The sequence below is a fragment of the Anabaena sp. FACHB-1391 genome, assembly GCF_014696755.1.
In the GTDB taxonomy this organism is placed as follows: Bacteria; Cyanobacteriota; Cyanobacteriia; order Cyanobacteriales; family Nostocaceae; genus Dolichospermum; species Dolichospermum planctonicum.
In genome coordinates, this window is record NZ_JACJQS010000010.1 from 1 (window position 1) to 115343 (window position 115343).

102 protein-coding genes, 1 tRNA gene and 4 pseudogenes (1 of these 107 running past the window's edge) are annotated in these 115343 nt (G+C 36.7%); 36 read left to right on the forward strand and 71 right to left on the reverse strand.

Annotation, left to right across the window (positions count from 1 at the left end; all coding sequences use genetic code 11):
- Positions 1-1084: 1084 nt before the first annotated feature.
- The 6 genes from H6F62_RS06640 to H6F62_RS06665 form a co-directional block, all read right to left on the reverse strand.
- Positions 1085-4168 (reverse strand): hypothetical protein, encoded by a 3084-nt coding sequence (locus H6F62_RS06640; RefSeq protein WP_190371632.1) that lies wholly within the window; start codon positions 4166-4168, stop codon positions 1085-1087.
- A gap of 138 nt (positions 4169-4306) precedes the next feature.
- Positions 4307-4525, reverse strand: a complete 219-nt coding sequence (locus H6F62_RS06645; RefSeq protein WP_190371633.1) for a hypothetical protein — start codon at positions 4523-4525, stop codon at positions 4307-4309.
- An 87-nt stretch (positions 4526-4612) separates the two neighbouring features.
- Positions 4613-4834, reverse strand: coding sequence for a hypothetical protein (locus H6F62_RS06650; protein WP_190371634.1), 222 nt, complete (start codon positions 4832-4834; stop codon positions 4613-4615).
- Positions 4835-5169: 335 nt separating this feature from the next.
- Positions 5170-5946 carry a PP2C family serine/threonine-protein phosphatase gene (locus H6F62_RS06655; RefSeq protein ID WP_137907375.1) on the reverse strand — a complete coding sequence of 259 codons (777 nt, stop codon included), beginning with the start codon at positions 5944-5946 and terminating at the stop codon, positions 5170-5172.
- Positions 5947-6062: 116 nt separating this feature from the next.
- Positions 6063-6719, reverse strand: coding sequence for a VWA domain-containing protein (locus tag H6F62_RS06660; RefSeq protein WP_137907376.1), 657 nt, complete (start codon positions 6717-6719; stop codon positions 6063-6065).
- 572 nt (positions 6720-7291) lie between these two features.
- Positions 7292-7363 (reverse strand) — tRNA-Thr (locus tag H6F62_RS06665).
- Positions 7364-7601: 238 nt separating this feature from the next.
- Between H6F62_RS06665 and argF the strand changes: the two genes are divergently transcribed.
- From argF to H6F62_RS06690, 5 genes are all read left to right on the forward strand, one after another.
- A complete protein-coding gene (gene argF / locus H6F62_RS06670) occupies positions 7602-8522 on the forward strand; it encodes an ornithine carbamoyltransferase (RefSeq protein WP_137907377.1) in 921 nt (306 codons plus the stop codon).
- 257 nt (positions 8523-8779) lie between these two features.
- Positions 8780-9385 (forward strand): transcriptional repressor LexA, encoded by a 606-nt coding sequence (gene lexA, locus H6F62_RS06675; RefSeq protein WP_137907378.1) that lies wholly within the window; start codon positions 8780-8782, stop codon positions 9383-9385.
- A gap of 113 nt (positions 9386-9498) precedes the next feature.
- Complete coding sequence (locus H6F62_RS06680) at positions 9499-10980, forward strand: DNA phosphorothioation system restriction enzyme (protein ID WP_190371635.1); 1482 nt, start codon at positions 9499-9501, stop codon at positions 10978-10980.
- Between the two features lie 89 nt (positions 10981-11069).
- The gene (locus H6F62_RS06685) at positions 11070-11303 is read left to right on the forward strand and encodes a hypothetical protein (protein ID WP_137907380.1); all 234 of its coding nucleotides are present in this window, start codon (positions 11070-11072) and stop codon (positions 11301-11303) included.
- Positions 11293-11742 carry a PIN domain-containing protein gene (locus H6F62_RS06690; RefSeq protein WP_137907381.1) on the forward strand — a complete coding sequence of 150 codons (450 nt, stop codon included), beginning with the start codon at positions 11293-11295 and terminating at the stop codon, positions 11740-11742. The genes H6F62_RS06685 and H6F62_RS06690 overlap by 11 nt, the downstream gene beginning before the upstream one ends.
- A 270-nt stretch (positions 11743-12012) precedes the next feature.
- On the opposite strand, the gene H6F62_RS06695 is transcribed toward H6F62_RS06690, so the two are convergent.
- The 4 genes from H6F62_RS06695 to sufB all read right to left on the reverse strand — a co-directional run bounded on the left by H6F62_RS06695 (position 12013) and on the right by sufB (position 17051).
- Positions 12013-13278 carry a cysteine desulfurase gene (locus H6F62_RS06695; protein ID WP_190371636.1) on the reverse strand — a complete coding sequence of 422 codons (1266 nt, stop codon included), beginning with the start codon at positions 13276-13278 and terminating at the stop codon, positions 12013-12015.
- A gap of 149 nt (positions 13279-13427) precedes the next feature.
- Positions 13428-14774: a Fe-S cluster assembly protein SufD gene (sufD, locus tag H6F62_RS06700; protein ID WP_190371637.1), complete on the reverse strand. Its 1347-nt coding sequence runs from the start codon at positions 14772-14774 to the stop codon at positions 13428-13430.
- Positions 14774-15559 (reverse strand): Fe-S cluster assembly ATPase SufC, encoded by a 786-nt coding sequence (gene sufC, locus H6F62_RS06705; protein WP_190371638.1) that lies wholly within the window; start codon positions 15557-15559, stop codon positions 14774-14776. Before sufC ends, sufD begins: the two co-directional genes overlap by 1 nt.
- A gap of 52 nt (positions 15560-15611) precedes the next feature.
- Entirely contained in the window at positions 15612-17051 is a 1440-nt protein-coding gene (gene sufB / locus H6F62_RS06710) for a Fe-S cluster assembly protein SufB (protein WP_190371639.1), read from the reverse strand.
- A gap of 232 nt (positions 17052-17283) precedes the next feature.
- On the opposite strand from sufB, the gene sufR reads away from it, so the two are divergent.
- The 3 genes from sufR to H6F62_RS06730 all read left to right on the forward strand — a co-directional run bounded on the left by sufR (position 17284) and on the right by H6F62_RS06730 (position 19300).
- Positions 17284-17961, forward strand: coding sequence for an iron-sulfur cluster biosynthesis transcriptional regulator SufR (sufR, locus tag H6F62_RS06715; protein ID WP_190371640.1), 678 nt, complete (start codon positions 17284-17286; stop codon positions 17959-17961).
- Between the two features lie 66 nt (positions 17962-18027).
- Positions 18028-18219, forward strand: coding sequence for a type II toxin-antitoxin system HicB family antitoxin (locus H6F62_RS06720; protein ID WP_190371641.1), 192 nt, complete (start codon positions 18028-18030; stop codon positions 18217-18219).
- An 820-nt stretch (positions 18220-19039) separates the two neighbouring features.
- Positions 19040-19300 carry a hypothetical protein gene (locus H6F62_RS06730; RefSeq protein WP_190371642.1) on the forward strand — a complete coding sequence of 87 codons (261 nt, stop codon included), beginning with the start codon at positions 19040-19042 and terminating at the stop codon, positions 19298-19300.
- A gap of 71 nt (positions 19301-19371) precedes the next feature.
- Here the strand turns inward: H6F62_RS06730 and H6F62_RS06735 are convergent, their stop codons facing one another.
- Positions 19372-19698 carry a YbjQ family protein gene (locus H6F62_RS06735; protein ID WP_137907392.1) on the reverse strand — a complete coding sequence of 109 codons (327 nt, stop codon included), beginning with the start codon at positions 19696-19698 and terminating at the stop codon, positions 19372-19374.
- Positions 19699-19906: 208 nt separating this feature from the next.
- Between H6F62_RS06735 and H6F62_RS06740 the strand changes: the two genes are divergently transcribed.
- Positions 19907-20581, forward strand: a complete 675-nt coding sequence (locus tag H6F62_RS06740) for a tetratricopeptide repeat protein (RefSeq protein ID WP_137907393.1) — start codon at positions 19907-19909, stop codon at positions 20579-20581.
- Positions 20582-21030: 449 nt separating this feature from the next.
- On the opposite strand, the gene H6F62_RS06745 is transcribed toward H6F62_RS06740, so the two are convergent.
- Entirely contained in the window at positions 21031-21180 is a 150-nt protein-coding gene (locus H6F62_RS06745) for a nicotinate phosphoribosyltransferase (RefSeq protein WP_137907394.1), read from the reverse strand.
- 375 nt (positions 21181-21555) lie between these two features.
- Here H6F62_RS06745 and H6F62_RS06750 point away from each other — a divergent pair, with 375 nt between their 5' ends.
- The 3 genes from H6F62_RS06750 to H6F62_RS06760 all read left to right on the forward strand — a co-directional run bounded on the left by H6F62_RS06750 (position 21556) and on the right by H6F62_RS06760 (position 24666).
- A complete protein-coding gene (locus H6F62_RS06750; protein ID WP_190371643.1) occupies positions 21556-22155 on the forward strand; it encodes a nicotinate-nucleotide adenylyltransferase in 600 nt (199 codons plus the stop codon).
- Complete coding sequence (locus H6F62_RS06755) at positions 22116-22862, forward strand: NUDIX domain-containing protein (protein ID WP_137907396.1); 747 nt, start codon at positions 22116-22118, stop codon at positions 22860-22862. The genes H6F62_RS06750 and H6F62_RS06755 overlap by 40 nt, the downstream gene beginning before the upstream one ends.
- 121 nt (positions 22863-22983) lie before the next feature.
- Entirely contained in the window at positions 22984-24666 is a 1683-nt protein-coding gene (locus H6F62_RS06760) for an NAD+ synthase (RefSeq protein ID WP_190371644.1), read from the forward strand.
- 404 nt (positions 24667-25070) lie between these two features.
- Here the strand turns inward: H6F62_RS06760 and H6F62_RS20875 are convergent, their stop codons facing one another.
- The 5 genes from H6F62_RS20875 to H6F62_RS06785 all read right to left on the reverse strand — a co-directional run bounded on the left by H6F62_RS20875 (position 25071) and on the right by H6F62_RS06785 (position 34717).
- A complete protein-coding gene (locus H6F62_RS20875; protein ID WP_190371645.1) occupies positions 25071-29363 on the reverse strand; it encodes a hypothetical protein in 4293 nt (1430 codons plus the stop codon).
- 98 nt (positions 29364-29461) lie between these two features.
- The gene (locus tag H6F62_RS06770) at positions 29462-30751 is read right to left on the reverse strand and encodes a P-loop NTPase fold protein (protein ID WP_137907399.1); all 1290 of its coding nucleotides are present in this window, start codon (positions 30749-30751) and stop codon (positions 29462-29464) included.
- A gap of 255 nt (positions 30752-31006) precedes the next feature.
- Complete coding sequence (locus tag H6F62_RS06775; RefSeq protein ID WP_190371646.1) at positions 31007-32257, reverse strand: ATP-binding cassette domain-containing protein; 1251 nt, start codon at positions 32255-32257, stop codon at positions 31007-31009.
- A gap of 124 nt (positions 32258-32381) precedes the next feature.
- Positions 32382-33518 (reverse strand): glycosyltransferase family 4 protein, encoded by a 1137-nt coding sequence (locus H6F62_RS06780; protein ID WP_190371647.1) that lies wholly within the window; start codon positions 33516-33518, stop codon positions 32382-32384.
- 29 nt (positions 33519-33547) lie between these two features.
- Positions 33548-34717 carry a glycosyltransferase family 4 protein gene (locus H6F62_RS06785; RefSeq protein ID WP_137907402.1) on the reverse strand — a complete coding sequence of 390 codons (1170 nt, stop codon included), beginning with the start codon at positions 34715-34717 and terminating at the stop codon, positions 33548-33550.
- A gap of 347 nt (positions 34718-35064) precedes the next feature.
- On the opposite strand from H6F62_RS06785, the gene H6F62_RS06790 reads away from it, so the two are divergent.
- The 3 genes from H6F62_RS06790 to H6F62_RS06800 all read left to right on the forward strand — a co-directional run bounded on the left by H6F62_RS06790 (position 35065) and on the right by H6F62_RS06800 (position 39754).
- On the forward strand, positions 35065-37311 hold the full coding sequence (locus tag H6F62_RS06790; RefSeq protein ID WP_137907403.1) for a hypothetical protein: 2247 nt from the start codon (positions 35065-35067) through the stop codon (positions 37309-37311).
- A gap of 454 nt (positions 37312-37765) precedes the next feature.
- Positions 37766-38548 (forward strand): PIG-L deacetylase family protein, encoded by a 783-nt coding sequence (locus tag H6F62_RS06795; RefSeq protein ID WP_190371648.1) that lies wholly within the window; start codon positions 37766-37768, stop codon positions 38546-38548.
- Positions 38549-38644: 96 nt separating this feature from the next.
- Entirely contained in the window at positions 38645-39754 is a 1110-nt protein-coding gene (locus tag H6F62_RS06800; protein ID WP_190371649.1) for a glycosyltransferase family 4 protein, read from the forward strand.
- 208 nt (positions 39755-39962) lie between these two features.
- Here the strand turns inward: H6F62_RS06800 and H6F62_RS06805 are convergent, their stop codons facing one another.
- From H6F62_RS06805 to H6F62_RS06930, 26 genes and pseudogenes are all read right to left on the reverse strand, one after another.
- Positions 39963-41111, reverse strand: coding sequence for a glycosyltransferase family 4 protein (locus tag H6F62_RS06805; RefSeq protein ID WP_190371650.1), 1149 nt, complete (start codon positions 41109-41111; stop codon positions 39963-39965).
- 122 nt (positions 41112-41233) lie between these two features.
- A complete protein-coding gene (locus tag H6F62_RS06810) occupies positions 41234-42682 on the reverse strand; it encodes an O-antigen ligase domain-containing protein (protein ID WP_190371651.1) in 1449 nt (482 codons plus the stop codon).
- A 50-nt stretch (positions 42683-42732) separates the two neighbouring features.
- Positions 42733-43692 carry a glycosyltransferase family 2 protein gene (locus tag H6F62_RS06815; RefSeq protein ID WP_190371652.1) on the reverse strand — a complete coding sequence of 320 codons (960 nt, stop codon included), beginning with the start codon at positions 43690-43692 and terminating at the stop codon, positions 42733-42735.
- Complete coding sequence (locus H6F62_RS06820; RefSeq protein WP_190371653.1) at positions 43610-44812, reverse strand: glycosyltransferase; 1203 nt, start codon at positions 44810-44812, stop codon at positions 43610-43612. The genes H6F62_RS06815 and H6F62_RS06820 overlap by 83 nt, the downstream gene beginning before the upstream one ends.
- Positions 44813-44824: 12 nt before the next feature.
- Positions 44825-45811 (reverse strand): glycosyltransferase family 2 protein, encoded by a 987-nt coding sequence (locus H6F62_RS06825; protein WP_137907410.1) that lies wholly within the window; start codon positions 45809-45811, stop codon positions 44825-44827.
- A gap of 49 nt (positions 45812-45860) precedes the next feature.
- Complete coding sequence (locus H6F62_RS06830) at positions 45861-46988, reverse strand: glycosyltransferase family 4 protein (RefSeq protein ID WP_137907411.1); 1128 nt, start codon at positions 46986-46988, stop codon at positions 45861-45863.
- 68 nt (positions 46989-47056) lie between these two features.
- Positions 47057-47920 carry a hypothetical protein gene (locus tag H6F62_RS06835; RefSeq protein WP_137907412.1) on the reverse strand — a complete coding sequence of 288 codons (864 nt, stop codon included), beginning with the start codon at positions 47918-47920 and terminating at the stop codon, positions 47057-47059.
- 118 nt (positions 47921-48038) lie between these two features.
- A complete protein-coding gene (locus tag H6F62_RS06840) occupies positions 48039-49508 on the reverse strand; it encodes a glycosyltransferase (protein ID WP_190371654.1) in 1470 nt (489 codons plus the stop codon).
- A 72-nt stretch (positions 49509-49580) separates the two neighbouring features.
- On the reverse strand, positions 49581-51425 hold the full coding sequence (gene hepA, locus H6F62_RS06845; RefSeq protein WP_137907414.1) for a heterocyst formation ABC transporter subunit HepA: 1845 nt from the start codon (positions 51423-51425) through the stop codon (positions 49581-49583).
- A gap of 112 nt (positions 51426-51537) precedes the next feature.
- A complete protein-coding gene (gene hepC, locus H6F62_RS06850; protein ID WP_190371655.1) occupies positions 51538-52266 on the reverse strand; it encodes a heterocyst development glycosyltransferase HepC in 729 nt (242 codons plus the stop codon).
- Between the two features lie 624 nt (positions 52267-52890).
- The gene (locus H6F62_RS06855; protein WP_137907416.1) at positions 52891-55119 is read right to left on the reverse strand and encodes a polysaccharide biosynthesis tyrosine autokinase; all 2229 of its coding nucleotides are present in this window, start codon (positions 55117-55119) and stop codon (positions 52891-52893) included.
- 54 nt (positions 55120-55173) lie between these two features.
- Positions 55174-56265 carry a glycosyltransferase gene (locus H6F62_RS06860; protein ID WP_137907417.1) on the reverse strand — a complete coding sequence of 364 codons (1092 nt, stop codon included), beginning with the start codon at positions 56263-56265 and terminating at the stop codon, positions 55174-55176.
- Positions 56266-56327: 62 nt separating this feature from the next.
- Positions 56328-57260, reverse strand: coding sequence for an NAD(P)-dependent oxidoreductase (locus H6F62_RS06865; protein ID WP_137907418.1), 933 nt, complete (start codon positions 57258-57260; stop codon positions 56328-56330).
- Positions 57257-58591, reverse strand: coding sequence for a DUF4910 domain-containing protein (locus H6F62_RS06870; RefSeq protein WP_228036453.1), 1335 nt, complete (start codon positions 58589-58591; stop codon positions 57257-57259). Before H6F62_RS06870 ends, H6F62_RS06865 begins: the two co-directional genes overlap by 4 nt.
- A gap of 228 nt (positions 58592-58819) precedes the next feature.
- Positions 58820-60139 (reverse strand): Gfo/Idh/MocA family oxidoreductase, encoded by a 1320-nt coding sequence (locus tag H6F62_RS06875; RefSeq protein WP_190371656.1) that lies wholly within the window; start codon positions 60137-60139, stop codon positions 58820-58822.
- Between the two features lie 2 nt (positions 60140-60141).
- Positions 60142-60687: a dTDP-4-dehydrorhamnose 3,5-epimerase gene (gene rfbC, locus H6F62_RS06880; protein ID WP_137907420.1), complete on the reverse strand. Its 546-nt coding sequence runs from the start codon at positions 60685-60687 to the stop codon at positions 60142-60144.
- Between the two features lie 52 nt (positions 60688-60739).
- Positions 60740-61576 carry a phytanoyl-CoA dioxygenase gene (locus H6F62_RS06885; RefSeq protein ID WP_190371657.1) on the reverse strand — a complete coding sequence of 279 codons (837 nt, stop codon included), beginning with the start codon at positions 61574-61576 and terminating at the stop codon, positions 60740-60742.
- A gap of 27 nt (positions 61577-61603) precedes the next feature.
- Positions 61604-62617: a glycosyltransferase family 2 protein gene (locus tag H6F62_RS06890; RefSeq protein ID WP_190371658.1), complete on the reverse strand. Its 1014-nt coding sequence runs from the start codon at positions 62615-62617 to the stop codon at positions 61604-61606.
- A gap of 167 nt (positions 62618-62784) precedes the next feature.
- On the reverse strand, positions 62785-64056 hold the full coding sequence (locus H6F62_RS06895) for a class I SAM-dependent methyltransferase (RefSeq protein WP_190371659.1): 1272 nt from the start codon (positions 64054-64056) through the stop codon (positions 62785-62787).
- Positions 64057-64178: 122 nt separating this feature from the next.
- Positions 64179-64319: pseudogene (locus H6F62_RS06900) on the reverse strand (glycosyltransferase); the annotation flags it as partial.
- Positions 64320-64459: 140 nt separating this feature from the next.
- Complete coding sequence (locus H6F62_RS06905) at positions 64460-65497, reverse strand: SDR family oxidoreductase (RefSeq protein WP_190371660.1); 1038 nt, start codon at positions 65495-65497, stop codon at positions 64460-64462.
- Positions 65498-65618: 121 nt separating this feature from the next.
- Positions 65619-66830, reverse strand: coding sequence for an L-2-hydroxyglutarate oxidase (lhgO, locus tag H6F62_RS06910; protein ID WP_137907425.1), 1212 nt, complete (start codon positions 66828-66830; stop codon positions 65619-65621).
- Positions 66831-66874: 44 nt separating this feature from the next.
- Positions 66875-67648, reverse strand: a complete 774-nt coding sequence (gene rfbF / locus H6F62_RS06915; RefSeq protein ID WP_137907426.1) for a glucose-1-phosphate cytidylyltransferase — start codon at positions 67646-67648, stop codon at positions 66875-66877.
- Positions 67649-68206: 558 nt separating this feature from the next.
- Positions 68207-70393, reverse strand: coding sequence for a tetratricopeptide repeat protein (locus H6F62_RS06920; protein ID WP_137907427.1), 2187 nt, complete (start codon positions 70391-70393; stop codon positions 68207-68209).
- Between the two features lie 27 nt (positions 70394-70420).
- Positions 70421-71224 carry a PP2C family serine/threonine-protein phosphatase gene (locus H6F62_RS06925; RefSeq protein ID WP_137907428.1) on the reverse strand — a complete coding sequence of 268 codons (804 nt, stop codon included), beginning with the start codon at positions 71222-71224 and terminating at the stop codon, positions 70421-70423.
- A gap of 52 nt (positions 71225-71276) precedes the next feature.
- Positions 71277-71951, reverse strand: a complete 675-nt coding sequence (locus H6F62_RS06930; protein ID WP_137907429.1) for a VWA domain-containing protein — start codon at positions 71949-71951, stop codon at positions 71277-71279.
- Positions 71952-72746: 795 nt separating this feature from the next.
- Here H6F62_RS06930 and H6F62_RS06935 point away from each other — a divergent pair.
- Positions 72747-74096: a response regulator gene (locus H6F62_RS06935; protein ID WP_190371661.1), complete on the forward strand. Its 1350-nt coding sequence runs from the start codon at positions 72747-72749 to the stop codon at positions 74094-74096.
- Between the two features lie 495 nt (positions 74097-74591).
- On the opposite strand, the gene H6F62_RS06940 is transcribed toward H6F62_RS06935, so the two are convergent.
- Positions 74592-74843 (reverse strand): hypothetical protein, encoded by a 252-nt coding sequence (locus tag H6F62_RS06940; RefSeq protein WP_190371662.1) that lies wholly within the window; start codon positions 74841-74843, stop codon positions 74592-74594.
- 244 nt (positions 74844-75087) lie between these two features.
- Complete coding sequence (locus H6F62_RS06945; protein ID WP_190371663.1) at positions 75088-76440, reverse strand: mechanosensitive ion channel family protein; 1353 nt, start codon at positions 76438-76440, stop codon at positions 75088-75090.
- Between the two features lie 355 nt (positions 76441-76795).
- On the opposite strand from H6F62_RS06945, the gene ahcY reads away from it, so the two are divergent.
- The 11 genes and pseudogenes from ahcY to H6F62_RS07000 all read left to right on the forward strand — a co-directional run.
- Positions 76796-78070, forward strand: coding sequence for an adenosylhomocysteinase (gene ahcY, locus H6F62_RS06950; protein WP_137907433.1), 1275 nt, complete (start codon positions 76796-76798; stop codon positions 78068-78070).
- Positions 78071-78421: 351 nt separating this feature from the next.
- Positions 78422-80623, forward strand: coding sequence for a hypothetical protein (locus H6F62_RS06955; RefSeq protein ID WP_190371664.1), 2202 nt, complete (start codon positions 78422-78424; stop codon positions 80621-80623).
- A 160-nt stretch (positions 80624-80783) separates the two neighbouring features.
- Positions 80784-80936 (forward strand): type II toxin-antitoxin system HicA family toxin, encoded by a 153-nt coding sequence (locus H6F62_RS20880; RefSeq protein ID WP_242025920.1) that lies wholly within the window; start codon positions 80784-80786, stop codon positions 80934-80936.
- A 101-nt stretch (positions 80937-81037) separates the two neighbouring features.
- Positions 81038-81232: a type II toxin-antitoxin system HicB family antitoxin gene (locus H6F62_RS06965; RefSeq protein ID WP_236097086.1), complete on the forward strand. Its 195-nt coding sequence runs from the start codon at positions 81038-81040 to the stop codon at positions 81230-81232.
- A gap of 40 nt (positions 81233-81272) precedes the next feature.
- Positions 81273-81605, forward strand: a complete 333-nt coding sequence (locus tag H6F62_RS06970) for a XisI protein (RefSeq protein WP_137907435.1) — start codon at positions 81273-81275, stop codon at positions 81603-81605.
- Between the two features lie 20 nt (positions 81606-81625).
- On the forward strand, positions 81626-82042 hold the full coding sequence (locus H6F62_RS06975; RefSeq protein WP_104388590.1) for a XisH family protein: 417 nt from the start codon (positions 81626-81628) through the stop codon (positions 82040-82042).
- Positions 82030-82359, forward strand: coding sequence for a XisI protein (locus H6F62_RS06980; protein ID WP_137907436.1), 330 nt, complete (start codon positions 82030-82032; stop codon positions 82357-82359). The genes H6F62_RS06975 and H6F62_RS06980 overlap by 13 nt, the downstream gene beginning before the upstream one ends.
- Positions 82360-82608: 249 nt before the next feature.
- Positions 82609-83021: pseudogene (locus H6F62_RS06985) on the forward strand (element excision factor XisH family protein).
- Positions 83009-83344: a XisI protein gene (locus tag H6F62_RS06990; protein WP_190369794.1), complete on the forward strand. Its 336-nt coding sequence runs from the start codon at positions 83009-83011 to the stop codon at positions 83342-83344. The pseudogene H6F62_RS06985 and the gene H6F62_RS06990 overlap by 13 nt, the downstream one beginning before the upstream one ends.
- A gap of 124 nt (positions 83345-83468) precedes the next feature.
- Positions 83469-83750 (forward strand): hypothetical protein, encoded by a 282-nt coding sequence (locus H6F62_RS06995; protein WP_236097087.1) that lies wholly within the window; start codon positions 83469-83471, stop codon positions 83748-83750.
- A gap of 62 nt (positions 83751-83812) precedes the next feature.
- Positions 83813-83893 (forward strand): annotated as a pseudogene (locus H6F62_RS07000) (element excision factor XisH family protein); the annotation flags it as partial.
- Positions 83894-84120: 227 nt separating this feature from the next.
- Here the strand turns inward: H6F62_RS07000 and H6F62_RS07005 are convergent.
- The 5 genes from H6F62_RS07005 to H6F62_RS07025 all read right to left on the reverse strand — a co-directional run bounded on the left by H6F62_RS07005 (position 84121) and on the right by H6F62_RS07025 (position 85716).
- Positions 84121-84483, reverse strand: a complete 363-nt coding sequence (locus tag H6F62_RS07005; protein ID WP_190371665.1) for an aspartyl protease — start codon at positions 84481-84483, stop codon at positions 84121-84123.
- Complete coding sequence (locus tag H6F62_RS07010; protein WP_137907439.1) at positions 84480-84797, reverse strand: hypothetical protein; 318 nt, start codon at positions 84795-84797, stop codon at positions 84480-84482. The genes H6F62_RS07005 and H6F62_RS07010 overlap by 4 nt, the downstream gene beginning before the upstream one ends.
- 80 nt (positions 84798-84877) lie before the next feature.
- Positions 84878-85033, reverse strand: a complete 156-nt coding sequence (locus H6F62_RS07015) for a hypothetical protein (RefSeq protein ID WP_190371666.1) — start codon at positions 85031-85033, stop codon at positions 84878-84880.
- Positions 85034-85127: 94 nt separating this feature from the next.
- Positions 85128-85451 carry a type II toxin-antitoxin system HicB family antitoxin gene (locus H6F62_RS07020; protein WP_190371667.1) on the reverse strand — a complete coding sequence of 108 codons (324 nt, stop codon included), beginning with the start codon at positions 85449-85451 and terminating at the stop codon, positions 85128-85130.
- On the reverse strand, positions 85444-85716 hold the full coding sequence (locus H6F62_RS07025; protein WP_190371668.1) for a toxin HicA: 273 nt from the start codon (positions 85714-85716) through the stop codon (positions 85444-85446). The genes H6F62_RS07020 and H6F62_RS07025 overlap by 8 nt, the downstream gene beginning before the upstream one ends.
- Before the next feature lie 419 nt (positions 85717-86135).
- Here H6F62_RS07025 and H6F62_RS07030 point away from each other — a divergent pair, with 419 nt between their 5' ends.
- Positions 86136-86555 (forward strand): XisH family protein, encoded by a 420-nt coding sequence (locus H6F62_RS07030; protein ID WP_137907442.1) that lies wholly within the window; start codon positions 86136-86138, stop codon positions 86553-86555.
- Complete coding sequence (locus H6F62_RS07035; RefSeq protein ID WP_137907443.1) at positions 86543-86875, forward strand: XisI protein; 333 nt, start codon at positions 86543-86545, stop codon at positions 86873-86875. Before H6F62_RS07030 ends, H6F62_RS07035 begins: the two co-directional genes overlap by 13 nt.
- A gap of 64 nt (positions 86876-86939) precedes the next feature.
- On the opposite strand, the pseudogene H6F62_RS07040 reads toward H6F62_RS07035, so the two are convergent.
- The 3 genes and pseudogenes from H6F62_RS07040 to H6F62_RS07050 form a co-directional block, all read right to left on the reverse strand.
- Positions 86940-87315 (reverse strand): annotated as a pseudogene (locus H6F62_RS07040) (aspartyl protease).
- Positions 87312-87629 carry a hypothetical protein gene (locus H6F62_RS07045; RefSeq protein ID WP_137907444.1) on the reverse strand — a complete coding sequence of 106 codons (318 nt, stop codon included), beginning with the start codon at positions 87627-87629 and terminating at the stop codon, positions 87312-87314. The pseudogene H6F62_RS07040 and the gene H6F62_RS07045 overlap by 4 nt, the downstream one beginning before the upstream one ends.
- Positions 87630-89082: 1453 nt before the next feature.
- Positions 89083-92727, reverse strand: a complete 3645-nt coding sequence (locus H6F62_RS07050; protein ID WP_190371669.1) for a DUF4347 domain-containing protein — start codon at positions 92725-92727, stop codon at positions 89083-89085.
- Positions 92728-93713: 986 nt separating this feature from the next.
- On the opposite strand from H6F62_RS07050, the gene H6F62_RS07055 reads away from it, so the two are divergent.
- Entirely contained in the window at positions 93714-94283 is a 570-nt protein-coding gene (locus tag H6F62_RS07055; RefSeq protein ID WP_190371670.1) for a Uma2 family endonuclease, read from the forward strand.
- 95 nt (positions 94284-94378) lie between these two features.
- Here H6F62_RS07055 and bioF read toward each other — a convergent pair whose 3' ends face one another.
- The 10 genes from bioF to H6F62_RS07105 form a co-directional block, all read right to left on the reverse strand.
- Entirely contained in the window at positions 94379-95563 is a 1185-nt protein-coding gene (gene bioF, locus H6F62_RS07060; RefSeq protein WP_190371671.1) for an 8-amino-7-oxononanoate synthase, read from the reverse strand.
- A gap of 132 nt (positions 95564-95695) precedes the next feature.
- The gene (locus tag H6F62_RS07065) at positions 95696-96100 is read right to left on the reverse strand and encodes a GNAT family N-acetyltransferase (protein WP_190371672.1); all 405 of its coding nucleotides are present in this window, start codon (positions 96098-96100) and stop codon (positions 95696-95698) included.
- Between the two features lie 154 nt (positions 96101-96254).
- A complete protein-coding gene (locus H6F62_RS07070; RefSeq protein WP_190371673.1) occupies positions 96255-96662 on the reverse strand; it encodes a hypothetical protein in 408 nt (135 codons plus the stop codon).
- Between the two features lie 76 nt (positions 96663-96738).
- The gene (secF, locus tag H6F62_RS07075) at positions 96739-97707 is read right to left on the reverse strand and encodes a protein translocase subunit SecF (RefSeq protein ID WP_137908750.1); all 969 of its coding nucleotides are present in this window, start codon (positions 97705-97707) and stop codon (positions 96739-96741) included.
- Complete coding sequence (secD, locus tag H6F62_RS07080; protein WP_190371681.1) at positions 97704-99116, reverse strand: protein translocase subunit SecD; 1413 nt, start codon at positions 99114-99116, stop codon at positions 97704-97706. Before secD ends, secF begins: the two co-directional genes overlap by 4 nt.
- 172 nt (positions 99117-99288) lie before the next feature.
- Positions 99289-100272, reverse strand: coding sequence for an alpha-ketoacid dehydrogenase subunit beta (locus tag H6F62_RS07085; RefSeq protein ID WP_137908751.1), 984 nt, complete (start codon positions 100270-100272; stop codon positions 99289-99291).
- A gap of 297 nt (positions 100273-100569) precedes the next feature.
- Positions 100570-101547, reverse strand: a complete 978-nt coding sequence (gene hemB, locus H6F62_RS07090; protein ID WP_028084839.1) for a porphobilinogen synthase — start codon at positions 101545-101547, stop codon at positions 100570-100572.
- Between the two features lie 289 nt (positions 101548-101836).
- Positions 101837-102196, reverse strand: a complete 360-nt coding sequence (locus H6F62_RS07095) for a DUF4870 domain-containing protein (RefSeq protein ID WP_028090616.1) — start codon at positions 102194-102196, stop codon at positions 101837-101839.
- Positions 102197-102352: 156 nt separating this feature from the next.
- The gene (gene ruvA / locus H6F62_RS07100) at positions 102353-102994 is read right to left on the reverse strand and encodes a Holliday junction branch migration protein RuvA (RefSeq protein WP_137908752.1); all 642 of its coding nucleotides are present in this window, start codon (positions 102992-102994) and stop codon (positions 102353-102355) included.
- Entirely contained in the window at positions 102991-103737 is a 747-nt protein-coding gene (locus tag H6F62_RS07105) for a sucrose-phosphate phosphatase (protein ID WP_190371674.1), read from the reverse strand. Before H6F62_RS07105 ends, ruvA begins: the two co-directional genes overlap by 4 nt.
- Positions 103738-103862: 125 nt before the next feature.
- Here H6F62_RS07105 and H6F62_RS07110 point away from each other — a divergent pair, with 125 nt between their 5' ends.
- Positions 103863-104816 carry a hypothetical protein gene (locus H6F62_RS07110; RefSeq protein WP_137908754.1) on the forward strand — a complete coding sequence of 318 codons (954 nt, stop codon included), beginning with the start codon at positions 103863-103865 and terminating at the stop codon, positions 104814-104816.
- A gap of 48 nt (positions 104817-104864) precedes the next feature.
- Here the strand turns inward: H6F62_RS07110 and H6F62_RS07115 are convergent, their stop codons facing one another.
- From H6F62_RS07115 to H6F62_RS07140, 6 genes are all read right to left on the reverse strand, one after another.
- Positions 104865-105746: a DUF4351 domain-containing protein gene (locus H6F62_RS07115; protein WP_190371675.1), complete on the reverse strand. Its 882-nt coding sequence runs from the start codon at positions 105744-105746 to the stop codon at positions 104865-104867.
- A 154-nt stretch (positions 105747-105900) separates the two neighbouring features.
- On the reverse strand, positions 105901-106224 hold the full coding sequence (locus H6F62_RS07120) for a tetratricopeptide repeat protein (RefSeq protein WP_137908756.1): 324 nt from the start codon (positions 106222-106224) through the stop codon (positions 105901-105903).
- Between the two features lie 12 nt (positions 106225-106236).
- Positions 106237-106539 (reverse strand): tetratricopeptide repeat protein, encoded by a 303-nt coding sequence (locus tag H6F62_RS07125; RefSeq protein WP_190371676.1) that lies wholly within the window; start codon positions 106537-106539, stop codon positions 106237-106239.
- Positions 106487-106714 carry a hypothetical protein gene (locus H6F62_RS07130; RefSeq protein ID WP_236097156.1) on the reverse strand — a complete coding sequence of 76 codons (228 nt, stop codon included), beginning with the start codon at positions 106712-106714 and terminating at the stop codon, positions 106487-106489. The genes H6F62_RS07125 and H6F62_RS07130 overlap by 53 nt, the downstream gene beginning before the upstream one ends.
- 88 nt (positions 106715-106802) lie before the next feature.
- Entirely contained in the window at positions 106803-107171 is a 369-nt protein-coding gene (locus tag H6F62_RS07135) for a pentapeptide repeat-containing protein (protein WP_137908758.1), read from the reverse strand.
- A 424-nt stretch (positions 107172-107595) separates the two neighbouring features.
- Complete coding sequence (locus H6F62_RS07140; protein WP_137908759.1) at positions 107596-108258, reverse strand: phosphoribosyltransferase; 663 nt, start codon at positions 108256-108258, stop codon at positions 107596-107598.
- 270 nt (positions 108259-108528) lie between these two features.
- Here H6F62_RS07140 and H6F62_RS07145 point away from each other — a divergent pair, with 270 nt between their 5' ends.
- The 3 genes from H6F62_RS07145 to H6F62_RS07155 all read left to right on the forward strand — a co-directional run bounded on the left by H6F62_RS07145 (position 108529) and on the right by H6F62_RS07155 (position 110215).
- On the forward strand, positions 108529-108867 hold the full coding sequence (locus H6F62_RS07145; RefSeq protein WP_137908760.1) for a hypothetical protein: 339 nt from the start codon (positions 108529-108531) through the stop codon (positions 108865-108867).
- A 69-nt stretch (positions 108868-108936) separates the two neighbouring features.
- On the forward strand, positions 108937-109482 hold the full coding sequence (locus tag H6F62_RS07150; protein WP_190371677.1) for a hypothetical protein: 546 nt from the start codon (positions 108937-108939) through the stop codon (positions 109480-109482).
- A gap of 52 nt (positions 109483-109534) precedes the next feature.
- Entirely contained in the window at positions 109535-110215 is a 681-nt protein-coding gene (locus H6F62_RS07155) for an SDR family oxidoreductase (protein WP_137908761.1), read from the forward strand.
- A 145-nt stretch (positions 110216-110360) separates the two neighbouring features.
- Here H6F62_RS07155 and H6F62_RS07160 read toward each other — a convergent pair whose 3' ends face one another.
- Positions 110361-112208, reverse strand: coding sequence for a bifunctional serine/threonine-protein kinase/formylglycine-generating enzyme family protein (locus H6F62_RS07160; protein WP_137908762.1), 1848 nt, complete (start codon positions 112206-112208; stop codon positions 110361-110363).
- Between the two features lie 614 nt (positions 112209-112822).
- Between H6F62_RS07160 and H6F62_RS07165 the strand changes: the two genes are divergently transcribed.
- Positions 112823-114133 carry an AAA family ATPase gene (locus H6F62_RS07165; protein WP_137908763.1) on the forward strand — a complete coding sequence of 437 codons (1311 nt, stop codon included), beginning with the start codon at positions 112823-112825 and terminating at the stop codon, positions 114131-114133.
- Positions 114127-114852, forward strand: a complete 726-nt coding sequence (locus tag H6F62_RS07170; protein ID WP_242025921.1) for a DUF4276 family protein — start codon at positions 114127-114129, stop codon at positions 114850-114852. The genes H6F62_RS07165 and H6F62_RS07170 overlap by 7 nt, the downstream gene beginning before the upstream one ends.
- 26 nt (positions 114853-114878) lie before the next feature.
- Here H6F62_RS07170 and H6F62_RS07175 read toward each other — a convergent pair whose 3' ends face one another.
- On the reverse strand, positions 114879-115343 hold the 3' portion of the coding sequence (locus H6F62_RS07175; protein WP_137908765.1) for an acetolactate synthase large subunit. 1179 nt of this gene lie beyond the right edge of the window; 465 of the gene's 1644 nt are visible here — the last part of the coding sequence; its start codon lies beyond the right edge, outside the window; it ends in the stop codon at positions 114879-114881.

The following is a 115343-nucleotide window of genomic DNA, read 5'->3' on the forward strand; positions in this document are numbered from 1 at the left end:
AACAGGATGTTTTTTAGGAAATATAGGTTTTTGTGAATGATAGAAAATATATTTTCCTGATAAAATTGTCAGAATCAGGATGTCCAGGATTAGAGGATTAACAGGATGTTTTTTAGGAAATATAGGTTTTTGTGAATGATAGAAAATATATTTTCCTGATAAAATTGTCAGAATCAGGATGTCCAGGATTAGAGGATTAACAGGATGTTTTTGAGGAAATATAGGTTTTTGTGAATGATAGAAAATATATTTTGCTCATAAAATTGTCAGAATCAGGATATCCAGGATTAGAGGATTAACAGGATGTTTTTGAGAAAATACAAGTTTTTGTGAATGATAGAAAATATATTTTGCTCATAAAATTGTCAGAATCAGGATGTCGAGGATTAGAGGATTAACAGGATGTTTTTGAGAAAATACAAGTTTTTGTGAATGATAGAAAATATATTTTCCTGATAAAATTGTCAGAATCAGGATATCCAGGATTAGAGGATTAACAGGATGTTTTTGAGGAAATATAGGTTTTTGTGAATGATAGAAAATATATTTTTCTCATAAAATTGTCAGAATCAGGATATCCAGGATTAGAGGATTAACAGGATGTTTTTGAGGAAATATAGGTTTTTGTGAATGATAGAAAATATATTTTCCTGATAAAATTGTCAGAATCAGGATGTCCAGGATTAGAGGATTAACAGGATGTTTTTGAGGAAATATAGGTTTTTGTGAATGATAGAAAATATATTTTTCTCATAAAATTGTCAGAATCAGGATATCCAAGATTAGAGGATTAACAGGATGTTTTTGAGGAAATATAGGTTTTTGTGAATGATAGAAAATATATTTTTCTCATAAAATTGTCAGAATCAAGAATATATTTTCCTCCAAATCATAAATTATCATCATTAACTATTCACAGAAAATCTACAAATAACAATCCTGTACATCCTTAAATCCTGGTTATTATCTCGACTTCGCTCGATAACCACCTGATTCTGACAACCACCACAAACAATTTCCAAATAATTAATCGGTTTAAACGGACTATTGACATAGACCATTGCTAATAAAACCTTATCAATGACTACTTTAACCGCCAAATCTTGATAGTGTCGTCACTACTCCCACTAGCCAAGGTTTGACCATCGGGGCTGTATGCTACTGACTGAACAAACCAAAAATGATCTTCAAGGGTTTGCAGTAGCTTTCCCGTTTTTACATTCCACAGTTTAATAGTCTTGTCATAACTCCCACTAGCGACTGTTTGACCATCAGGGCTGTATGCTACTGAAGTAACCGCGTTAGAATGACCTTCAAGGGTTTGCAGTAGCTCTCCCGTGTTTACATTCCACAGTTTGATAGTGCTGTCACTACTCCCACTAGCCAGGGTTTGACCATCGGGGCTGTATGCTACTGAATTAGCCGAGTAGTAAGAATGACCTTCAAGGGTTTGCAGCAGGTTTCCCGTTTTTATATCCCACAGTTTGATAGTCTTGTCATCAGCACTGGCCAGAGTTTGACCATCGGGGCTGTATGCTACTGAGCTAACCTGGTTAAAATGACCTTTGAGGGTTTGCAGTAGCTTTCCCGTTTTTACATTCCACAGTTTGATATCATCACCTTCACTAGCCAGGGTTTGACCATCGGGGCTGTAGTAACTTCCACTAGCCAGGGTTTGACCATCGGGGCTGTATGCTACTGAAGTAACCCACTTAGAATGACCTTTGAGGGTTTGCAGTAGCTTTCCCGTTTTTACATTCCACAGTTTAATAGTCTTGTCATAACTCCCACTAGCCAGGGTTTGACCATCGGGGCTGTATGCTACTGAAGTAACCCCCTCAGAATGACCTTTGAGGGTTTGCAGTAGCTTTCCCGTTTTTACATTCCACAGTTTGATAGTCTTATCCTCACCTCCACCACTGGCCAGGGTTTGACCATTGGGACTGTATGCTACTGACCTAACCGAGTCAGGATGACCTTCAAGGGTTTTTTCTAAAGAGATACTACTAGGTAAATTTGCAATTGATGTGGGACTTGGTGGATATGAATCATAATAGATTTTAGATAATATCACTAATGCTGGTGTAATTATTAAAAATAATATAGCCATTAAAATTACATATTGACTCTGAAGTGTAGAAACTGGTGGTTGTGAAACCTGAGATGGATTTTGCTGGACTGGTGCTTTATTAATAGATGCTACAACCTGCCAAATCTTGATAGTGTTGTCATAACTCTCACTAGCTAAAGTTTGACCATCGGGGCTGTATGCTACTGAATAAACTGAGTCAGAATTAGCAGTGAGGGTTTGCAGTAGGTTTCCCGTTTTTACATTCCACAGTTTGATAGTCTTGTCACTACTCCCACTAGCCAGAGTTCGACCATCAGGGCTGTATGCTACTGAATAAACTGAGTCAGAATGACCTTTGAGGGTTTGCAGTAGGTTTCCCGTGTTTACATTCCACAGTTTAATAGTCTTGTCACTACTCCCACTAGCGACCGTTTGACCATCGGGGCTGTATGCTACTGAATTAACCCAGTGAGAATGACCTTCAAAGGTTTGCAGTAGGTTTCCCGTTTTTACATTCCACAGTTTGATAGTGCTGTCACTACTCCCACTAGCCAGGGTTTGACCATCGGGGCTGTATGCTACTGAATAAACCCACTCAGAATGACCTTTGAGGGTTTGCAGTAGGTTTCCCGTGTTTACATTCCACAGTTTGATAGTCTTGTCATCACTCCCACTAGCCAGGGTTTGACCATCGGGGCTGTATGCTACTGAATAAACCCAGTTAGAATGACCTTTGAGGGTTTGCAGTAGGTTTCCCGTTTTTACATTCCACAGTTTGATAGTCTTGTCACCACTCCCACTAGCCAAGGTTTGACCATCGGGGCTGTATGCTACTGAATTAACCAAACTTGAATGACCAGTGAGGGTTTGCAGTAACTTTCCTGTGTTTACATTCCACAGTTTGATAGTTTTGTCCCAACTCGCACTGGCCAGGGTTTGACCATCGGGGCTGTATGCTACTGAATAAACCAAACTTGAATGACCAGTGAGGGTTTGGAGGAGGTTTCCTATGAATTGATTACTATTAACTTGTGTTTGTGATGTTGATTCCACCACAGCAGATGAATTTGCTTTGACAACATGAGGAAAAATATCAACACCAAGATTTGTAGAGCGATCGCACCAATAACAATTACCAAAGGTTCTACTATAATAATGACTGTCTACTCTGCCACAAATAGTTAAATTATCATTCCCTGTTCTTAAAGCCTCCAGCCACTCCCTAGCTGTGGGGCGTAAATTGGGGTAATTATGACCATCATTAAAGCATTTTAGAAAACATTGCTGAATCTCTGGATGGACAATCTCTAGGGGAATTGTTCTTGCTGCTGCTACAATTAAATTATTTGACCCATTCACCCATAAACCCCGACGGATAAGTTCATTAGGTTCTGGAGTTTCTCCTGCACCTGTCCATTTTCCTTGAAAGGGACTATTACCACCAAATAATAATTGATAGATAATTACCCCTAACCGGAATCTATCATGTATTTCCGTTTGCTCAATAATATCAAAATCTTTTCCCATTAGTTCTGGTGGTGTATATCCTTCTGAACCAACTAAACAACGATAAACCTTACTATTGTTGGGATTTTTAACTTGAAAAGAATCTGTATCAATAATTGAAGGTAAAGCCCGATTATTGACTAAAATATTTTGTGGTTTAATATCTCCCAACACATAACCAGCAGCGTGCAGGGCTTCAATAATGGAAACAATATTTAGCGCCGTTGTGTGCAGAAACCGCCAATCAATCTCTAGTTTCAAAGTTTGACGACGACGGGGATTATAAACATCAATAAGTTCTTTTCCATTCTTAATTTCTGGCATTAAAAAGCCTATAATATCACCCTGAGCATTTTTCAAAACTGACTTAGGCCAAGCAAAGGAAACATGATGAAGATGGGAATTTGGTTCTGTGGGTGGGTGGTCTATCATTACTGCTAATTTTTGCACCCGTTCAGGTGTGGGAAAATGGTATATTTTCGCTAAATAACCATTTTCATTAGTTCGCCAAATTTTGGCTTCACCACTATGAGCAATCTCTTTTAAGAGAGTAATTGATTTTCCTGTACTGGCACAAGTAAGAACTGTCATAGAATTTTAATTAGATTTTAATTAGATGGGTTGAGATAAACATCAAATGGTATTGTTGACTAGGACGGGCTAGAAGCCCATCCCACAATAAATATATAACTCTGGTGAGGTGGGCATCCTGCCCGCTCATCTTGTTGACTAGGACGGGCTAGAAGCCCATTCCACAATAAATATATAACTCTGGTGAGGTGGGCATCCTGCTCGCTCATCTTGTTGACTAGGACGGGCTAGAAGCCCATCCCACAATAAATATATAACTCTTGTGGGGTGGGCATCCTGCCGTTGACTAGGACGGGCTAGAAGCCCATCCCACAATAAATATATAACTCTTATGAGGTGGGCCTCCTGCTCGCTCATCTTGTTGACTAGGACGGGCTAGAAGCCCATCCCACAATAAATATATAACTCTTGTGGGGTGGGCATCCTGCTCGCTCATCTTGTTGACTAGGACGGGCTAGAAGCCCATCCCACAATAAATATATAACTCTTGTGAGGTGGGCCTCCTGCCCGCTCATCTTGTTGACTAGGACGGGCTAGAAGCCCATCCCACAATAAATATATAACTCTTGTGGGGTGGGCATCCTGCCGTTGACTAGGACGGGCTAGAAGCCCATCCCACAATAAATATATAACTCTTGTGAGGTGGGCATCCTGCCCGCCCATCATTTAATTGTCTCTGCGGGTTAGAAGCCCATTCCACAATAAATATATAACTCTTGTGGGGTGGGCATCCTGCCCGCCCATCATTTAATTGTCTCTGCGGGTTAGAAGCCCATTCCACAATAAATATATAACTCTTGTGAGGTGGGCCTCCTGCCCGCCCATCATTTAATTGTCTCTGCGGGTTAGAAGCCCATTCCACAATAAATATATAACTCTTGTGAGGTGGGCCTCCTGCCCGCTCATCTTGTTGACTAGGACGGGCTAGAAGCCCATCCCACAATAAATATATAACTCTGGTGAGGTGGGCCTCCTGCCCGCCCATCATTTAATTATGACTACTAAATCTGATTTTCAAAACAACACAAAAGCAAAGTTTTATCATCATCAGTGCGAGAATTTAACCGCTCAGAATTGAGGAAATCAATTACATATTTTTCATCTTCTTCTGGTTTATCTGTTTCTCGCAAATATTCCTCCAAAGGTTTAAAAAATGGCGCGTGAGGTTGCCAGTCACTCAAGCGAATTGCTACTTTTTCTAATCCATCAGTAGAAGCACAAATAAACTGTTGTTTACCTGAAATTACCTGTACCTGCATTTCCTCCAGGGCATTGGCTGAAGTGACAAAAGTTGTTTCGTTGAAAAATTCCCCCTTATCTGGTTCAAATAATAATTGATATTCTGCATCTTGGCAACGGACTACCATAAAACCATCGCCAATTTGCATGGCTGCAACCCATTCGGGAGTTGCGATAAAAACTAACAGGGTACAAGCTAAATCACTGACGGAATAACCTTTATGATCTGCTTTTTCATTGAATGCCCTAATAACTTCTTTGACAAACTTAGTAAAGACTTCCTGAGATTCTTCTTGATTCAGTGGTTGAGTAAAACCTTGTTGATCAGGAAGTTTGTTAATATCAGCAAAGCATTTAATTACAGTTTTTACTGCCAATTCAGAACCAAAGTGAGAATATTTAGCACTCCCAGCCCCGTCAGCAACTGCGCCGACAATGACATCATCAAAAATGCGATAATGTCCGCAGTCTTGACAAGGTATTTTTTGCCCCTGATGACTTGTTCCCACCGCAGAACGCGCTATAGCTTTCCAACCCACAATTAATAAATCCTTTATATTTTATTAGACTTTATAACCCCTCTGATAAACCTCTCCAGTATTAAATGTTATTCCTTTTCCCTCTCCTCCTAGGAGAGGGTTAGGGAGAGGTTATTTTAACTTGTAATTTGCCCCCACCCTACCGGTGGTAATGCTACAGCTTCCCCTACTTTGCCACTAGAAACCCGTTTCATGGAGGTGGAAAGCCAAACAAATAAAGCCCGAAAATCTAAGCCATTTAGGGTCACTGGTGGACGTTCGGGAGGGGCAATTTGTCGGAGTTTGTGCATATCAGCACCCTGAACAGCAACGGTAAAAAATAACATTCGGCGCTGTGCTTCTTCTTCTCTTACTCTTTGTGCTGCACCTCCCCAATCATCTGTGGGCGCACCATCGGTAATTAAAAATACCCAAGGACGATAATAATGGACACCGTTATCTTTATAAGATTGTTTGCGTTTTTCCAATAGGTCTAAGGCATATTCTATGGCTGCACCCATTGGGGTGACACCATCGGCTTCTAGTTTGGGCGGTGTAAAATGGTCTATGGTGACGAAATCTTGTGTGAGTCGCACCGGTCCAAAGGTGACAATAGCCACTTCTACACTTAAAGAGGCTTGAGCATCTTTCATCACATCTTCTTTAAAGGCTGCTAAACCCCGATTTAACTCCTGGATAGGTTGTCCTGACATTGAGCCAGAGGTGTCAAGCAAAAGAATTACCGGACAACGATTTTCCGGGTTTTCCACAAATTCGGGCATTCCTACTGGCATTTTCGATACTCCTGGTTAATCAAAGTAAGATGCAGAATGTCTAAATTAGATTTTAAAGTTAGATTTTATTAATCATTACATAGCTTAACATGAGTGTTTCTACAGAGTCAATACCCATCATATTATAATCTTAATAAGTAGGTTGGCGTTAAAATGTGAATTGTGCGATCGCCCACCAGAAGGCGGTATTGTTGAAAGAGTAAGGGAATAAATCGCGGAAAAGACTGGTTGTTATCAAATTCTCACTATTGATTCTGATTTCTTGTTTTATAGAATTGATAATCATATAAGCTTTGAGATAATTAAATGATGATGATACAGCAAGTAGCTTTGAGTGAGGTACACTCTGTGCAGGCAAGATGCCCGCACCACAAGAGTTTTATTATTAATATCTGTACTTCATAATACCAGGAACTGCTGTAAATAAATTATGCTGAGAGTTAATCTTAAACTATTCAACGACATTAATTAGCTGCGAAAACTTAGAATCATTAAATTGACTCTGAAAAACAACCACCGCAAAATTAATTTACGAACTGCGACATATAATGTGCGAATTTAAAAAGGAACAAGGCCAGCAGCTGGATTTGAACCTGCGACCTTCCGATTACAAGTCGGATGCACTACCACTGTGCTATGCTGGCGGTTGGTGTTGGCGGGAAGATTTTTTATTCCCTCACCGATTACACATTATAGCCTCATGTAAATGATTTGTCTAGAGGGTAAACAAAATATTTTTCTGTTTGTCAAAAATAGTCAAAACTAGCGGTCATGTTGTAGATTCATGCAAGAATATTTGGTAAAGTTCAATTTTGTATTCCTCACAACACAGCTAAGTGAAGGCGCGTAAAACCATTTGTTCTTTATGATAGATAATCAGGCATGACAGCATTAATAGGCAGAGATTTATTAAGTTTAGCGGATCTGAGTTCGGGGGAACTACAAGAACTGCTAGAATTGGCTGCTCAACTTAAGTCAGAAAAACTCAAGCTGCATTGTCAAAAGGTCTTGGGGTTGTTATTCTCCAAGGCTTCAACACGCACTAGAGTTAGTTTTACAGTAGCTATGTACCAATTAGGGGGGCAGGTAATTGATCTTCACCCCAATGTAACTCAGGTGAGTCGAGGAGAACCTATCCAGGATACTGCTAGGGTATTAGATCGTTATTTGGATGTTTTAGCAGTTCGCACTTTTGCCCAACAGGAGTTGGAAACTTTTGCTAAATATGCGAAAATTCCGGTGATCAATGCTTTGACAGATTTGGAACATCCTTGTCAAATTCTGGCTGATTTGTTGACTATTCAGGAAAAATTTGGGAGTTTAGCTGGTTTAACCTTAACTTATGTTGGTGATGGTAATAATGTCGCTAATTCCCTGATGTTGGGTTGTGCTTTGGTGGGAATGAATGTGAGAATAGCTTTTCCGTCGGGATATTCTCCAGATGCGGAAATTGTGGAAAAATCCAGAGCGATCGCTAATAATAAAACTGAGGTTTTGTTGACTCATGATCCTGAAGCAGCGGCTAAAGGTGCATCTGTGCTGTATACTGATGTTTGGGCAAGTATGGGACAAGAAACACAGGCCAATAACCGTTTTCCTGTTTTTCAACCCTATCAAATTTCTAAACAGTTATTAAGTCTTGCTGATCCAGAAGCAATTGTTTTACACTGTTTACCGGCACATCGTGGTGAAGAAATTACTGAAGAGGTAATTGAAGGTTCACAGTCACGAGTTTGGGATCAAGCAGAAAATCGTCTACACGCTCAAAAAGCTTTACTAGCCAGTATTCTTGGGGCAAAATAACAGTATTGGTAATGGGTAATGGGTAATGGGTAATGGGTAATGGGTAATGGGTAATGGGTGAAATTATTATTTACTTACTCTTGCCTCTTGCCTCTTGCCTCTTGCCTCTTGCCTCTTGCCTCTTGCCTCTTGCCTCTTGCCTCTTGCCTCTTGCCTATTATTTACCATGAATTTTTAATAAAAGCTTGTGAAGGGAAGAATTTTGTAGTACCAATGTTCTATGGGCATTTATTTATTATTTACTTCCTGAAAAAACTATGGAACGTCTCACAGAACCGCAAAAAGAACTATACGAATGGTTGGTAGAATATATCAAGTTGAATCAACATTCTCCCTCCATTCGCCAAATGATGCAAGGGATGAATTTGAAATCTCCTGCACCGGTGCAAAGTCGTTTGGAACATTTACGCAATAAGGGCTATATTGGCTGGGACGAAGGTAGAGCTAGAACTCTGCGTATACTTAATCCTGTGAAACAAGGTGTACCAATTTTAGGAACTATTGCCGCAGGTGGTTTGATAGAACCGTTCACAGAGGCGGTGGAAATTATGGATTTAGCTAATTTATCATTACCTCCTAAAAGCTATGCTTTACGGGTTGCTGGGGATAGTATGATTGAAGATTTGATTGCAGATGGTGATGTAGTATTTTTGCGCCCTGTGGCTGAACCGAATCAATTAAAAAATGGGACTATTGTGGCTGCCAGGGTGGAAGGACACGGAACAACTTTAAAACGTTTTTATCGTCATGATGATCTTGTCACTCTCAAACCGGCAAATCCTGATTACAAACCCATAGAAGTTCCCGCAGTGCAAGTGGAGGTACAAGGTTCTTTGGTGGGTATTTGGCGCAATTATAACTAAAGGATGTTAGTGGTCAGTAGTCAGTGGCAAATAAGCAAATAAAAATAAGTGACTACTGATGATCACCAATTACCCATTACCAATTACCCATTACCCATTAATTATTCCAGTTTATGTACTTAACGCCAAATCCAGCCCCGAAACTGCTTACTTTTAAACTCAAGTTACCTTATGCGGGGGAGAAAAAAGGCAGTTATCAAGTTAAGCAACCATTACCGGGCTTTCCGAAAATGCCTTTATCTCTGCAATTGCGGGAGTATCAACGTCAAGCTGTGACTAGCTGGTTTACTAATCATGGCAGGGGAACATTAAAAATGGCTACTGGTAGTGGTAAGACTATTACTGCATTAGCGATCGCTTATGAATTATATCAGCAAATTGATTTACAAGTCCTGTTAGTGGTGTGTCCCTATCGTCATCTTGTTACCCAGTGGGGCAGAGAATGTGAGAAATTTAACTTACAGCCGATTTTAGCATTTGATAATTTACGCAGTTGGCAAAGTCAACTTTCCACGGCAATCTATAATTTGTCCTCTGGTTCTCAAAATTTTCTCACAGTAATTACCACTAATTCTACTTTAATTAGTGATGGTTTTCAGACACAACTTAAATATTTTCCGCCAAAAACCTTGATTATTGGTGATGAAGCCCATAATTTAGGATCACGGAAATTAGAGGAAAGTTTACCACGCAATGTGGGTTTACGTCTAGCTTTATCAGCGACACCAGAAAGATATTTTGATGATGACGGAACACAATCTTTATTAGATTATTTTGGTCCAGTTTTGCAACCTGAATTTAATTTACAAGATGCCATTGCTCAAGGTGCATTAGTTCATTATATCTATAATCCGGTGTTAGTAGAATTAACGGACTTTGAAAGTATAGCTTATTTAAAATTAACCAAAAAAATCGGGCGTTCTCTACTGTATAAAGATCGAGATACGGGGGAGACAGGAGATTTTGAAGAAAACGAAGATATTAAATCATTATTAATACAAAGAGCGCGGTTAGTTGGCACAGCAGAAAATAAATTAACAGCTTTACAAGAGTTAATGAAAAATCGCCGAGGAACTACCCATACACTGTTTTATTGTAGTGATGGTTCTCAAGAAATTGGAGAGCGTTATTCTTTGCGTCAACTCAAAGCAGTTGCTCAAATTTTGGGGGGAGAATTAGGTTATAAAGTCAGTACCTATACAGCAAACACTTCATTAGAAGAAAGGGAAATTTTACGTCGTCAATTTGAAAGTGGAGAATTACAGGGTTTAGTCGCAATTCGGTGTTTAGATGAAGGTGTGGATATTCCCGCTATTAAAACCGCAGTAATTTTATCAAGTTCAGGAAATCCCCGTCAATTTATCCAACGTCGGGGACGGGTTTTACGTCCTCACCCTGGCAAGGAACGGGCAACGATTTTTGATATGATTGTTTTACCACCAGATTTGGATAGGGAAACTATTGAGGTGGAACGGAATTTATTAAAGAAGGAATTAAAGAGGTTTGTGGAATTTGCTGATTTAGCGGATAATGCTGGGGAAGCGAGGATGAAGTTATTGGCTTTGCAAAAACGATATGGGTTATTGGATATTTAATTTTGGGGAAATTTATCAATAGTTATTGACTTTATGTACCAGAAAAAGGTAAGATACTGTTTAGTAGATACTGTTGAGGAGAAAAGGTAATGAAAACAATAGAAACAGTTGTGAATGTTACCCCAGAGCGACAAATTACACTCCAATTACCCCCAGATATCCCCGCAGGTGAATATCAAGTAGTTATAGTTCTTAATGAAAGTGGTAAATCAGAGCAATTAGCAGCGAAAAATCAAGCAAAAAGGTTTAAATGTTCAGCTTATCCTGTGGGTTTAGTTGCTGATAATTTCACCTTTCGTAGAGAAGATTTATATGATAGATAAAGCGGTTTTTATAGATACAAATATTCTGATTTATAGCAATTTAGCTTTATCACCATTTCACACACAAGCAATACAAAGATTACAATATTTTGCTGATCAAGATATAGAAATGTGGATTAGTCGGCAAACTTTGCGAGAATATTTATCAGGTATGACAAGACGTAGTGATTTAACTGGAACAATTCCTATTACTTCTTTAGTAGCTGATGTAGAATATTTTAGTAGTTATTTTCATGTTGCTGAAAATACTGCTTTAGTAACTGAAAGATTATTGAAATTAATGACAGAAATCAATATTGGCGGTAAGCAAGTACATGATGCTAATATAGTTGCCACAATGTTAGTTTATGGCATTCCTCGGTTGCTGACCCACAATATAGGCGATTTTGCTAGATTTTCTGAATTAATTACTATCTTACCTTTAGAGAATGAAGATTAAGTTGATAGACTTTATTGACATTTTTTAACTATGCGTATTAACATATAAAATGAATACATAAAAATTGTTAAAGCAAAAGCTTTTCTAACTTTATCTAAAGTAAATTCACTGTATGACATTTGATTTATTCTTTGATTTATTTCTGGAAGTTACCCATGGTAAATTTATTTTTCCATTTTTTCAGCAATTAATTTTTTCTGAAAATCATACTCACAAAATAATTTTAAATTAAATTAATTTAAATAAGGTGGGAAAATACCCACCCTAAATTTATTCATTGAAGACACCAGCAAAAAAGTCCAAAGTCTCTTTTAATGCTTTGATGAAAATATCAATTTCTTCACGAGTATTGTAAAAAGATAAACTAGCCCGCGCAGTTCCCGCTACACCTAAATAACGGTGTAATGGTTGTGTACAATGGTGGCCAGAACGTATGGCTACACCTTCTTGATCTAATAATGTAGATAGATCATTAGCGTGGACACCCTCTACTGTAAAAGCTGCTAGAGCGGCTCTACCTTCGCCTTGAGCATTGGGTTTTGGTCCGTAGATTCTAATTTGGGGTATTTGTGCTAATTGGGTGAATAAATAGGCGGTTAATTCCGATTCATAGCTATGGATTGTATCCATACCAATATTAGTAAGATAATCTATGGCCGCACCAAGTGCGATCGCTTCCCCAATTGCAGGAGTACCGGCTTCAAATTTATGGGGTAATTCTGCGTAGGTAGAATGGTCTAGATACACCTCGGAAATCATCTCACCACCACCGAAAAATGGCGGCATTGCTTCCAGTAATTCTAGCTTACCATATAAAAAGCCGATACCAGTGGGGGCGCACATTTTATGTCCAGAAGCTACTAACCAATCACAATCAAGTTCTTGGACATTAATGGGAGTATGGGGAACACTTTGACAAGCATCAAGTAAGAACTTTGCACCGAATTTGTGAGCAATTTCAGCGATTTCTTTAACTGGATTTATACAACCCAATGTATTAGAAATATGGACGATAGATACCAGTTTTGTTTTTTGAGAAATCAGGTTTTTAAACTGTTCTAAATCAAAAGTTTCTGCTGGTGTTAATTCCACAAACTTTAATATTGCACCGGTTTTTTCAGCGACAAATTGCCAAGGAACAATATTACTATGGTGTTCCATGACTGAGAGAATAATTTCATCTCCTGGCTGTAAATTGTGCATTCCCCAACTGTAAGCGACTAGGTTAATGGCTTCCGTTGCGTTGCGGGTGTAAACAATTTCTTGGCGTGATTTAGCATTAATGAATTTAGCAATTTTATCACGGGACTCTTCATAAGCATCAGTAGCCTTGCCGCTGAGAAAATGTGCGCCACGATGAACGTTTGAGTTATATTGTTCGTAATAATCACGCCAAGCATTTAAGACTGATACAGGTTTTTGAGAAGTAGCTGCATTATCGAGATAAACCAGGGGTTTACCATGAACTTCCTGATGTAAAATAGGGAAGTCGGAGCGGACTTTATCAGGGAGGGATTTGGTAGAGGTGAAGGTCATATTTAAGGAGTTCAAAATAGTAACTAGAATTTAGGAGTATGGCAGAATTTAAGAAGAACGAACCACGAAGGAGCGAAGGACACGAAGGTAAGAAGTTTTAGAGGGTTTTTTAGTGGGTTTTCCCCACTTTTTGCAGGTGGGGTTTTTGGTTATTTATTTGTGAGGGTGACGACTGTTTTTAACAGTTTTTCTCGCAAGGAAGTAATGGGTATTAAGTTAATAATTTCCGTTGCGAAAGCATTAACTAATAATTTGCGTGCATCATTTTCATCAATACCACGACTTTGCAGGTAGAATATTTGATCGTCTTCCAATTGACTGACAGTAGCACCGTGAGCGCATTTAACATTATCAGCAGTGATTTCTAACTGAGGTTTGGTGTCAATTCTCGACTTAGATGATAACAGCAAATTGCGATTTAATTGCGATGCGTCCGTTAATTGGGCCAGTTTAGGAACAAATATTTTACCATTAAAGACACCATGAGCGCGATCGCCTATAATGCACTTATGTAATTGTTTACTAACACCATGGGGATAATTTAAAAATAATGCACTATGAGTATCAGCCAACTGATTATCAGCAATAACAGTTAAACCATTCAGGGTTGTTTCTGTTTGTTCACCAGTTTGTAAGATCTCCAAATTATGACGGGAGATTTTACCACCAACCGTCACTGCATTACAATTATAACGACTAGATCTGGCTTGAGTAACAGCAGTTTTACCAATGTGAAAAGCCGCAGCACCTTCCCGCACGACCCTATTGTGAGTAACCTGAGCATTTTCCTGTACCCAGATTTCCGTCACACCATTAGTAAAATAAATCTCCTCCGCTTGTGGAACAGGCATCTTGCCTGTAACATACTCTTCAATTAAACTTACCTGAGAATTACTTTCAGCTACTACTAAAACCCGGGGTTGAGAAATAGTCGCAGACTCACCCGACACAGAAATAAATAATAGATGAATTGGTGTTTCCACCACCACATTTTTAGCAACCCATACCACAGCGACATCATTTAAAGCCGCAGTATTCAAAGCTGTAAAAACCTCTTTAGCACCTTCAGCTTGCGCTAAATATTCCTGAACAACTTCACCAGGTAAAACATCCAAATTACCAACAATTAAGCCAGCAGGTAAATTTTCAGTATTAGATAAATTTGGTGAATAAACACCATTAACAAATACTAACCGCCCAGAAACTTCAGGTAAAACAAAATCATCTTGTAGAGATAGTTCATGAATTGTCCCTACATGAAAACTTACCTGTTTGAGAGGTGACAAATCAGTAAAGCGCCATTCTTCTTCGCGGGTATTGGGAACAACAGAATGACGTACCCAATTAGCAGCGGCTTCGCGTAAATCTTGTAACCAACTATCTGTTTTTGTAGTAGTTACCCGACTTAATAAACCACTTAAAAAAGCGTCTCTATCTAATAAATTTTTTGGTAGAGAGGTTTCATTAAAAGCCTCCAGATTCATTGGTATAGACATTATACACCCACTCCCACAACTTCCTCCAGCACCCAATCATAACCGCGAGATTCTAACTCTAACGCTAACTCCTTACCACCACTTTTAATAATTCGTCCTTGTGCCATCACATGAACAAAATCAGGGACAATATAATCAAGAAGACGCTGATAGTGAGTAATCATAATTGTGGCATTTTCGGGACTTGTTAAGCGATTAACACCATTAGCGACAATTTTGAGAGCGTCAATATCCAAACCAGAATCAGTCTCATCTAAAATTGCTAATTTAGGTTCTAAAATAGCCATTTGTAGGATTTCATTGCGCTTCTTTTCCCCACCGGAAAAACCCTCATTCACACTGCGACCAAGGAAAGAGGAATTCATTTTGACAATATCCAATTTTTCTTGAACTAAATCATCAAAATCGAAAGCGTCAACCTCTTCCAAACCTCTAGATTTCTGACGAGAATTATAAGCAACTCGTAAAAAATCTAAATTACTGACACCGGGAATTTCCAGAGGATATTGAAAAGCTAAAAACACACCACCCCTAGCTCGTTCCTCTGGTGACATTTCCAAAAGATTTTGGTTTTGAAAAACCACCTCACCACCAGTAACAGTATAAGCTGGATGTCCCGCCAAAACCTTAGAAAAAGTGCTTTTTCCCGAACCATTTGGACCCATAATCGCGTGAACTTCCCCAGCGCGAACCTGCAAATTCAACCCCTTTAAAATCGGAGTTCCATCAACATCAGCGGTCAAATCCTGAACCGACAAAATCAAATCACTATTCTCAACAATCATCTTCTCTTCCTCTCTTTCTCTGGGTACTCTGTGCCTGGAGTGGTTCGTTTTCTTAACCCACACTACCTTCTAGTTTCAGACTTAACAACTTATCAGCCTCAACAGCGAACTCCATAGGCAACTGATTAAAAACATCTTTACAGAAACCGCTAATCATCATCGAGATAGCATCTTCCGCAGAAATACCCCGTTGAGCGAAAAAGAATAATTGGTCTTCACCGATTTTAGAAGTAGAAGCTTCATGTTCAACCTTTCCTGAATTATTCTGAACTTGAATATAAGGAAAAGTATTAGCTTGAGCATTATCACCAATTAACATCGAATCACATTGGGAATAATTTCTCGCACCTTTAGCAGTAGGATTAATCTTTACCAAACCCCGGTAACTATTACTAGATTTACCAGCAGAAATACCTTTAGAAATAATTGTGCTACGGGTATTTTTGCCAATGTGAATCATTTTCGTACCTGTATCAGCTTGCTGCATATTATTTGTTAATGCAACGGAGTAAAATTCACCGACGGAATTATCACCAACTAAGACGCAACTAGGGTACTTCCAAGTAATAGCTGAACCTGTTTCTACTTGAGTCCAAGATATCTTAGAATTGACACCTTGACACAAACCACGTTTAGTCACAAAGTTGTAAATGCCGCCTTTACCATTTGCATCACCTGCGTACCAGTTTTGCACGGTAGAATATTTGATTTCTGCATTATCTAAAGCGACCAATTCCACAACGGCGGCGTGTAATTGATTGCTGTCGTACATTGGTGCTGTACAACCTTCTAAATAGGAAACATAACTATCTGCTTCGGCGACAATTAATGTCCGTTCAAATTGTCCTGTATCACCGGAGTTAATGCGGAAATAGGTTGACAATTCCATAGGACATTTTACGCCCTTGGGGATATAAACGAAAGAACCATCACTAAATACCGCTGCATTTAAAGCAGCAAAGTAATTATCAGCAATAGGAACAACGCTACCCAAATATTTTTTAATTAGTTCTGGGTGTTCTTGTAAAGCTTCGGAAATAGAGCAAAATATGACACCATCTTCCGCGAGTTTTTCTTTAAATGTAGTCGCCACTGAAACACTATCAAAAATCGCATCAACAGCAACATTAGCTAATCGTTTTTGTTCGGAAAGAGAAATACCCAATTTTTCAAAAGTTTCCAATAAAGTGGGGTCAACTTCATCCAAACTATTGAGTTTTGCTTTCTTTTGTTTCGGTGCGGAATAATAAATAATATCCTGATAATTAATAGGCGGATATTTGACATGAGGCCAAGTTGGTTCTGTCATTTTCAGCCATTGGTGATAGGCGCGGAGGCGATATTCCAGCATAAATTCCGGTTCGTTCTTTTTAGCGGAAATTAGGCGGACAACATCTTCGCTTAACCCACGGGGGATAGTATCAGCTTCAATATCGGTAACAAAGCCGTACTTGTAAGGTTGGTTGACTAAGGTGGTGACAGATGCGCTCATCGGTTCTCTTGTGTTCTCTTTAAAGGATGGGCGACGGGCTGCATGATGCTAATTCCCGTTTTTTATTACCGATTGCTAACAAGACTGCTAGAATAGGCTTAACGACTAAAACAATTCGGCGGTTGTTTAATCTACATTTCATTGTACGATAGATTAACAACAAGAATGTTGTTTTAGTCAAATTTTCTAAAAATTTTATTTTGGGACGTTTGCGAAGCGTCTAGTAGAGAACATGGCGACTACCCAGCAGACCTCAACTAAGCAAGATATCCTAGAGTATCTATTGAAACACTCACAAGCAACGGCTCTTGAATTGGCTGACTGTTTAGATGTCAGTCCCCAAGCTATTCGCCGTCATTTAAAGGATTTAGAGACGGAGAAACTAGTTTTGTATTCGGTATCAGGACAGCCGAGTATGGGGAGACCGCAGCACCTTTATCAACTGAGTCAGCAGGGAAGATCCCGCTTGCAAAAAAACGCTAACCGCTTAAATGATGGTTATGGCGAGTTTGCAATTTCTCTTCTGGACACCTTAGCCGAAACTGTGGGACGTGACCAAGTAAAGTCTATTTTACGGAAACAGTGGGAACGCAAAGCCCAAGAATACCGGGAACGGGTGGGTAATGGTTCTTTGCGGGAACGGGTCGCAACTTTGATAGAGTTGCGAAAGCAAGAAGGTTTTATGGCGGAATTTCACCCTGTGGAGTCAGATGCTAGTGGTGGGGGTGGAGAAAGATTCATTTTTGTGGAACATACCTGCGCTATTTCTGATGTTGCGGAATCTTTTCCCAGTGTTTGTGGTCATGAGTTGGAAATGTTTGCGGCTATTCTCCCAGATTGTACTGTAGAACGGACTCACTGGTTGATTCATGGTGAACATCGTTGTGGTTATTTGGTGCAGAAAAGGTAGGTGGTTGGGTGGAAGTAATTGAACGCGGATAAACGCGGATAGACGCAGATAAGGATCAGGAAAACTATGAAAAATAAAGAATTTTATGTGGTAATTGAAAGAGATGAAGATGGTATGTATATTGGTGAAGTTACTCAACTTAAAGCCTGTTATAGTCAGGGTGAAACTATTGATGAACTCATGAATAATATTAAAGAAGTTATTGAAATGTGTTTGGAAGAATTAGAAGACTATAGGTATATCTATCAATTTAGATAAATCTTCCACTTGTCTAATATTATCCCAATCAATTACCGCCACCCAAATATTCTCTTCTGGAGAATGTTTAACTATTCCTTCAAGTTCTAAATCTTCGCTATAAAAAGTTAGGGTTTGACCATCTTATAATTCAATTTTTTGACGTGCTAAATCTTCAATTGTACCAGTACAATTTAAACGCAGACGACCATTTTCATCAGCATTATTAAAGTCTGCAAAAATTCTCAATTTTTTATTCAAACTTTGTTGGTTATTATTGTCCTGAGAAAGGCTAGTAAGTCTAAGTTTTCCTAAGTCTTCCAATCATCATAATACTACAAATTTTGTACTTACATAGTATCTAAAATATATCTTAACTCATTGTAATATAATATAACCGTTTTCAATAATACTTAAAACAAAAGTAAAACAGTAGTTGTATGAGTCATGGAAATTGCGATCGCACTCAATCAATAATTTCACATAAACGAACAAATGATTTACCTACCGTTAAATTTACAGCAAGTAGGTTTGAGTGAGGTACAGTGCGGGCAAGACTTGTACTGAGATTGGTCGAAGTATGCCCGCACCACAAGAGTTTTATTATTAATATCTGTACTTCATAATATCGGGAACTGCTGTATATCCCCAACTTCTTTGATAAATTAACATGATTTACCAAAGATTAAAGTAAGAAGTCGGGGATCTTTACTTGCGATTAAACCAACTTTCCCCACCAGGTAACTGTATTAAAACTTCCGCTTTTATTGCTCAGGGATTACAATAATATGATTTAATGGTAGAAAGCCAATTTCTCGATTAAACAAAATTTTGAATTTTTATGGATATCGGACCTAATCAATCATCAACTCAATTTTTATCTGCTGAAGAATCTGCTCAAGTTGACGCGGCTTTGTTGTCTTCTCCTGAGAAGTTTTTAACGAGATTGACTATTTCTTCTTTGCGGATTTTACAACATATTGCTCAAGAATATGATGTTTCTATTGAGGAACTGACGACAAAGCAAATTATTACCTGGTTTGAAACTGATTCTAAAGTTAGAAGAGAAAAAGGAATTGAGGAAGCATTTTTGAAGTGGTAGATTCAGTAATATTTTATTACTTAAAGATGAATAAATGTTTGCTACAAAATTAGCAAAATATTAACGAAATATTAACGAATTTTTACGGCTGTTCCTGTGGCCGTAATTACTAATAAAACACCAGATTGATCAACATTAATTGTGCCTGTATCAACTGCAATACCAACAATCGCATCCGCGCCTAAACGTTGCGCCCTTTGTTCTAATTCTTCCATTGCTTTGCGTTGTCCTTCTTCAAAGAGACGCTCATAGCTACCAGTGCGGCCACCGACAATATCCCGAATACTCGCTAAAAAATCCCGCAGGAAATTGCTACCATATACAACTTCTGCTGTCACAATACCTAAGTATGACTGAATTACAGCACCTTGAATAACGTCAGTAGTAGTTAAAATCATAGATTTATTTAAACATTATTTATGAGTACGGATGGGTTAAAGTCTTAATCTATTGCTATAATGCCGAAAATGTCAAGTGATTTTAAGAAAAGACTATTATATAATAATATATATTATGTAAATATGAATAAATAGAGATTACAAAAATAAATATTTTTGTTTTAATGTATGAATAAGAACAATTGAAGAAAATCTAAGGAAATTGACTGTGTACAAAAAAACATCATTTGTCTTAACTGTCTTATTATTGGGATGTTTCTTCACTAGCACACCTGTAGTGGCCAAAGTTGATCTATTATTAGCACAAGCTGACAATGCAGAGTTGAAAAGCTTGATAGAAGACGGAAAAAGACTTGTAGATAATAAAGATTATAGTGGAGCGATCGCTGTTTATCAACAAGCGGCAAAATTAGATCCCCGAAATGCGAGAATTCATGCTGGTATTGGCTACTTATATACTCAAATAGGAAATTTTCCCTCAGCTTTAAATGCTTATCGTCAGGCTATTGCTATTAATCCCAATAACAGCGATTTTTATTATGCTGTGGGTTACATTAAAAGTGCTACAAAGGATATTACTGGAGCTAAAGAAGCTTATCGTCGTTCCATTCAACTTAATCGTAATAATATTAACGCCTATTTAGGTTTGGGCGTTACTCAGGCAATATTAGGCGATTTTGAATCTGCTATGTGGGCATATCAAAAAGCACTAGAACTCAATCAAAATAACCCCCGCACTTATGAGTTAATGGCAGGAATGTTTAAAAAGAAGGGTCAAAATAGCCAAGCAACTAGCGCTTTACGAAAAGCTTTAAGTTTATATCGTCTTAGCAATGATCTAGATAGTGTTAATAGAGTGGAAGGAATGTTAGGAGAAATGTAATTTCTAGGTTTTGAATCCCCAATTTATAATTAATTTAATTTATAATTAATGATTAATTTGGGGATTTATTGATGTTAATTGACGTTAATTGACTAATTAGCCAGGAAATATTTTAAGTAAATCATTTCATGGTTCTAGTAATCCTAATCCAATTAATAGAACTTGAATTTATCTAGATAATTCTACATCATTAGCTGATCTGATGTATTTTGAGATTGCCAATTGTCTGGCTCTATTTGAGCTTAACCAAGTTTCAATATATACACAGAAATCCACAGATTACTAGAATCTTTGTTTTTTTTAAGGAATTACGGTAAAATACTTAAAAACAGGTGACAGGGATCTCCTCTTCCTTAAATAAGGTAAAACCAAGGTAAGATAGATTGTACCTGACCTTGGTTAATATCAATGATGATCGTTGTAGATTGTAACTTTTATCAAATCAAAAGCTACCAAGCCGCTCTACCTCTCTTATACATACTACCGGTAAAAGGCTGTACCCCAATCACAGGATAAGCGTCATTGGCAGGGGTAAAAATCCGCATAAAGGCTTCAGAAATAAACTGAGCCATATTAGTAAGCATTCTGGAAATAGCCATAATCTTATAGCCTCTTTTTTTCAGTTTTTTAATCTGCGATGCTTACATTATAATACCGCCATTATTTATTTGCTCCTATTCTCCATATATCTATACTTAACACAATATTTTTTCAGATAACTTTGCAATACTTTATAATCATGATTTTGATTTACTCCTAATTGTAACCGAAAATTTATAATTAGGCATTTTGGGGTGAAAATAATAGTTTTTACTATTAAGAAATGTGAATTATTCGTAAAATTATAGATAATTCCCCTTGTAAATATAGGATTTTAGGGAATTTGTCACCATTCATTAACTAGGGCTTGACATTATTTATAGTAAATATTACCATAAACTAAAGAGACATTCTAGCAACATCCTGAAAGTATCATGAAAATTGCTTTATTTGGTACAAGTGCTGATCCACCGACTGCGGGACATTTAGTAATTCTTAAATGGTTATCTGAACATTATGATTGGGTAGCTGTTTGGGCTGCGGATAATCCTCTAAAATCGCAACAAACGCTTTTATCTCATCGTGCGGTCATGTTAGAATTGTTAATTAAAGATATTAATGTTTATAGAAAAAATATTGCTTTAGAACAAGATTTGAGCAGTTGGAGAACCTTAGAAACTGTAGAAAAAGCCAAATTAAAGTGGGGTGAACATATTGAATATACTTTAGTAATTGGTGCTGATTTAGTAAATCAATTATCACGCTGGTATCATATTCAAGATTTATTACAGCAAGTGCAGCTACTAATAATTCCCAGACCAGGATATATCATAGATAATTCAAGTTTAGAAAATGTTAAACAAATGGGAGGAAAAATTGCCATTGCTAATTTAATTGGTTTAGATGTTTCCTCTACCGCTTTTCGTGAACAAGGAGATATTAATACTCTCACACCTCCCGTAGTTGCCTATATTCATCAACAGCATTTATACAAATGCCAATACATCACCAAAAAAAGATTTTCCACCCCATAAATCAACAACCTTTAGCTGAATTTAAAGTTGGTGTTGATAATGTGATTTTTTCTGTAAATACTGCCCAAAATCAGTTATTAGTTCTTTTGGTTATAGGAAAACAAGAATCATGTTTAAATTATTGGACTCTTCCCGGTACTTTAGTTAGGCAAGGAGAATCTTTAGAAGATGCTGCCTATCGTATCATGGCTGAGAAAATAAAAGTAAATAATCTTTATTTAGAACAGCTTTATACTTTTAGCAGTCCTAGACCTGAACCTAGAGAAGAAATTGCTAGTTATGGAGTTCGTTATTTATCAGTTAGTTACTTTGCCTTAGTACGATTTGAAGAAGCAGAATTAATTGCTGATAAAGTCGCTGGTATTGCTTGGTATCCTCTGCAAAAATTGCCACAGTTAGCATTTGATCATAATGAAATTATTACCTATGGACATAGAAGATTAAAAAATAAATTAGAATATAGTCCTGTAGCTTTTGAAGTCTTACCAGAAACCTTCACTCTCAACGATTTATATCAACTATATACCACAGTTTTAGGAGAAAACTTTGCCGATTATTCTAATTTCCGAGCGCGGTTACTCAAACTAGGTTTTTTATCAGATACTGGCATTAAAGTATCACGAGGTGCGGGAAGACCTGCGAGTTTATATAAATTTAACCAAGCAGCATTTGCACCGTTTAAAGATAAACCTTTAGTATTTATTTAATGAAGAAAGGAGGTAGAAATGATTAAACGCTGATTAACGCTGATAAATACAGATGATTGTGATTTTGTGCAGTCTAAAATGAGATTTATTTTATTTATTCCCTATTCCCTTTTTGATGATCATGAAAATCGCTATTGCTCAAATTAATCCTCTTATTGGTGATTTATCTGGAAATGCTGAAAAAATTCTGGAAATGTGCCAACAAGCATCATTAACAGGTGTCCGTTTATTATTAACACCTGAATTATCAATTTGTGGTTATCCTCCCAGAGATTTATTACTAAATCCTAGTTTTGTAGTGGCAATGGATCAGACATTACAAAAATTGGCTGAAGATTTACCTGCAAATTTAGCTGTATTAGTGGGAACGGTTGTGAAAAATTCCCAAGGGGGTATAACTGGAGGGAAAAATTTGTTTAATAGTATGGCTTTATTAGAAAATGGCAAAATTCAGCAATTTTTTCATAAAAGACTATTACCAACTTACGATGTTTTTGATGAACATCGTTATTTTGAACATGGACTAGAAGCCAATTATCTGATATTAGATCATCTGAAAATTGGTGTGACAATTTGTGAGGATTTATGGAATGATGAGGAATTTTGGGGTAAGCGCAGTTACCCAATTAATCCCATGGCAGATTTAGTAAATTCCAATATAGATTTAATTGTTAATTTATCCGCTTCTCCCTATACTGTTGGTAAGCAAAATCTGCGGGAAGCAATGTTAAAACATAGTGCTATTAATTTCCAAAAACCGATTATTTATACAAATCAGGTTGGCGGAAATGATGATTTGATTTTTGATGGCCGCAGTTTTGCTGTCAATAAACAAGGGGAAATTATCGCTCGTGGTGAGGGTTTTGTATCTGATTTTATCACTGTTGAATTTGATGCAAATCAAGAAGATTTAGTATTAGGTAATATTTGCCCTGTTTATGAATCTGAAGAAGGGGAAATTTGGAAGGCTTTGGTTTTAGGAGTTAAAGATTATGTTCGTAAATGTCGTTTTTCTAAGGTCTTATTAGGTTTAAGTGGGGGAGTTGATTCTGCTTTAGTTGCTGCTATTGCGACTGCGGCATTAGGTAAAGAAAATGTAATTGGTATTTTAATGCCTTCTCCCTATAGTTCAGAACATTCTATTAGTGACGCTTTAGCATTAGCAGACAATTTAGATATTCAAACCGAGATTTTACCTATTGGGGAACTAATGCAAGCTTTTGATCAATCTTTAAATGATTTATTTGCCGGTACAGAATTTGGGATAGCAGAAGAAAATCTCCAATCTCGCATTCGTGGTAATTTATTAATGGCAATTTCTAATAAGTTCGGTTATTTGCTTTTATCTACTGGCAATAAATCAGAAATTGCCGTTGGTTATTGTACCCTTTATGGTGACATGAACGGGGGTTTATCTGTGATTGCAGATGTTCCCAAAACTCGCGTTTATTCTCTTTGCAAATGGTTAAATTCTCATCATCAAAAAGAGGTTATTCCCGTAAATATTCTTACAAAAGCACCCAGTGCGGAACTTAAACCGGGTCAAGTTGACCAAGATTCTCTACCAGCCTATGATATTTTAGATGATATTCTCGACCGTTTGCTGCATCAACATCAATCAGCGGCAGAAATTGTTACCGCAGGTCATGACCCGGTAGTTGTAGATAAGGTATTACAGTTATTATCTCGTGCGGAATTTAAACGCAGACAAGCTGCACCAGGTTTAAAAATCACTGACCGCGCTTTTGGGACTGGTTGGAGAATGCCTATTGCTAGTAGTTGGTCTGTGTTACGGAATATATAAGTGGGTTGGCGTTAAAAATTGTCGTTATGACAAGGGAACAGGGAACTCTTAACTGGGAACAGGGAAGAGGTTTTGGGCAACTTTACTTTTCGTTACTTACAGCACTTCCCAGTGTTATGAAGTACATATCTAGCGGGCAAGATGCCCGCACCACAAGAGTTTCATGATTCAACTTTGTACCTCATCAGAGCGGAAAACGCTGTATGTCGGTTTTTTTCCGTTCACTTACTTAAAGGAACGTAAAATGTAAAATCGCTGAAAAACTATTAGACATCTCCAGAAAAGAATGTAGAGCCGAGAATCCCTACCCATGGAACGTCTCTACAAGGGTTGTAAGTCACGCATATTTAATTTTCACCAGATGTCTATTGCCTCTTGCTTTGCTATATTACCATGGCACGCCATCAGATATCATCACATAACCAACGATCTTGATCACTCAACTCAATCCCGGGATTGTGTAAATAATCCTTTACCCAAGCACAACCATCTTTAAGTACTCGGTCTAAATTCCGTACAGTCCACAACCGCGCTGTTTTGTCCCTAGAAGCAGTAGCAATGGTTTTACCGTCGGGACTGAAACTTACACCCCAGACAGAACCCTGATGTCCTTTAAATTCCCGTAGCAATTTCCCCTGTAAATCCCACAACCGCGCTGTATTGTCTAATGAAGCAGTAGCAATGGTTTTACCGTCGGGACTGAAACTTACACTTCTGACAGCGCTCTGATGTCCTTTAAATTCCTGTAGCAATTTCCCCTGTAAATCCCACAACCGCGCTGTATTGTCTAATGAAGCAGTAGCAATGGTTTTACCGTCGGGACTGAAACTTACACTTGTGACAACACTTTGATGTCCTTTAAATTCCCGTAGCAATTTCCCCTGTAAATCCCACAACCGCGCTGTTTTGTCATTAGAAGCAGTAGCAATGGTTTTACCGTCGGGACTGAAACTTACACTTCTGACAGCGCTCTGATGTCCTTTAAATTCCTGTAGCAAATTCCCCTGTAAATCCCACAACCGGGCTGTATCGTCTAATGAAGCAGTAGCAATGGTTTTACCGTCGGGACTGAAACTTACACTATAGACAAAATCCTGATGTCCTTTAAATTCCTGTAGCAAATTCCCCTGTAAATCCCACAACCGCGCTGTATTGTCATTAGAAGCAGTAGCAATGGTTTTACCGTCGGGACTGAAACTTACACCCCAGACAGAACCCTGATGTCCCTGAAATTCCTGTAGCAATTTACCCTGTAAATCCCACAACCGCGCTGTTTTGTCAGATGAAGCAGTAGCAATGGTTTTACCGTCGGGACTGAAACTTACACTATAGACAAAATCCTGATGTCCTTTAAATTCCTGTAGCAATTTACCCTGTAAATCCCACAACCGCGCTGTTTTGTCAGATGAAGCAGTAGCAATGGTTTTACCGTCGTGACTGAAACTTACACCCAAGACAGAATCCTGATGTCCCTTAAATTCCTGTAGCAATTTACCCTGTAAATCCCACAACCGCGCTGTTTTGTCCGCAGAAGCAGTAGCAATGGTTTTACCGTCGGGACTGAAACTTACACCCCAGACAAAACCCTGATGTCCTTTAAATTCCCGTAGCAAATTCCCCTGTAAATCCCACAACCGCGCTGTATTGTCTAATGAAGCAGTAGCAATGGTTTTACCGTCGGGACTGAAACTTACACTATTGACAGCACTCTGATGTCCCTGAAACTGGTTACGTTCTTTGATATTATCGAGGATATTATTTAGGGCATAAATAGGACTAGTGGTGGGATATTTGTCTAGGGGACTGTTTTTAACTAATGTTTTTAAAGTTTTACCATTCTGGATAGCAGCGACTAAAGATGGTAATTCTTGGAGTTGAAATTGTCTTAAAACATTGACTCCACCTTGTTCTAGTTTTGTCGCTTGTTTAGCAATATCAGCTTCTCTAAATTGATTGAAGGAATAAACAGAGGCCATAGCTGCAATTACTATAAAACCCGCAGCTAAACCAGAACTTAATTTTAATCTTTTTTGTGCTTCTTTAATTTGTGCTTCAGCTTTAATTCTGGCTGTTTCTATTATTTGTCTAGCTTCCTTTTCCTGCTGTAATTCTGCTTGAGCTTGAGCTAATTTTGCTAATAATTCATTTCCCTGCTGTTGACGAATAAACTCAACTAAATAATCATGGACTAACTGATATCTGTCTGCTGGAGATTCTGGTAATAGTAAGACCAAACCGGACGCAACGAAGATATTTAAAATCAAAACTAAATCCAGATTTTCACTTTCTGGTAATTGTACTACTAATTCATCTTTGGTTTTTAAAGGTCTGGTATTATTTTCATCTGTGAGTAAATATAATACTAGTCGCGCTACTTGTTCATGTTCTGAACCACAGTCTTTAATCACATCTTTTAAAAACTTTTCTACTAACTTTTCCTTATTGCCAAATTCTCGATATTTTGCTAAGGTTGTAATTTGTTCAGTTTGTAATTGTGTTCCCACAATTTGTAATTCTATGGGTCTCACTTCCCCCATATCTCCCGCTAATTGTTTGACCAATTCCGTAATTAATTCTGCTTGTAAATAAAACCGAGTTTTTTCCGTGAGACTTTGAATCACTGTTTGAGCGTCTGCGGGAGAAAAGTTACCTAAATAATAGCGAATATCTTTATCAAGAATATTATTATTAGTGACTGTCAAATCAACTAAACGGTCTAATTCTAATAAATAATGTAAATAATCTTCCCGTAAGGAAAGAACAATTTTTACAAAAGGAATATCTAAACAGATGCGGAAAAAGTCATAAAATGGTTTTCTCTGGATTTTATCAGTATAAACGAAGAAAAATTCCTCAAATTGGTCAAATATCAAAACCGTTAATAAATATTTATCAGCATTTTTTCGCAATTGTTGAATAATTGTCTCCGTGGAATGTAGGGATAATTGATCATTGGTTGATTTTCTTGATTTTAAATGCTCTCCTAAAAGTTCTATCCAATTTGTATAAACTCGTAAATATATAGGTACGGCGTTCCGTTCTCCAATGGGTTCTTGTTGAAGAGCGGGAATTAAACCACCTTGTAAAATCGAACTTTTACCAACTCCAGACTGACCATGAATTACAGTTAATTTATGTTGAGTTCCTGCGATTCTTTCCCGCAACCGTTTAACATCTTGTTCTCTTCCTGAAGCAGAAATTTCTCTAGCAATTGTACCGATATTTTCCAAGTTTTCGACTCCCTTCTGTTCTCCGGGTAAGGGAGTATTGATAATTTGACGTTGGGGGTTTAGATAACAAGCACCAACAAAAGCCCGAAAACCATATTGTTGTTCAATTTGTAATTTTTCTTGTTTGAGATTAAAGGCTTTTAAATATTGTTTTTCTTGGAAATAGAGAAAACTTAATTTTTCTAAAATCGCAATATAAAGTTTAGGATTATATTGATGATAACTTTGATTTTTAGCAGTTTCTAAGGTTTGAATAGCTGGGGATATTTCTCCTAAACCCACTTGAGAATGGGACATAAATAAACGATATTGGCTATATGCTTGGGAGGGTACATTGGGAATTTTAGTTAAAATATCTATTGCTTGTTGTGCGTATTGATTTGCTTTTGGATAGTCTTGATTTTCTAAAGCTACTTCTGCGAGAAAACCGTAATTTTGACCTAACCACATTTGTGAATGTTGTAGAGATGTTCCAGGAAATGTCTCTAGATTTTCAGATAGTTTCAGAGATTTTTGAGCTAGATTTTCTAAATCATTCCACGCTTTTAAATGTCGGAATATTTCCCCTAAATCGTTGATATATTGAATTACTAGATCTAATCTTTGGGCTTTTTCAAAAATCTCTACAGCTTGCTGTAAATAATTTCTAGAATTTTGCCAATTCTCTAGATCTTCACTATTGTTAATTTCCGCTTTGCGAGTATAAACCAAAGATATTTTTACCAATATTATCCCATAACGTTCTAAATTATTATTTAGATTATTATTTAGATTATTTTGCCAAAATTCTTGACTTTTTTGAAAATAACTTAAAGCATGATCTAAATGATCTTGTTGATATTCCCGTAAACCAAAGGCCAAATTTAAACCAGCTTGTATTTCTGGGTTTATTACTGCTTTTCTATTTTGTAAGTCCTGAGTTGCAAATTCTATTTCTTGGTAAACTTGAGGACTGGGAATATGATCATTAATAAATATTTCTTCTGTTGTTTGTTGAAGGAGATTAATTAAATCCTCTGCATCATTTTCAAAATCCAGAATACTCCCCCAATTTTCTAAATCTGGTGCGACGCGGATAATTTTTTTAAGAATTTGATCATCTATCCAAATCAAAATTGGAAAGGGGAAGTTTTTTCTAAATTCCTCTCGAATTTGATTAGACAGATTCAAAATTACATCAATGTTTTTTACAGAGTCTAAACCAGAAATCATTAAGGCTGGTGGTTGTTCATTTCCCAATTCTTGAGATATTTGATTGTACAAACTTTTTGTAGATGCTGTTAAAGTTATTTCTTTAATAGGAATAGAGGAAACTTGATGAATTTGTGCTGATATTTGCTGACGTAATTTTGCATAATTACAACGGAGAAAAATCAACGATAATTGACTTTGAGAAAAATTAATTGCTCTCAATACCGTTCGCAAGGAATTTTGATTATTATCGGGGGAGATTTCTGGATTATTCATGATATGGTTTCCTCATTTCAGTTAAGATATTTAGGTTTTTAGAGGCTTGCAAAAAATCAAAATGGTGCGTTACGCTGTCGCTAACACACCCTACATTTCTAGGTTTCTATTAAAATTGGGTTAATATCAAACCAAGATCCATTTTCGTCTCGATATTCAAATACAAACATACTGCGAAGTAGGATATCATATTTTTCATCTCCTCTATAGTTTTTTGTCTTTCGTACTTCCTGTAATAAATCCCATTCGTCAGGTGTAATTGCTAAATTTAACTCATTACAACGTTTTTTGATCACTGTTTCCAGACATTTTCGAGAAATTGGTGTGTCTTCCATTTGTAAACAACGAAATAATAACATTAACAAGTTACGCAAATGACCACCGCTAACTTGACAAAGTCGTTCTAAGGTTTCCGAACTATCAAATATTTTTGTAATTAAATTTTGACTTTCTTCTGCGCTAACTCCGGGAAAGGCTCTTTTCATAATCATTTCTTGTAATAGCGTGATTCCTGCGGGATAATCTGCACCATTTCTCTGTTTGACTGCTACCATTGGTAAAACTTTAGGATCTACTCCAAAGCGATTTGTTAACCTACCTAAAGCGTTAGAAAATATGAGAACTAGGGGAATTGTATAAACAACATGACACTTTAATTTATTTAATTGTTCACCCCTGTCTACAAATAGGTATTCTGGTTGATATTGACCATTTGGTTTAACAGCATTATCTATCCTATCTAGATTATCAATGATCACAACTAAACCTGTTTTACCGCGTTTTTTGAGTTTTTCTGTTGCGGGGATAAGCAATTCTTGATTAATTGATTCTAAGATTCCATTGGTACGAGGTTCTAAATATTGTCGCAGTTGACTCCGCAATTTAGGACTATCCTTTGTTTTAGCGGTAATTTTGCCAATACCTACGGATAATTCCGCTTCAAAACCAATATCTAGGGGGGTTTGTAAAAGTTCCGCTATTTCTGTAAATAGATTTTGAAAGTATCCTGGTTTGAGTTTAATTTCTGCTGCTTCTAAACTTTGACTAACTTCACGAGCGATCGCTAGTAAAATATCTGTAATATCAATATCGGCTAAATCTAAACTTTGGCTAGACTCAAAATAAACTACATGAAATTCTGAGTTTTCCAATTCTGCTTTTAACCGCAGTAATTCAGTAGATTTACCACAACCAATATGTCCTGTAAATAATTGACAAGTGGGAATTTCTGGAGAAAGTAAAGTAATAGTTCTTTTAAATTCCCTAATAATTTCTGCACCCCGTACCTCGGAAAAATCAATGTAATATTGTCTATCTTCAGCTTTACTTTGATCAAGAGTTTTGTTAGGGTTACAAGCTTGATAAAATCTTGTTAAATCAAATTTCATGGTAAATGCCCGATAATCCTGATAATCACCCGTTTATGATAAATATATCAGTATTATACATAAAATGATCAAATCAAACAAGAAACAATATTTATAATGAACAATAATGGATATTCCGCACTTAATAGTGTAATCTTATACCATCTACAATAGATTGCAAATTCCTGAGTTACAAAAATACTCCACCCCTGAGCAAAGATTGGGGAGGGGTGTACTTGATAAACCTAAAATTAAAATAGGCTGTATTATCGCTCTCTATTTGGGAAATATTGCTAACTGTGTTTCTGTATCAAAAAAATGTAGCTTATCAGGTACAAACGATAGCCAAAGTTGTTCATCTACATTGATAACTCTATCTGGTGGAACTCTTACCTGTAAAGACTGTCCATCTGGATGGTGTACATCAGGGTCAGAAATTTTTACAGATAAAAAAGTATCATTTCCCAGATTTTCTACTAAATCCACTTTTACTGGTAAATTTTTCGTAGCAGGTACACTCAAAGTTAAATGTTCTGGACGAATACCCAATATTAAAGTTTTACCATCATAGGGTTGTAAAGCACTTCCCCAAGTATCTGGGAGAGTAAAACGGAAGTTAGGATGGCTAATTACTAAAGGTGCGTGAAACTCCACTGGGATAAAATTCATGGGTGGAGAACCAATAAATTCAGCCACAAAACGATTCGCAGGACGGTTATAAAGTTCTAAGGGAGGTGCGACTTGTTGGATCTTACCTTCTGACATAATCGCAATGCGATCGCCCATTGTCATCGCTTCAGTTTGATCATGGGTGACATAAATTGTCGTTGTTCCCAGTTGATGTTGTAACTTGACAATTTGACTACGAGTTTCAGCCCTAAGTTTAGCATCCAAATTAGATAATGGTTCATCCATTAAGAATACTTGAGGATTGCGAGCGATCGCTCTACCTAATGCTACCCGTTGTCTTTGTCCTCCAGACAATTGTTTAGGTAAACGATTTAACAGAGATTCAATTTGTAATAAAACTGCAACTTTTTCCACTTGTTCCGCGACAATTCTTTCCTTTGGGGAAATATAGCGTAATTTTTTCGGTAACTTTTTCGTCAAACCTACCAATAGATTTTCACTCCATTGAGTAAATTTTGTTTTCCCTGCTTCCTGATCACCAAACTGACGACGTAAACCAAAAGCGATGTTATCATATACAGTCATGTGAGGGTAGAGAGCGTAACTTTGAAACACCATAGCGATGTCTCTAGCTTTCGGGGGTAAATCATTAATTAAGCGATCGCCTACGGAAATGTTACCACCAGTCATCACTTCTAAACCAGCGATTAACCTCAACAAAGTGCTTTTACCGCAACCAGACGGACCCACCAACACCATAAATTCACCATCAGCAATGGTTAAATTAATGCGTCGTAAAACACTGACATCATCAGAACCGTCTGTGTGTCCCTTTGCAGATTTCCCACTGCGGGAGGGAAAGCTTTTATAAACGTTTTCTAATACAACTTTAGCCACGACAATTTACTTGACCACTTATTAATTTATAGAAGCGGAAAAATTCCACCCATACCCATAGTATACATTTTTTCTCAAAATCCAGATTCCCGACTTCTCCAAGCAGTCCGGGATCTGAGTTCTGCTAAATTGATTTTAATAATTTTTGAATTTGCTGATTAATAATATTAACATCAAAAAGTTGACTAGCAGTAATTTTAGCATGATTAGCAATCATCGCCGTTTTTGCAGAATCTTGAAGACAATTATTAATTACTCGCGCTAATTCCTCAGGTTTTCCAGGTGTGACTAAAAAACCATTAATACCATTTTCTACTAATTCTATTACACCTCCAGCTTCAGCAGCAACGACAGGTTTACCGCACAGCATAGCTTCAATAATAACCCTTCCAAAAGGTTCAGGTGCGGTAGAACTATGAGTAATTAAATCACACATAGTCATTAATTGGGGAATATCCGAGCGAAATCCCAAAAATTTAACTCGATTTTCTAACCCCAATGCAGTTACTTGGTGGTGGAGATTCTGCACATATTCCTGTTCACCAAATAAAGCATCACCAACTAAAATTACTATCACATTTTCTGGACATAGGGAAAGAGCATCAATTAAAATATGTTGTCCCTTCCAAGGAGAAAGACGGCTAAAATGTCCAATCACAACCTTATCTTCTAATTGGAGATTTTTCCTGAGATTGATAACTTCTAACTCATCAACATCATAATTTTTTATCTCAAAACCATTATAAACAACGTGAACTAAATTTGATTTTCCTCCAGCTTTTAAAAATGCCATTTTACTAGCTTGAGAATTAGCAATTACCAAAGATGCACAAGCATTGATTAAATTAACAGCAACCCGGAGATTAGTTTGGCTAAAATGTTCTAAAGAAAGAATATCATGTAAATGATAAACCAGAGGACGACGAGCTAATAAACTAGATATTGCTCCGACAATTAAAGCCTTTTGGGTATTAGCATAGATTAAATCATAGTTCTTTGCCCGTTGACAGACCTGATTAATTAAAGGTATGATTTGTCCTAAACTGCTTAATGCTGGCAATAAACCACTTTCTTTATTAACATTAATTGGTTGAGTTGTTAAAACCTCCACAGGAATTTGATATTTTTCGAGTAACTTTCTAAAATCACCATCTGCAAATAAACCAACCAGAGCATTTTTACCATAAGGTTTAGCAATATCTGCTAAACACAATTCAGCACCACCAGGTTTACCACTTTGGTCTAAAAATAGAATTTTCATACAATTTTCATGGAATTTCTATAATCAATTTAAGCTAAGAGAACTTGACGAACTTCTTGAGCGATATTCGTCCAATTATAATGTTTAATTGTGTAATTACGACATTCCTCCCTAGAAGGTAGAGGAAGTTTAGCTAACATAATTTGTGTTAACTTATCAGCGATACTTTCTACGGTGATTGATTCAGTAATTAAACCTGGAGAAAAGCCTTGTAAAATTTCTGGCATTCCGCCCACGGGGGTACATAAAACCGGAGTACCACAAGCTAAAGATTCAAGAATAGCTAATCCAAACCCCTCAAAAGATTGACTAGGCATTATAGTTAAATCAGCGGATTGATAAGCTAGAGGTAAATGTTCATCAGGTAAAAAACCCAAGAATTTTACATGATTTTCTAAACCTAATGCTTGAGTTTTTTGTTGAAGTAAAGCCTGAATATGACCACGGCCAGCTATTGCTAACCAAATGTCAGGGACTTGTATTTTAATCATAGCAATTGCTGCTAATAATTTATCAATACCCATTCTATGAACTAAGCGACGGGAAGTAAATAATATTGGTCTGTTGCTTGGCCAACCTAGTTTTATTCTTGCTTCTTGACGTGATAGATTATTCTGAAAGTGGTCAATATCAACTCCACCAGGAATGATGTGAATTTTTTGCCAGGGAATTTGATATTTTTGATGTAATATCTGGCCAAAAGCTTTACTAAGAACAATAAAGCGATCGCACCGATTATAAGTGCTTTGTTCTATTAATTTTTGTTTTAGCCAAATACTAAATTTTTTATTAGTTACTTCTTCTTGACTTTCGGAAGCCCAAGGACCATGAAAGTTAAAGGTAACAGGTATTCCCTTGGGTAAGATGTCTAAAATTGGAAAACTGTATAATGCAAAATGGAGATTAATTGCGTCAGGTTTACCTAATCTTGTTTTTTTAAAGTTATGACGAATTGAGAATAGTCTAGAACTAATTTTACTATCTGGATTAGCTAAATTAGTTAACTTAATTTGTGTATTTTTTGCATCTGCTGGTAAACCAACTCCACACAATTCTATTTCATCTTTCTGTGCTGCTAATTTATGAGTTAATTCATAAATATATCGTTCCAATCCTCCGGGTGTTTTAGGAAACCAACCCGTACCCAAGGTCAAAATCGCCGCAGATTGTGTATGGGATTTTGTATCTTTACGTTCCATTACCAAGATCATTTTTTCAGTATTATCTTCTCATACAAAGCTGGAAATTAAAATCAGCTTAAATCTGAAAAATATTTTATTTCTATAAGCAAAATATATCAAAAAAATATATTTAGAGTATTCCAGGACTTACCCAAGAGAGTAAGAGTATTCCTGTATTGAGTATAATGTAGTTATTTTTAAAGTATATTTTATTGATTTGATGAAGTTTCGATAAAATAATATACAGATTCATATTTATTTGTTAGTTTATGAGTAAGAAATGTAAATTAGAAGTTTTTCAAGCAGATTACTCTGGGTTTTGAAACATTTTTAATGGTTGATTAACTGATAATCAAAAAATTGCTATGAACAATAAATTATTTCAGCTTAGTAAAATTCACCACAAAATTAACGAATATATTAATAGTTTATTTCAGAGTAGATATTGGCGAAAAAAAATTATATTTAACATTTTTCTTGGTCTAACCTGTGGACTAATAGTGACGTTCATAGGAATGATAATGGATTTAGGAAATACGGCCAATACTAAAATTCAGTTAAAAAATAAAACATCTAAAATTTCGGAAATCACTTATACAACTTCCTGGTTAGGAAATACCATTGGTAATGGTAAATTGCGAGTACAAAATAATATTGAGGGAATGTATGTCAAAGATGATGGGACTATTTATACCAATAGCTATTGGGATGAAGCTGGTAGCGAAGCAGGAATTTATAAAGATGGTAAACCAATTTTAAATCTCGAAGATACACATGGTTGGAATCGTTTAGGAGGTAAAGCGATAACAGTAGATAACAAATATATTTATATTGCTATGTCTCAAGGGGGAATGGATCAAACCAAAGAAGATTATCCTCCCAAAGATCAAATTTGGTACTGTGTGAGACGTTATGATTTCAAAGGAAAACCTGCACCTTTTGCAAAAGGAAATGGCTGGGATAAAAGTATGTTAATTACCAGCAAAAGCAATCAAGTAACTGGACTAGCGACGGTAGATAATAAACTATTTGTTAGCAATGCTGGTGAGAATACGGTTCTGGTTTATAATACTGAAACCATGGAAGAATTAAATAGATTTACTGTAACTAATCCAGGAGATATCGCAGTTGATAAAAAGGGCAGTTTATGGATTATTGAAAATCAAAACAGTGGGACATCTGGAAAAATTGTTAATTATTCGCAAACAGGCAAGAAATTACCCCAAGAAATTATAGATATTGATAAACCATCAGCATTAGCGATTGATAATCGTGGTAGATTGTTAATAGCAGAAAATGGCATTAATCAACAATTACTGATTTATAATATCAATAATGAACCAGTTCGTGTAGATAGTTTTGGCGATAAAAAAGGTATTTTTAGTGGTGTACCAGGAGAGGTAAAAACATCAAAACTATATGGAATTACGGGAGTTGGTACAGATAGTAAAGGCAATTTTTATATAAATAATAATGGTTTTAATAAATCAGGAACAGATTTAAGAAAATTCTCTCCATCAGGACAAATACAATGGCAATTACTAGGATTAATATTTGTAGATAATGCAGATACTGATCCACAAACAGATGGTGTTAATCTATTTACTAAACAAGAACAATATGTCATGGATTATAGTAAGCCATCTGGTCAACAATGGACTTATAAAGCTTACACCGTTAATCCTTTTAAATATTCTCAAGATCCCCGTTTACATACATCACCAGATGGTACTTTTGTGCGTCGTATTCAAGGAAAACCTTTTTTATTCCTGACAAATATGTTCGGCAGTTTTTTACAAATTTATCGTTTTCAACCCAATACAGATGGGAAAATTGCTATTCCTGCGGGAATGTTTGTTGGTACTAATAATGGAGGTAAATCTATTACTGGAAATTGGCCACCCTATCAACCAGAAAAAGGAGAGTGGATTTGGCGTGATATTAATGGCAATGGTGCATTTGAAAAAAATGAGTATGATAGTAGCGAAGACTATCCTTATATGGGAGGTTGGTGGGTAGATAGTAAAGGTGATGTTTGGAAAACTTTGCGAACTCAAGATGGTATTCGTCGTTATCCTTTACAGGGAATAGATACTAAGGGAAACCCGATTTATACCTATAGTTCGATGCAAAAAATTAAGACTCCTAGTATCTTTAATGATTTGCGAAGAATTGAGTATTTTCCCGAAACAGATACTATGTATTTATCAGGTTTTACTATTGAACATCCTGCATTTGGTGACGACACTGGAGTAGTAGGATCGGAAATTGTGCGCTTTGATAATTGGAGTCGGGGAAATCCTACCCCAAAATGGCGAACTGTAGTTCCTTATGATACTACTGGTCAGCGAAAAGTCTCGACCGCAGCTATGAGTATAGCTGGTGATTATGTCTTTGCAGTAACGGTCAAAACCGCAGAAGTATATGTTTATAAAGCTGCAACTGGGGAACTTGTACAAAAGATGAGTCCAGGTCCAGAAGTTGGTAATAAAAGTGGCTGGGTTGATATTCCCTACGGTATCCGCGCTTTTCGTCGTGCTAATGGTCAATATCTCGTGTTTGTGGAGGAAAATTGGCAAGGAAAGGTGCTTGTTTACCAATTAAACTTATGATATATAGCGTTTATTTTCTTGAATAAGTGACAATATCCCCGACTTCTCTAAGAATTCGGGAATCTGAATTTATGTTAGTGTTTTAACTTTTGATAAATTGATTATATCATGTCCGGTTGAACAGTTATCATATCTGTTGAGGCTGGTAATGGGTAATTGGTAATTGGGAAAAGGCAATACAATCATGAACTATATCGTAAGTGATTGGGCGGAAATGATATTATTCATGAAAATAAAATCCATGGCAAATATTGTGCAAAAACTTATTGGTATCTTTTTATTAACTTTATATTTTCATGATAATTTAATCAAAAAAATAAATAAGTCTCCTAGAAGTTAATTATCATAATACATAATAATAGTTATTAGTACAAACTTATTGATGATAATAATCAATGGTTATCATAAGTATTTGTGAACAAATTGAATGTTGTTTTGAATTAAACTGAGAATTATGAACAGAAATAAAGTATTAACCTCTTTAGAAAAAATTATCCCTAATAAACTGCTAAATCAGATGCAATATATTCATTGCAGTTTAGTTTCATGGTGGATTTTAAATTGGGGAAGTCAGCCTTTAAAATTTTCCGAAAAATCAGCAATGGTTTTTGCTCCTCATCAAGATGATGAAACCTTTGGTTGTGGAGGTATGATTGCACGGAAAAAGGAACAGGGAATACCAGTAGCTATAGCTTTTTTAACTGATGGTAGAGGTTCTCACGGTGTAAATCTAGATATTCAAAATCTTATCCATATTCGTCAACAAGAATCTTTGACAGCGTTAAGTATTTTGGGAGTAAATAGTTCAGAAATTCATTTTTTTAACTACCAAGATGGCAGTTTATCAACGCTCAATTTAGAGGTAAAACAACAGATAATTAGTCAAATTTCTGAATTACTAAAGGTTTACCAACCAGGAGAAGTTTATCTACCTCATCGTAAAGATTGTCATCGAGATCATGAAGCTACTTATAGCTTAGTAAAAGAGGCAATTAACCAAGCTGGAATGACAACAGAAATCTTCCAATATCCTATTTGGATATTCTGGCGATCGCCATTATTTATTCTGTTAAAATTACAATATATTGCTGCCGCTTATCGCTTTTCAATTACATCAGTAAAAGAGAAAAAACAAAGGGCTATTGCTGCTTATCCTTCCCAAATTGGGATGTTACCCTATGGATTTATCAAGAGATTTTTAAATTCGGAAGAAATATTTTTTAAATCTGAATCCTAGTATTTATCTTAGGATTTAATATCTGATGCACTCTACTAACAGTTACTTCTGTGCATATTAAATTAACCGTAAATCATTACATTGGAGAAGAGTTAAATGCGGATTTTACATATTACTAGTCATCTGCAAAAAATCGGCAATGGTATTGTCAATGTAGCCGTAGACTTAGCTTGTTTACAAGCACAAAGTGGTTTGGATGTTGCTGTAGCTTCTGCTGGGGGAGAATATGAAACATTATTAGCAGATTATGGTGTTAAACATTTTCACTTAAATCAGTCTCGGAAACCATTAAATCTGATTCAAGCTACTTGGAATTATCGCCGAATAATTAATGATTTTCAACCAGATATTGTTCATGTTCACATGATGACAGGAGTTATCTTAGCGGGAATTTTTAGAAAAAATCGAGAATATCATTTAGTGTCTACGGTTCATAATGAATTTCAACATAGTGCTGTACTTATGGGATTAGCAGATCAGGTAATTGCAGTTAGTAATGCAGTGGCTAATTCAATGATTCGACGCGGTATTCCATCTGAAAAATTGCGAGTGGTTAGCAACGGTACTTTAGGAAGTCCTCGGCATAAAAAACTTCAAGATTATCAACCAGTAGCAATGGAATATCCATCTATAACTACTGTCGCTGGGATGTATAACCGTAAAGGTATTTCTGAATTAATTGAGGCATTTAAAATCATTGCCACAGATTTTCCCGAAGCACATTTATATTTAGTAGGAGATGGACCTGATCGTCCTGTGTTTGAGGCTATGGTGAAAAATACAACTTTAAATAATCGCATTCATTTTGAAGGATTCCAACCAGAACCACAACGTTATATGTTAGCCACAGATATTTTTGTTTTGGCTTCCCATTGTGAATCTTTTGGTTTAGTTTTGACGGAGGCACGGGAAGCTGGTTGTGCAATTATAGCTAGTAATGTAGATGGGATTCCTGAAACTTTAGATCATGGTCAGGCTGGGATTTTAATCCCACCTAAAGATATTGACACCTTAACTAATACTTTGACACAATTACTGAGCGATCGCCAACTCTTAAATAAGTGGAAATTCCGCGCTCAACAAAATCTACAAAGATTTCATGCAGCGCGAGTCAATGAAGAAACACTAGCTGTATATCGGGAATTAATGAGAAAATCCAATGTAATTGAAGTTATGGAAATCAGAGAATTAGTAACTGGTAAATAAATAGCAAAGGAGAAGGAAAATCAGGGAAAATAATTATATCTTTCATATCTTTTAGGAGTTTTTGCAAGAATTTTAAAAAATAAAATAGCGGGGAAAACCATAGTCTTTCGGAATGAGGGTTTTGAGCCAATCTTCTGATCAAGACTCAGATCCCCGACTTCTTAAAGAGGTCGGAGATCTTATTGTTCAAAAAGGAAATATTTCTCCCTTACAGGGGGAGTCTTTTTGTAGTTTCTGTGACAATATTAGGCATTATAGAGCCTATAGTTTTAATAAAGTTTTGGGCATAACGCTGTGTAGAGAATTGAATAGCGCGTTGTCTTGCTGCTATTCCCGCAGATTGGGCAAATTCCTGGTCGTCAAGATAGCGAAGAATGGCTTCTGTTAGGGCTTCTGCATCGTCGTAAGCTGTTAACAGTCCATTTACCCCGTCAGTGATAATTTCCGTTGGACCACCAGCATTACCAGCGATGACGGGTTTACCTAATGCCATTGCTTCAATAATCACAATTCCAAAGGGTTCTTGATCAGAAGCATGGACAAATACATCCATTGCTTGCACCCATTCTGGCACATTGCGCTGTAACCCAGCCATAATTACTCTATCACCTAATTTTAGATCAGTGATTTGTTGATTTAAAAATTCCTGATAATCCGGTTCCAGATCATGTTTACCACCAACTACGACACAATGGGCATCAGGATATTTCGCTAATACTTTGGGCATTGCTGCTACTAGTACGTGCATTCCTTTCCAGCGTTGCAAGCGTCCGACAATGCCGATTAAAGGGACATTTAAGGGTAAACCCAGTTTTTTTCTGGCTTCTGCGGGAGAAGGCAAAATAGCAGGATCAAATCGCTCTAGGGCTACTCCAGGATAGACTAGGGGAGTTGGTCTGTGAGGCCAAATCCGTGCTTGTGCTTTTTGACCATCTTTTGAGAGTGTAACAATTGCTTGGGCTGGTATGAAAGTTGCTAACCGTACTAACCAAGTTCGAGCATCAGGAACTTCTAATTGATACCAAATAGCTGGTAAACCGGCTAACATTGCCGCTAAACCACCGGAAATATGGGTAATCCACATCCAGCTAACGATCGCATCTACACTTTCTTGACGAGCGATCGCTGCTATGCGCAAAATAGTAGTCATAAATCGGTGAATTTGACGCAAACGGCCACTAATCACAACTCGCGTATCAATACCCAGGTTTCTTACCTGCTCTACCATTGGTCCGTCTTCTAAAAATATTGCCAACCAGTCTACATTGGCATTACGTCCTTGTTGCATTAAATCCAAAAACATCATTTCACCACCGCCTCGCTGTTCGGCTAATGGCATGATAATCATAACTTTCATAATTTACACCTGAGCGGCTGATCGTTAATATTTCTGGCAAAAATCCTGGGTGGATTTTTTAACCACAGATAAACGCGAATGATTCACAAGATTTTTTCCAGTTAGATAATCTTGTCTTTTATTTAAGTTTTGAGTCCCATGTCTGGAGAATTTTGAGGATTTTGATAATACTTATGTGCGGCCATACAGATGGCAAAAAATCCCCACAAAATCATCCCGGAAACACTCAACATTCCACTACCAATAATTAGTTGTGAACAAGAACTAATAGCAATAGCCCGAGCGGCACTAACAAAACTATCAAACCGCGCTTCCGTATATTGGCTAACAGTAATAATCATTAAGATTAATCCGCCCATATAAGGAATAGCCCCCAACCACCCCAGGGTAAAAAACATATCTAAAATGCCACTATCAATGACAACTACTTCTATTTGTCCGGTTTTTTCGTTGACTTTCCAGATATTTCCTAAACCATTACCGAAACTATTAGTTAACGCTAAACCAAGATTCCTCTCATAACTGCCTGATCTATCTTTTAAACTGCCATCTTGTTGCAAATTAGCAAAAGTTTCTAATCGAGAATTTACAACTTTAGCAATTGGTTCTATAGTTAGCAAGGGGAGAACACAGATGGACATTACTAAAATGATTGTAATTAATCGCATTTGAATTTTAGCTTTTACAGAACCCATAATCATAATTATCCCCAGTAACCAACCGCCCCAATTAGTCCTAGCTTGTGATAGCAAAAACGATAAATAGCCCACGGCTGAAGCGGGAAAAATTAACGGACCTGAACTGGTGAATAATAATAACAAACCTGCTTGCATAACGGCACCAAATGGACCTACTGAATGCAGTGTACTCCAGACACGCATCCCAAAAGGGACAGGATTTCCAGAACTAGTAAAAAGTTTTGATTCTATTAGCCAAAAGCGATCCCACTCCGGTGCTACGACAAATTGATATATACCGTAAGTTCCTATCAGCAAAACACACCAGAGAAATACACGCTGAATATTTTGTTTATAGCTGGGATAATCTCGCCAGTTGATAAATAAGTGAAAAGCGAAAAGAATGGGACTCATCCAGTCTAGAAAACCCCGGATTACTGGAATTGGTTGATTGTAAACTAGACCGATCAAAAAAGCATAGAATACTCCAATAAAACCCAAAATAAAAGGTAAACCACCTTTACGAACTGCGCTAGGAAGATATTTTAAAAACGTGGCTATGGTGACAAATACTACTAAATAAGGTGCTATGAGCATTTGACGGGTAGGGTCCCAGCCAACACGATAGTCAACTAAACGAGTCAGCAAAGGTGAAAGAAACCAGATCCACCAAGTGAAGCCAATGTAAAGTAGGGAATGGCGCAAATACAAAAATACAGCCACTAAGAAAGCTGTTACCGGAAAAATTAGACGCAATAGGCCAGCACTAATAAAATAATTAGCTGTGATTAAAAATAGGAAGCCAAGAATGACTATCCAAGCCTGTGCTGTTCGTTCTTGAGGATAGAAGTTTTGTCGTAAAAAACTATTAAAAAGTATCGGTTTGGAAATCACTTTGATCTCGATTTTGTATGAATAAAAATTTGGATGTTGGCAGTTTTTAATTAATAGCCAAAATGGTGTTTATCAAGGTTAAATTTTGCCAATTCAATTCTATAATGTTGATATCCTAACCATCTTCCTTTTAAGGATGCTTGCAATTTTTTGGTAGCAAGTTGTCCTTGTTTGGGAAAAAGTCGCAGCCATTGACATATTCCTAAACTTTCCCTTGTACCTACTAAAACTGACCAAAATAAAAATACAATCCGACGCAAAGGAGAAAGATGTTCTAATAAAACTAGGGTTTCATTATGGACTAGGTTAATTAATGCAATGTCGTTGAAGTTGTGCCGTTGATCTTCATCAAAACGTTGGGCTGGATAGTGATCTACAGCAATACTGGGATCATAAATCATTTTCCAACCTGCTCGTTTTAAGGTCAGAGTAAAGGACATTTCAAAATGCACTTGTGCGCCAGTGCCTTTCATTCTTTCGTCAAAGCGTAATTTTCCAATAGCTTGGGTGCGGAAGCTCATATTCACACCTTTAAGAATATCAACTTCACGGGGTGCGCCAATTCCTAAATGATGATTGCCTATAACGCGCCCAAACCATTGCAATTTACCAACAACTGGTTGGTACTTGTCTTCTAGTTTTCCCCCTTGATAAATCCAATCACGGCCACCAACTCCGCCAATGTGAGGATCAGCCAAGAAATGGGTATTAATTTTAACCAACCAGTCGGAATGGGGGGCCGCGTCATCGTCGGTGATGGAAAGAATGTCACCGTTGACTTTGACTAGTCCAGTGTTAAGGGCGGCCACTACTCCCGGCTGACTGACGGTAACGGTTTCTAGGGGTAGATGGTGGTGCTGTTGGTTAAGAAACTGCTGAGTTTCTGTGTCTGTATCCCTGATGACGACGATGGCCTGATCAACTGGTTTAGTTTGCTGTTCTAGGGCTTTCAGACAGCGGTACAGGTCTTGAGGACGGCGATAGGTGGGGATGAGAACTGTGTTTCTCATGGTTGGTTAATTCCGCAAATATATTGAGATAGTTTTGTGCCATATTTGTCCAACTATGTTTTTCCGCTAGGACGCGGGCGGCTTGTGCCATTTGTTGACGGAGTGGGCGATCGCTGGCTAATATAGATAAACTAGCTGCTAAACTATCAATGTGATCGGTTTCTGGCAAGACAATTCCTGCTTCTGCTGTGACTAATTCTGCACCCCCTGTAGCGGTGGCTGTAATCACAGGTAAGCCAGAAGCCAATGCTTCTAGTAGTACAAGGGTGCAAGCTTCGTAACGGGAAGGAAATACAAAAAAATCTGCTGCTTGCATAATTTGGGCAATATCTCGACGATATCCCAAAAAATGTACTCGTTCACTGATACCTAAATTATTTGCCAATTCTAAAAACGGACTTCCTTTTGTATTGCCAACTACAGCTAAATGTAAATCAGCAACTTTTTTTAAAGCTTTTAATACCGTATCTAAATTTTTTCTCGGTGTGCGAATATCTCCGGCAAATAATGCCAAATTAACATTTTCCGGTAAACCTAATAGGCTACGAGAAGTAACACCAGGAGTAAATTCTTGTAAGTCTACACCATTGACAATTACCCGAATTTTTTGGCGAGGTACACCAATGCTAACCAATTCTTCCGCTACTTTTTCGGAAACAGCAATAATACTTTTAGCCTGAGAAAAAGCTTGTTTTTCCCAATAGGAATTAGCGGCGGTAAATAACCATTGATATAAACCGTAAAAATCTTTACGACTGCGAGAAATATGCACAGGCGATCGCCACCATGAACTATGAACAAAATGCACAGCATTTACATCAGCTGCACTCATAGTAATTGCACCATTGACTTTAATTAAATCCAAATTACCTCGATTTTTATCCAACCAAGCTGCACTTTTTTTCGCAAAAATGAAATTGCGGATAAATTCGCTAGGATAACCTTCCACTGGGATAGAAATCCAACTAACTGCACGATTTTCTAATAATTCAGGGGCAACTTCACTGGCTAATAATGTTAATTGATAACCCCGACGAATTGCTTCTTGAGCTACTTCATAATTAACTCGTCCTTGACCATCACCTTTTTTGATTTTGTGGGTAACAATACAAAGTTTCACTTATTACCTCTCTTAAACATTCAAGATTTTATTTGTTAAATTGGGGGGAATAAAACTGATAATCAGGGCAGCTAAAGTTCGCAAATTAAATTTTTGTTCACTTAAAGTCTGCCAAAAATAACGGCGAGCATCTAGGATTTTTTGATCTCGTAATAAGCCAATTCCTAGAGTTGTATTAGCTGCTAACCATTTTTTTCTAAAGTGGGAATTAAATTCCTTTAAACGTTCATCCTCCATAAAGACTTGATAACAGAAGATTTCACTTTTACCTTTACGAATTTTTGCTTGAACGTTACGTTTTCCACTGAGCATAGTATCAGTTTGTTCATGGGCGCGATATCGTGTTAATCTTTCTGGTTGATAGTAGACTCCATGGCCAGATATACAACAAAGATATGTTAAATATAGATCCCACATTCCTCCAACTTCTGGTGGAATCATCTCCCAATTAATTAAACTATTACGAATTACAGCAGCCGCAGCGGTAGATATACTTTTATCAATTAGGCCAATTTTGTAGAAATTTTGATGAATTCCTGGGGTGATTTTATCTCGCTTAAATCCCCGTGAATTTTCCTCAGTTCCAGAATAATTAATTTGTCCTTGAGCGTCAATAATATATTGGTCGCAAAAAGCGAGAATTAAATCAGGATTTGCTTCTAAAGGGGGTACAAGTTTGACTAAAAAATCTTCATTCCACATATCATCATCATGGAGACTGGCAATATATTTACCTTGTGCCATTTTAAAAGCATGAAGTTGATTAGCTAACATCCCAATATTTTCTGGGTGTCGGTGAAATTTAATGCGTGAATCGTTAAATGATTCTATTAAAGATGCAGGATTTTCTGAACTACAATTATCACAAACTATAATTTCAATATTTTCATAAGTTTGTTGAACTGCACTATTAATTGCTTGTTTCAAGTATTCTGGGCGATTATAGGTAGGGATAATAACGCTAACTAGGGGTTGTGTGAGTTGAGAATTAATAAACATGATTGCAATTCCTTGATTTTTAATTGATATCCCCAACTTCTTAAAGAAGTTAGGGATGTTTAAATTCAGTAATAGTTTGTGAGTAGATTTTTTCTAATTTGTGAATGTGAAGATCAAGAGAAAATTCTTGCTGAAACCATTGTTGACCTTCTTCACCCATTAATCGGCTTTTGTGATAGTTTGTTGCTAATTCGTTGATGGCATCTGCGAGATTTTGAATATGATTAGGTGTAATTAAAATACCTGTTTTACTATTTTGTACATATTCGGGAATACCACCAATTGAACTGGCAATTATGGGACGATAATGGGCATAGGCTTCTAGAGTTACTAGACCAGCGGGTTCAGGCCAAAGACTGGGAAAAACTACAGCTAAACACTGTTGATAAAGTGTTTTTAATTTGTCTTTATTACACCAACCATGCCAGGTAATACGCCTATTCAAACCTATTTTTTTAGCTAATTGTTCCATCTTAGATTTAATCCAACCTTCACCAGCAATATCAAGATGAATATTGGGGTTAGTCTTTGCTAAAGCTTTGAGTAACCATTCAATTCCTTTATCGGGAACAATGCGACCAACAAACAAAATTCGCTGATTTTGATGAATTTCTTGAGTTAAAGATGTCGTGGGATATTTAGGTTGTTTTACACCACAGTGAAGTGTAATTACCCGATGAGGTGATAAACCATTATTAATAATTTGCTCCCGCACATAATTACTATTAGCAATTATAGGAATATTGATTTTTTTAGCATTGCTGAGAAAATCGTAACTACTCCGCCAATTTTGCCATATTTTTTCCGGTCTACGACTACCACAACCATCTACTAAATGTCCCCAAGTACAGCCAAGGGGGTGCATATTGCGATCGCATTTCTGTTGACGATTTGCTAAATATTTTGTGCCACTAGGACAGTAACTACAATGATTATGAAGTGTAAATATCGCCGGGCATTCTCCCCGCAATTCTGCTAAAAATTCTGGATCATGAAGGTGGAGTAATTTACATTGTCCTTGGTCTAAATTTTGGAAAGAATTAATATGGTGATTACTCACTCCTAAGATTTCCGAATTTACCAAAGAAGCTATATAAGTTTCTAATCCACCACCACCTTTAATATTAGCAGCAGAACATTGATATATTTTCTGTTGAGAAACTATTGCATGATTCATATTCAACTTCTTGATCTTATTGGTTATTAGCTATAACAGTTAACGGGAACTTAATTTTATAGTCAAATTCAGCCAGAAATATCTAAATTCAACCAAAACTTATGTCTGACATCATTAACATAGTGTCTCAAAGCAATTTTCCTTTTATCGAACTTTTCTAAATACTGAAATTGGTCATCAACACTTAAAATAAACTTGGTTTTATCCAGAGGCTTTGCCTGATTATTGTGCATAGCTAAATGCACTACAGTTTGTTCTGTAAAATAAACAGGTACATCTACAAATTCAGTAACACGCTCTAAAGAACTTACCCAATTTATTTGCTGTTTTAGTATAAAAAACCCTGCATTTACTGGATTTAATTTTTCATGATTATGTAATATTATCCGTTCATCTAATGACGGTAAACAATCAGGTAAATACCAAGAATAACTATCATCTGAATCACATAAATTTACAAGTTCCTCAGCACCGGGAAAAAAGAGAATATCAGCATCAGTGTAAATTGTAGGTTTATCAATAGAAATTGAAGTTAATACAGCCAATCTTCTCCAAAATGCCATAATCGCACGATGAGGATAATTTACTACGTAATTTGAAATAGGTTTAGGTATATCACCTATTACTAAATCTTTCCATTCAATAACATCAACACAGGAATTTATTCGGCGTAAAATATTACGAGAAGATGACGAATAGCTACCATCAGAAATGACAATAAATTTGTTAGGAATACCAACATAACGAATAAATGACCTAATATTTGCTACTTGAATAGCGAAATCCCGTTCACAAGAAAAAGCATAGACATCTATATTGGCTTTTTTCTCTGGAGTCAGTGGAAAATTGACAATATTATTAATGGCTTTATTATATAAAAAACGATGAATTTTTGCTTGAAATTTTGCAGAATGATAGCCTATATTTACCATTGTTTTTATCCAAAAAATAAACAGAATACTTGATTAAAAGATGAAACTTAAGAGTGCAATTGAAATTTTTATATTGTTTCATTACACCTTGAATTTGTCTGATGCTTATGTACGGTAATTAACCTACTTTACAATGAAAATAATTAGTTAAAGTTGCGGTTGAGCAAATACTGTCAAAAATTTTTAAGTAGTCTTGCACCAGAATTTGATAACTTAATTCATTTTTTAAATGACTGCGATCAAATCGTAAAGGAGAGCCAGAAAACTTAGCTGTTATTATGTGATAAATTACTTCATTCATAGCTTTTACATCCGTAGGTTCTACTAACCAAACACCTGGTTTATCTTGTAAGTAATTCCAGTTTTCTCCATGAGGTACTGCTGCTAAAATAGGTCTATCTGTCATCAAATATTCATAGGTTTTACAAGAAATTCTTCCTCCTTGTGAACCATCTGGACGATTTGGTAAAGTTATTAATAATAAATCTGCTTGTCTAGCTAATTGAATAGCTTGAAAGTGAGGTAATGCTCCACATACAGTTACTATATCTGTTAGATTTTGATTTTCTAAAACTCGATTAACCACAAATTCTGGAAAACTATTACCATAAATCGAGAGTTTGATTTTGCTTTGCCATTCCGGGTTTTCTGCATTTACTTTTCTGATAGCTTCACCCACAAAAACTGGACTAGAACTACGATAATCAATTTTTGCTCGTTCATAATATCCCCATTTCAACCAAGCATGATAAAGTTTTTTCAGCAAGGTTTGTTCTTGAGGTAAATGATAGAAATCATACCAGCCATTCATCCCACCTGTATAAATAATCTCAAAAGATGAATTATCATTTTTCGAGTTAATAGGAGTAGCAAAATCTAAAGGATCTGCACCACAACGAATTAAATGAAACTTTGATTTTTGCGTTTCAGGCTGACGATTTTTGACTACATCTAAATTGAATTGAGAAACATAAACTACCGCATTTGCTTGTCGAACATAAAGGTTTTCTAGCCAAATTTCGAGATGATAATGTAACCAACTGACAGACTTAGGGTGCATATCAGTACAAATAAGTGAATCATCTAAACTAACTATTAAAGGTAACCTTGTGAGGAATTTTAGCGCAACTCCCACTAAACCTGCAGAATAGGGCATCATAATCACAAAAATAGCATCTGGTTGTTGCTTTTTAATTAATTGATAGCCTTTTAATACTGCTGGTAAAAACCAAAATATCTCTGAATCTGGCCAAATTAATAATGTTAATATTTTCTCAAGTCTCAGTTTTCCTAGCCATGTAATTAAAGTTTGTGGATACCAACTTTTTACATAATGAATATTAGATTTTTCTGATAAATAACCATCCTGTGTAGCTGTTAATACATTGATTTGCCAAGTTTTTTGAAATTCTCCCAATAGTTTATTAGCCCTATGGGCAATTGGCGTTCTTAAAGGTGGTAAATAATGGGCTATACAAAAAAGTTTTGGCTGATTTTGTAATTTTTCTGCCAAGTTATTTTGATAATTAGTAGATTTGTTTACTTTAGCAAAAGTTAAGGATAGAAATCCTAAAAAAGAATTATTCATTGCTATTATTATCTACATTATTTACCTGGATAATTTGAGTAATTAAAACCGGATTTATGATTTATAATCATATTAATCATCATGTCTATGGCTAACTTCATACTGCATTTGGTGATATTGCCAAAGTTTACCTTTTTGTGCTAAAAGTTCTTGATATTTACCCTGTTCTACTATTCGTCCCTGTTCTAAAACTACAACTTTATTTGCCTTAGCAATAGTAGAAAGACGGTGAGCAATAGCAATTACTGTGCGGCCAGCAGATAGCTTTTCTAGTGACTCTTGAATTAAACGTTCAGAAACAGAATCTAAGGCACTTGTAGCTTCATCTAAAATCAAAATTTCTGGATTTCTCAGCAATGCCCGGGCAATAGCAATTCTTTGTCTTTGTCCTCCTGATAACCGAACACCTCTATCTCCTAATTGTGTATTAAACCCCTCCGGCATTTCTAAAATAAATTCTAGAGCATTTGCCAATCGAGCGGCTTCTTTAATTTCCGTTTCTGTTACTTTTGGTGTACCATAAGCAATATTTTTCCAAACAGAAGTATTGAAAATAAATGTATCCTGACTAACAACTGCTATCTGACGACGAAGAGAGTTGATTTCAAATTTGCGAATATCAACTTCATCTATATAAATATAGCCATCACTAGCATCATGAAAACGAGGAATTAAATCTGCAAGTGTAGTTTTTCCGGCACCAGATGAACCAATTAATGCCGTCATTTCACCTTGTTTAATTGAGAGAGTAATATTATGTAAAACTCGTTGATTAAGACCATAATCAAAATCTACAGATACTAAATCAATTGACCTTTTTAAACCTAGAAATTTGAGTGTGCCATTTTGAAAGTAGATTTTATCATCAGTTTTCAGGAGATTCTTAATATTTTCTACTGCTCCGGATTGGGTAGTTAAAAAAGCTACAACTCCATTCAAATCTTGAGTCATAGGGATAATGCGAAATAGTACAAAGAAAAAGGTCAACAAAGCTGAAACCTTCATTAAACCTGTGACTAGTGCCACAATGATCATACTAATCAGAATTAGAGTAGATATACTCTCAGCTAAAGGTTTAACTACCAAAGAAATCCAGTAAACACTTTTCAAAGTGTCAACTATTTTTTCACTTGCTTTATAATACCGTTTGCGCTCAAATTCTTGAGTAGAAAAAGCATGAATTGTGCGTATACCTTGAATAAACTCTAGCGTCCTAGAAGTAAAGTTATCATTAGCTGTAGTAATACCAAAACTACGTTCTCTAATTTGTTTATTTAGTGTAGATAATGCCACCGCCAAAAGACTAAATAGCAAAATTGAAACTATGGAGAGTTTCCATGAAAGGATAAACAGGGAAACAGAATAGACTATGAGTGCGAAGATTCTAGTAATTAAAAAAGCTATACCCCCAAAAATTTGTCTAATTCTCTCCATTTCATTGGTGAGTATATTAATTAATTCTCCAGATTTTTTCTGATTAAAATAGCTGAGAGTTTGAGCCTCCAATTGTTCAAAAACTCTTTTACGGAGCGTGTCTACTAAACTTATTTCGCTAAACTGGATGCAAATTTGTGCTAAGTAGTTAAAAGATGCACGCATACAGGTTGTGATCACAATTAAAGCTGATACTCGATATAATCGATCATTTACTGAACCATTAATTCCTAAAATCAAAATATCAAACCACTCAATTCCTGTTTTTACCGGTTCAGCACCAGGAGTAGTTAAACTTTGCAAGAATACCAATAGAAATCCTAAACCAAACCCTTCAAAACTTGCAGATAAAATTGAAAACACTAAGGCTAAAATTGCTACAATTCGAAAATGTTTAAATTGTCGTAATATTAACCGATTATTTTGCCAAAAACTTGTAGCCTGGAAGAGTTTTACCGTTGACAGTATAAATGCTGTCTGCATAGTTTTCCTTGTTTTTAATTAGGTGCATAATTCACGATGAAAAACATCAAAACAGGAAATATTCATCCAATAGAAAATTAGATAATTTCCCTGATCTGTAGGCATTTAAATTTTAGCCTTTATCTGCCATATATTGATAAATTCGGTTAGTTGATTTAACTTTTTTCTGTTCTTCTAAACTTAATTTGACTGCATCTTCTAAAGATAAACAATGATTGTTAATTAAGCAATATTTTCCCTGCAATACATTCAATAAATTAGAGAAAATATCCAGAAAGTATTTACATAAACCAGAGGGGAAATTTCTGGTATCATCTTTGAACTTTGAGTGAAATTTGATCGACTGAAAAAGTTGACCATTTGCGCCAACATACCATTCATAATTAAGCAGAATTCTGGCGGAATATATTTGCATAATTATCAATCCTCCAATCAGAAATGGCATCATAAATAAGAGTAAAAATAACGCCAAATTCCAATCAATTATTCTTGAAAAAAATCTGAAAAATTCATTACTTTTTTTTGGCAATTTCTGATAACTAGGAATACTCATAAATATGGGCTTATTAGCCTTTTGACAAGCATCTGCCCAAAGTCTTAATAAAGAATCACCGATTTTTGGATCTATGCTCACTAAGGTAATTGGAGAATGTTTTAAGCACTCTATTAAAGATTGTTGATTCTCTAGTGAAGCTAAATAGGGATGTGGCAATTTTCCAGAACTTTTGACTAATAACTTTCCTCTGCGCCATTTTAATGTGCAGGATAGGGAGCTAATATTTTCAGACTGCTGAGGTATAATAGAGTTATTATTTAGATTAGAAATAACTGAGGTTGGCATAATATTGTCAGTGATAAAATAGTAAAAGATTGAGTGTATCTCCAGTCACAGAAAATTAGGATTACTGTTTTTCTGTCGTTTTATTCACAATAAAAGCAGATATTAAATATTTGAAGTGAATTTAACTTTCATTGCTAGATAGGTTCTCCTAATAATATCTGTATATGTCAATATCAATAGCAAAAATTAACTAAGATAGCTATGAATTAACGCCACTTCGTATTTCCTTTAGGTTTGAGGATTTTAATATGTCTTTCGATCTCTACAATATAAGACCTTTGATTAATAGATCATGGATAAACAACTTCTTTATTCACTCTTTAAATAGATATTACTTTTATTGGCAAAATATTAAGCTACGATAAATGAATTAATTGTCACTAAATAAAGTTAACCAAAATTTGGTTTTCATAAAACATATTATTATCAAATATATAAAACTCATATTTTATTTTTATTTTATTTTTGAATCTCATTTCAGAGACCCGACTTCTTAGAGCAGTCGAGGATATTGTTGTTGAGAAATTATTCAATGCCAAAAACCCCATGACTACCTATTGGAGTCCGGGGGTGTTTGAGAATGTCCTAACTATTTAACTAAATTGAGTGATCAAATATTCTGCCTTATTCTTCCATTGCTGGTTGCAAAACGAATTGTTTTGGCTTTACATAAGGGACATAGGTGCTATCAGATGAAGATACACCATTAGCTACAACTCCAATCAAATTTAACTTACTCAACATCGCTGTAGCTTGATTAAGTTGGGTGCGTGTCACTTTACCAATACTTGCCATTATGATCACACTTCGACAAGATGATGCTGTGAGCATAGCATCCACTAAACCAAGAACGGAAGGGGCATCTATGAGTACCAAATCATAATTTTCTTCAAATGCGGCCATCAATTGCTTCATGCGAGGAGAACTCAAAAGATGGGCAGGATCAGTCGGTATTGGTCCAGCGGTTAAAATGTCAATGTAAGATGAGCCAGAGTAAGGAACACTGATGTGATTAGGTAGATTAACTTCACTTTCTAATAAAGTTGAAAGTCCCTGTTCATTGGGAAGATTTAGTTGTTTGTGGAGATTAGGATCGCGGAGGTTAGCATCAATAAGTAAGACCTTTTTATGCAAACGAGCCGCACTCATAGCTAGACCTAACGCCAAAGCTGACTTACCATTATCTGGTAATGCTGATGTCACCATTAAGGATCTCAAATCAGAGACATTATTGAGTAGTTCGATATTTTTGTAAATGAGATCAAGTGATTCCCAGCGGGGAGGAGATTGTAGTACCTGAATTGTCCAAGGAGCAAGAACTTCTGGTTTGCCAAATGGCAATTTGATCATTGATTCTCTGGGTTTAGCAGGTGGCAATTTAGGAGTTGTTCCTAATAAGGGGAGAGAAACCTGTTTTTCTAATTCAGCCGTAGTATGCACAGAATCATCAGATGCTTCACGAATAAAGGCAGCAATACCTCCTAACATTAAACCAATTACTGCTCCTAATAATAGGTTTTGTCTGATGTTGGGACCAGTTTGAACTCCTTCTTGGGGTTCTTCTACTACTTCCCAATTAAATCCACCTTTAGAAAGTTCTTGACGTAATTTTTGTTCAGATCTTAATAATTGCTCCAATCTTTCTCTGCTAAATTGTAATTGGGGAAGTATGCGATTGTAATAAGCCAATAGAGAAGGAAACCGCTTTAGATCCGTTTGTAATTCTTTTTCTTTTGCTGCTAAAGTTTGGTCGCGGGCTGTTAATGCAACTATGGTAGTTTGGGTTTCTACTAATTGACCTGTGAGATTAAGATCAATTTCTCCAAGTTGTCCTTGTTGTAAAAGATTGTCTCCAGAACTAAGGACTGGATTAGAACTTTGTCCTAAAGTTCTGCTAACTTCTTTTTGCAAAAGTTGTTTTTGACTTTGCAGTTGTTCTTGTAATTTTTGAACGCTGGGAGTATCTTCAGTGAAGCGTAAGCGTTCCTGTGCTAAAGCTAGTTCTGTTTTTTGGATTTCATTGAGTAAACCTTGGTAGCGGGTAGACTGACTTAAACGAGAAGAAACTAGAGCATTTTGTGGAGAACGGTTTAGTTGTGCTTGCAAAGATTTTTGTTTTGCTAAAGCTTCTTCATACTGAGAACGAGTTGCTTGTCGTTCCTGTTGCACAGTATTTAAAGTGGTCTCTATGGTTTTGGCCTGAGTTTCTGGATCAATTAAATTCTGATTTCTGCGAAATCGTTGTAGATTTGCTTCGGAAACAGTTACTTCATCGGTAGCTTTTCTTAATTGATCTTTAATGACTTGTAGACCCTTTTGTAAGCGTGAATTTTGCTGTTGTTTGTTATATTCTAAATAAACTTGCTGAATAGTATTCAGAACTTTTTTAGTTTTCTCTGGATCGTTATCGCTATAATCAACTTGAAAGATTTTAGTGGCAATATTATCATCTTTGGTCTTGATTTGATTTAAGACCAAAGAGTTTTTTAAATCCATTACTGTTAAGTCTGGATATTCAGATTTGAGTTTATCAACTGCTTTTTGAATCAGTCCAGAACTCTGCATTAAGTTCAGTTGAGTAGCGGTATCTATCTCGATGTTAGTATCGGTAAACTGACTTTCGGTGTTATCAGTTTCTTTCTTCCCTTGATAGTTAGGTTCTACTAACAATTGCATGGTGCTTTTGAAGCTGGGTTCTGTTTTTAAGGCCATGATACCAGCGATGGCTGTAGAACTCAAAAATACTAATAATATCCAGGGAAATCGTCGCCACAGTACAGCAAAGATTTGTCCGTAACCTGGATCGGTTTCTGAGGCTGAATTTATATTTGGATTTAGACTAGTTTGAACCACTTTTATTATCCTTATCTACTATACACTACCCAAACACCTAAACAATCAAATAAATTAACAATAGACACCACTGGCTTGATCAATAATTCGCTCAACTTTACCAAAAAATGACTGTTCTGAAAACTTGCTAACAGCATGATTACGAATGGTTTCATAATCCCAAGATATTCCTCCAGCTTCTAGTAATGCTGCTTGTAAAGAGCATGGTGTTTGTCTTTGAAAAAATACACCTGTTTTCCCTGGTATTTGAGTATCTAATACTCCACCTGCTCCATAGGCAATTACTGGTGTACCACTAGCATTTGCCTCGACTGGAACTAATCCATAATCTTCTAAAGCCGCAACAATAATTGATTTGGCTTTAGAAAATAAGTCTTTACGTTCTTTATCACTAACATGACCAAGAAATTGGATGTTGGGTAATGCCTGAGCTTTTAATTTTTCTTGTTCTGGTCCATCACCTGATATTAATAAATTCCAGCCTAGCCAATTAAAAGCTTCGACTATTATATCAAGACGTTTATAACTTATCATCCGCGCCGATGCCAGGTAATATTCCTCTTTAGTATCGGAAAAAACAAAGTTGCTTGTATCAATTGGATAATTAACAACAATGGCTTGTTTGTGATATATCTTTTCAATTCGCTGGGCAACAATGCTAGAGTTGGCAATGTAAAGATCCGGTTCTTGAGCATATTTCAGGTCTAGATTTCTGATGATTTTAAATACTTTTTCAATCAGGGGAGCAAAGTATCTATAGTCTCCATATTCCCGTAAATAAGTTTCTGTATCCCATAAAAAACGGGTAACATTATGACAAAAACAAATATGTCTGGCTTGGGGTTTTTTCCGTACTGCCTTGGCAAAACTTGTGCTACTGCTAATAATCAAGTCATAGTCTTGTAGATCCAAAGACCGAAATGCTGGAAAATACAGGGGAGCTAACATCCGAAAATATTTGGTTGCACCAGGAATTTTCTGCAAAAATGTGGTATTGATAATTCTTTCCCCTAGATCAATACTCTTTTGTGCATCATATAATGAGGTGAAAATGTCGGCTTCGGGATAGCGTTTGCACAATAATTCAAATACGCGTTCTGCTCCACCGCGCTGAGTTAAGTAATCATGGACGAGAGCAATTTTCATAACGGGTTTCCTATAATTTGGTCATGGGTGATGGGTAATTGGTAATTGGTAATTGGTAATTACTAATTCCTATTCCGTATTAATTGATTTTTATACCAATCTATTGTTTGTGCTAAACCTATATCTAAAGGTGTGATAGGTTGCCAATTAAGTTTGGTTTGAGTGAGGCTAGTATTGGCAATTGTGACTTTTTCGATTGGCCTATCTGGTAACACGCCAAATAAAGGCTGAACAGGCGCACCTAATAAGTCTCTGATGTTTTCTACAACTTGGCGAATTGATACCAGAATCCCTGAACCTAAATCATAAGTGCCACCTTCAATGTTCGGCCTCTGTGCAGCAGCAATTAGTCCGGTAATGACATCATCTACGTAAATCCAATCAACTTCTCGTTTACCACTGGCTAGTTTTGGCGGCTGATTTTTTAATAAGGACAGGATGACTGAAGGAATAATTTTGTGTCCGGGTTGTCTAGGTCCATAAGTCATAAAAGTCCGGGCTATGACTACGGGTGTTTGATAAAGTTGATGAAACATCCTCCCATAGGCACTACTAGCCCATTTAGCAGCGGCGTAGGGAGAGGCGGGAATAATTTCCTGATTACTCAATTCTGGTTCTTCCAGAGAGCCGATGAGGACGATACGTTGGCATTCTATTTTGGTGGCTACTGTTAAAATGTTAACGGTACTGGTGAGTAAACTGTGATAAGTGGGTAATACCAGTTCTGCTCCCGCTGCACCTGTGACGTTACCAGATAAATGAAAGATCACATCTGGCTGAATTTTCATTAACAGTTTTTCTACGGATTCTATGTCTTCTAAATTGCTTTGCCACCAGTTTAAATTGGGGGTTGCTGATGTCTGTACTCGCCGGGAAATTGCGTGTACTTCTGCACCAATTTGACACAAGCGATCGCATAAATGATTTCCCAGGAAGCCACTAGCACCTGTAATTAGTATTTTTTGCTCAGATAAGCTCGAAATGAAGTTGTTCATTTTAACTGCAATAAATCATGTTTAAATAAGGCATCGGCTGATTGTTTGATCACTGTAAATGGCAAACCAGATTTATCAGCAATATCCAACAAACTATGATTACCATCTGATAAATTTAGTACCCAAAGAATTGCTAGTTCATTGAGTTGTTCTTCTGCTTGTCCACCCACTGCCCGATATAACCCTCTTTTCCCCAGTCTTGGTTCACATTTAGGATTCTGATTTAAGTAGGTTTTATTGTCTTCTAGAATCTCCATGGCCGATAAACATTTGGAGAAAGAATCTACTAAATCAGGAATTTGGACAAATGACAAATTATCGGCGGATGTATGATATTCAGGAAAACTACCATGAGGCGATCGCATCAAGCAACCTACAGCGAGATTAAATCCAGGAGAACAATATTGCCTTTCATCATAACCATAAGGGAAAAAATCAATAATTTCATATTTTTCTTTTCCGTTTTGCATAATATGAACTAATATCCGATCAATTTCAGCATCACCTCGGCGACTTTTTTTATAATTAATTTTTCCTGGATCACCAAGACAAGTTAATACTAAACCATGTTTAATATTGTGAACTTGTGCCTCATTTAAAGACAGCCAAGTAATAGAACCAATCGTCCCTGGAATAAACAGAAATCTGTAAGAATAGTTTAAAGATATCTGGCTAAGATGTTTAGCTAAAAAAGTAGCGATCGCTATTCCAGAAAGGTTATCATTTGCCAATGAAGGGTGACAAACATGACAAGAAATTAGCACTTCATCACTGGTATCTCCGGGAATATAATACTCACCATAACTGAGATAACCAGGCTCTAAAGAAGAATCTATACAAACTTCATATTCTTCATCTCGTAATCCCAGATATTGATTATGACTTAAACAAAAGCCCCAACTTTCTCGATAATATGAAGTGCGATAAGGAACCCAATCTGGATAATCTGGCAGAGTAAATAAGTGATTTTTTAATTCAGATAAAGAAATTTTCTGATGTACAGGCACACTATAATTAACAACATGAAGATTGGATTTTTTGAAATCAATAATCCGTTCACCTTCAGAGTTTTTGATATAAGCATCTCGAATATTCCATTCTTTAGGTACTGTCCAATCAAATACTTGAGTACCAGAAGGAACTTCATGAACTAGTAAAGGAATATGCTGTTGAATTAACCGGAGAGTCTCCCGAACACCATTACCAGTAATACTGCGGCAAATAGGATACATTTGAGTCATCAATTGATAAATTTCTTGACCAATATTCCCCGGTTGTATCATTGGTTGATTATCAATTAATTTATCTTGTTTAATAGGAGTATGAACCATAAAAAACCTCACGAATTTATGAAAATAATCCCTGCTAAAATACATCTTTCTATATCCAAATCGTTGAGTTAAATATTTTTTCTTCTCTCCCTGTCCTTCGTGCTGAAAGTAGCTAGTCAAAAAAATAATTTTAGACTCAACAGAAGCCTCTGGAATTATATATGTAAATTCAGAGGTCTAATGAAAATATCAGGAAACCTCTGAATTATTTTGATAGTTTTTTTAAAACTATTTTATTAGTGCCAATAAAGTTTCTGCTGCCGGAGCAAAATAAACTGATTGTTCAGCGCGTAATTTATCGCAAAGTCTGCCTTCAGGTAATTCTACATCATCGTAAGTGAGAACCTGATCTTTAGGAATATCGCGCTTCAAGCGACATCCTTCTGCAATACCCATTGGTAGTAAGTTTTGTTGTTGAACAATGGGGGAATTTTCACATTGTCCATAGGTCATGTAATAACCAATACCATCAATGGTTTCTCCGGCTCGGAGGTCAATTTTGGCCGTGGTGACAACATCAACCACCGGACCGGCGATTGGTGTCAGTACAGCATCATGAAAGAGGACAGCACGGGCTACTGATAGGGGAACTTCAAAATGGCACAGGTGATAGGGGGTGTAGAAACTGTAGAGAGGTCCTTCACCTAGTTTATACAGGTTGAGATAATGACGTTGTTTGGGGTCTTCATGGGTAGCAAAAACAAATACTCCCGGACCTGGTTTAGCGCCAACGACATAATCAACGATACCGCCTAATTCTTGCAGTTGGTCAATATCGTACATTTTAGTCATTTCATCAACGTGACCCGTGTAGTCATATCCCAACATCCCCCGCTTGGCTACTTGCATCCCTGTACCATTAGCTACGATCGCCTGCTCAAAGGAGATTTTTGTACCATCAGCAAAACTTGTCACCATGGCGGGATTTTGACCCCAGCGCTGGGCGAAACCGGCTTGGGTGGTGGGGTTGCGGTAAGGGTCTTGTAAACCCTTAATATTGCCACACAGAAGGGGCTTTAAACCGATGCTTTTGACAAAGCGGTAGAGATTCATCTCTACCCCTGGTTGGTCGCCGTCACAGGCACTCAGGATGACTCCAGCCCGGTCTGCGTGAACTTTGAGGATGGGTCCAATTGTGCCATCAAGTTCGGCATTCATTAAGATGATATGCTTTTGATGAGCGATCGCAGACATGACCAAATGAGTCGCGTATTCAATTGTCCCGGTGACTTCAATGATTGCATCTATACCATCTGCTTCACATAGCAGCATAGCATCTTCGGTGATGGCATATTCATTTTCAGCGATTGCATCTTCCAAATCAGCTAAATTGGCAATAATTTTGATATTTTCAATTCCTGCTTCTAAATAAGCTCGTTTGGCTGTATCAATGTGACGATTAGAAATAGCCACCAACTCCATTCCTGGCACAGAATTGATAATTTGATTAGCAATGCCTCGACCCATAAAACCAGCGCCAATCATCGCCACTTTTACTGGTTTACCTAATGCAGCCCGTGCTTGTAAAGCCTTATCAACAATAATCATAATTAAACTCCTATCAAAATAGATTCTAGTAAAGGCCAATTCCGATCTTTATCAGACATTTCTGTGGCAGTTAATGGCCAAGAAATTCCTAAAATTGGGTCATCATAACGTAATCCTCGTTCATATCCAGGAGTATAAAATTCACCGACTTGATATACAACTTCTGCACCATCTGTTAAAGCTTGATAACCATGAGCAAACATTTCTGGTACATAAAGAGCGCGGCGATTTTGGGCAGTCAATTCTATACCAATATGCGATAAATAAGTTGGAGATTCAGGACGCATATCAACAATTACATCATAAATAGCTCCTTGAGTGCAGCGAATTAATTTTGTTTCTGCTGCGGGGAGAGTTTGATAGTGCATTCCTCGCAATGTACCTTTTTTATGATTAAAAGAAAGGTTACATTGGGCAACTGTGGGTTTTAAACCATGAGCGATAAATTCATCAGCGCAGAAAGTGCGAGCAAAAAAACCGCGAGAATCAGGCTTTTCTTCCAAGTCAATAATGAAAGCACCAGCGAGTTTAGTAGAGGTAAAAATCATAGTTGTTTAGGAAATTTTTGTTGAGGATAATAGAATTTTTTTGATTTTAGGTTTATACCTTTAATCCTAATTGAGTATTTATTTTGGCAAAGGTATCATCATGATATTGTGTACAAAGTTCAGGTCGTTTAGGGAGGTTAGATGTGTATGTAAAAAACAGTGTTGAACGTTCTTTGGTTCTCACAGTTCCGTGATGTAAAATATTTCTAGTATCTGTAAAAATTACAGTTCCAGCTTTACCATGACATGATTTCCAAGCTGATTTAGGAATAACTTTCATCATTTTATCATCGTTAATTCCTAAAAAATTAACTCGCCATAATTCATAATCAATTCGATAATTATTTAATCGTTCTAGAGGATTTTTTGGCAGTGGTATATATTCAAATGGACCATGTTCTTCAGTGACATCATTGAGATAGATAATAACTTTAATCATGCGTCTGTCTTCAGAATCTTTATGCCATAGTAGGGTTTCCAATTGCTTCTCATTAGGAAAGTCTTTCCGCACATGAACACCATGAAAAGCGATAGGTAAACCTATATAATGCTCAATGATATTTTGTAGTCGGGTTTCAATTCCCCAAGCCAAGAATTCTGGTAAATCTGTAACCGTATAAATTTGCGGTAATTTATATCCGGCACGGATATTTCTAGAGTTTACCATACCATGTATAAAACTATTAGCAATAGCCAACATTTTTGGAGTAGATGATAAACCTAATTCTTCTAAAGATGTGATGCAAACACCTGATTGTTTGAGAGTATCAACAATCAATTTATCTGTTGAATTAATGGCAGGTAAATTTTTAGCATGATGCCAAAGTGACATTCGATAATTTAACTCAGAACTTAAAGTTGAGATTTTTTCTTGAATTTTTTGAAGCATAGTATACTTACCAATTAACACTAATCTTTATCCTCTATGGCTTCTGACTTCGGAAGTTGTTGTTATCTCCAGTTCTGCTTCCGCTACTTTAAATTCTTTCATGGGTATTAATTCAAAAGCTGCCACACTAGCTAAAGCCAAAAAAGGAACTACTGTCTTGATAGCCGATACAGGCCATCTTCTCATTGCCCCTAAAAAGACTTTTAAGTTTACTTCTTTGAAATTTTGGACAATCATTCGGCGACAATATGCTTGAGAATATCCAATTTCTTGAAGTTTTAAAATAACTTCAGGTATATGTTGGTATTGCATTAAAAGTGCGGCTTTTGGATCTTTTTGCCAATGACTAACACCAACAATACATTCTAAATAGTTATCTTTAGTGACAATGACATTTCCATGAGCAGCGCAATATCCCGTTAAATAACCAAAGTATATCCAATTCTTCTTCCCTTCTGGCCAAAATTCCAGGGCTTTTTGAACAGTTTCCGTGCGAAAAATAGTTGATGAAAGAAAAATTACAGCCCCGACACTTTTAGCAAAACTATGTTCAAAAATAGCTTTACCATCACCATTTCCGTCTTCACTATCAATATCAAACCAGCGATTACCAACTATTTTCGGAGGATGTACTTCTTCACCAGTAATTTTATTTCTACCTGAAAAATTCAGCAGTAATAATGATAAGTTTTCCTGTTGTTTAATCTGATCTAAAACATAAGTAATAGCTCGATTTTGAATGGGATCATCATCACCAATTGCCCAAACATATTTAGTTTTTGCAGCCTCTAGACAATAAGTGACATTTTTAATTACCCCAATATTTTCACTATTTTTATTGGTGTGAAATGTAATCTGATTGAGATTTTCTTTCCACTTATTAATGACTGCCTGAGTATTGTCAGTAGAACAGTTATCAGAAACTAAGATTTCACAGTCAGATTCATAACCTTTAATAGCTTCAGATAACCAACGTAATTGTTTATTAAGTAACTCGGCTCGATTGTAAGTAGGAATAGCAATAGTTAGTAATTTGTTCATGGTAAAAAGATATCTCTGGTAATAATTTATCAGGACTTGAGGATTTATTAGATACATTTTCCTGATTTTAATGAGGTTTCAAAGTGTGGGAATGAGGATAATTATTGTTTGAATAAAACTTTATCTCATAGCCCACAAGCTTCTTCACCATAATTAAAAATTGTTACTTATGATGCCATTAACATCATTTCGATGGGAGCATATTGATAAACTGTAACTTCAGGAATTGGTACGACAAACTGACCACCCCATTCACTAATAAATGACATCTGTTGCATGACCTCATCCTTGAGATTCCAAGGTAAAATTAGCAGATAATCAGGTTTAGTTTCGCGGATTTTTTCAGGATGTAAAATAGGAATATGAGTTCCTGGTAAAAATAGTCCTTGTTTATGGGGATTTCGATCTACTGTATAATCAATTAAATCTTTATCCACACCACAGTAATTCAAGAGTGTATTACCTTTAGCAGGCGCACCATAACCCACAATTGATTTACCTTCTGCTTTGGCTGTGAGTAGAAATTTCAGAAGTTTAAACTTAGTATCTTTGACTTTTTCTTCAAAGAAAATATATGTCTCTAGCCGATTTAAGCCAGCATAAATTTCTTTAGCTTTGAGTTGGGTAACCCGCTCACTAATTATGGGAAATGCAGCATGATCATGTTTACCATAAATTCGCAATGAACCACCATGAGTTGGTAATTCTTCAACATCAAAGAGGGTTAAGTTATGAGCCGCAAAAATTTGCTCAACAGAGAGGAAGGATAAATAAGAAAAATGCTCGTGGTAAATTGTGTCAAATTGATTATGTTCAATTAACTGTAATAAATGGGGAAATTCCATTGTTAAAATGCCATTTGGCTTTAAAACAATCTTCATTCCTGCTACAAAATCGTTGATATTGGGTACATGAGCCAATACATTATTACCCAGCAATAAATCAGCTTGTTGATTAGCGGCTACTAATTCTCTGGCTGTCTGAATTCCAAAAAATTTAGTCAGACTAGGAATACCTTTAGCAATAGCAACTTCAGCAGTATTCGCGGCTGGTTCTATTCCTAAAACGGGAATTCCCTTTTCCTGAAAATACTGGAGGAGATACCCATCATTACTAGCAATTTCAATTATTTGGCTATGGTTGTTAAAACCAAACTTTTCTACCATCAAATCAGTGTAAGCTTTAGCATGAGCTAACCAACTTTCTGAGTAGGAAGAAAAGTAAGCATAATCACCATCACCAAAAATGTGATCTGGAGATTCAAATTCTTCTAACTGCACCAATAAACATTCCTCACAAACATAGGTATGCAGAGGGTAAAACTTTTCTTTCTGATTTAACTGTTCAGATGTCAGATAGTCATTTGCTATTGGTGATTTTCCTAAATCTATAAAGGTATGTTGCAGTGGATTATGACAAAAGCGACAATTATTTTTCATGGACAATTACTCCCTATTCCTATTTGCTCTAAAATAAAGGGTTTTTATGATATGAAACGCACCAATCCTAAACTAACCTATCAATTATTTATTCTTGATTCGATTTACCCCAAAGGAATAAATTCATCAGAACAATTATCAAAAACTAAAATTTCACACTCTGTTTCAAATCCTTTGATAGCCCGGGATAACCAAGTTAATTGTTTATCTAGTAACTCGGCTCGATTGTATGTAGGAATGGCAATGGTAAGTAATTTTTGCATGATATGTTAATACCGATATGAGAAAATGACTTGGTATATAAGAAATGTAGGTTGGGTTGACTCAAGGAAATCCAACAAAATTATTAATCGTGTTGGGTTTTGCTGTCGCTCAACCCAACCTCCAATATTTTCGGAATAAATTAATAATTTTCCTGTTGATTCCAGAAAAAATCCCGATCAATTTGTTCTGTGCGAATCAGATATTCTAATTGCTTTAATCTTGTAAAACCTCTAAATAAGAATGTGTCTTCTGTCATGTCAATTTGCTTGAACAAACTAAATAATTGTTCAGCCCCAATTTGAGCATTCCAATCACATTTAAATCCTGGTAAAATACTATTAATCTTCTCAAAACAAACTCGATAGCTGCGATTATCTGCACCATTATTACCAAAAGATAATTGACAACCAGGGAAAACATCGGCAACAATTTCTGCTATTTCTTTAACTCGATAATTATTTGCAGTATCGCCAACATTAAAAATTTGATTGTGAATAATATCTCTAGGTGCTTCTAAGGCACAAACAATGGCTTTACAAATATCTAAAGCGTGAACTAATGGCCGCCAAGGTGTACCATCACTGGTCATTTTAATTTCTTTTGTAGTCCAAGCTAACCCCGCTAAATTATTTAAAACTATATCAAATCGCATTCTAGGGGAAGCACCAAAAGCTGTCGCATTCCGCATGAAAGTAGGCGAAAAATCATCATCAGCTAATGGTTTAACATCTCTTTCTACTAATGTTTTACATTCGGCGTAAGCTGTTTGGGGATTAACTGGTGATTCTTCTGTAATATCACCTTCACTAGCTACACCATAAACACTACAGGAGGACATATAAACAAAGCGACGAACACCAACTGATTTGGCTAGATTAGCCAGACGAACTGAACCTAAATGATTAATATCATAAGTGATATTTGGTGATAATTGTCCAGTAGGATCGTTAGATAATTCCGCCATGTGAACAATAGCTTCTACTCCTTCTAAATCTTCGGGATTGATATCACGAATATCTTTATTTAGGGTTTTAGCTGTTAAGTTAGTTCCGTTATATAGCCAACCAACTTTATAAAATCCAGTATCAACTCCAATAACTTCATGTCCTTTTTGCATGAGTAAAGAAGGTAATAAAGAACCAAGATAACCTTCTGTTCCGGTGACTAATATTTTCATGATTTTTAAAACTTTTGATGTGTGAAATTAACTTGTTTCTTGAAGAGTCACTAGAAAAGAAAATTTCCAGAATAATTAACCGCAGATAAATGCAGATGAACACAGATAAGAGATGATGCTGTTACGCTACTAAACTGTGTAAATGCGTTGGTTCTGGTATTTGCTTAACTATAGCTTTACCAATTTCTAAGGAAGAAGTTGCAGCGGGTGAAGGTGCATTACAAACATGAATGGAATTGTCACCATTAATGATTAAAAAGTCATCTACTAGAGAACCGTCATTCATTAATGCTTGAGCGCGAACTCCTGCATGGGTAGGAATTATATCTGCTGCTTGCACTTCGGGAATTAGTTTTTGTAAACTTCTGACAAAGGCTGCTTTACTAAAGGAACGAATTATTTCTTTCATCCCTTCGGGAGCGTGTTTTCCTGCTAGTTTCCAAAAGCCAGGATAGGTAATAACTTCGGCAAAATCTCGAAAGTCAAAATCGGTTTTTTTATAACCTTCACGTTTCAGGCTTAAAACTGCATTTGGTCCAGCGTGAACGCTGTTATCAATCATGCGGGTAAAATGCACACCTAGAAAGGGGAAATCAGGGTTAGGAACTGGATAAATGAGAGTTTTGACCAAGTAGCGTTTTTCTGGGGTTAGTTCGTAATATTCACCGCGAAAGGGAACGATCTTAGCTTCAGGATTAGCCTTACCTAATTTTGCCATGCGATCGCTATGTAATCCGGCACAATTAATTATAAATCGAGTTTCAAAACTGCCATTATTAGTTTCTAATACCTGATTTTTTCCCCTAGTGACAATTTTTAAAACTTGGGTATTAAGGCGTAAATCTCCTCCTTGATTACGAATTAATTCCGCATATTTTAAACAAACTTTTTTGTAGTTAACAATTCCTGTACTAAATACTTGAACTCCACCAACACAACTAACGTGAGGTTCAATTTCCTTGACTTCTTCTGGACTAATTCTTTTAACAGGAATACCGTTTTCTAAACCGCGTTTGTAGAGATTTTCTAAGCGGGGTAATTCTTGTTGATTACTAGCCACAATCACTTTACCACAAACTTCATGATCAATATCATATTTCTGGCAAAATTCTACCATGGAACGGCTACCTTCACGGGAAAACTTAGCCTTAAAACTTCCCGGTTTATAGTAAATACCAGAATGAATTACACCGCTATTATTACCAGTTTGATGAAATGCCCATTGACTCTCTTTTTCTACTACTAATATTTGGGCATTTGGATAACGCTCTCCTAAAGCCATTGCGGTGGAAAGTCCAACTATTCCCCCACCAATAATCGCAAAATCATACATTAGTAATCTTTCCCTAATCCAATATCTAAAATCTCAAATTACTATTACCAAACTTGCCAAGGAGCTTTACCACTTTTCCAGAGATCCTCTAGATAGTTTTTATCTCTTAATGTGTCCATTGGTTGCCAAAAACCATCATGTTTATAAGCAGATAATTGTTCTAAATCAGCTAACTTCTCTAATGGTTCTTTCTCCCACACTGTTGAGGTATCAGCAATAAAATCAATTACTTGTGGTTCAAGAACAAAATAGCCCCCATTAATCCAAGCACCATCACCTTGAGGTTTTTCTTTAAAACTAGTTATTTTAGTTTGTTCTTGTCCTAGAGAAATTGCTCCAAATCTTCCTGCTGGTTGCACCGCGCTGAGTGTTGCTAATGTCTTTTGTTCTTGATGGAATTTAATTAATTCTGTAATATTGATATTACTTACACCATCACCATAGGTAAAACAAAAGGTTTCATTGCCAATATGTTCACGAACTTGTTTTAAACGTCCACCTGTCATTGTATGATCACCTGTATTTACTAAGGTGACGCGCCAAGGTTCAGCATATCCAGAATGAACATTCATTTGATTAAATCGCATATCAAATGTCACGTCTGACATATGTAAGAAATAGTTGGCAAAATATTCTTTAATAATGTACCCTTTATAGCCGCAACAAATGATGAAATCGTTAATACCGTGAGCAGAATAAATCTTCATGATATGCCAGAGAATTGGCTTACCACCAACTTCCACCATGGGCTTAGGTCTGATAGTGGTTTCTTCACTTAACCTTGTACCCAAACCTCCTGCTAAAATCACTGCTTTCATATAATTGCCTCAAAGATTTGCTGGTGGTTTCTAATTTCACAAATTTGAGATGAAGAGAATGCATTATGATATGAAGAAAGTTGAATCATTATTTCTTCCTTTGTCTTTTTAAGTAGATAAATATAATTTAACTGTAATTTTCTAGAAAATGATAAAGAATAAGTAAATTAACATATTTTATCTGTAAAATATTTATAAATAAATGACTGATATGGGACTCCTATTTGATTTTTGAATATATGCCCGACTGGCTGAAGAAACAGAAAACCTTGATAAATCAAGAGTTTCAGGGCTAGGCCACGCCAGCTATCAACAAATCTCATATATACAATTATGCGCGTTTGTATAAGTAATGCCCAGATTCGGCAACAATATCCCCGACTCCTCTAGGAAGTCGGGGATGTGAAAATCTCGACGGTCAAAAATCAGATAGGAGTCCTATATAAGTACCTGGGCAAAATTAATTGCACATTTGGGAAAACAATAGAAATCTCTGTATCTCTTGTTTGTCACCTGTCACCTTTTCTGAATATGAAATTTATTTTGCACGACTACTGATCAATTATTTTGCCCCACTAGGGTTGATTTAGGTAATATGTCACATTTGTTGGCTACAATAATACAAATGCTGCTGATGGCTTGTTGATAATTATCCATATCATTTTTCTCCAGGGAGACTTTTGCAGCTTTTTCTAAATCTGCAACGGCTCGAATCTGATTTTTATCAGATCCATTTTCTCCATATTGTGCTAATTCATAGTAAGCCATACCACGTTTCAGATAAACTTTAGCCAGTTGGGGATTAATTTTTAATGCTTCGGTAAAATCAGCGATCGCTCGTTTATATTCTGCTACATAATTATTGCTATATTGAGCAATTTGATAACGAACTAGACCCCGTTGAAAGTAAGCTTCTACCTTGGATGAATTGAGTTTAATTGCTTCGGTAAAATCCGCAATTGATTTCTGGTATTCTTGAAGAGAATTATTGATGTATTTAGTGACTTCAAATCTGACAATTCCCCTTCTGATATAAGCTTCAACATCATTTTTATCTATGTTAATAGCAGTAGTAAAATCCGCGATCGCTTGTTTATATTCTTTATGGGGATCGCTACTATAGTCCGCCAACATATAATAAGCATTCCCACGATTTACATAAGCTTTAACTTCTTGAGCATTTAGCTTCAAAGCTTGATTATAGTTGGCTAATGCACCTTCATAATCATTTAAATTATAGCGAGCATTACCCAAATTTACATACCCTTTGGCATATTGGGGATTTTTTTTGATAGCTTCCGTAAAATTGGCAACTGCTTGTTTATAATCTTGCTGTTGATAAGCAGTGTCACCAAGTTGATAGTAATCCATAAAAGAGAGATCTTTCGGTTCAGGAGTTTGATTATCTTTTTGAGACATCAAACTTTGTTGAATATAAGGATTTTGGGAAACAAAGGGACGAGTAAATTTAATCACTAGGTCTAAATAGCCCAAAATCCCCAATCCCATAACACTAAAAATTATACCGTAAACCTTGGAGTTAAACTTTTTAGAAGAGGGAGGATGATAAAACTGCTGACTAAATCCCGACTGGTAACTATGAACGCGATAATGTGATCTAACAGGCCAGGTAATTCGTGGTGTCGGAATATAGCGCCGTTGAGATTTTCGCCGGGGTTGGAGATGCTGTTTAGAGCTAATGGCTGCTAGTGACGGAAACGGATCTCTTCCACCTAATTGGTTAGTCCGTTCACACCAAGGACATTTATGCAAATGATGATGATAGAGATGCTGGGGATTAGCAGTACAAGTGACTAAACCCTCTTCCACCGCCGTTAATGCTGACAACCAGGTTTGAGCATTAGGACGTAACTGTGGATTGTTATGACCATCTTCAAAACAACGCACAAATAAATCCCGTAGGCTGGGATGAAGCAGATCCCAACGAGGTGAAATAGGAGTTGGCAGATAGGGTACTTGTTTCTTTTGACTATAGGTAAAATGACCCTCAAGTATCCGCCCTTGATAGGGAGGAGGTTCTATCCCACCTTGAAATATCCCCGAAAATGGGTGAGTTCCTTCCATTAACAACTGGAATATCAATACACCCAAGCCAAACAAATCATGATAACTTTCCCGGTCATAGTCAGCAAAAGTTTTATTCTGTAATTCTGGGGGAGTATATTCTGGCTTCCCCACCGCACAACGATAGACAAGATTCTGTACTGGTTCTCGAACTTGGAAGGAATCAGTGTCTACCAATGTCACCAAAGCTGTATCACTAACTAGGATATTTGACTCATTCACATCACCAATGCAGTATCGGCTGGCGTGCAAAGCCGCAAAAGCGGCCGCTAGATTGCGGGCGGTTCGCATTAAATACTGATAATTGAATAATGGGCAATATTGTCGGCGAGTCCCTGGATTATAAAAATCCATAATTGGCCGCATTCCCCTAATTCGTGGCATGATAAAGCCCACCACCCTACCGCTACCATCTGCCGCCTCTAACAATTCCCGTGGCCAGGCAATGGAAATATGTCCTAAATTTGCTGTAGGATTAACTGGGGGATTAACAAGCATGGCCTGGAGTTTTTCGCCATGACGGATGGTTGGTTTGTGATAGATTTTAGCTACCAAATGTTCATCCGATGGCACTGCATATATACAAGCTTCACCTCCATGTCCCACACTGACAGAGAGGTTGAGAATTTCTGGGTTGGTGAAACGACGTAGTACCTGCATGGAAAAATTACAATTATGTGGGGTTAATTAACAACTGCTAAATGCAGCTAGAACTAAAGTCAAATCATCATCAGTCCGCTGGGTGATCCTCTCGGAGCGTAAAAAGCGATGTAACTGCTCTTTTGCCAATATTTTATCTTCAGCATTGGCTACAAACTCGAACAAAGGCAGAAAGAAGGGTTTGTGAGGTATAGCGGTGACGCTACCACCATCACCAACAATCATATTCAATGCCAGCATTTGTAGTCCATCGGTGAGAACACCAACATTAACGATCTCTTCTCGCCATAATTTGATTTGTGCTGTCTCTAAGCCATGGGGAGATGTCAAGAAGGTTGTTTCATTAATGTACTCACCATTGTTGGGTATGGTTAATGCTATCAGATCCCCCATGCTATTCTTAGCTACAGCTAAACCATCTCCTATTTGGGCTACAGCCACAATCTCTGGTGTAGCAATCATCAGAATTAAGGTAGTTGCTAAATCATGAGGTTGATGATTACACGCCTCTGCCTCCGCTTCTATGGACTCGCGGGCTACTAACATGGCATTAGTTAGCAAATTCCGCAAAAAATCATCATTAGTCAGGGTATCACTGATCATCTCTTGGAGAGAAAGATGTTCTATTGCTGTTTCTACAGCAATCATTGATCCCACTTTTCCTAGTTTAGCAGAACCCGCGCCATCGGCTGCTGCTATTACCAATACATTGTTTGCTAATAGCTGCCAATGGTGGGCATCTTGACAAAGTTGCTGGTTTTTGGCGTGACTAGTTCCACAGACAGAGGCGGCTACTATCCGCCATTGAGAAATCTGTTTTGATATCTTCATATAATTTGTTTCCCACAGCTAGTTCAGTTTGAACATCAAGCTGTAATTTTAATTAAACAGATCCCCAACCAATGGGTGGTAGTGCTACCTGTTCATCTACTTGAGAATGAGATACTGCTGACATACTCGTAGACAGCCAAACAAACATCTCAATAAAGTTTAATCCTTTTAGCTTCAGTGGAGTCCGCACAGCGATTTGACTTAATCGGCTCATGTTCGCATTTTCAACGCCTACTGTAAAGAAGGCCACACGCTTATTGGACTCATCTCCTTGCAGTCTTTGGGCTGCTTGTTCAACAACATGATCTAGTTCCCCTTGGGGTTCTCCGTCGGTAATCATCAATACCCAAGGACGGTAGTAAGCAATACCGTTATTCCGATACTGGGATTTACGCTCTTGAATAATATCTAATGCTTTATGAATTGCTGAACCCATGATTGTTAAGCCCTGAGCTGTTAAAATGGGAGGGTTAAATTGCTCGGCAGTTACAAAGTCCTGGACGATATTAACACTACTATCAAAGGTAATAATTGCTATCTCTACTCTTCTAGCTGCTAGGGAATTTTTCACCAGTTCATCTTTTAAACTCAGCAAACCTTGATTTAATGCTTCGATTCGTTCCCCTTGCATTGAGCCAGATGTATCTAGCAATAGCACGCATGGACAACGTGGTTCGGGATTTTCCGCAAATTCTACAACTTCATCAAGGTTAAATGTATCAATCATAACTTTTTGTGTTATGTTATAATCCAAGGCTTTATTTTCCTTTTACTCAGAGTATATAGTTTCTGTAGCTAGTATGGTTAAAATTATGGTATTTTCAGGGATATATTTGAGTTTTTCAGCCCAGACATTGATTTAGGCAATTTTTATCCCATAACTCTCCAAATCTCACCACTACTTACTGGTAATTTATGGGGATATTTAGTGTTATCTTTTATCGAGTACCATAATTAATCTTGCCTAAAGTTAAAATCAGGGAATTTATTTGTTTGTGTAGCTCCATAATTCTATTCTAAGGGGAAAACATAGCGCGACCTCACATAGAATTGGCATCAGGAGTAAAATTGACTCAAGAATTGGCTTTTTACCTAGATTCTCTAGTCTGCTTCCCTGGAATCTGCTGTAATAATCAATATATACATTTACCTCCATAAATTTTTAAAGATTCTATGTGGGATTTTGTCTCTGTTAACAGAAGTAAATTCATCATTTTTAATCCGGGTATAGGAGGAATCTAATATGAAGTTTGATCAGGTCTATTTATCAATAAAATATCAGCATAGTCACTAGTATTACTATGTGATTTATCAAGATAAAATCCGATAACTTGTTAAAAACTGTCATGAAAAACTCCGAAAAATGTTACATCCTGGATCATTTTTATCAAATGTTGATCATTGATATTCATTGATTTAATAACTCTGATGATGACAAGTTTTCAATGTGATATCATATTCCAACCTGATATTTAATCTTTTCCAATAGTATGTTGATGTATCCGCAAAAAAATGTGAACATATGAAGAATACTGGCACGTTTACAAAACTATCTCCCCAGGGTTTATTAAGACAATTAACTAATTGTTACGAAAGCACCTGTTTACAAGCATTTAGTAACTCTGTATCTTGGTTGATATATCTCAATAAAGGGAAAATTATCTATGCCACTCATTCGGTAGAACCTTTTGACAGACTAGAGAGACATATACGTCGTCAACATCAACAAATTCCTCTGCTAGATTATGAAGTTCGTGTACAAATGCGCTTGCTGTTTGAAAATCAAGATTACCAGAATTTACCAAAGCAACCTCCTGAATATGAAGCTATTAATTGGCTCGTAACTCAACAATATCTTCTTCCTACTCAAGCAGCATTACTCATTCAAGAATTAGTTAAAGAAGTCATTGCATCATTTATCCTCATTGAAACAGGCACTTATGAATTAACAGAAACATTGAATAATCTCAACAAAATTTGTAAATTAGATGTCTATTCTATCATGGAAGAATGTCAAAATCAGTTGCAAAATTGGCGTGCTCTTGGTAGGTATATATCTTCTCCCTATCAGCGTCCGTATTTATTGGTTAGTAGCAAATTTTATGATAAAAGACTACCACCATTACCGGAAAATATCACCCATTGGATGAAGGGTTTTAGCTTGCGTCATCTGGCGATTATTATGAATCAGGATGAATTGCAATTAGCTTTGAGTTTATACCCATTTATTGTTAAAGGTTCTATCGTCTTACATGAACCAGATCCTCCATTTGATAAATTACCAAAAACCTGTGGACGTTCATTACTACTTTCTGACAATAGCACAGAATTAGCTGAGGGTAAATTATTTATTTCAAATGTAGCACCGAGTACATATCCTTCTAGAGAAACTCCAATCATTTCCCAGGAAAATATAGCAATTTCACAGATATCACCAGATATTTCTGAGTTACCTCAAGAGGATTTTTTACCGGAAAAAGTGAATACAAATTCGAGAACTACACACAAAAGTTACAAAATTATTTCTGTGGATGATAGTCCCACAATTCTCAGGGAAATCAGTCGCTATCTAGAAGATGAACATTTTGTTTTGGTGACTATTAATGAATCAGTTAAAGCAGTTCTGTCAATTATTAGACATAAGCCAGATCTGATTTTATTGGATTTGAATATGCCAGGAATTGATGGTTATGAACTATGTCGAATTATCCGCAATAATTCCATGTTTAAACATATTCCTATCATTTTTGTGACTAGCAATAAAGGAATTATCGATCAGGTCAAAGCGAGACTTGTCGGTGCTTCTGGATATTTAACTAAACCCTTTACTCGTGCTGAATTGCTAAAAATTATTTTTATGCACTTGCCATAATTCAGGAGTTTGAATTTATATCCAGTAGAGACGTTCCTCAATCTTTATTTCTAGATGTCTCATAGGTTTTTCAGAATCATTAACCGCAGATAAACGCAGATAAACGCAGAGAAGGGTGGATAATTTCATAAACCTGCTATTACCCTAATTCCGAAAATATCTGGTTTTTCAGGTACACGCGGTTGTTGCTGAGGAAATATAAGTTTTTTAAATGACTGTTTTTTCAAAATTGCGTTAAGTTGATGTTTATTGAGAATAAATCACTTTATTCTCAATAATCTTGAGAATGTTGTCAATAAGTGAACGTAAATACGTTCTTTCAAGACTTATAATCACCCTTTGATTTTTGTGCTATTATTATGGATATAATCTGCTTGCGCTGTTTTTGATTTTTGTTTTGATTTTTGAAATTAAGCAAACAATTATTTAGTGTTGGGTAACATTATTTCTACCCAACCTACAATGAAATATGCTAAAGCGCATACTTGGCACTTTCTATGCTGCTTCCCTCTGTTGGGTGGGTACAGACACTTCAGGAAATAACACTGCTGATGGTGCTGATGCTTCTTCTAATACTGTAACCTCGATATTTACACTAACTAAATAACTGCCTGTATCTGCACCTACAGCCTGGGAAATTATTTGGGCTATATCTGGACGTTTTGCAGTTAAAGGATCACGGATAATACAACGGTCCCATTCGTGCTTGGCGGTGGGGTTAAGACTGAGAATATAATACTTGATCATAGGTGTAGTCCTTAAAATCTCTCTTCTGTCAGTCCTTCCATCTGTGAAGACCATTCCTATAGTATAGTACAAATCTACTAATATAGCCAGATCAGACGTGAGTTCAACCAAGATCAAGATTATTGATTATTTAACCGCTCTGGTAAACCTCTCCCCGCAACGGGGAGAGGCTGACAGCAGTTTTCATGTATTTATACCACACCCTGAATTAATTTACTTCTTTGCGCGACAGAAAAACTAGTAATTATACCTCATTTACCCAATTTGCTTGTTGCGGTACGGGAATGTAAATTCCGGCTGCGTCTAAAGTGATTTTTAGCCGACGACGATATTCTCGCGCTACAGCCCATTGTTTGAGGGGTTGGGTTTTAATTAAGATCCTAATCATGATACCGCGATCGCTAAAATTATCTATTCCCAATACATTAGGTTTTTCGAGAATTTGATCTTGCCATTGGGGGTCTTGAGTCATGTCTAAACCCACATCTTCGATTAGTTTCAGGGCTTCATCTACATTGGCTTGGTAAGAAACCGGAATTGTTAAATCAGCCCGTGACCAGCGACTGGAAAGATTAGCGACAATTTTGACTTCGCTGTTGGGAATGGTAATTAAGCGTCCTTCTGAATCTCGAACTTGAGTCATTCGTAAATTCAATTTTTCGACTAAACCGCCTACAGTACCAACTGTTATCATATCACCAAGGGCGTATTGATCTTCAAAAATAATCAAAAAGCCGTTAATTGCGTCTTTGATTAAGTTTTGAGAGGGGAGGGATAGGGCTACACCAAGTAAACCTGCACTGGCTAAAAGTGGAACGATATTTATACCTAAAGATGTCAGTGCTAATAAGCTACCTGCTCCTACCCAGATTATGGTAGTGATACTTTTAGTCACGCCGGAAAATGTAGATATTCTTAGTTGTAACCTTGCGGATGTTTCTGGGGTTAATAAAGCACCACTACTAACTATTGTTGAAGTAAAGTGATCTATTAAGGCATAGGTAAACCGTATAGCTACATAAGTTCCCACAGCCACAATAGTTAATTTGATGGGAATTTGAGCAATGGCGAGAATCGCAATTTGTAAGGGTTTGGTGTAGGGAAATAGTCCTAAAATGATCAAAGTACCGCCGCCCCAAAGCATTACTTGTGCAGTTTGAAACAGTCTTGTTCTCACTTCTTGAAGATGCTGCTGTTGTTTTTGATTTAATAGTGTGGTTATTGGTTGCGTATCTGTGGAAATAGGCGGAATTGATTTATTTTCATTTTTGCTTAAACGTTTTTGCCAACGTCCCATACCCCAACTGATTGCTATTATTGCTAGTGTGCTGACGGCAGCAATTCCCCCTTGCTGCACTAAAAACCGAGTTTGTTGTTCTTGATTTGCTTCTTTTGGATTGTGTTGCAACCCATCACTATTTTTATTAACAAGTATTAATGGGTTTGCTCGTTTAGTATATTCTTTTTCATCTACCCTAGGAATGAAAATACTGGCAGTTGACACCAAAGGTAAAGGAGAAATCTGGGCTGTAGCTTTGTTGACAGAGCCAATGGTGATTGCCATTGTCCCGGCGATCGCTAAAAATCGAAGTATCATAAAAACACCTCCTTGTGTCAATGGGGAAATAGAAACTGGCTATAACCCATAATCCATAACCCATTACCAATCAGTTGCTACAATACCAGAGAATGATTGAAAAGCCAAAAGTCAGATAGGGCGTTAACATTGCTCATACTAGAGGTGAAGCTAGTTTCCCAGACTTTCTCCCTCGCTGGTTACTAATTACCAGAAAATATGGCTAGGAATAAGAAAACCTTGTACAGTACGTAAAGACCTCAAAATAAAAATAAACCCAAAATAAAAATAAAATTTTGAGGCTATACTAACATAGTCCCTCTGGGGGACTGTGTGGAATAATGACCGAATCATCATCTTTTAGAGGATAATTTTCATGACTGTAGCTGCTCCCTTAAAGCACGAGGTTAAAGACCTCGCTCTCGCTCCCTTGGGAAGACAACGTATTGAATGGGCTGGACGAGAAATGCCCGTATTGAAGCAAATCCGCGATCGCTTTGCTATTGAAAAGCCCTTCGCTGGTTTACGCCTAGTCGCTTGCGCCCACGTTACTACAGAAACAGCACATTTAGCGATCGCTCTGAAAGCCGGTGGTGCTGATGCTCTATTAATTGCAAGTAACCCCTTATCAACTCAAGATGACGTAGCTGCAAGTCTTGTAGCTGATCATGGTATTCCTGTATTTGCACAAAAGGGCGAAGATAACGCCACTTATAACCGCCACGTCCAGATCGCATTAGATCATCGCCCTAACATCATTATTGACGATGGTAGCGACGTGGTAGCAGAATTAGTTCAACACCGTCAACAGCAAATCGCAGATTTGATTGGCACAACGGAAGAAACCACCACTGGTATTGTCCGTTTACGGGCTATGTTTAATGATGGCGTTCTTACATTCCCCGCAGTCAACGTTAACGACGCAGACACCAAGCACTTCTTTGATAACCGCTATGGTACTGGTCAATCTACCTTAGACGGAATTATCCGCGCTACAAATATTTTGTTAGCTGGTAAAACTGTTGTTGTTGTCGGTTATGGCTGGTGTGGTAAGGGAACAGCCCTCCGCGCCCGTGGTATGGGTGCAAACGTCATCGTTACCGAAATTGACCACATCAAGGCTATTGAAGCCGTTATGGACGGTTTCCGCGTGCTACCAATGGCGGAAGCAGCGCCTCACGGTGATATCTTCATTACTGTCACAGGTAACAAGCACGTCGTTCGCGGTGAACACTTCGATGTGATGAAAGACGGTGCGATCGTTTGTAACTCTGGTCACTTCGATTTAGAACTTGATTTGAAATATTTAGCTGCTAATGCTAAGGAAATCAAGGATGTTCGTCCTTTCACAGAAGAGTATAAATTGACAAATGGTAAATCCGTAGTTGTACTCGGACAAGGTCGTTTGATTAATTTGGCTGCGGCTGAAGGACACCCCAGCGCGGTTATGGATATGAGTTTTGCTAACCAAGCATTAGCTGTTGAATACCTGGTGAAGAATAAGGGTAGTTTAGCTGCTGGTTTGCATTCTATTCCTAGAGAAGTAGATGAAGAAATTGCTCGTTTGAAGTTGCAAGCTATGGGCATTTTCATTGATAGTTTGACAGCCGAGCAAATTGACTATATCAATTCTTGGACTTCTGGAACGTAAGTCATTAATTAGTTGATTTTTTGGGGATAGGCGTTTTGCTTATCCCTTTTTTTTAATGAACCACAGAGACGCAGAGAGGGCAGAGAGAAGATATAATGAGAATTGGTTTGTTTAGATTACAAATATTTTTTGTCTGAATCAGGATGCTCAGGATTAGAGGATTTACAGGATTTTGTATGAATATTTATCTGGGAATATTTCGGATTTTAAAGATTAGTTTTTTCTACATCCTGTACATCCTTAAATCCTGGAAATCCTGATTCAGATAGTAGGGTGTGTTAGCAAAGCGTAACGCACCAAAAAAGATTGATTGAATTAGGACAATTTCAAAAATGATTAGGTAATAAATTTATGAAAGAAATTGAAATTCAGAAAATTATAGAAACTGCGATTCAAGAAAATAAATTTTTTGAACTTATAGAAGATGAAGATATAAATTCACTAGAATACCGTTATCAATCTTACTACGATCCTGATTCTTTACCATCATTTTTGATTGATTATTTATCAACTAAAAAAGCAATAATTGCTGCTAGAAATGTACTAGAATTTTTGGAAAACAGTCGTATTATAACAACTGATCCTAAAAACATTTCCCTCGATAAATCACAATGTTTAAAACCCGACTTAATACTTTTTAATGAGGAACAATGTAAATTAATAATTATTGAAATAAAAAGAAGTAAGCAAACAACGAGAGAAACAATTACAGAAATAATTGCCTATGAGTCAGAATTGAAAAATACATTACCATTTTTGTCAAATTATGAAATCAATTTTTGCATTATATCTACTGAATATCCTGCTCTTCTAGATCATTCCGTTTCAGGTTTAATCACTTGGGAATCGAAGCAAATTCTTTGCTTGAAAATAGACTTCGATGAACAAGACTTAAAACTAAAAATACATATACCTTCTACATGGACTGCTACAGGGAACATAACTTTTCCCCGAAACGCTATATCGACTTTTCAAATTATTCTGTATCAGCAAAGTAATGAAGATATTTTACAAGATACAGAACTTGTTGTTTTAAATGCAGCCCGACTAATCGCTAGGGAAGGGGACAGAAATAATTCACATGGTTTTGTACTTGTTTGGCATGATTGCTGGGATGGATGCGAAAATGTTGGTGGTGCTGCTAAATTTCATCTGACTGTAGGTTTCATCAATCCCTATGTATTTCTTCCATTTGCACAAAATAAAGGAATAATTGATGCTTCTCAAAGTCCCATAGGTGAGTATTTAATTGAAAATTCAGAAAACCTTACCTCTGCTTACTTATCCAGTGATAATATTTGGAAAACAGGTATTACATACTTGAAGCAGTATTATAGAGTTAATATAGAGGGCTTATCCTATTGGGATCTTGAAAGAGAAAAACCTTACGAAATTAATTCGGCATTACTAACAATGCGTCATCGTGCGTTACCGTTACATATCGAACTTTGGGGGACTTTAGGCGATTTTGTTAGAGAATTTATTTCTCATCCTGGAGTCAAACAAAATATTTTATCTGGAGTAGCTAACAGGATTATTAGTTGTGAAGATCCATTTATTGGAATACCTATTTTAGATACTATTTCAGGTATTAATCAATTAGATAGTAGAGGCTTCACTTGTAAAATCCTATTTGATCTTGGTGTTTCTCTAGCTACACTATCAACACTCTATAACACAGCTATTCATAATCAAGATGGAAAGCTTAAAAATTTACCTGCTTCTATCACTTGGTATATGTTAGATGTTCAGGCAACTTTATTGGAAGTGTCAATAAGATATGGAAAATCAAAGAGTCTTACCATTCCTCCTCCAGTAATCAAGATTACAACAACAGAAAATTTTGAAGATGCTTTGTCCAGTATTCAATCTTTTATAGATTGGATCTATAATGATTTCTTGACGGAAGAAAATCAAATACATAATATTTGCTTTGAGTTAGGTTTACGATGTCATCCGCTATTAGATTCTTATTTTGATTGTGTGCTGTCTGATGAACTCAGGAACGATTTAGAAGAAAATGTTTGCAATACCTCAATTTATTTGCTTAAAAATATAGCATACGCTTGTTCATCTCCAGAACATTTATATTTACCAGATGAGGAAATTAGAGATATAATTAATGATTTAGCTAAAGATTATCTGGAAGATGATATTCATCAAACCAACTTAGAAGAAATATTTATTTTAATTGATAATGTTCCCAGAAATAAACACTTGGGACTTTATCATAATAAATTAATAAATTTGCTAGATAGGCTTATTCTTCCACTGACTCATGATGATCAATTTTCTACTAATCTTTCTGACTATAAAAATATAGATTGGATATGGATACGTGAAAGAATGCTTCATTTGAGAGAGAAACAAAATCTATTTCCTGCTGTTAGAGTTGATATTAGTGGATTTGTTCATATAGTAGATTGTAGTAAAGAAGAGTATAGTTCTTTTTTTAAAGATAGAATAGATTTCAAGAATAATTTTTTACTTATAGCTTCATACAGTGGTGTTGAGAATGTTTTGATTAAAGAATGGAAAGAATTAGGCTTATGATACAGAACTGAGTATGTAGGTTGGCTTGAGAAAACCCAACATCATTATAATTTTCTTGCGTTGGGTTGCGATGCAGCTTAACCCAACCTACGAATTATTACTAAGTAAAGAATAATGAGATAGGATAAAATTTAAGGTAAAATAATGATAAAATAAAGTAATGTCAAAAAAGCGTAAATTACTAGAGAAAGTTCTTTCAGGATCTAAAAATCTTCAATTTGATGATTTAGTGACTTTAGTTGAAGCCTTTGGTTTTTCCCTATCAAGTATCAACGGTAGTCATCACATTTTTACACATCCAACTATCCCATAACTTATTAACTTACAAAATCGCAATGGTAAAGCTATTCCTTATCAAATTCGGCAATTTTTGATTTTGATTGAAAAATATTCCTTAACTATGGAGAATGAATAATGAAACACTATCACATTAATATTTTCTACAGTCAAGAAGATGAAGGTTATATTGCTGATATTCCTGATTTAAAATATTGTTCAGGATTTGGTTTAACTGAAGAAGAAGCACTGCAAGAAGTTCTCAAAGCTAAAACTGCTTGGTTAGAAGCTGCGGAAATAGAAGGTAAACCCATTCCACCAAGCAAGATATAAACCTGTAATTTATCAAATAGCTTCATAACTTTATAGTCTTATGGAAACATTAAATTATCGAGAAATAGTTAAAAATTTCATTCAAAAGTATGCACAGGAAGAATGTGTAGAAGATTCAGAAAATATCGAACTTGTTTTTGATACCGAAAGGGATGTTTATTTATTATTGGTTACAGGATGGAAAGATGAAAAAAGAATTTATTGGTTTCCCATTCATATTAGTATTAAAGATGGAAAAATTTGGATTGAAAGAGATTTTACGGAAGAAGGAATTCCTCATCAATTAGTTGAGTTAGGTGTGCCGAAATCAGATATTGTTTTAGGTTTTAGATCACCTTATGTGAGACAGTTTACTGGTTTTGCATCGGTTTAGATTTTTTATTCATTGTTTTTATGTCCGCAAAAGATTTTTTTCATAATGCAGTTAGGTTAGCTTTAGAAAAAGATGGTTGGTTAATTACTGACGATCCTTTAAGATTTATAGTAGATACTATAGAATTTCGTCTTGATTTAGGAGCGGAAAGACTTCTAGCAGCAGAAAAAGAAGGAGAAAAAATAGCAGTTGAAATAAAATCTTTTTTGGGAAAATCAGCGATTAGTGAATTTCATACAGCTTTAGGACAAACACTTAATTACCGTTATATTTTAGGAAGAGAAGCACCTGATCGTATTTTATATTTAGCAATTAGTTATGAAATCTATACAGCTTTTTTTCTGATACCTGTGATTCAAGAAATAATTGCTGAATATAAATTAAAATTATTGATATTTGAAACTAGGAAGGAGGAGATTGTTTTATGGAAGGAATAAATTACCCTGAATTAGTACAAACAGTATTAGCAAGACATACAGAAAGTCATTTAGCTAAAGGAACGGAAATACAATTAATATTTGATGATCAAAAAAAACACTATTTAGTAATTCATCTAGGTTGGGAAGGTGAAAAACGGACTTATGGTTCGGTTATTCATGTTGATATTAAGGATGGAAAAATCTGGATACAGTGTGATTTTACAGAGGAAGGAGTAGCTAATGAGTTGGTAGAGTTAGGTGTGCCGAAATCAGATATTGTTTTAGGTTTTAGATCACCTTATGTGAGACAGTTTACTGGTTTTGCATCAGTTTAGATTTTTTATTCAATTTTTATAACTTGATTTTTTGGGGATAGGCTTTTTGCTTATCCCCTTTTTAATATTTAAACACCCGGCGAATATAATTCGCGTCTACACAGACAAAACCCGCCTTCGCGGGTTCAAAAATCTTGCTTTTAGTCCACGCAGGTGGACTTTGTTTGTATAGCCGCAATTTCTAATCGCCAGGGCTGTTTGTAAATACCCAAATTAATATACTATATATTGTAGTATAAATTTATCCCTATGCCAGCCAAAGACATTTACCATAATACCGTTAGAAATGCCCTAGAAAAAGATAATTGGCAAATCACCAAAGATCCGTTCTCAAATGGGGTATAAGAGATTTATATATAGACTTAGGTGCAGAAAAACTCATAGCAGCCGAAAAAACTGGACAGAAAATAGCAGTCGAAATTAAAAGCTTTATAGGTGCTTCTCCAGTTACCGACTTAGAAAACGCTTTAGGGCAATATATCTTATATTACGACATTCTCACACGCTTAGAACCTGAACGCCGCTTATATCTCGCTATTCGTCAAGAAACCTACTCAGAACTATTTCAAGAACCAGTTGGTAAAATATTATTAGAAAATCAACGCCTTTGTTTACTTGTCTTCGACTCCAAACAAGAGATTATACTGCAATGGATACCTTAAATAATTATCGCCAAATCATTCAAAAAATCTTAACCGAATATTCTCAACTTCCCTACGCTTACGGTGAACTAGAAAGACAACTAATCATAGACCAAACCGCCAATCATTACTTACTACTAACATTAGGCTGGGAAAATAATCAACGAGTGCATGGTTGCTTAGTTCATATTGACATAATCAACGATAAAATCTGGATTCAAAGAGACGGAACAGAATACGGTATAGCCAACGAACTTGTTAACGCTGGTATTCCTAAAAATCAAATAGTTTTAGCCTTCCAACCAGCCGATATCAGACAATATACAGAATTTGCAATTACTTAGTTTAAAACTTTAGTTGAAGCCTTTGGTTTTTCGTTGCAGCTTAACCCAACCTAAGAATTATCACTAGATAAAGAATAATGAAAGTAGGATAGAATTTAAGGTAAAAAAATGATAAAATAAAGTAATGTCGAAAAATCGCAAATTACTAGAGAAAGGAAAATTAAAAATGGAAAGTTTAAGACTGCGATCGCGCATTGGTAAAGATGGACTATTAAAAATTCATTTACCACAGGCTAAAGAAGGAACTGAATTTGATATTATTGTTATTTATGAAATAGCTGTACCAAAAGAAGAAACAGCAACAGAACAAACCATGAAATTGAGTGATTTTTATGGTTGTATCCAAGATGAAACATTTATTAGACATCCACAATTAGAACAACCTGAAAGAGAAGCATTCTCATGATTTACTTATACAATTACAAGACTGGGAAGTAACATAATTAAACATCATCACTTTAATTTTATATGTCCGCGAAAGATTTTTTTCACAATGCAGTTAGGTTAGCTTTAGAAAAAGATGGTTGGTTAATTACTGATGATCCTTTATTGTTTCTTTGTTGCAAACTTACTTTTATGTCAAGTTGAAAATTTTTTTCATGTTGATTTTCCATTTAGCTGTTATTTATGTCGGAAATAGCAGGTAAACCCATTCCCGAAGCAAGATATAAACCTGTAATTTATCAAATAGCTTCATAACTTTATAGTTTACTGGTTTTGCAGAGGGTTAAATTTTTTGTATTCTTCCTTTGCGTCTTTGCATGAGAAAAAACTCTTCAACCCAAAGTTAAAATATCCTCTGGAAAATCCACCACCAAACGCAAAAATTTCAACCATTCAGAACCTAATAAAACTTCTGTAATATTATCCCCCACATGAACAGGAATTTCATATTCCTTACCATCCCATATTACCTTACCTAAATAGATATTAAACCTTGATTCACCTTGTGCTGTTTGCATAGGTTCATTACCAAGAAAAACCCAATCCAGTCCATCCAAATTTTGAGTATTAATTGCCATAAATTTGGTAAATCCTGTATTTAACATCGCATCCACAGGTAGATTTAACCCATCAGCAGTAATCAAATCAATCTCAAAAAATAGCTGCCCTTCACTACCAAAATTTCCCTGAATCATATTCTCCCAGTCGTTCCTGTTTCATTTAAGCAAAACACATAATTCTTAGCCTTTGGGTATTTCTCAAGGACTTTTTTATGAGCTTGAATATTATCTTGATCAAGAAAGTATTCACCACTATCTGGTTCTATAGCAATATACCAACCATAGTTACTTTCAATATATTCAGGACGGACACGCTCAAAAATTGCCCGACAACGCTGATAAAATATTTCATCATCTGCTTCTCGTCTGGCTAATTCTTCTGGTGATATAGTCAATTCAGGAAAAATTCTTCCTCTTCTTACCACTTTTTTTGATGTTATGTGAGTCATACTATTAACTTAAACTCTAGTTATTATCTTAACTTAAATTGTGCTTAATTGCAAATCTTATCATTATTTAAACATAAATTTTAACTTAATTTTCCCTTTTTAGTTTCATCATTAAAAGCTGCTGCTAGACCAGGACTGGTGATTGCGATCGCACTTTCATGCCATTTATAAATAATAGCATCAATCAAATCCCAAGCCTGATTAGAAGTATCAGTTAACCGAAAAGCCTCACTCACTTCTTTAATAAAACATCAGACCAATTAGCCAGACTTTCTAAAAATGATAAAAAAGGAGGCTTTAAGCTTCCACAGAAATAAATTTAATCAATAATCAACCAAGTTTATAACTGATATATCGGTTCAGACTAACTTTTTCTTCTGCGGCTTCTATAGCCAATTTGCGGTGTAGTGCCGGAGTGATGCGTAGCTGAAATTTACCACTATATTGCTTCTCTGCTAGTGGCTCTGGAGGTATCTCCCCAGTAGTTTCCATATCAGTTAGTATATCTTTCACTAGCTCTGTAATACCTTTGAGAGCAGTAAGATTATCTTCATGAAGATAAGACAGGCTAGGAAATTCAGCACACAAACCCACAAATTCTTGATCCTCTTGTGACCAAGTAACTCTATATGTATAGTGGTTGTGATTAACCATTTTCCGATTCCTCAGTTTCTTCAATTGGTGCTAATTTTTCTATCGCATCCAAAACTTGTCTAACTTGATAGGGCTTTACCTTTCCTTTGTCGCTTTGGATGTTGACTCGCGGATCTCCACTCCAGGGCATTTTGTAGACACAGTGGCTTGTCCTTTGCTGTCTGGGTTCTCCAAAATAATGAGTGCAAACCTTTACTAAATCAGTAAAGTTTACGTTCTGAGGATTATTTTTGAGTTCAGCAAGGATTTTTTTTATTTGTGTCATCTTCAGGTTTCCTTTTGTATATAAAATCCATGTCAATGTAAATTAAGTAAAATCTAAGTGATTTTACTCGGTATTAACAATGCACGAATTTAGAAACCTTAAGCACTGTTCCCAGTCAAGGTGGATAAATGCTTATCATAAGAAATTATTATGGATAGAATGCCATAATGTTGATAGCTCAATTATAGGATCAATATTGGTACTATGTCAATCCTTTTGTGATGGTAGGTGTAGATATGGCGGAACTGTTACCAGGGGCAAGGTCAGTAGTTGTAGGTTGGGTTGAGGAATGAAACCCAACATCTTTATAATGTTATTGCGTTGGGTTGCGCTTCGCTTAACCCAACCTACGAATATAATATAGAGGCATTACTTAAAAATCAGGTATAATTTAGGATAAAATATCACTTTAAATTTTTATGTCGGCAAAAGATATATTTCACAATACAGTTAAAATAGCCTTAGAAAAGGAGAATTGGCAAATTACTGATGATCCTTTATATTTGCGCCTAACAGCATTAGTGAAAATTAGGATAGATTTAGGAGCAGAAAAATTAATTGGTGCTGAGAAAGATAATCAAAAAATAGCAGTAGAGGTAAAAAGTTTTCTCGGACTTTCAGCAATTTCTGAATTTCATACAGCGATTGGTCAATTTTTAAATTATAGGATAGCATTAGGACAGCAAGACCCTGAAAGAGTATTATATTTAGCTATCTCTCAAGACATATATCAAGAGTTTTTTACTGATAGTTTCATTCAAACTGTTTTACAAACTTATGAAATTAAGTTATTAGTTTTTGACATTAATAAGGAGGCAATAGTCTTATGGAAACCTTAAATTATCAAGAGATAGTAAAAGATATTATCTCTAAATATGCAAAAGACCAAGCAGAGGAAGATTTAGAACACACAGAAATTGTGTTTGATACAGAACGGGATATTTATTTATTATTGTATACAGGATGGAAGGATGAAAATAGAATTTATGGTTGTCCGATTCATATTAGGATTAAAGATGGTAAAATTTGGATTCAGCGTGATTTTACGGAGGAAGGAATTGCTCAACAGTTGGTAGAGTTAGGTGTACCGAAAACAGATATTGTTTTAGGTTTTAGATCACCTTATGTGAGACGGTTTACAGGTTTTGCATCGGTTTAGAGTATTGATTACAGGAGATAGTTTTATGGAAACAATGAATTATCCTGAATTAGTCCAAACTGTATTAACCAGACATACAGAAAGTCAAAATACCCTCTGGAAAATCCACCACCAACCGCAAAAACTTCAACCACTCAGAACCAAGCAAAATTTCATTAATTCCTTTACCCACATTCACAGGAATTTGATACTGCTTTCCGTCTAATATCACTTGACCTAAATAAATCTGAAATTTTGATTCACTTTTTGCCGTCCGTAAGATTTCCTCCCCACTATACACCCATTCTAATCCATCTAAATCTTGTGTATTAATAGCCATAAAACCTGCAAAGCCCGTATCAAATAGGGCATCTATAGGAAGATTTAAGCCATCATTAGTAACTAATTCAATCTCAAAAAATAATTAATTGCCCATTTTCTCCAAAATAACCCTCTATCATATTGTGCCAGTTGTCCCCGTTTCATTCAAACAAAAAACGAAATGTCTAGCTTGAGGATATTTTTCCAACATTCTTTTATGAGATTGCATTCTATCCTGATCAATTAAATATTCTCCACTATCTGGTTCTATAGCAATATACCAACCATAGTGACTTTCGATATATTGAGGACGGACACGCTCAAAAATTGCCTGACAACGTTGATAAAATATTTCATCTTCCGCTTCTCGTCTGGCTAATTCTTCTGGTGATATAGTCAATTCAGGAAAAATTCTTCCTCTTCTTACCATTTTTTTTGATGTTATGTGAGTCATATTATTAACTTTAACTCTAGTTATTATTTTAAATTAAATTGTGCTTAATTGCAACTTTTATCATTTGAAATTAAGTTATCTGAATCAGGATATCCAGGATGAAAGGATGTACAGGATAATGATTTAAAATGGTGCGTTACTATATTATATAGCGAACTGCTTGCAGCAGCGCTTCGCTATCGCTATGCTACCCCCAAAGCCTTTACCTCAAGTACAGATATTAATAATAAAATAAAACTCTTGTGGTGCGGGCATCTTGCCCGCACAAGCTGAACTTACTATATTATATAGCGAACTGCTTGCAGCAGCGCTTCGCTATCGCTATGCTACACACAAAGTCTTTACCAATAATGCTTTACTAATCACTAACACACCCTACTATAAATAATTTAAGATAGTTCTTCCTTATCAAAATAAGGATAACATATTTAAAATCCTTTGTCAATTTTGTCAGAATCAGGATATCCAGGATGAAAGGATGTACAGGATGAAGATGGGGATTTTATGATGATGTCAATGATTTAAAATGATGCGTTACTATATTATATAGCGAACTGCTTGCAGCAGCGCTTCGCTATCGCTATGCTACACACAAAGTCTTTACCAATAATGCTTTACTAATCGCTAACACACCCTACTCAAAAAGCTGTTCCCTGTCACCTATCCCTGTGCGTAGCACCTGTCACCTAATTTATGTCAGAATCAGGATATCCAGGATGAAAGGATGTACAGGATGAAGATGGGGATTTTATGATGATGTCAATGATTTAATATGGTGCGTTACTATATTATATAGTTATTATATAGCGAACTGCTTGCAGCAGCGCTTCGCTATCGCTATCCTACCTCCAAAGTCTTCACCTCAAGTACAGATATTAATAATAAAATAAAACTCTTGTGGTGCGGGCATCTTGCCTGCACAACCTGAACTTACTATATTATATAGCGAACTGCTTGCAGCAGCGCTTCGCTATCGCTATGTTACACACAAAGTTCTTACCAATGGTGCATTACGAATACAGCTAACACACCCTACTATAAATAATTTACGATAGTTCTTCCTTATCAAGATTAGTATAACATTTTTAAAATTCTTTGTCAACACCTGAAAATAAAATTTTTCGCGGTTTTTTTGCGTTTTGTTGGCTGTTCCCTGTCAACTGATGAAAGGATGTACAGGATGAAGATGGGGATTTTCTGATGATGTCAATGATTTAAAATGGTGCGTTACGCTGTCGCTAACACACCCTACTTTTAAAATTTAAGATAGTTCTTCCTTATCAAGCTTAGGATAACATATTTAAAATCCTTTGTCAACACCTAAAAATAAAATTTTTCGCGGTTTTTTTGCGTCTTGTGATAATTGTAGGTTGGGTTAAGCCACAACGTAACCCAACAAAGTCCTAACAATAAAGTCCCGAAGTTATTGGGTTGAGAAAACCCAATAAAGCTATTAACTAAACAAGAAAGTACCTCCGAACAGGTTTAAACTCGCATTGGTGCTATTAAATCCTGATGTATCAGATAAAATCATTAATGATTGACCAGTACCAAAACCAGGATTACCACTAATACCATCTCCAGCCCGCACTAATGTAGAATTACCTGATGTAATTACATCAAAACTGGCAATACCTGTAAAGTTCAGTTTATCGCCACCGACACCGCGCACAAAGTGGTAAACTGTATCTGTAGCATCACCAAGAACGTAATTAACGTTATCTACAGCATTATCGTTTAAACCTAAATACAAGGTATCGTTACCGAAGCCACCTCTGAGAATGTTAGCTGCTGCGTTACCTGTAATGCTGTTATCGAGGTCATTACCTGTACCGTTAATAGCGGTTGTTCCCTGTAACGTTAGGTTTTCGGTATTGGGGGTTAAGGTATAGGTTACAGTTGTGAAAACACTATCAGTTCCTTCATTCAAGTTTTCTGTGATGGTATCTGCTGTACTGTCAACATAATAGGAGTCATTACCAGCACCACCAATGAGGGTATCATTTCCTAAACCACCGGTGAGAACGTTATCGGCTGCGTTACCTGTAATGCTGTTATCGAGGTCATTACCTGTACCATTAATAGCGGTTGTTCCCTGTAAAGTCAGGTTTTCGGTATTGGGGGTGAGGGTATAGGTTACAGTTGTGAAAACAATATCAGTTCCTTGATTTACTAATTCTGTGATGGTATCTGCTGTATTGTCCACATAATAGGAGTCATTACCAGCACCACCAATTAAAGTATCAGCACCCGTACCACCTGTAAGAACGTTATCGGCTGCGTTACCTGTAATGATATTATTCAGGTTATTACCTGTACCGTTAATAGCGGTTGTTCCCTGTAACGTTAGGTTTTCGGTATTGGGGGTTAAGGTATAGGTTACAGTTGTGAAAACAATATCAGTTCCTTCATTAGCATTTTCTGTGATGATATCTGCTGTATTGTCCACATAATAGGAGTCATTACCAGCGCCACCAATTAAAGTATCAGCACCCGTACCACCAGTGAGAACGTTATCGGCTGTATTACCTGTAATGATATTATTGAGGGTGTTACCTGTACCGTTAATAGCGATTGTTCCCTGTAACGTTAGGTTTTCTACATTGGCGCTGAGGGTGTAAGTTGCTGCGGTGCTGAAAACGCTATCTAGTCCTTGATTTACTGATTCTGTGATGATATCTGCTGTACTGTCAACATAGTAGGAGTCATTACCAGCGCCACCAATGAGGCTATCATTTCCTAAACCACCAATGAGGGTATCAGCGCCCGCACCACCATTAAGAGTGTTATTACCAGTGTTACCTGTAATGGTATTATTGAGGGTGTTACCAGTACCGTTAATAGCGGTTGTTCCTTGTAACGTTAGGTTTTCTAAGTTGGCTCTTAATGTCCAAGTGATAGAAGATTCAACGGTATCAATACCTTGATTTAAAAATTCAGCAATGACATCACCCACATTATCCACTACATAAGTGTCATTACCTTTACCACCACCTAATAAATCTGCACCTGTTCCCCCGTTGAGAGTGTCATTACCATCTCCACCACCTAAATCATCGTTTCCTGTACCTGCTTTAATCCAATCATTACCAGTAGTACCATCAAAACTGACAGTACCTGTAAAGCTAGTTAAATCAAAGCGTTCAAATCCGAATACTGTTGTCCCTGGAATATCTAATTGATTGGTGGTGTTACTGGTATCTATGGAGATAAGATCATTAGCTGTTCCTCCGGTGATAATTAAGGTGTCTGTGCCATTACCACCTTTGATGATGTCGTTTTGTTGTAAATTGGCCCATGTACTGGTGATGGTGTCGTCTCCATAGTCAGCATCTATGATATCTTGTTGGGCTGTGGTGGTGAAACTTTCGTTATCGTTAAGGTCAGTGACTCCAATGGTTAATTGTCTTTCAAAGAATAACCCACCCTGGTCTGTTGTCCTCAGTCGAATGCTGTAACTGTTTTTGGTTTCAAAGTCAAATACAAAGTTGGTGGTAAGTTGATTTCCGCTAATGGTAAATAAACTATTATCCGTTGCACCGTCTCCGGTGACTAAACTATAAGTAAAGGTGTTTCCTGTATCTGGGTCTGTGGTGGAAAGATTACCAACCACTGTACCAATAATTTGGTTTTCCGCAACTGTGCTGGTGGAGAGTGTGAGGCTGGTGGGTGCTTTGTTAATAAACTCACTCACGTCTATGATTTGTAGTCCTGAATAATCATCAGCTACGTAAGCATAGTTACCGACTACTTGCACACCCCAAGCATAGCCAGATGTATCATAATTGCCCTTGAGGGTGGGGGTAGAGGGGTTGCTGATGTCAATTATTTGTAGTCCTGAAGAATCATCAGCTACATAAGCGTAGTTGCCGACTACTTGCACACCCCAAGCATAGCCAGATGTATCATAATTGCCCTTGAGGGTGGGGGTAGAGGGGTTGCTGATGTCAATTATTTGTAGTCCTGAAGAATCATCAGCTACATAAGCGTAGTTGCCGACTACTTGCACACCTATAGCATAGCCAGATGTATTATAATTGCCCTTGAGGGTGGGGGTAGTGGGGTTGCTGATGTCAATGATTTGTAGTCCTGAACCAGCATCAGCTACGTAAGCATAGTTACCGACTACTTGCACACCCCAAGCATAGCCAGATGTATCATAATTGCCCTTGAGGGTGGGGGTTGTGGGGTTGCTGATGTCAATGATTTGTAGTCCTGAAGTATAATCAGCTACATAAGCATAGTTACCGACTACTTGCACACCAAAAGCAATGCCAGATGTATCATAATTGCCCTTGAGGGTGGGGGTTGTGGGGTTGCTGATGTCTATGATTTGTAGTCCTGAATAATAATCAGCTACATAAGCATAGTTACCCACTACTTGCACACCTCTAGCATAGCTAGATGTATTATAATTGCCCTTGATGGTGGGGGTAGTGGGGTTGCTGATATCAATGATTTGTAGTCCTGAATAATAATCAGCAACATAAGCGTAGTTACCGACTACTTGCACACCCCAAGCAGAGCCAGAAGTATTATAATTGCCCACTAATGTGGGTGCAAATACTCCCTGGTAGGTGTTGAGGGTGTGTGCAACAATATCTGACAAATGTAGAGATGTGCCATGGAATGTCTCTGTAACGGGAATATTCACCTCTAACTGCCAATTTCCCCCTAATGCTGCATTGCCGGTTTTTGTGGTGGAGGCGCTAATGGTGGCGTTGGTAATTTGATGTAATTTGTCAATAAATTCTGCCCCTGCATCCCCAGCAGCGACGTTACAACCATATAGTAAAATATTCTGAGGTTGCCACTGTTGTAATTGTTGGGTGTAATTATGAATATTGGTTAAGTTTAATTGACTATTGCCTAAATATAAGCATCCGGGCGCACCGTGGGAAAGGATGTGAATGGTGGTGATGTGGGGATGTTGTTGTAAAATTTGGCTAACTTGCTCGATTCCGTCTTGCTCTGGGGAAATAATAACTGTTTTTACGCCTTCGATAATTCCTGTTTGCAGGGTGTGATAGTCGGAAAGGGAGGCATCTATAAAAACAATTGTTGTTGCGGTTTGACGGAGAAAAGAGTTGTTAGACATATTTTTCCTTTGCACCTGGTACTGTTGGTTTTTGTTATATGGGGTAGAAAATGAGCAACTTCACGTAATAAAACCTTGTCATAATATGATTGTAATTGATTAAAGTCAGAAGTACAACCGTATTTTTTTAAATTTAATAGGTGTTAATTAGTGTCACATACATAATACTCTGGTAACATTCATGCTTTTACATTTGTCTGAATCAGGATATCCAGGATGAAAGGATGTACAGGATAATGATTTAATATGGTGCGTTACTATATACTCTGGTAACATTTATGCTTTTACATTTGTCAGAATCAGGATATCCAGGATGAAAGGATGTACAGGATGAAGATTTAATATGGTGCGTTATTATATTATTATATAGATGTAGCGAACTGCTTGCAGCAGCGCTTCGCTATCGCTATGTTACACCTAAAGTTTTTACCTACTCAAAAAGCTGTCCCCTGTCCCCTGTTCCCTGTTCCCTGATTAAAGGATGTACAGGATGAGGAGGGGGATTTTTTGATGATGTCAATGATTTAAAATGGTGCGTTACGCTGTCGCTAACACACCCTACTCAAAAAGCTGTTCCCTGTCACCTGTCCCCGTGGCGTAGCACCTGTCACCTAATTTATGTCAGAATCAGGATATCCAGGATGAAAGGATGTACAGGATGAAGATGGGGATTTTCTGATTATGATTAAAGATGGTGCGTTACTATATTATATGGCTATGATGTAGCGAACTGCTTGCAGCAGCGCTTCGCTATCGCTATGTTACACCTAAAGTTTTTACCAATGGTGCGTTACGAAGACAGCTAACACACCCTACTCAAAAAGCTGTTCCCTGTCACCTGTCACCTGTTCCCTGTCACCTATTACCTGATAACTGTGATATTCATTATTATTAAAATTCCAAATTGTCATTGACACAAAAAATATTTAAAATTGCTACACTATAAACGCACCTAAAAACTCATCTCTGATTAACCATAAAAATATATGACTCTTACCCAATCTCATGCCTATATATCCCCGGAAGAATATTTAGAATTAGAAAAAAATAGCCCCATTAAATATGAATATATTCAAGGGCAAATTTACGCAATGGCAGGTGCTAGTGATGCCCATGTGACAATCACTACTAATTTAGTTGCTCTTTTAAGAAATCATATTCGTGGTACAGGATGTCGTCTTTACGTGACTGATATGAAAGCTAGAATTGAAACTCTGGATATTTTTTATTATCCTGATATGATGGTAACTTGCGATCCAAGAGATACAAAGTTTGAATATTTTAAATGCTATCCAAGTTTAATTATTGAAGTTTTATCACCTGCAACTGAAGCTTTTGATAGAGGTGATAAATTCATTGACTATCAAGAATTAGAAACTTTAAAAGAATATGTTTTAGTTAGTCAAAATCGTCAAAGAGTTGATCGTTTTAGTCTCAATAATCAAGGAAGATGGGAACTTTATAGTTATAGAGGAAATCAACAATTAGAGTTAACAAGTGTAAATTTTAAATGTCTTTTAACTGATATTTATGAAGATGTTAATTTTCTACGCTGATAAGTTGGAATTTCTATTGATGTTTATTTTTAAATAGTTTAGACAGGATAGAAAGTTTAATCCAAACTATTTTCTGTTCTGATACGGCTTTGGGGTCAATATTTTGACGCTAATTGTTCCATGGTTTTGATCACTTCTACCAATTTGTGAATATGTGCTAACTCATGGGTAGCCATCATAGATATTCTAATCCGACTTGTACTCACTGTGGGAGGACGAATGGCCGGGGCAAAAATTCCTGATGCTTGCATTAGCTTTCCTGCTGTTAATGCTGCGGCTGCGTTGGGTAATTGAAAACATAATATCGCTGATTCCGTCGGTAATAATTTTAAGTTAGGTAAATTGTCTTCAATTAATTGTTTTAAATAGTTGACATTTTGCCACAATTGCGATCGCCTTTGCGGTTCTTGTTGGACTATTTTTATAGCCGCTAAAGCTGCGGCTGTGTCTGCGGGAGAAAGAGCAGTGGTATAAATCCAACTAGGGGCGCGATTGCGTAAAAAGTCAATTAGGGTGCTGCTACCGGCTACATAGCCGCCCAAACTCCCCAAAGCTTTACTTAATGTGCCAATTTGAATTAATTCTCTACCTGTACACCCGAAATGTTCCACACACCCAGCACCAGTTTTACCCATGACTCCCGTAGCATGAGCTTCGTCTAGCAGTAGCATACAACTAAATTCTGTCGCTAAATCTAGCAGTTGGGGTAATGGACATAAATCACCATCCATGCTAAAAACGCTATCAGTAACTATTAAACAGCGTCGGTAATTCTTGCGATATTGCTGTAAATTTTGACATAGTGCTGTCATGGCACTGTGCGGATATTCCATCACCGTTGCACCGCTGAGAATTGCCCCTTTTTTGAGGCTGGAATGGTTAAATTGATCAGCTAAAATTAAGTCTCTTTTACCGACTATAGCCGCAATTGTACCTAGATTTGCTAAATAACCGGAGCTAAATACTAATGCGTCTTGGGTTTGTTTGCTAGATGCTATTTCCCGTTCTAATTCTCTGTGTAATTCCCGATGTCCACTGAGTAATCTAGAACCTGTACTACCAGTGCCAAATTCTTGAATAGCATTAATAGCGGCTGTTTGTAACCGTTGATCACTTGCTAGTCCTAAGTAGTCATTACTGGCAAAATTAATCACCTCTCGCCCAGATAATAACACTGTTGCACCAGGCCGGCTGTGAATAGTTTCTACGGAACGATACCAGTCAGCCTGGTGAATAGTGGACAGAGATTCGTTTATCCAGGCATAAGGATGATTATTCATTGTTTAAACTGCTTAATTTATGAAGATTCTGAGGACTTACGCACAAGTTAGGGAATAATAAACCACAAAGGAGCAAAGGACACGAAGACAAGAGAGTTTGAGAGGTATTTTGCGTAGGTGCTTGTCAAAATTTTATAAAACCATTGTCGTTGTTTTATTCACCTGAAAACCAATCTTTTCATAAAATTTTTGTTGGTGAGTAGTCATTAAGTATACACGCTCTACTTTTTGCATTCGGGGATGATTTAAAACGGTTTCTATTAACTTGCTCCCTAGTCCATTACCTTGATAATCTGGATGAATGACAACATCCCAAATTGTAGCGCGATAGATGCCATCAGAGGTCGCTCTAGCAAAGCCAATTAATAATTCTTGATCCCAGACAGAAATAACAGGTTCACTGTTAGCAATAGCTATAGCCAAATCTTTAATATTTCGTCCTTTTGCCCAAAAAGCAGCAATATCAAACAATTCTTGAAGTTTACAAATATCAATATCACCACGACTTTGACTAAATTGAATTTGAGAATATTTCATCTATGATTATCCAATTATCACAATATGTTCGCTTCTGTTATGACATATTTTCCTGAAAATTACTAAGGCTGTATATGTATATGCAACATTTGAATTCAAAGTTAAAAAACTCCCTTTCATTACTATTACCTATTACCCATTACCTATTACCCACTCACTTACAAACCCACTTCCATAGAGGATGTGTAGATCCTTGTTGACGAATGTGATAAACTTGCCTTTGTAAATGTTCCTGCTCCTTTAATGGTAATCCCCAAAGGATATTACGAATTTGCCAGACTAACACAGAAGTTGTCATAGCAATACACAAGGTTAAACCAAGAGTAGACAGAGGGTGAAAAATCAGCGCGTATCGTAATCCTACCCAGGTAAAATATTGTTGCAACAAATAAATTTCCGCCCGTAAATCCCACAGACAAAAAGGCGCGATAGTTAGCCACAAAAAGCCAGCAAATAACCATCTACCATATACTGTTAGCAGATATAGTTTCTGTATTTGTTGAGTAAAATTAGGGTCTAAAGCTAATTGTTCGTCCTCAAGTGGTACTTCAGGTTTATCCATAGGAATGGTATAAGCGTCTACAAAATCTCCTTAATCTCGTTCCCAGTCTCCGACTAGGAACAAGTGATCAATAAATTTAACTTTCTGGGGAACTGATAGGGGTTTCAACTGGGTAATTTTCACTACGTTCTCGCCACCAGATCAGCAGTGTACTAGCAATGAAAATACTAGAATAAGCTCCCATTGTAAAGCCCACAATTAAGGCTAAAGAAAAATTATGCAGTGTTTCCCCACCAAAGAAGAAGATGGCAGTTAATGTTAGTAGAGTTGTTAAAGTCGTGTTAATTGACCTACTTAAAGTTTGGTTAACAGCATCATCAACAATATCAGCAATTGGTTGTTCAGGGTGAAGTTTAATCGTTTCCCGAATCCGATCATAAATGACAACAGTATCATTGACAGAAAAACCGGTGATAGTCAGCAAGGCCACGATAAACAGACTATCTACTTCAACGCCGAAAACCAAGCCTAAAATCGAGAAAACCCCAGTGGTAATCAAAATGTCGTGAAACAAGGCCACAATGGCAAATACAGCGTAATCCCATTGAAACCTGACAGCCATGTAGATAGTAATTCCTATAAAGGAAACTATTAAAGCCAAGACCCCGGAAGTAAATAACTCCTTTCCTAAAGTTGCACCAACGGAGTCATCTTGATTTTTTTGCGGGTCAAAAGCGCCGATTTTTTCACTGAGAGCATTTTGTAGATTGATACGCTGTTCGGCTGCGAGTGTTTTCGTGCGGATAGTGATACCATTTTCTTGGCCATTTTCCGAGATTAATTGGATACTACTATCACCAAGACCCTGAGATTTAGCCACCTCTCGCACAACGTTGATATCTATTGATTGGTCACAATTACCAATTTTGCCACAATCTCGCACCAATTGCAACCTTGTACCGCCAATAAAGTCCAAACTAGGACGCAAAGGGGCTTTAATATTGGGATTTAAGGAAGATATCACCATGGAAATTATCCCACTGAGGATAATAACGCAGGAAATAGTCCACCATGTACCCCGTGCTTTGTTAATATCTAATCTCATTGTGCCACTCCTGTCTTATTTATTACTGGCACATTAGGAGCATAAAGTTTGGTGTTCCGCAAAGAGGGAATGGAAATAACTAAAAACATCAATGTGCGACTACAAGTAATTGCGGTAAACATACTTACCGCTACACCTAAAGCTAATGTGAGCGCGAAGCCTTTTACTAGTCCTGAACCCAACCAAAATAAAGCAGCACAAGCAATCCAGGTAGTAACATTACTATCTAAGATACTAGAAAAAGCGCGGTAAAAACCGGATTCTACAGAACGATACAGAGATTTACCAGCTTGTAATTCTTCCCTAGTGCGTTCAAAAATCAAAACATTAGCATCAACAGCCATACCGATACTGAGAATAAAACCCGCAATTCCGGGTAAGGTGAGGGTGACACTCAGTAAACAGAAAGCAGCCCAAGTGAGTAGGGAGTAAATTAATAGTGATACATTTGCGATCATTCCTGGTAGTCTGTAGTACAACACCATAAATATTAATACTAAAGTTAGACCGCCAATACCAGCATAGATACTTCTTTGAATACTATCTTTTCCTAAGGTAGCGCCTACCGTTCTTCTTTCCGCAATTTCCACAGGAACGGGTAATGCACCCCCGCGCAACTGTACCCCTAAATCATTCGCTTCTTGGGCTTGAAAACGACCTGTAATTACCGCAGAACCGCCTGTAATCCCAGTAGCAGCAAATTCTACTCCCACCGTCGGTGAACTAATCAGTTCATTATCGAGGAAAATACCGATACCGCGACCAGTTCCCGCCAGGTCTTTTGTTAGTCCGGCAAAGAGTTCACCACCTTTTTGATCAAAACGAATGGCCACGTCCCAATTATTGCCCTGAGTGGGCTGTCCATAGGCATCCTGGAGATATTTACCAGTCAGAGGTGGGTTGGTACTTTCAAACAATTCTGCTACCGCTTGATTATTTTGATCAAACTCTTGTTTATTGGTATTAATTGCAGCTTGATCTTTGGTCTTTTTCAATTCTTCCCGCTTGGTTTTTAGGTCGTTTTTTGTTACCTGTAAAGCTATAAGTTGAGCTTCTGTATTTGGTTTTTGGATACGGAACTCTAATTGCGCTGTACCTCCTAATATTCGTTCTGCTTGTTCTGGGTCATTGACACCAGGTAATTGTACTAAAATTTTGTCTGTACCCACGGTTTGAATTACAGGTTCAGAAACACCTAAACCATTAATTCGTCCTTCGACCACTCTTTTCACAGCTTCCAATTCCCTTTCGGTAATTTGGGGAATTTCCGCTGTTGGTTTTACCTGAATGGTAAGCTGGGAACCGCCCCGTAGATCTAGTCCCAGGGGTACAGGAATTGTGATAATTACTGTAATAGCGGCAATTACCAAGACTATAATTAATGCTAATAGCGATCGCTGTTTTTGCATACCATGACTCACAACTGACAAAGGTTATAATAACGCTCTTTTTGTCGGTTGTGAGTAGAAAATTTCCGAGGGAATAGGTAATACTTAGGCTCATCTCAGTAACCAGAGACATCCGTAGGGGCGAACGGCCGTTCGCCCGTACAACTGTCAACTGTCAACTGTCAACTGTCACCTAAACGCGCAAAGCGACCATTTTCTGGACTGCTTCGATGATTTGCTCTGGTTGAACAATTGTGAGGCGTTCCAGATTACCATTATAAGGGGTGGGGATATCCTGGGAAGAAAGACGCAATACAGGAGCGTCTAATTCATCAAATAAGCGGTCATTAATAGAAGCGGTTAATTCCGCACCAATACCCCCGGTTCTCATACACTCCTCCACGATGATAACGCGGTGAGTTTTGCGAATGGACGCGCCAATAGTGTTAAAATCGAGAGGTTTGAGGGAGATTAAATCAATAACTTCTGGATCATAACCTTGTTTTTCCAAAGATTTCACAGCTTGTAAAACATGATATCGCATCCGTGAATAAGTTAAAATTGTCACATCCTTACCTTTACGGACAACTTCAGCTTGATCTAAGGGGAGGACATATTCTGTTTCTGGTAAATCTTCTTTTAAATTATAAAGTAAAACGTGTTCAAAAAATAAGACTGGGTTGTCATCGCGGATAGCTGCTTTCAGTAAGCCTTTAGCATTGTAAGGGGTGGAACAAGCGACAATTTTTAAACCGGGAACAGCTTGGAAATAAGCTTCTAGACGTTGGGAATGTTCCGCACCTAATTGTCTACCCACACCTCCAGGACCACGAATGACCATAGGGATTTTAAAGTTACCACCGGAAGTATAGCGTAACATACCCGCATTATTAGAAATTTGGTTGAAGGCCAGGAGCAGAAAGCCCATATTCATTCCTTCAATAATAGGACGTAACCCGGTCATAGCAGCGCCTACAGCTATTCCAGTAAAGCTATTTTCCGCAATAGGGGTATCTAAAACTCGCAAATCACCATACTTTTGGTGTAGATCTTTAGTAACTTTATAAGAACCGCCGTAGTGTCCTACGTCTTCACCCAGAACGAATACCTTAGAGTCGCGGGACATTTCCTCGTCAATAGCTTCCCGCAGGGCGTTGAAAAATAGTGTTTCTGCCATTTAGACCTTTATTGCAATTTATCGTTATAGAATTTTATCGTGCCATTGTCCCGAATACCGTCAAGCCTAGCACTGTTGTTGATCACTAGGAATATTCTTGATCATCAATTGTCAGCACGTAGGGGTGAAAAACTCATGATATCTGACTTGAAGCATAATTGCACGCAAAAATAGCAAAAGTGCGGAATGTGGGTTTTAAGATTTGTTCTATCTTGCAACCAAAGGCCAAAAATCTCACGCCCAAACACAAAAACACTCTCCGCGTCTGTGCGCCTCTGCGTGAGTTAATATCTTAACTTACAACCACCTAGCCGCATCCTTAGCGTGGTAAGTCAAAATCAAATCAGCACCAGCCCGTTTAAACCCGGTTAAAGTTTCCATAACAACGCGCTGCTCATCAATCCAACCGTTTAAAGCCGCTGCTTTCACCATCGCATACTCACCAGACACATTGTAAGCCGCTACAGGTAAATTACTAGCTTCCTTAACGCGCCAGATAATATCCATATATGCCAATGCTGGTTTAACCATCAGCATATCCGCACCTTCAGCGATATCCAATTCAATCTCTTTCAGGGCTTCCCTAGCGTTACCGGGGTCCATTTGGTACGTGCGTCTATCTCCAAATTGTGGTGTTGAGTCTGCCGCATCTCTAAATGGTCCATAATAAGCTGAAGCATATTTAGCAGCATAGGACATAATGGGGATATGTTCAAAGCCCGCTGCATCCAAACCGGCGCGAATTGCTTGCACAAAACCATCCATCATTCCCGAAGGTGCGATAATATCTGCACCTGCTTGAGCTTGGGAAACTGCGGTTTTCTTTAATAATTCCAAAGTTGGATCATTTAATACTCTACCTGTTAAATCCCCAACTTGTAAATAACCACAATGGCCATGACTTGTATACTCACACAAACAAGTATCAGCCATGACAATTAAATCAGGAACGGCATTTTTAACTGCGGTTGCTGCTTTTTGGACAATACCACAATCGTGCCACGCGCCGGTAGCATCTATATCTTTATCTTCAGGAATTCCAAATAGGATAATTGCGGGAATGCCTAAATCATAAACTTCTTTAGCTTCCTCAACAATTTTATCTACGGAAAGTTGATAAACACCGGGCATAGATTTGACTTCTTTGGCTATACTTTCCCCTGGTACAGCAAACAATGGATAAATCAAATCGCTAGTAGTTAAAACGGTTTCACGTACCATACGGCGTAATTGGGTATGGCTACGCAGACGACGGGGGCGGTGGATAGGAAACATAAATTTTGTGCCGAGAAAACAATACGATGGACACAGAATAAAGCGTCACAGAAGCAGGTTTTTAGCTGGCTCTATTCAGACAAACTACAAGCAGTGCTTTAACTGTCTTTTGCCCTACTGTTGATGAAGCTGTGGGGCAATTTTATATTTTACAACTTGATGGACATTTGCTGATAACCTATTTGCAAAAAACAATCTTCAAAAAAATTCAGTCAATATTCTCCATGGTCTTAATATCGCGGTTAATTCCCTATTCCCAGAAGTGACAGCAGAAGGGAAATACTATTTTTTAAAAAACCCGGAAAATAAAGGGATAACGGTAGGGTTGTTCAGGATTACGGAAAACAGCAATTAGCGCCCAGATGGTTAATCCCCAGTGTAATATATACCCTAAACCTGCTAGTGGCAACAGGATGATTAGGGTTAAAACCAACCAACCGGTTAAAAAAAACAAAGCTGCGAGAATTGCTCCATAGAACCAAACGTTAAAATGGAAGTTGATAGATTCCTTCGCGTTCTCTTTGACGACAGGATCATCTGATACAAATAATATAGCTATGGGTAAACCAACGGAGACAATTGTAGTGCTAAAAAAAATTGCTCCGTGACACAAGGCTGATAATAGTTTACGTTTATCGCTGTCGTACATTCTTTCCTCCTATAACTATATTGCAGAGGGCGTAATTAGGTTAGGTTAAATATGATTGTATAATGATTGCATTATGATTGAGGTACATATAAGCTGGTAGGATGCAGACACAATCAGAGTTTTACTATGAACATTTGTACCTCTTAATCCTGTAATCTACTGTAAAATCATATCATTGCTGCTCAAATAAGCGATCGCTTGTCTAATCCAATCCTCTACATAGGCGTTTTTCGGTAAACCAACATCTTCACTAACAACGTGCAAAGCATTACTAACTTCATGAGCAGTATACCCCAAAGCAAACAGAGTCATTTGCACTTCTTCTAAAATTCCTGGTGCAGGTCCGCCCGTAGCGACGAAGAAGCCGGCTGATTTGCGCCATTCGATTAATTTACTCTTGAGTTCTAAACAGATGCGTTCAGCGGTCTTTTTGCCTATACCAGGAGCTTGAATTAAGATTTGGATATTAGCAGCGATAATAGCTTGAACTAACTCTGGTAATTCCATTGTATCCAAGAGTGCGATGGCCAAGGCCGCACCAATACCACTGACACTGAGTAAATGACGAAATAAATCCCGTTCTGAGGGAGAAGAAAAACCGTAGAGCATAGGTAATTCTTCCCGGATCTGGTAATGGGTAAAAATTTGTACCACATCTCCAGTAGATGTTAACTGGTTGGCCAGACGTTGAGGAATTTGCAAATCGTAACCCATGCCATTTACCTCTAGGGTCAAGATAACACGATTAGGGGTAATGGCTTGGACACCAGCGACGATACCTTTAAGATAGCTAATCATTCTAGGAAACCAAAATATTTTAAACCTTCCATAATCCCAGCAGCACAACGATTTTGTGCGAGGTAACGATAGTCAGCGGGATGCTGATGATACCATTGCAGTAACTCCTCACGAGCATTAGCGACAATGATTCCCCGTTCCCTACCAACAGCGAACAAAGCAATATCATTACCTGAATCACCACAAACAACAGTCTGCTCGGCTGCAAATTTCCACTTCTGACGGAGGAACTGCATTGCTTGACCTTTATCGCTGGTATGGGGTAAAATGTCAAGGTCAATTTCACTACTATAAATTAATTTTATATTTAGTTGGGATTTTTGCAATTCTGTCTCAAGTTGTGGTAAAATGCCCGATAATTCAGCTTTCAGGAAAAAACTGACTTTAAAAGGACGTTGTTCTGTATCTGGCTGTAACACTAATTCCGGGAATTGCTCAGTAATGGATAAAATCTTTTCCCGATGCCAACCTTGAGAGAGAATATCCGCCCATTCTGTGTCAGGATGGTTGCTACCATGCAAATATATTTCTGTACCAACCGAGAGAACTAAAGCATCTGGGGAGAAGAGATTTTTTTCCTGTTGGAGTTCTCGATAAAGCACAGGCGATCGCCCTGTAGAGTAAACTATCTTTGTACCATATTGTTGACGATGCTGTTGCAAGCGATCGCTCAATACCAACAATGCCTGATCATCGCCTACTAGGGTATGATCTAAATCACTTACGAATAAAAACTTATTCATGGCCAACTCCTTTTGTCAGTGAGGTTAATTCACAAAAAGTGTATGTTGTTTTGGCACTTACTGTACAATTCCTAATTCAAAAACAAGCCCTGGTAATGAGAAATTACGGCTATACTAGGAAATTCATGACACGACAAGTCCACGACCAACTGGCCAAAGAATATCTAGAAGAACTATTAAAACCTCTAGGTAAGGTAGAAACGAGTAAAGATGTAAAAAGCGAAGTTCAAGAAATAGATGTTTGGTTTGTTCCAACTACAACATCTACAAATTCCGAATTAGGATTATTAGGAAAAATGGCGGTTACAAGCTGTCTATTTGAACCTTACCGTAATGCACCTAATGAGATAGAAATTAGGAGTTGTTTGTTAAAATTGTATAGTGTTCAGGGTGAATTGTTAAGACAAACCAAAAGAGAAAAACGTTCTATTTCTGAACAAGAATTACCCCTTCTATGGATTTTAACACCAACTTGTTCTGAAAGAATCCTGGAAGGGTTTGGAGCAAAAATAAAGGAGGGATGGGAAAAAGGAGTTTATTTTCTGCCAAAATACCAGAAAGCGGCTATTGTGGCTATCAATCAGTTATCCATGACAGAGGATACACTATGGTTAAGGGTAATGGGAAAAGGTAGAACTCAAATGGAAGCTATCAGCGAAGTAGTTGAACTGTCAAAAGAGAATGATAAATGGGATAGATTAATGGAAATTTTCGCATCTTGGCGGAAAAATTTAGAATTGAATAGTGATGTTAATGATGAAGAAGCAAGGGAGTTAATTATGAGTTTATCACCAGCGTATCTTAAACAACGGGAAGAATGGAAACAAGAGGGAATAGAGGAAGGAAGACAACAAGGAAGACAGGAAGGAAGACAGCAAGGACGACAGGAAGGACAAAAAGACGGACAACGTTTGATGGTAGAGAGTTTGTTAGCGGTGCGTTTTGGTAATTTAGATGAGGAGTTATCTGCTATTGTCAGTCCGTTAATGGAACTTTCTTTAACAGAAAGAACCCAGTTATTACTTAATTTATCTAATCTTTCCCGTCAGGAATTATTAGCTAGGTTTAAAGTTGATTAGACATTTACAAAAAAGAGAGACATTTCCTCAAATGTCTCTTGCAATGACTTAATCAATATTTTGTTGTAACCAGGTTTCTAAATCAGCCATAGCAGAAAAATCAAAAATACTTTCTCCTAATGTTTCTAATTGTGAAATTGATAACTGGCGAATTTGTGATGCAATTGCTGGATCTAAATTACCAAACCGCTTTGATAATTGACGAATAATTAAATTAGCTTCACCTTGTTGTTCACCTTGTTGTAAACCTTGTTGTAAACCTTGTTGTAAACCTTGTTTGAGGATTTCGTTATACCAGGGTGATTCTCTTAATACTGTCATATCCCACCTCATGATTTGTTGAACTATTGGTATTTCTAGGACAAAGGATGCAAAAAATGATAATAATGGTTCTAAATCCCTTAACTGTTCATTTTCTCGCAGTTTAATTACTGCTTCTCTGACAACTGCTTCTTCACCACCTCCTTTGAGAATTGGTATAAAAGGTAATAAACTTGATAAATTTTCTGCAAATACTAAACTAGCTTCAATTTCCCAGAGATTAATTACCCGATAGTCTTGATAACTTTTCATTCCCATAAATTCTTGTTGATAGAAGTTGGGAATATTGGGTGTTTTGACGTGGGGTAAAATATTGATCAGTACGGGATAAATGGGTAATTTATAACGTTCCCGTGCTAAAGCTATATAAGCCGTCATTCTCAGCGGAACTTTCTCGTTATAACGCAATTGTAGCTCATTGAGAATTAAAAATTCCCCCTCTGGGTTTTCGGCTTTAATCAGTACGTCATTATCGCGGCTGATCCATTGAAATTCTGAGGAAATAAACTCTTTCACCCGAATATCTTTTCTTTGTGTTACCCATTGTACCCAATTATCGGGTGCGAGACTGATTAAGCGTTTACTACCAATATCTACTTTTTTGGTCATAGATTGATGATTATGAATTTAACAATCAAGGGGAAATTATTATAGCAATTCCCATTCAAGTGAGATACAAGCAGTAATAATTAAACGCAGATGGACGCAGATAAACGCAGATTTTTTACAATGTTATCAAAGTTTGGAATTTAAAGAAATTACCTTAACCGTTTGCCATTTTTTGCACATCATTAATAATTTTCCTCACTGTTTCAGCATCGGGTGATTGAATACGCTGGAATATCTCTAAAGACTGATGTAAATATTTTAGTGCAGTCACAAAATCTCCTTTGTTATATGCTAACAACTGTCCCAACATTGCTAATGTCGCGGCTTGACCTTGGACATTACCAATGCTTTCTTTGATTTCTAAAGACTGCTGGTAGTGGGCGATCGCTTCTTCTATTTTCCCTGTGTTGGCGTAGATACTGGCTAAACCGTGCAAAGTCACGGCTTGACCTTGGACATTACCAATGCTTTCTTTGATTTCTAAAGACTGCTAGTGGGCGATCGCTTCTTCTATTTTTCCCGTTTTGGCGTAGATACTGGCTAAGTTATTAATAATTACCGCTTTTGTTGTTTTATCTGTTGCTGGACAGAGTTCTAATGCTTGTTGATAATCTTGCTGTGCTTGTTCAATGTTTCCAAGTTCTTGTTCAGATCGTGCTAGATTAGTAAGAATTTCATAGCTTTCAACAATATTTAAGGTAGATTTGCATAGATGTAAGGTTTCACGAAATCGGCTAGTATTAATCCACTTTTGTGTTAAAACTATTCCTACTCTTGCGGATTTGTTCAGCAATGGCCAGAGTTCCACCCACAAGACCAACTATAGTGGCTACAGTGGTAATAACTGGCTCTCTTTCGATTTCTTCTGAATTTACGGTATAGTTACCAGTTATGCCCTCAATTGCCAAAAGTTCTTTTGTGGCTGTAATTGCGTCTTCACCTTCAATAGCAAATTTAATTTCTGTCATAAATTTACCTAAAAATACCTAATTTTTATTGCTATTGCTCACTACTTTAAAATATTTCCCATACCAACAGCAGAAGCAGTTTAAGTATTTACAACTTTTGCATATTGTGACTAAGAGGATCAAAATCTCTAGGAAATTTGGTACTTTCATCATAATATGCACCATGTAAATTCGCGCCGTAGAACTTGGTGTAATGCAATGTAGCACCTCTAAGATTTGCCTCAGTCAGATTAACACCAGATAAATTCGCTCTAGTTAAATTGGCCTGGGCTAAATTCGCTCTACTCAAATTCGCGCCCCACAGTTTAGCTTTAGCTAAATTTGCTTCGCTTAAATCTGCTCCCCATAAATTAATTCCTGGTAAGTAAGCATTAATTAGTTTAGCTTTGACTAGTTTAGCTGAAACAAAATATCTTTCTCCCGCAGCATAACGCCGTTTTAGTTCCTCAGTGTCCATATCTTGTTAACCTAATTGAGTAACAAAACCTCTATTTCCACAATACTCCCTGTCAACCAATTTTGGATTTTGGATTTTAGATTTTAGATTTTAGATTTTCCTCTTCTTAAAAAGAGGCTTGCAAATGTGCAATTAAAGTCAAACTACTAGTAGTTATAAATAAGAAAAACGCCTGAGTTTTTTCTCACTCAAGCGTTTCCCCGTATAACTTTATACTACTTCACTAATTTTGTGACATTTTAGACCCGCAACTCAAATAACAGGAAGTATAAGCAGCGCGAGGGGACTTGTAACAAGTATCAAGTGAAGTGGTATCACTCCTTGCATTTGCTAATGATACCCCTTTTAACACCAAATAGCTAGTGTAGAGAGTGACACTTTCTTAACTGACACCCAATGTTCTATCAATAACTTTAACTTCGATTTAGGAGTCTTTAGCTACCAATAATTTTTGCGTTGTCAAAATTTCACATACTTCAGCGTCGGTTGTTTGCCGAAAATCCTCGTACCAAATACCAATTGCATACAAATTGTTTGGTGTTATTACTGATATAACCTGATCTACCTCTGCTTTTAATTCTTCACAAGTAGATACCGCCGCCACTGGAACAGCTACTACAAGCTTCTGGGGTTGTTGTTTTTTCAACGTAGCGATCGCTGCTCGGATAGTAGCACCCGTAGCAATACCATCATCCACCAGAATAATGATATGATTTTTTACCTCTGCTAGGGGACTATTACCGCGATAAGCGTGGCGGCGGCGGTCTAATTCCCGCATTTCTATTGCTACTACTTGATCAATAGTTGCTTGGGAAATATGCAATGAATCTACAACATTCTCATTCATAACACGGACTCCTCCGGTCGCAATAGCCCCCATGGCCAATTCCTTATGTCCAGGTACACCTAGTTTCCGCACCAAGCAGATATCTAAAGGTGCATTAAGTTCCTTTGCTACCTCATAAGCCACAGGTACACCGCCACGGGGAAGCCCTAATACTAAAATATCAGGACAATGGGCATATTCTGTTAACTGAGCAGCTAACAGTTTCCCTGCTTCTGTGCGATTACGGAATTTTTGCAGCATATTGTTATACCTCTTTATGAAAATAAGTCCCTAATTGAAGCCAGAAATTTGATCGTAAATCCTGTAATGGCACTACAAAAACAAAATTACCCCTCTAATTTGAGGGTAGCAATAAAATCAGAGAACTTGTTAAATCAAATTACCAACCAAAACTTTATTAGAGGTTTTTTTCTTAAATTTTATCTCAATTTTTTGAGCTAAACTAAAGAGAGTGGGATAATCTCTGGTAGTAAGTTACCTAAATTACACATCTACATAACTCCAGTAAAAATGTCTGAAGATCCCTATAAATCACCTGAAATCCAAGAAGTAATTGGATTAAAACCGCAACACTTTGCTGACTTAGTTAGAGCCTCACAATTAATTTTTGACCCGACTGCGGGAGTTACCGGCAGAAATGTCAAAATTGATTGGCAGGACTTTGGTATTCCTGGGAATATAGAAGATAATCTCAGAATTATCGGTGAAGAATTTCAATATGCTTCTCCCCATGTTCCCGCTGATATTATTTGGGGTAAATTAACTACAGAAACTCGAATTTGGTTTCTGAAAAATAAAGATCAATTGTGGCAATTTGAAGAAATTTTACCTGCACTTGACGAAGATTAACTATTGCCAAAAATATCCTTCTCAAGTAGGATATATATATTTTCTATCCTACTTGTTTATTAGAAGATAATGTTGATTAAAATTGCAAATACTCAGGTTTTACTAGTTCCTTTATCTTTGATGTTTCCATTAATAATATCGGGTTTACATAACTCTGATATTGCTTTAGCAGAAAGTCAGCAAGAAAGTAAACAAAAATATAGTCATGGAATTATTAATCAGCAACTAGCTGTTAATAAAACTGAATTTGGAGTTAAGATAATTAATTCATCAGGAAAGGTCAATTTTTTCCCAACAACTACCGTTCCGTTAAAAGAAGGTGATGCTTATGGTTGGAGAATTAAACTTGATAACTATCCAGATAAAGTCCAATGGAGAGAAGTTTTAACTTTACCAAAATCTCCCGAAACTTGGATTACAGAGAATCATCAAAATCTTTCCATATCAAAAGATGGAAAAACGGCAATTTCCACCCGAATACAAACACCTGTTAATGGTGTGATTGAAAATTTCTGGACTATTTCTCCTGGAGATCCTTTAGGTAAACATCAAATAGAAGTTTATATTGATCAGCGTTTGCTTGCTACTTTTGAATTTGAAATAGTCCCATTTTAAAATGACCATTTTGTGATAGATGTAAATATAGGATCTTTTTTATCAACTAATTATGTCAGTCACATCTTACATTTTTCTAGCTGGTGCTAGTCGCGGTGTTGGTCAAGAAATCGCTAAATATTTGACAGCACAGGAAATTCAAGTTAAAGCACTTGTGAGAACAGAAACCGCTGCTGTAGAACTAAAAGCAATGGGTATTCATCCAGTTTTAGGAGATGCTTTAAATGCGGCAGATGTTGAACAGGGAATGTTAGGAAATGAACCTATTCAAGCGGTTATCAGTACATTAGGAGGTTTACCGACAGATAATATCAAACCTGATTATATCGGTAATAAAAACCTGATTGATGCAGCAGTTAAAGCGGGAGTAAAAAAGTTTATTTTGGTAACTTCCATTGGTAGTGGTGATAGTGTTGTGGCTTTACCTCCCCAAGCATTAGCAGCACTCAAACCCGTTTTAATTGAAAAAGAAAAGGCTGAACAATACCTGATTTCCAGCGGACTGAACTATACAATTATTCGTCCTGGTGGTTTAAAATCAGAATCTGCTACCAACAACGGAATTTTAACTGAAAATCCTCAAATTGTGGGGACTATTCATCGTGCGGATGTTGCTGCATTGGTTTGTCGTTGTTTAAATTCTCCTAATTCTGATCAGAAGATATTATCGGCCATAGATCGAAATATGGTATATCCAGGATTACCGGAATTTGTGGAATTTAATTTAGATTAGGGATTGCCAAAGAATAAATAATCTAATTTATTAGGGTGTGTTAAATTCCAAGATAACGCACCCTACAGTTGAGGATATTTTTTTAATTTTCAGTCCCTTAGTTGTTGTTGATGTTGAGGACTAAAGTTCTCACTACTAACTAAATTTAAACAGAAAATACTACTCGAAAACCACAAATTCGTAAACCACCGTCTGCTTCATTCCAACTTCTACTAGCACTGCGACAAAGTTGCGCGTTAAAATTCCACGCACCACCCCTTAAAACTCGACGATGTTGATCACCACCATTTTCCCAGACACTACCATCTATAGGCGCTCCATGATAGTTATTATGCCAAGGATCGGCACACCATTCCCATACTAAACCGTGCATATCATATAAACCAAAAGCATTTGCAACTTCAAAATAACCAACATTTGTTGTTTGTTTACGAAATCTACTTTTTCGTTCTCCAGCATAAGTATCACTACCACTACAGTTAATTAAATCGGAGGTAATTGTTTCTCCAAAATGAAAAGATGTGGTAGTTCCCGCACGACAAGCATACTCCCATTCTGCTTCACTAGGTAGACGATATTCTCTACCAGTTTTAATTTTTAATCTAGCACAAAATTCCACAGCTTCATACCAAGAAACATTTTCTACTGGCAGATTTGTACCTTTAAATTTCGAGGGGTTGGGATGTAATTCTTGTTGAACTTTTGGTAAAGCTGCTACTATTCTCCACTGTGCTTGAGTAATAGGATATTTAGCCATAAAAAAAGATGGAACTATTACTTGATGTTGGGGACGTTCATCACTATCACCTTCACAAATAGGAGAACCCATGATAAAAGTCCCATTAGGGATTGACACCATTTCTAAGGTTGTATTTCTGCCTAATTCCTCATGAAAATATTTAGAATTACGTCGATCACGATTAACTTCTCTCCCAGTAGTGTCTACAGTAATGACATAAAAATCAAAGTTATACAAAGGGGGTAAGGGAACAATAATTTTTGTGGGAGGTGGTGGAGGTAATGGTGTTAATGGTGGTTTAGAAACAGGGGGGAATTTAATGACAACGGGGGATTTAGCAAAATTCAAATCATGTAAAACATCCATTGCTGACTGATATCTATCACTAGCAAAATGTTGGAGTAATTTATCTAAAATTTGCTTAAATTCATCACTAATAGTAATTCCTTTAAGTTGTAAACGTTCCTTCCATAACCATTTAGCATTCATAGCATCATAAAGATGATCTTTTAGTTGTCCATAATCATCTTGTAATGGTAAATCTTGAGTTAATAACCGCACACAAGTTACACCCAAAGCATATAAATCACTTGCTTGACAAGCAAACCCGGCCATTTGTTCCGTTGGTGCATAACCGAGGGTATAAATAGCTGTTGCTTGTCTAGCTAGACTAGTTTGAGTAACTTGTTTTGCACCACCAAAATCAATTAAGACCGGTTTTTTATCACTATCTCGACGAATAATGTTTTCTGGTTTAATATCGCGGTGAATCACATTGTGTTTGTGAACAAAATCTAACACTGGTAATAAATCAGTCAAAAGTTGACGAACTTCTATTTCACTATAAGCTTGATTTTGCAGTTCTTCTAGAAGAGTTTTACCAATTATAAATTCCTGGACTAAATATAAACTAGAACCTTGTTCAAAATAAGCCAAAAGTCGCGGAATTTGAGAGTGATTTTCTCCCAAATCATACAATCTAAAAGCTTCTTCTTTGAAAAATTTCGCAGCTTTAGCACGTTGTCCAGTTCCTTGCACTTGGGGAAAAAATTGCTTAATAACACAGGGTGCATTAAGTCTATCTACATCTTCAGCAGCGTAGGTTCTGCTAAAACCACCTTCACCTAATAATCTTAAAACCCGGTAACGGTTACGCAGCATTTCTCCAAAGTTACTTTCTTGACAACTTTGGCAAAATTTAGAGGTTTTGGGATTAAAGGGGTTAGAACAATTGGGATTTTGACAAATTTGCATAGAACTTGGGAAAATAGCATCCTGTAAAAGTAGTCCCCAATTTTATTAATTTGTCAAAACGATATTGATTGTTGTTAGAAAAAAATAGTCAAAATATAAATTAGTTTATGGGGGAAAGTGAAAAAATCTGAGTTGTGATTTACTTATAAATAACACTTTCGGCTAGAAAAATCTGTGCTGTTTGTTGCACAGATTCTAATTTTTTTCCCAGTCCATTTCCTGTAAGTTGGGTTAAGCAATAGCGCAATGGAACGCTCATGTTGGGTTTTATACTTCAAACCAACCTACAAATCAAAGCTTTTTCCAATTTGGACTAGGTATTGTAAGAACCAAAACTTTCTACAAATTTGGTATAGAGTGTCTATTTAATTAAGATCCCTGTGGGACTACCAGCAGGAGTATTTAAAGGTAGAAAAAATCAACATTTCAAAGATATTACTTAACCTATCGCTAAAGTCACCCTTGGCTATGGAACAACAATAAACACCAGTATTGGGAATTAAGTCATAGTTGAGTAAAGTGCTGTACTCATATATATTTCTTGTAAATTTCAGAAAATATATTGTATAATCTTCTCAGTCAAAAATATCTTTCTATAGTGTTAGTAAAAAAATATGTATCAACCAATTCTTAAATTTATTTTAACCCAAAATTATAAAAATCTCTCGTTATCTCAATCCGTAGAGTTAAAAAATCTTAATATTTTCATAGGAGCAAATGGTTCTGGAAAAAGTAATTTTATTAGTACATTAAAATTTTTAAAGGATTGTTTAACTAATGTTTCTGATGAAAGTCGTGGTATTACTAGTTTTGAAGAAGCAATTAGTAAAATTGGCAATGATAGAATATTAGATAATAGTGTTGCTAGTCCTGCGGTCATTAAATTTCAGTATGGCTTTTCAGAACAATTACAAGATACGAGTCAACTGAAAAATTCAGTTCTTGATCTTGATTTGTTTGTAGATAGGAAAAAACAGAAATTAACTATTCATCAAGAATCTTTATATAGTGGAGATAATTTAGTAAATCCAGATTTATCACCTTTTTATTATTATAAATTTAATGATCCAAAACTGCAAAGAATAGGTAAAGGTGTGATCTCAGTATATAATCAAGGTGAACAGAAATCAGGAACACATTTTGAAGTATTAGATAATATTCCTGCAAACATTCTAGGTTTAAATGTACTTCCAGAATTATTAGAAAATAGTCAAAATAAACTGATAACTACACCTGGGTATAAAATTAGGAGAGAGTTAATTGCATTTATTTCTCAATGGCAATTTTATAATGCGAATAATATGGATTTGCATCAAATTAGAAATTCAGAACCAAAAATAGGAGGAAATGATATTTATTTATCTACATCAGGAAATAATTTACCCTTAGTATTTGAGAATTTAACCCAGGAAAATATTGACTTTGAAGACAGCATTAATAATGCCATGAAGTCCATTTTACCTAAAACCCGTCGTCTGCGTTCTCTTCGTTCTGGGCGATTATCATTAACATTAGAATGGCATTTTGAAGATATTAAAGAACCATTTTATCTTACAGAAATGTCAGATGGAACGGTAAGAATGTTATGCTGGGCAACTATATTACATTCTCCTATTTTACCCTCTTTATTAGTTATTGATGAACCAGAATTAGGTTTGCACGTATCTTGGATGCCAATTTTAGCAGAATGGATTAAACAAGCTGCTAGAAAAACTCAAATTATTATCACTACTCATAGTCCTGATCTTTTAGATCATTTTACAGATTGCTTAGAAAATGTTTATTGTTTTTATTCTCAAGATAAGACGCATTTTTCCATGAAAACACTCTCTCATGAAATTTTAGATCAAAAACTAGAAGAAGGATGGCAATTAGGTGATTTATACCGTGTAGGAGATCCTACTGTGGGAGGATGGCCGTGGTAGTTTGGGTATTTGCAGGTGGTGGAGAAGCGGAGGTGAGAGGATTAATTCCTTTTTTAGAAAAGAATTTTCCCAGTTGTCAATTTGAACGGAAAACACCAGCAAGACTCAAACCAGGACCAAAACCTGGGAAGGTAACTGGTTATGGTAAAACAGGTAAGAGTTTAATTGAACAAATTACTCAAGAATTACCTATTGCTTTGCAATGTGATCCCAAAAAATGTGATTTAATTTTAGTTTTTGATGATTTAGATTGTCGAGATGTTAATTCTCAAAGAGAGAAGTTTATATCAGCAATATCTAAGATAACTGAATCTCATGATATTCCTCAATATATCGCTTTTGCTGCACCTGAATTAGAATCATGGATGATTGGGGATTGGGATAATACTATTGCTAAACATCCAGATTTTCGCGGTAGACATGAAAAAATGCGTTGGTGGTTAAGCACTCAGAAAAATATCTCGTTTGATGATCCTGAATCTTTTAGTAAATATGATCAAGATCGAGATTGTTGTCAAGATAAATTATCTCAGCTAATTGTTGATAGTAGCATTTCACTAGAACTAAACTTTGATATGCAATCAGTCCGATTTTCTAAAGGATTACATACACCTTTGTTATTACTAAAAATAGTCCCAGAAAATTTACAAAAAAAATGTCCTTTATTTCGTGAACTTTATAACTATTTACATGATTTTTGTAATACTAAGATGCAATAAAGGGTGGGGTTTCCCCGCCCCTACATTTAAACTTCACAAATTAACTCACCGGCTTTTTTAGTAAAACGACTGTTTTCTCGATAATCTACGCGACAGTCTATAACTGCTGGTACATCTTGAGCGAGCGCTTCTTTAAGCATGGGAACTAAATCTGTAGCAGATTCAACTCGATAACCTTTTAATCCCATACTTTCGGCAAATTTGACAAAATCAGGATTACCAAAATGTACGAAAGATGAGTTACCTTTACCAAATTGATTTTCTTGTTTCCACTCAATTAAACCATAGCCACCGTCATTAAAAATCAGAGTCACGAAGGGAGTTCCCACTCGCAAAGCTGTTTCTAATTCTTGACAATTCATCATAAAACCACCGTCACCGGTTGCAGCGACAACTTTACGATTTGGATAGACTAATTTTGCTGCCAATGCACCAGGAATAGCAATACCCATAGCCGCGAAACCATTAGAAATAATGCAAGTATTGGGACT

Excerpts from the sequence above, each read along its gene's own strand:
- H6F62_RS06640 (WP_190371632.1), bottom strand. The coding sequence starts at position 4,168 with ATGACAGTTCTTACTTGTGCCAGTACAGGAAAATCAATTACTCTCTTA.
- H6F62_RS06645 (WP_190371633.1), bottom strand. The coding sequence starts at position 4,525 with ATGAGCGAGCAGGAGGCCCACCTCATAAGAGTTATATATTTATTGTGG.
- H6F62_RS06650 (WP_190371634.1), bottom strand. The coding sequence starts at position 4,834 with ATGATGGGCGGGCAGGATGCCCACCTCACAAGAGTTATATATTTATTG.
- H6F62_RS06660 (WP_137907376.1), bottom strand. The coding sequence starts at position 6,719 with ATGCCAGTAGGAATGCCCGAATTTGTGGAAAACCCGGAAAATCGTTGT.
- argF (WP_137907377.1), top strand. The coding sequence starts at position 7,602 with ATGACAGCATTAATAGGCAGAGATTTATTAAGTTTAGCGGATCTGAGT.
- lexA (WP_137907378.1), top strand. The coding sequence starts at position 8,780 with ATGGAACGTCTCACAGAACCGCAAAAAGAACTATACGAATGGTTGGTA.
- H6F62_RS06680 (WP_190371635.1), top strand. The coding sequence starts at position 9,499 with ATGTACTTAACGCCAAATCCAGCCCCGAAACTGCTTACTTTTAAACTC.
- H6F62_RS06685 (WP_137907380.1), top strand. The coding sequence starts at position 11,070 with ATGAAAACAATAGAAACAGTTGTGAATGTTACCCCAGAGCGACAAATT.
- H6F62_RS06690 (WP_137907381.1), top strand. The coding sequence starts at position 11,293 with ATGATAGATAAAGCGGTTTTTATAGATACAAATATTCTGATTTATAGC.
- H6F62_RS06695 (WP_190371636.1), bottom strand. The coding sequence starts at position 13,278 with ATGACCTTCACCTCTACCAAATCCCTCCCTGATAAAGTCCGCTCCGAC.
- sufD (WP_190371637.1), bottom strand. The coding sequence starts at position 14,774 with ATGTCTATACCAATGAATCTGGAGGCTTTTAATGAAACCTCTCTACCA.
- sufC (WP_190371638.1), bottom strand. The coding sequence starts at position 15,559 with ATGATTGTTGAGAATAGTGATTTGATTTTGTCGGTTCAGGATTTGACC.
- sufB (WP_190371639.1), bottom strand. The coding sequence starts at position 17,051 with ATGAGCGCATCTGTCACCACCTTAGTCAACCAACCTTACAAGTACGGC.
- sufR (WP_190371640.1), top strand. The coding sequence starts at position 17,284 with ATGGCGACTACCCAGCAGACCTCAACTAAGCAAGATATCCTAGAGTAT.
- H6F62_RS06720 (WP_190371641.1), top strand. The coding sequence starts at position 18,028 with ATGAAAAATAAAGAATTTTATGTGGTAATTGAAAGAGATGAAGATGGT.
- H6F62_RS06730 (WP_190371642.1), top strand. The coding sequence starts at position 19,040 with ATGGATATCGGACCTAATCAATCATCAACTCAATTTTTATCTGCTGAA.
- H6F62_RS06735 (WP_137907392.1), bottom strand. The coding sequence starts at position 19,698 with ATGATTTTAACTACTACTGACGTTATTCAAGGTGCTGTAATTCAGTCA.
- H6F62_RS06745 (WP_137907394.1), bottom strand. The coding sequence starts at position 21,180 with ATGGCTATTTCCAGAATGCTTACTAATATGGCTCAGTTTATTTCTGAA.
- H6F62_RS06750 (WP_190371643.1), top strand. The coding sequence starts at position 21,556 with ATGAAAATTGCTTTATTTGGTACAAGTGCTGATCCACCGACTGCGGGA.
- H6F62_RS06755 (WP_137907396.1), top strand. The coding sequence starts at position 22,116 with ATGCCAATACATCACCAAAAAAAGATTTTCCACCCCATAAATCAACAA.
- H6F62_RS06760 (WP_190371644.1), top strand. The coding sequence starts at position 22,984 with ATGAAAATCGCTATTGCTCAAATTAATCCTCTTATTGGTGATTTATCT.
- H6F62_RS20875 (WP_190371645.1), bottom strand. The coding sequence starts at position 29,363 with ATGAATAATCCAGAAATCTCCCCCGATAATAATCAAAATTCCTTGCGA.
- H6F62_RS06770 (WP_137907399.1), bottom strand. The coding sequence starts at position 30,751 with ATGAAATTTGATTTAACAAGATTTTATCAAGCTTGTAACCCTAACAAA.
- H6F62_RS06780 (WP_190371647.1), bottom strand. The coding sequence starts at position 33,518 with ATGAAAATTCTATTTTTAGACCAAAGTGGTAAACCTGGTGGTGCTGAA.
- H6F62_RS06785 (WP_137907402.1), bottom strand. The coding sequence starts at position 34,717 with ATGGAACGTAAAGATACAAAATCCCATACACAATCTGCGGCGATTTTG.
- H6F62_RS06790 (WP_137907403.1), top strand. The coding sequence starts at position 35,065 with ATGAACAATAAATTATTTCAGCTTAGTAAAATTCACCACAAAATTAAC.
- H6F62_RS06795 (WP_190371648.1), top strand. The coding sequence starts at position 37,766 with ATGAACAGAAATAAAGTATTAACCTCTTTAGAAAAAATTATCCCTAAT.
- H6F62_RS06800 (WP_190371649.1), top strand. The coding sequence starts at position 38,645 with ATGCGGATTTTACATATTACTAGTCATCTGCAAAAAATCGGCAATGGT.
- H6F62_RS06805 (WP_190371650.1), bottom strand. The coding sequence starts at position 41,111 with ATGAAAGTTATGATTATCATGCCATTAGCCGAACAGCGAGGCGGTGGT.
- H6F62_RS06815 (WP_190371652.1), bottom strand. The coding sequence starts at position 43,692 with ATGAGAAACACAGTTCTCATCCCCACCTATCGCCGTCCTCAAGACCTG.
- H6F62_RS06825 (WP_137907410.1), bottom strand. The coding sequence starts at position 45,811 with ATGTTTATTAATTCTCAACTCACACAACCCCTAGTTAGCGTTATTATC.
- H6F62_RS06830 (WP_137907411.1), bottom strand. The coding sequence starts at position 46,988 with ATGAATCATGCAATAGTTTCTCAACAGAAAATATATCAATGTTCTGCT.
- H6F62_RS06835 (WP_137907412.1), bottom strand. The coding sequence starts at position 47,920 with ATGGTAAATATAGGCTATCATTCTGCAAAATTTCAAGCAAAAATTCAT.
- H6F62_RS06840 (WP_190371654.1), bottom strand. The coding sequence starts at position 49,508 with ATGAATAATTCTTTTTTAGGATTTCTATCCTTAACTTTTGCTAAAGTA.
- hepA (WP_137907414.1), bottom strand. The coding sequence starts at position 51,425 with ATGCAGACAGCATTTATACTGTCAACGGTAAAACTCTTCCAGGCTACA.
- hepC (WP_190371655.1), bottom strand. The coding sequence starts at position 52,266 with ATGCCAACCTCAGTTATTTCTAATCTAAATAATAACTCTATTATACCT.
- H6F62_RS06860 (WP_137907417.1), bottom strand. The coding sequence starts at position 56,265 with ATGAAAATTGCTCTCGTCCATGATTACTTAACTCAGCGCGGTGGAGCA.
- H6F62_RS06865 (WP_137907418.1), bottom strand. The coding sequence starts at position 57,260 with ATGAACAACTTCATTTCGAGCTTATCTGAGCAAAAAATACTAATTACA.
- H6F62_RS06870 (WP_228036453.1), bottom strand. The coding sequence starts at position 58,591 with ATGGTTCATACTCCTATTAAACAAGATAAATTAATTGATAATCAACCA.
- H6F62_RS06875 (WP_190371656.1), bottom strand. The coding sequence starts at position 60,139 with ATGATTATTGTTGATAAGGCTTTACAAGCACGGGCTGCATTAGGTAAA.
- rfbC (WP_137907420.1), bottom strand. The coding sequence starts at position 60,687 with ATGATTTTTACCTCTACTAAACTCGCTGGTGCTTTCATTATTGACTTG.
- H6F62_RS06885 (WP_190371657.1), bottom strand. The coding sequence starts at position 61,576 with ATGCTTCAAAAAATTCAAGAAAAAATCTCAACTTTAAGTTCTGAGTTA.
- H6F62_RS06890 (WP_190371658.1), bottom strand. The coding sequence starts at position 62,617 with ATGAACAAATTACTAACTATTGCTATTCCTACTTACAATCGAGCCGAG.
- H6F62_RS06895 (WP_190371659.1), bottom strand. The coding sequence starts at position 64,056 with ATGAAAAATAATTGTCGCTTTTGTCATAATCCACTGCAACATACCTTT.
- H6F62_RS06905 (WP_190371660.1), bottom strand. The coding sequence starts at position 65,497 with ATGAAAATATTAGTCACCGGAACAGAAGGTTATCTTGGTTCTTTATTA.
- lhgO (WP_137907425.1), bottom strand. The coding sequence starts at position 66,830 with ATGTATGATTTTGCGATTATTGGTGGGGGAATAGTTGGACTTTCCACC.
- rfbF (WP_137907426.1), bottom strand. The coding sequence starts at position 67,648 with ATGAAAGCAGTGATTTTAGCAGGAGGTTTGGGTACAAGGTTAAGTGAA.
- H6F62_RS06920 (WP_137907427.1), bottom strand. The coding sequence starts at position 70,393 with ATGCAGGTACTACGTCGTTTCACCAACCCAGAAATTCTCAACCTCTCT.
- H6F62_RS06925 (WP_137907428.1), bottom strand. The coding sequence starts at position 71,224 with ATGAAGATATCAAAACAGATTTCTCAATGGCGGATAGTAGCCGCCTCT.
- H6F62_RS06930 (WP_137907429.1), bottom strand. The coding sequence starts at position 71,951 with ATGATTGATACATTTAACCTTGATGAAGTTGTAGAATTTGCGGAAAAT.
- H6F62_RS06935 (WP_190371661.1), top strand. The coding sequence starts at position 72,747 with ATGAAGAATACTGGCACGTTTACAAAACTATCTCCCCAGGGTTTATTA.
- H6F62_RS06940 (WP_190371662.1), bottom strand. The coding sequence starts at position 74,843 with ATGATCAAGTATTATATTCTCAGTCTTAACCCCACCGCCAAGCACGAA.
- H6F62_RS06945 (WP_190371663.1), bottom strand. The coding sequence starts at position 76,440 with ATGATACTTCGATTTTTAGCGATCGCCGGGACAATGGCAATCACCATT.
- ahcY (WP_137907433.1), top strand. The coding sequence starts at position 76,796 with ATGACTGTAGCTGCTCCCTTAAAGCACGAGGTTAAAGACCTCGCTCTC.
- H6F62_RS06955 (WP_190371664.1), top strand. The coding sequence starts at position 78,422 with ATGAAAGAAATTGAAATTCAGAAAATTATAGAAACTGCGATTCAAGAA.
- H6F62_RS20880 (WP_242025920.1), top strand. The coding sequence starts at position 80,784 with ATGTCAAAAAAGCGTAAATTACTAGAGAAAGTTCTTTCAGGATCTAAA.
- H6F62_RS06965 (WP_236097086.1), top strand. The coding sequence starts at position 81,038 with ATGAAACACTATCACATTAATATTTTCTACAGTCAAGAAGATGAAGGT.
- H6F62_RS06970 (WP_137907435.1), top strand. The coding sequence starts at position 81,273 with ATGGAAACATTAAATTATCGAGAAATAGTTAAAAATTTCATTCAAAAG.
- H6F62_RS06975 (WP_104388590.1), top strand. The coding sequence starts at position 81,626 with ATGTCCGCAAAAGATTTTTTTCATAATGCAGTTAGGTTAGCTTTAGAA.
- H6F62_RS06980 (WP_137907436.1), top strand. The coding sequence starts at position 82,030 with ATGGAAGGAATAAATTACCCTGAATTAGTACAAACAGTATTAGCAAGA.
- H6F62_RS06990 (WP_190369794.1), top strand. The coding sequence starts at position 83,009 with ATGGATACCTTAAATAATTATCGCCAAATCATTCAAAAAATCTTAACC.
- H6F62_RS06995 (WP_236097087.1), top strand. The coding sequence starts at position 83,469 with ATGTCGAAAAATCGCAAATTACTAGAGAAAGGAAAATTAAAAATGGAA.
- H6F62_RS07005 (WP_190371665.1), bottom strand. The coding sequence starts at position 84,483 with ATGATTCAGGGAAATTTTGGTAGTGAAGGGCAGCTATTTTTTGAGATT.
- H6F62_RS07010 (WP_137907439.1), bottom strand. The coding sequence starts at position 84,797 with ATGACTCACATAACATCAAAAAAAGTGGTAAGAAGAGGAAGAATTTTT.
- H6F62_RS07020 (WP_190371667.1), bottom strand. The coding sequence starts at position 85,451 with ATGGTTAATCACAACCACTATACATATAGAGTTACTTGGTCACAAGAG.
- H6F62_RS07025 (WP_190371668.1), bottom strand. The coding sequence starts at position 85,716 with ATGACACAAATAAAAAAAATCCTTGCTGAACTCAAAAATAATCCTCAG.
- H6F62_RS07030 (WP_137907442.1), top strand. The coding sequence starts at position 86,136 with ATGTCGGCAAAAGATATATTTCACAATACAGTTAAAATAGCCTTAGAA.
- H6F62_RS07035 (WP_137907443.1), top strand. The coding sequence starts at position 86,543 with ATGGAAACCTTAAATTATCAAGAGATAGTAAAAGATATTATCTCTAAA.
- H6F62_RS07045 (WP_137907444.1), bottom strand. The coding sequence starts at position 87,629 with ATGACTCACATAACATCAAAAAAAATGGTAAGAAGAGGAAGAATTTTT.
- H6F62_RS07050 (WP_190371669.1), bottom strand. The coding sequence starts at position 92,727 with ATGTCTAACAACTCTTTTCTCCGTCAAACCGCAACAACAATTGTTTTT.
- H6F62_RS07055 (WP_190371670.1), top strand. The coding sequence starts at position 93,714 with ATGACTCTTACCCAATCTCATGCCTATATATCCCCGGAAGAATATTTA.
- bioF (WP_190371671.1), bottom strand. The coding sequence starts at position 95,563 with ATGAATAATCATCCTTATGCCTGGATAAACGAATCTCTGTCCACTATT.
- H6F62_RS07065 (WP_190371672.1), bottom strand. The coding sequence starts at position 96,100 with ATGAAATATTCTCAAATTCAATTTAGTCAAAGTCGTGGTGATATTGAT.
- H6F62_RS07070 (WP_190371673.1), bottom strand. The coding sequence starts at position 96,662 with ATGGATAAACCTGAAGTACCACTTGAGGACGAACAATTAGCTTTAGAC.
- secF (WP_137908750.1), bottom strand. The coding sequence starts at position 97,707 with ATGAGATTAGATATTAACAAAGCACGGGGTACATGGTGGACTATTTCC.
- secD (WP_190371681.1), bottom strand. The coding sequence starts at position 99,116 with ATGCAAAAACAGCGATCGCTATTAGCATTAATTATAGTCTTGGTAATT.
- H6F62_RS07085 (WP_137908751.1), bottom strand. The coding sequence starts at position 100,272 with ATGGCAGAAACACTATTTTTCAACGCCCTGCGGGAAGCTATTGACGAG.
- hemB (WP_028084839.1), bottom strand. The coding sequence starts at position 101,547 with ATGTTTCCTATCCACCGCCCCCGTCGTCTGCGTAGCCATACCCAATTA.
- H6F62_RS07095 (WP_028090616.1), bottom strand. The coding sequence starts at position 102,196 with ATGTACGACAGCGATAAACGTAAACTATTATCAGCCTTGTGTCACGGA.
- ruvA (WP_137908752.1), bottom strand. The coding sequence starts at position 102,994 with ATGATTAGCTATCTTAAAGGTATCGTCGCTGGTGTCCAAGCCATTACC.
- H6F62_RS07105 (WP_190371674.1), bottom strand. The coding sequence starts at position 103,737 with ATGAATAAGTTTTTATTCGTAAGTGATTTAGATCATACCCTAGTAGGC.
- H6F62_RS07110 (WP_137908754.1), top strand. The coding sequence starts at position 103,863 with ATGACACGACAAGTCCACGACCAACTGGCCAAAGAATATCTAGAAGAA.
- H6F62_RS07115 (WP_190371675.1), bottom strand. The coding sequence starts at position 105,746 with ATGACCAAAAAAGTAGATATTGGTAGTAAACGCTTAATCAGTCTCGCA.
- H6F62_RS07130 (WP_236097156.1), bottom strand. The coding sequence starts at position 106,714 with ATGACAGAAATTAAATTTGCTATTGAAGGTGAAGACGCAATTACAGCC.
- H6F62_RS07135 (WP_137908758.1), bottom strand. The coding sequence starts at position 107,171 with ATGGACACTGAGGAACTAAAACGGCGTTATGCTGCGGGAGAAAGATAT.
- H6F62_RS07140 (WP_137908759.1), bottom strand. The coding sequence starts at position 108,258 with ATGCTGCAAAAATTCCGTAATCGCACAGAAGCAGGGAAACTGTTAGCT.
- H6F62_RS07145 (WP_137908760.1), top strand. The coding sequence starts at position 108,529 with ATGTCTGAAGATCCCTATAAATCACCTGAAATCCAAGAAGTAATTGGA.
- H6F62_RS07150 (WP_190371677.1), top strand. The coding sequence starts at position 108,937 with ATGTTGATTAAAATTGCAAATACTCAGGTTTTACTAGTTCCTTTATCT.
- H6F62_RS07155 (WP_137908761.1), top strand. The coding sequence starts at position 109,535 with ATGTCAGTCACATCTTACATTTTTCTAGCTGGTGCTAGTCGCGGTGTT.
- H6F62_RS07160 (WP_137908762.1), bottom strand. The coding sequence starts at position 112,208 with ATGCAAATTTGTCAAAATCCCAATTGTTCTAACCCCTTTAATCCCAAA.
- H6F62_RS07165 (WP_137908763.1), top strand. The coding sequence starts at position 112,823 with ATGTATCAACCAATTCTTAAATTTATTTTAACCCAAAATTATAAAAAT.